At 64.2% G+C, this 113,626-nt stretch carries 116 protein-coding genes and 1 pseudogene (2 of these 117 cut by a window edge); 81 read left to right on the top strand and 36 right to left on the bottom strand.

Going from position 1 to position 113,626, the window contains the following annotated elements:
• On the bottom strand, positions 1-479 hold the 5' portion of the coding sequence (locus tag HBA99_RS20925; protein WP_057969759.1) for a GlxA family transcriptional regulator. Its footprint begins 469 nt before the window's first position; 479 of the gene's 948 nt are visible here — the first part of the coding sequence; the start codon lies at positions 477-479; the stop codon falls past the left edge of the window.
• 70 nt (positions 480-549) lie between these two features.
• Between HBA99_RS20925 and HBA99_RS20920 the strand changes: the two genes are divergently transcribed.
• Positions 550-1,983, top strand: a complete 1,434-nt coding sequence (locus HBA99_RS20920) for an MFS transporter (RefSeq protein ID WP_234796028.1) — start codon at positions 550-552, stop codon at positions 1,981-1,983.
• On the opposite strand, the pseudogene HBA99_RS24890 reads toward HBA99_RS20920, so the two are convergent.
• Positions 1,897-2,298 (bottom strand): annotated as a pseudogene (locus HBA99_RS24890) (lysostaphin resistance A-like protein); the annotation flags it as partial. The gene HBA99_RS20920 and the pseudogene HBA99_RS24890 sit on opposite strands and share 87 nt — an antisense overlap.
• Positions 2,299-2,949: 651 nt before the next feature.
• On the opposite strand from HBA99_RS24890, the gene HBA99_RS20910 reads away from it, so the two are divergent.
• The 3 genes from HBA99_RS20910 (at position 2,950) to HBA99_RS20900 (ending at position 6,304) form a co-directional block, all read left to right on the top strand.
• Complete coding sequence (locus HBA99_RS20910) at positions 2,950-3,714, top strand: acyl-[acyl-carrier-protein] thioesterase (protein ID WP_070923178.1); 765 nt, start codon at positions 2,950-2,952, stop codon at positions 3,712-3,714.
• A 271-nt stretch (positions 3,715-3,985) separates the two neighbouring features.
• Complete coding sequence (gene aceA / locus HBA99_RS20905) at positions 3,986-5,278, top strand: isocitrate lyase (protein WP_030096386.1); 1,293 nt, start codon at positions 3,986-3,988, stop codon at positions 5,276-5,278.
• Between the two features lie 156 nt (positions 5,279-5,434).
• Positions 5,435-6,304 carry a 3-hydroxybutyryl-CoA dehydrogenase gene (locus HBA99_RS20900; RefSeq protein ID WP_057964368.1) on the top strand — a complete coding sequence of 290 codons (870 nt, stop codon included), beginning with the start codon at positions 5,435-5,437 and terminating at the stop codon, positions 6,302-6,304.
• Between the two features lie 218 nt (positions 6,305-6,522).
• Here HBA99_RS20900 and HBA99_RS20895 read toward each other — a convergent pair whose 3' ends face one another.
• Genes HBA99_RS20895 through HBA99_RS20880 form a run of 4 tightly spaced genes read right to left on the bottom strand, consistent with a single transcriptional unit; the run spans position 6,523 to position 11,499 of the window.
• Positions 6,523-8,505, bottom strand: a complete 1,983-nt coding sequence (locus HBA99_RS20895) for a 5-oxoprolinase/urea amidolyase family protein (protein ID WP_070933363.1) — start codon at positions 8,503-8,505, stop codon at positions 6,523-6,525.
• A gap of 5 nt (positions 8,506-8,510) precedes the next feature.
• Complete coding sequence (locus HBA99_RS20890; protein ID WP_412458118.1) at positions 8,511-9,119, bottom strand: urea amidolyase associated protein UAAP2; 609 nt, start codon at positions 9,117-9,119, stop codon at positions 8,511-8,513.
• Positions 9,116-9,949 carry an urea amidolyase associated protein UAAP1 gene (locus HBA99_RS20885; RefSeq protein WP_070952012.1) on the bottom strand — a complete coding sequence of 278 codons (834 nt, stop codon included), beginning with the start codon at positions 9,947-9,949 and terminating at the stop codon, positions 9,116-9,118. Before HBA99_RS20885 ends, HBA99_RS20890 begins: the two co-directional genes overlap by 4 nt.
• Positions 9,949-11,499, bottom strand: coding sequence for an amino acid permease (locus HBA99_RS20880; RefSeq protein WP_070952013.1), 1,551 nt, complete (start codon positions 11,497-11,499; stop codon positions 9,949-9,951). The genes HBA99_RS20885 and HBA99_RS20880 overlap by 1 nt, the downstream gene beginning before the upstream one ends.
• Positions 11,500-11,759: 260 nt before the next feature.
• Here HBA99_RS20880 and HBA99_RS20875 point away from each other — a divergent pair, with 260 nt between their 5' ends.
• Together HBA99_RS20875 and HBA99_RS20870 are read left to right on the top strand one after the other, a co-directional pair.
• On the top strand, positions 11,760-12,419 hold the full coding sequence (locus HBA99_RS20875; protein WP_070952014.1) for a TetR/AcrR family transcriptional regulator: 660 nt from the start codon (positions 11,760-11,762) through the stop codon (positions 12,417-12,419).
• 74 nt (positions 12,420-12,493) lie between these two features.
• Positions 12,494-13,363 carry a cyclopropane mycolic acid synthase family methyltransferase gene (locus tag HBA99_RS20870; RefSeq protein WP_070923043.1) on the top strand — a complete coding sequence of 290 codons (870 nt, stop codon included), beginning with the start codon at positions 12,494-12,496 and terminating at the stop codon, positions 13,361-13,363.
• Positions 13,364-13,388: 25 nt separating this feature from the next.
• Here the strand turns inward: HBA99_RS20870 and HBA99_RS20865 are convergent, their stop codons facing one another.
• Positions 13,389-14,228, bottom strand: a complete 840-nt coding sequence (locus HBA99_RS20865) for a polyphosphate kinase 2 family protein (protein WP_030096394.1) — start codon at positions 14,226-14,228, stop codon at positions 13,389-13,391.
• 24 nt (positions 14,229-14,252) lie between these two features.
• Positions 14,253-14,972, bottom strand: a complete 720-nt coding sequence (locus HBA99_RS20860; protein ID WP_030096395.1) for a TetR/AcrR family transcriptional regulator — start codon at positions 14,970-14,972, stop codon at positions 14,253-14,255.
• Positions 14,973-15,048: 76 nt separating this feature from the next.
• On the opposite strand from HBA99_RS20860, the gene HBA99_RS20855 reads away from it, so the two are divergent.
• From HBA99_RS20855 to HBA99_RS20830, 6 genes are all read left to right on the top strand, one after another.
• Positions 15,049-16,383: a DUF445 domain-containing protein gene (locus tag HBA99_RS20855; RefSeq protein ID WP_070923042.1), complete on the top strand. Its 1,335-nt coding sequence runs from the start codon at positions 15,049-15,051 to the stop codon at positions 16,381-16,383.
• 99 nt (positions 16,384-16,482) lie between these two features.
• On the top strand, positions 16,483-16,899 hold the full coding sequence (locus HBA99_RS20850; protein ID WP_070923041.1) for a helix-turn-helix domain-containing protein: 417 nt from the start codon (positions 16,483-16,485) through the stop codon (positions 16,897-16,899).
• 32 nt (positions 16,900-16,931) lie between these two features.
• Entirely contained in the window at positions 16,932-17,582 is a 651-nt protein-coding gene (locus HBA99_RS20845) for a hypothetical protein (protein WP_030096398.1), read from the top strand.
• Between the two features lie 48 nt (positions 17,583-17,630).
• Positions 17,631-17,909, top strand: coding sequence for a DUF2516 family protein (locus HBA99_RS20840; RefSeq protein ID WP_030096399.1), 279 nt, complete (start codon positions 17,631-17,633; stop codon positions 17,907-17,909).
• Complete coding sequence (locus HBA99_RS20835; protein WP_070950604.1) at positions 17,909-18,286, top strand: DUF2599 domain-containing protein; 378 nt, start codon at positions 17,909-17,911, stop codon at positions 18,284-18,286. Before HBA99_RS20840 ends, HBA99_RS20835 begins: the two co-directional genes overlap by 1 nt.
• Positions 18,287-18,641: 355 nt before the next feature.
• Complete coding sequence (locus HBA99_RS20830; RefSeq protein ID WP_030096401.1) at positions 18,642-19,103, top strand: transglycosylase family protein; 462 nt, start codon at positions 18,642-18,644, stop codon at positions 19,101-19,103.
• 35 nt (positions 19,104-19,138) lie between these two features.
• On the opposite strand, the gene HBA99_RS20825 is transcribed toward HBA99_RS20830, so the two are convergent.
• Complete coding sequence (locus HBA99_RS20825; protein WP_070952015.1) at positions 19,139-19,957, bottom strand: isocitrate lyase/PEP mutase family protein; 819 nt, start codon at positions 19,955-19,957, stop codon at positions 19,139-19,141.
• A gap of 18 nt (positions 19,958-19,975) precedes the next feature.
• On the opposite strand from HBA99_RS20825, the gene deoC reads away from it, so the two are divergent.
• Positions 19,976-20,668: a deoxyribose-phosphate aldolase gene (deoC, locus tag HBA99_RS20820; RefSeq protein WP_070950605.1), complete on the top strand. Its 693-nt coding sequence runs from the start codon at positions 19,976-19,978 to the stop codon at positions 20,666-20,668.
• Here the strand turns inward: deoC and HBA99_RS20815 are convergent.
• The 3 genes from HBA99_RS20815 to HBA99_RS20805 are packed head-to-tail and all read right to left on the bottom strand — an operon-like array spanning position 20,665 to position 23,356.
• A complete protein-coding gene (locus HBA99_RS20815; protein WP_030096408.1) occupies positions 20,665-21,618 on the bottom strand; it encodes an LmeA family phospholipid-binding protein in 954 nt (317 codons plus the stop codon). The two genes, deoC and HBA99_RS20815, sit on opposite strands and share 4 nt — an antisense overlap.
• Positions 21,619-21,633: 15 nt before the next feature.
• Positions 21,634-22,422, bottom strand: coding sequence for a carbon-nitrogen hydrolase family protein (locus tag HBA99_RS20810; RefSeq protein WP_070952016.1), 789 nt, complete (start codon positions 22,420-22,422; stop codon positions 21,634-21,636).
• 10 nt (positions 22,423-22,432) lie between these two features.
• A complete protein-coding gene (locus tag HBA99_RS20805) occupies positions 22,433-23,356 on the bottom strand; it encodes a class I SAM-dependent methyltransferase (protein WP_235732344.1) in 924 nt (307 codons plus the stop codon).
• Positions 23,357-23,396: 40 nt separating this feature from the next.
• Between HBA99_RS20805 and HBA99_RS20800 the strand changes: the two genes are divergently transcribed.
• Genes HBA99_RS20800 through HBA99_RS20790 form a run of 3 tightly spaced genes read left to right on the top strand, consistent with a single transcriptional unit; the run spans position 23,397 to position 26,786 of the window.
• Positions 23,397-23,855, top strand: a complete 459-nt coding sequence (locus HBA99_RS20800) for a lipoprotein LpqH (protein WP_030096411.1) — start codon at positions 23,397-23,399, stop codon at positions 23,853-23,855.
• A 55-nt stretch (positions 23,856-23,910) separates the two neighbouring features.
• Positions 23,911-25,596: a hypothetical protein gene (locus tag HBA99_RS20795; RefSeq protein ID WP_070952432.1), complete on the top strand. Its 1,686-nt coding sequence runs from the start codon at positions 23,911-23,913 to the stop codon at positions 25,594-25,596.
• A complete protein-coding gene (locus tag HBA99_RS20790; protein ID WP_070952017.1) occupies positions 25,578-26,786 on the top strand; it encodes a CHAT domain-containing protein in 1,209 nt (402 codons plus the stop codon). Before HBA99_RS20795 ends, HBA99_RS20790 begins: the two co-directional genes overlap by 19 nt.
• 1 nt (position 26,787) lies before the next feature.
• Here HBA99_RS20790 and HBA99_RS20785 read toward each other — a convergent pair whose 3' ends face one another.
• A complete protein-coding gene (locus tag HBA99_RS20785; protein WP_046256025.1) occupies positions 26,788-27,225 on the bottom strand; it encodes a hypothetical protein in 438 nt (145 codons plus the stop codon).
• A 68-nt stretch (positions 27,226-27,293) separates the two neighbouring features.
• On the opposite strand from HBA99_RS20785, the gene HBA99_RS20780 reads away from it, so the two are divergent.
• A complete protein-coding gene (locus HBA99_RS20780; protein WP_057967887.1) occupies positions 27,294-28,622 on the top strand; it encodes a magnesium transporter CorA family protein in 1,329 nt (442 codons plus the stop codon).
• Positions 28,619-29,698 (top strand): hypothetical protein, encoded by a 1,080-nt coding sequence (locus HBA99_RS20775; RefSeq protein ID WP_070950608.1) that lies wholly within the window; start codon positions 28,619-28,621, stop codon positions 29,696-29,698. The genes HBA99_RS20780 and HBA99_RS20775 overlap by 4 nt, the downstream gene beginning before the upstream one ends.
• 15 nt (positions 29,699-29,713) lie before the next feature.
• Here HBA99_RS20775 and HBA99_RS20770 read toward each other — a convergent pair whose 3' ends face one another.
• Both HBA99_RS20770 and HBA99_RS20765 read right to left on the bottom strand, forming a co-directional pair.
• The gene (locus HBA99_RS20770) at positions 29,714-30,229 is read right to left on the bottom strand and encodes a DUF2505 domain-containing protein (protein WP_030096417.1); all 516 of its coding nucleotides are present in this window, start codon (positions 30,227-30,229) and stop codon (positions 29,714-29,716) included.
• A gap of 10 nt (positions 30,230-30,239) precedes the next feature.
• Positions 30,240-30,743 carry a DUF2505 domain-containing protein gene (locus HBA99_RS20765; protein ID WP_030096418.1) on the bottom strand — a complete coding sequence of 168 codons (504 nt, stop codon included), beginning with the start codon at positions 30,741-30,743 and terminating at the stop codon, positions 30,240-30,242.
• Between the two features lie 26 nt (positions 30,744-30,769).
• Here HBA99_RS20765 and HBA99_RS20760 point away from each other — a divergent pair, with 26 nt between their 5' ends.
• The 5 genes from HBA99_RS20760 to HBA99_RS20740 are packed head-to-tail and all read left to right on the top strand — an operon-like array spanning position 30,770 to position 35,037.
• Positions 30,770-31,861 carry a UDP-N-acetylmuramate dehydrogenase gene (locus HBA99_RS20760; RefSeq protein ID WP_070950609.1) on the top strand — a complete coding sequence of 364 codons (1,092 nt, stop codon included), beginning with the start codon at positions 30,770-30,772 and terminating at the stop codon, positions 31,859-31,861.
• 50 nt (positions 31,862-31,911) lie between these two features.
• The gene (locus HBA99_RS20755; RefSeq protein ID WP_070952018.1) at positions 31,912-32,688 is read left to right on the top strand and encodes a prolipoprotein diacylglyceryl transferase; all 777 of its coding nucleotides are present in this window, start codon (positions 31,912-31,914) and stop codon (positions 32,686-32,688) included.
• Positions 32,685-33,020 (top strand): hypothetical protein, encoded by a 336-nt coding sequence (locus HBA99_RS20750; protein WP_057966409.1) that lies wholly within the window; start codon positions 32,685-32,687, stop codon positions 33,018-33,020. Before HBA99_RS20755 ends, HBA99_RS20750 begins: the two co-directional genes overlap by 4 nt.
• Entirely contained in the window at positions 33,017-33,472 is a 456-nt protein-coding gene (locus HBA99_RS20745) for a hypothetical protein (RefSeq protein ID WP_070950611.1), read from the top strand. The genes HBA99_RS20750 and HBA99_RS20745 overlap by 4 nt, the downstream gene beginning before the upstream one ends.
• Positions 33,473-33,483: 11 nt before the next feature.
• Positions 33,484-35,037, top strand: coding sequence for a radical SAM protein (locus HBA99_RS20740; protein ID WP_070950612.1), 1,554 nt, complete (start codon positions 33,484-33,486; stop codon positions 35,035-35,037).
• On the opposite strand, the gene HBA99_RS20735 is transcribed toward HBA99_RS20740, so the two are convergent.
• Complete coding sequence (locus tag HBA99_RS20735; protein ID WP_081343129.1) at positions 34,926-36,164, bottom strand: MFS transporter; 1,239 nt, start codon at positions 36,162-36,164, stop codon at positions 34,926-34,928. The genes HBA99_RS20740 and HBA99_RS20735 overlap by 112 nt on opposite strands.
• Positions 36,165-36,251: 87 nt before the next feature.
• Between HBA99_RS20735 and HBA99_RS20730 the strand changes: the two genes are divergently transcribed.
• From HBA99_RS20730 to HBA99_RS20720, 3 genes are all read left to right on the top strand, one after another.
• Positions 36,252-36,686 (top strand): winged helix-turn-helix transcriptional regulator, encoded by a 435-nt coding sequence (locus HBA99_RS20730; RefSeq protein ID WP_070923033.1) that lies wholly within the window; start codon positions 36,252-36,254, stop codon positions 36,684-36,686.
• Positions 36,687-36,781: 95 nt separating this feature from the next.
• Positions 36,782-37,225 carry a hypothetical protein gene (locus HBA99_RS20725; protein WP_064409628.1) on the top strand — a complete coding sequence of 148 codons (444 nt, stop codon included), beginning with the start codon at positions 36,782-36,784 and terminating at the stop codon, positions 37,223-37,225.
• Between the two features lie 99 nt (positions 37,226-37,324).
• Positions 37,325-38,689 carry a L,D-transpeptidase gene (locus HBA99_RS20720; protein ID WP_070950613.1) on the top strand — a complete coding sequence of 455 codons (1,365 nt, stop codon included), beginning with the start codon at positions 37,325-37,327 and terminating at the stop codon, positions 38,687-38,689.
• Between the two features lie 46 nt (positions 38,690-38,735).
• Here HBA99_RS20720 and HBA99_RS20715 read toward each other — a convergent pair whose 3' ends face one another.
• Positions 38,736-39,485 carry an SDR family oxidoreductase gene (locus tag HBA99_RS20715; protein WP_030096428.1) on the bottom strand — a complete coding sequence of 250 codons (750 nt, stop codon included), beginning with the start codon at positions 39,483-39,485 and terminating at the stop codon, positions 38,736-38,738.
• Between the two features lie 312 nt (positions 39,486-39,797).
• On the opposite strand from HBA99_RS20715, the gene HBA99_RS20710 reads away from it, so the two are divergent.
• The 22 genes from HBA99_RS20710 to HBA99_RS20605 all read left to right on the top strand — a co-directional run bounded on the left by HBA99_RS20710 (position 39,798) and on the right by HBA99_RS20605 (position 65,119).
• Entirely contained in the window at positions 39,798-41,036 is a 1,239-nt protein-coding gene (locus tag HBA99_RS20710) for an ROK family transcriptional regulator (RefSeq protein WP_030096429.1), read from the top strand.
• Positions 41,037-41,174: 138 nt separating this feature from the next.
• On the top strand, positions 41,175-41,636 hold the full coding sequence (locus tag HBA99_RS20705) for an SRPBCC family protein (RefSeq protein ID WP_030096430.1): 462 nt from the start codon (positions 41,175-41,177) through the stop codon (positions 41,634-41,636).
• 64 nt (positions 41,637-41,700) lie between these two features.
• Positions 41,701-43,032: a D-inositol-3-phosphate glycosyltransferase gene (mshA, locus tag HBA99_RS20700; RefSeq protein WP_070952019.1), complete on the top strand. Its 1,332-nt coding sequence runs from the start codon at positions 41,701-41,703 to the stop codon at positions 43,030-43,032.
• Positions 43,029-43,532, top strand: coding sequence for a type III secretion system chaperone family protein (locus HBA99_RS20695; protein WP_070915583.1), 504 nt, complete (start codon positions 43,029-43,031; stop codon positions 43,530-43,532). Before mshA ends, HBA99_RS20695 begins: the two co-directional genes overlap by 4 nt.
• Positions 43,533-43,609: 77 nt before the next feature.
• Positions 43,610-45,184 (top strand): AMP-binding protein, encoded by a 1,575-nt coding sequence (locus tag HBA99_RS20690; protein ID WP_030096433.1) that lies wholly within the window; start codon positions 43,610-43,612, stop codon positions 45,182-45,184.
• A 51-nt stretch (positions 45,185-45,235) separates the two neighbouring features.
• Complete coding sequence (locus HBA99_RS20685; protein ID WP_030096434.1) at positions 45,236-45,790, top strand: pyridoxamine 5'-phosphate oxidase family protein; 555 nt, start codon at positions 45,236-45,238, stop codon at positions 45,788-45,790.
• Positions 45,791-45,913: 123 nt separating this feature from the next.
• On the top strand, positions 45,914-46,834 hold the full coding sequence (locus HBA99_RS20680; RefSeq protein ID WP_057967800.1) for an SDR family NAD(P)-dependent oxidoreductase: 921 nt from the start codon (positions 45,914-45,916) through the stop codon (positions 46,832-46,834).
• Complete coding sequence (locus HBA99_RS20675; protein WP_070952020.1) at positions 46,834-48,873, top strand: alpha/beta hydrolase fold domain-containing protein; 2,040 nt, start codon at positions 46,834-46,836, stop codon at positions 48,871-48,873. Before HBA99_RS20680 ends, HBA99_RS20675 begins: the two co-directional genes overlap by 1 nt.
• A gap of 12 nt (positions 48,874-48,885) precedes the next feature.
• Positions 48,886-49,827, top strand: a complete 942-nt coding sequence (locus HBA99_RS20670; RefSeq protein WP_030096437.1) for a reductase — start codon at positions 48,886-48,888, stop codon at positions 49,825-49,827.
• The gene (locus tag HBA99_RS20665) at positions 49,824-51,365 is read left to right on the top strand and encodes a flavin-containing monooxygenase (RefSeq protein WP_070952021.1); all 1,542 of its coding nucleotides are present in this window, start codon (positions 49,824-49,826) and stop codon (positions 51,363-51,365) included. Before HBA99_RS20670 ends, HBA99_RS20665 begins: the two co-directional genes overlap by 4 nt.
• Before the next feature lie 144 nt (positions 51,366-51,509).
• On the top strand, positions 51,510-52,832 hold the full coding sequence (locus HBA99_RS20660; protein ID WP_070952022.1) for a phthiocerol/phthiodiolone dimycocerosyl transferase family protein: 1,323 nt from the start codon (positions 51,510-51,512) through the stop codon (positions 52,830-52,832).
• A 56-nt stretch (positions 52,833-52,888) separates the two neighbouring features.
• Positions 52,889-53,419 (top strand): hypothetical protein, encoded by a 531-nt coding sequence (locus HBA99_RS20655; protein ID WP_131821703.1) that lies wholly within the window; start codon positions 52,889-52,891, stop codon positions 53,417-53,419.
• A 43-nt stretch (positions 53,420-53,462) separates the two neighbouring features.
• Complete coding sequence (locus HBA99_RS20650; RefSeq protein ID WP_030096441.1) at positions 53,463-54,233, top strand: phosphoglyceromutase; 771 nt, start codon at positions 53,463-53,465, stop codon at positions 54,231-54,233.
• Positions 54,234-54,383: 150 nt separating this feature from the next.
• Positions 54,384-55,697 (top strand): sensor histidine kinase, encoded by a 1,314-nt coding sequence (locus HBA99_RS20645; RefSeq protein WP_070915571.1) that lies wholly within the window; start codon positions 54,384-54,386, stop codon positions 55,695-55,697.
• Entirely contained in the window at positions 55,694-56,380 is a 687-nt protein-coding gene (locus HBA99_RS20640; RefSeq protein ID WP_030096443.1) for a response regulator transcription factor, read from the top strand. Before HBA99_RS20645 ends, HBA99_RS20640 begins: the two co-directional genes overlap by 4 nt.
• Positions 56,381-56,529: 149 nt before the next feature.
• Positions 56,530-57,810 carry a TetR/AcrR family transcriptional regulator gene (locus tag HBA99_RS20635; protein WP_070952023.1) on the top strand — a complete coding sequence of 427 codons (1,281 nt, stop codon included), beginning with the start codon at positions 56,530-56,532 and terminating at the stop codon, positions 57,808-57,810.
• Between the two features lie 72 nt (positions 57,811-57,882).
• The gene (locus HBA99_RS20630) at positions 57,883-59,232 is read left to right on the top strand and encodes an ABC1 kinase family protein (protein ID WP_070915839.1); all 1,350 of its coding nucleotides are present in this window, start codon (positions 57,883-57,885) and stop codon (positions 59,230-59,232) included.
• Positions 59,233-59,333: 101 nt separating this feature from the next.
• Positions 59,334-60,335 (top strand): alpha/beta hydrolase, encoded by a 1,002-nt coding sequence (locus tag HBA99_RS20625; protein ID WP_070950619.1) that lies wholly within the window; start codon positions 59,334-59,336, stop codon positions 60,333-60,335.
• A complete protein-coding gene (locus HBA99_RS20620; protein ID WP_070932758.1) occupies positions 60,332-61,189 on the top strand; it encodes an SDR family NAD(P)-dependent oxidoreductase in 858 nt (285 codons plus the stop codon). Before HBA99_RS20625 ends, HBA99_RS20620 begins: the two co-directional genes overlap by 4 nt.
• Positions 61,186-62,736, top strand: a complete 1,551-nt coding sequence (locus tag HBA99_RS20615) for a flavin-containing monooxygenase (RefSeq protein ID WP_070950620.1) — start codon at positions 61,186-61,188, stop codon at positions 62,734-62,736. Before HBA99_RS20620 ends, HBA99_RS20615 begins: the two co-directional genes overlap by 4 nt.
• 257 nt (positions 62,737-62,993) lie before the next feature.
• Complete coding sequence (locus tag HBA99_RS20610) at positions 62,994-64,565, top strand: flavin-containing monooxygenase (RefSeq protein WP_070932762.1); 1,572 nt, start codon at positions 62,994-62,996, stop codon at positions 64,563-64,565.
• Positions 64,566-64,579: 14 nt separating this feature from the next.
• Positions 64,580-65,119, top strand: a complete 540-nt coding sequence (locus HBA99_RS20605; protein WP_070950977.1) for an SRPBCC family protein — start codon at positions 64,580-64,582, stop codon at positions 65,117-65,119.
• Between the two features lie 3 nt (positions 65,120-65,122).
• Here HBA99_RS20605 and HBA99_RS20600 read toward each other — a convergent pair whose 3' ends face one another.
• From HBA99_RS20600 to HBA99_RS20550, 11 genes are all read right to left on the bottom strand, one after another.
• Positions 65,123-65,932 (bottom strand): hypothetical protein, encoded by an 810-nt coding sequence (locus HBA99_RS20600; protein ID WP_057967812.1) that lies wholly within the window; start codon positions 65,930-65,932, stop codon positions 65,123-65,125.
• Positions 65,933-65,935: 3 nt separating this feature from the next.
• Entirely contained in the window at positions 65,936-66,742 is an 807-nt protein-coding gene (locus tag HBA99_RS20595) for a hypothetical protein (protein ID WP_070950621.1), read from the bottom strand.
• Positions 66,739-67,815 carry an MlaD family protein gene (locus tag HBA99_RS20590; protein WP_070950622.1) on the bottom strand — a complete coding sequence of 359 codons (1,077 nt, stop codon included), beginning with the start codon at positions 67,813-67,815 and terminating at the stop codon, positions 66,739-66,741. Before HBA99_RS20590 ends, HBA99_RS20595 begins: the two co-directional genes overlap by 4 nt.
• Positions 67,812-68,846, bottom strand: a complete 1,035-nt coding sequence (locus HBA99_RS20585) for an MlaD family protein (RefSeq protein WP_030096454.1) — start codon at positions 68,844-68,846, stop codon at positions 67,812-67,814. Before HBA99_RS20585 ends, HBA99_RS20590 begins: the two co-directional genes overlap by 4 nt.
• Positions 68,843-70,090, bottom strand: coding sequence for an MlaD family protein (locus HBA99_RS20580; protein WP_070932770.1), 1,248 nt, complete (start codon positions 70,088-70,090; stop codon positions 68,843-68,845). The genes HBA99_RS20585 and HBA99_RS20580 overlap by 4 nt, the downstream gene beginning before the upstream one ends.
• Positions 70,091-70,098: 8 nt before the next feature.
• On the bottom strand, positions 70,099-71,103 hold the full coding sequence (locus HBA99_RS20575) for an MCE family protein (RefSeq protein ID WP_070933373.1): 1,005 nt from the start codon (positions 71,101-71,103) through the stop codon (positions 70,099-70,101).
• A 14-nt stretch (positions 71,104-71,117) separates the two neighbouring features.
• Positions 71,118-72,131 carry an MlaD family protein gene (locus HBA99_RS20570; protein ID WP_046254810.1) on the bottom strand — a complete coding sequence of 338 codons (1,014 nt, stop codon included), beginning with the start codon at positions 72,129-72,131 and terminating at the stop codon, positions 71,118-71,120.
• Positions 72,128-73,216, bottom strand: coding sequence for an MlaD family protein (locus HBA99_RS20565; protein ID WP_070952024.1), 1,089 nt, complete (start codon positions 73,214-73,216; stop codon positions 72,128-72,130). The genes HBA99_RS20570 and HBA99_RS20565 overlap by 4 nt, the downstream gene beginning before the upstream one ends.
• A 3-nt stretch (positions 73,217-73,219) precedes the next feature.
• Positions 73,220-74,098 carry an ABC transporter permease gene (locus HBA99_RS20560; RefSeq protein WP_030096459.1) on the bottom strand — a complete coding sequence of 293 codons (879 nt, stop codon included), beginning with the start codon at positions 74,096-74,098 and terminating at the stop codon, positions 73,220-73,222.
• A 2-nt stretch (positions 74,099-74,100) separates the two neighbouring features.
• A complete protein-coding gene (locus HBA99_RS20555; protein ID WP_070950623.1) occupies positions 74,101-75,063 on the bottom strand; it encodes an MlaE family ABC transporter permease in 963 nt (320 codons plus the stop codon).
• Positions 75,064-75,412: 349 nt separating this feature from the next.
• Positions 75,413-76,072, bottom strand: a complete 660-nt coding sequence (locus HBA99_RS20550) for a TetR/AcrR family transcriptional regulator (protein WP_070932776.1) — start codon at positions 76,070-76,072, stop codon at positions 75,413-75,415.
• 291 nt (positions 76,073-76,363) lie between these two features.
• Between HBA99_RS20550 and HBA99_RS20545 the strand changes: the two genes are divergently transcribed.
• The 8 genes from HBA99_RS20545 (at position 76,364) to HBA99_RS20510 (ending at position 85,429) form a co-directional block, all read left to right on the top strand.
• Positions 76,364-77,059 carry a TetR/AcrR family transcriptional regulator gene (locus HBA99_RS20545; protein ID WP_030096462.1) on the top strand — a complete coding sequence of 232 codons (696 nt, stop codon included), beginning with the start codon at positions 76,364-76,366 and terminating at the stop codon, positions 77,057-77,059.
• Positions 77,060-77,244: 185 nt separating this feature from the next.
• Positions 77,245-78,099 (top strand): metal-dependent hydrolase, encoded by an 855-nt coding sequence (locus HBA99_RS20540; RefSeq protein ID WP_030096463.1) that lies wholly within the window; start codon positions 77,245-77,247, stop codon positions 78,097-78,099.
• Positions 78,100-78,128: 29 nt separating this feature from the next.
• Positions 78,129-79,700, top strand: coding sequence for a flavin-containing monooxygenase (locus tag HBA99_RS20535; RefSeq protein WP_070932777.1), 1,572 nt, complete (start codon positions 78,129-78,131; stop codon positions 79,698-79,700).
• Positions 79,697-80,617 carry an SDR family NAD(P)-dependent oxidoreductase gene (locus HBA99_RS20530; RefSeq protein WP_070932778.1) on the top strand — a complete coding sequence of 307 codons (921 nt, stop codon included), beginning with the start codon at positions 79,697-79,699 and terminating at the stop codon, positions 80,615-80,617. Before HBA99_RS20535 ends, HBA99_RS20530 begins: the two co-directional genes overlap by 4 nt.
• A gap of 9 nt (positions 80,618-80,626) precedes the next feature.
• A complete protein-coding gene (locus tag HBA99_RS20525; RefSeq protein ID WP_030096466.1) occupies positions 80,627-81,577 on the top strand; it encodes an SDR family NAD(P)-dependent oxidoreductase in 951 nt (316 codons plus the stop codon).
• Positions 81,578-81,581: 4 nt separating this feature from the next.
• Positions 81,582-82,466 (top strand): metal-dependent hydrolase, encoded by an 885-nt coding sequence (locus HBA99_RS20520; protein WP_070932779.1) that lies wholly within the window; start codon positions 81,582-81,584, stop codon positions 82,464-82,466.
• A 53-nt stretch (positions 82,467-82,519) separates the two neighbouring features.
• On the top strand, positions 82,520-83,590 hold the full coding sequence (locus HBA99_RS20515; RefSeq protein WP_070932781.1) for a PDR/VanB family oxidoreductase: 1,071 nt from the start codon (positions 82,520-82,522) through the stop codon (positions 83,588-83,590).
• Positions 83,591-83,605: 15 nt separating this feature from the next.
• On the top strand, positions 83,606-85,429 hold the full coding sequence (locus tag HBA99_RS20510) for an SDR family oxidoreductase (protein WP_070932783.1): 1,824 nt from the start codon (positions 83,606-83,608) through the stop codon (positions 85,427-85,429).
• A gap of 14 nt (positions 85,430-85,443) precedes the next feature.
• Here HBA99_RS20510 and HBA99_RS20505 read toward each other — a convergent pair whose 3' ends face one another.
• A complete protein-coding gene (locus HBA99_RS20505; RefSeq protein WP_070932785.1) occupies positions 85,444-86,220 on the bottom strand; it encodes a class I SAM-dependent methyltransferase in 777 nt (258 codons plus the stop codon).
• A gap of 219 nt (positions 86,221-86,439) precedes the next feature.
• On the opposite strand from HBA99_RS20505, the gene HBA99_RS20500 reads away from it, so the two are divergent.
• From HBA99_RS20500 to mca, 3 genes are read left to right on the top strand one after another with little or no spacing between them, the layout of a single operon-like run.
• Positions 86,440-88,020, top strand: coding sequence for a flavin-containing monooxygenase (locus HBA99_RS20500; RefSeq protein WP_070952025.1), 1,581 nt, complete (start codon positions 86,440-86,442; stop codon positions 88,018-88,020).
• On the top strand, positions 88,010-88,555 hold the full coding sequence (locus HBA99_RS20495) for an SRPBCC family protein (protein WP_057964876.1): 546 nt from the start codon (positions 88,010-88,012) through the stop codon (positions 88,553-88,555). Before HBA99_RS20500 ends, HBA99_RS20495 begins: the two co-directional genes overlap by 11 nt.
• A gap of 55 nt (positions 88,556-88,610) precedes the next feature.
• Positions 88,611-89,471 (top strand): mycothiol conjugate amidase Mca, encoded by an 861-nt coding sequence (gene mca / locus HBA99_RS20490; RefSeq protein ID WP_070932789.1) that lies wholly within the window; start codon positions 88,611-88,613, stop codon positions 89,469-89,471.
• A gap of 4 nt (positions 89,472-89,475) precedes the next feature.
• On the opposite strand, the gene HBA99_RS20485 is transcribed toward mca, so the two are convergent.
• On the bottom strand, positions 89,476-90,291 hold the full coding sequence (locus HBA99_RS20485; protein WP_046254796.1) for a DUF3109 family protein: 816 nt from the start codon (positions 90,289-90,291) through the stop codon (positions 89,476-89,478).
• A gap of 34 nt (positions 90,292-90,325) precedes the next feature.
• Between HBA99_RS20485 and HBA99_RS20480 the strand changes: the two genes are divergently transcribed.
• The 9 genes from HBA99_RS20480 (at position 90,326) to HBA99_RS20440 (ending at position 98,236) form a co-directional block, all read left to right on the top strand.
• A complete protein-coding gene (locus HBA99_RS20480) occupies positions 90,326-91,273 on the top strand; it encodes a Ppx/GppA family phosphatase (protein ID WP_044105077.1) in 948 nt (315 codons plus the stop codon).
• A 36-nt stretch (positions 91,274-91,309) separates the two neighbouring features.
• Positions 91,310-92,578 (top strand): membrane protein, encoded by a 1,269-nt coding sequence (locus HBA99_RS20475; protein WP_030096476.1) that lies wholly within the window; start codon positions 91,310-91,312, stop codon positions 92,576-92,578.
• Positions 92,579-92,594: 16 nt separating this feature from the next.
• Positions 92,595-93,440 (top strand): sugar phosphate isomerase/epimerase family protein, encoded by an 846-nt coding sequence (locus HBA99_RS20470; protein WP_030096477.1) that lies wholly within the window; start codon positions 92,595-92,597, stop codon positions 93,438-93,440.
• A 5-nt stretch (positions 93,441-93,445) separates the two neighbouring features.
• Positions 93,446-94,252, top strand: coding sequence for a thioesterase family protein (locus tag HBA99_RS20465; protein WP_081347677.1), 807 nt, complete (start codon positions 93,446-93,448; stop codon positions 94,250-94,252).
• A 44-nt stretch (positions 94,253-94,296) separates the two neighbouring features.
• On the top strand, positions 94,297-94,752 hold the full coding sequence (locus tag HBA99_RS20460; RefSeq protein WP_046254792.1) for a nitroreductase/quinone reductase family protein: 456 nt from the start codon (positions 94,297-94,299) through the stop codon (positions 94,750-94,752).
• A gap of 11 nt (positions 94,753-94,763) precedes the next feature.
• Positions 94,764-95,207 carry a nitroreductase/quinone reductase family protein gene (locus tag HBA99_RS20455; protein ID WP_070932792.1) on the top strand — a complete coding sequence of 148 codons (444 nt, stop codon included), beginning with the start codon at positions 94,764-94,766 and terminating at the stop codon, positions 95,205-95,207.
• 65 nt (positions 95,208-95,272) lie between these two features.
• A complete protein-coding gene (locus HBA99_RS20450; protein WP_070933375.1) occupies positions 95,273-95,872 on the top strand; it encodes a TetR/AcrR family transcriptional regulator in 600 nt (199 codons plus the stop codon).
• Positions 95,865-97,226, top strand: a complete 1,362-nt coding sequence (locus tag HBA99_RS20445) for a hydroxysqualene dehydroxylase (protein ID WP_234796029.1) — start codon at positions 95,865-95,867, stop codon at positions 97,224-97,226. Before HBA99_RS20450 ends, HBA99_RS20445 begins: the two co-directional genes overlap by 8 nt.
• A 68-nt stretch (positions 97,227-97,294) precedes the next feature.
• Positions 97,295-98,236 (top strand): R2-like ligand-binding oxidase, encoded by a 942-nt coding sequence (locus tag HBA99_RS20440; RefSeq protein WP_057964872.1) that lies wholly within the window; start codon positions 97,295-97,297, stop codon positions 98,234-98,236.
• Here HBA99_RS20440 and HBA99_RS20435 read toward each other — a convergent pair.
• Positions 98,233-99,477, bottom strand: coding sequence for a serine hydrolase domain-containing protein (locus HBA99_RS20435; RefSeq protein ID WP_070952027.1), 1,245 nt, complete (start codon positions 99,475-99,477; stop codon positions 98,233-98,235). The genes HBA99_RS20440 and HBA99_RS20435 overlap by 4 nt on opposite strands.
• A 175-nt stretch (positions 99,478-99,652) precedes the next feature.
• Between HBA99_RS20435 and proC the strand changes: the two genes are divergently transcribed.
• From proC to HBA99_RS20395, 8 genes are all read left to right on the top strand, one after another.
• The gene (gene proC, locus HBA99_RS20430; protein ID WP_191985241.1) at positions 99,653-100,540 is read left to right on the top strand and encodes a pyrroline-5-carboxylate reductase; all 888 of its coding nucleotides are present in this window, start codon (positions 99,653-99,655) and stop codon (positions 100,538-100,540) included.
• 142 nt (positions 100,541-100,682) lie between these two features.
• Positions 100,683-100,943: a helix-turn-helix domain-containing protein gene (locus tag HBA99_RS20425; protein ID WP_030096487.1), complete on the top strand. Its 261-nt coding sequence runs from the start codon at positions 100,683-100,685 to the stop codon at positions 100,941-100,943.
• A 197-nt stretch (positions 100,944-101,140) separates the two neighbouring features.
• Positions 101,141-101,242, top strand: a complete 102-nt coding sequence (locus tag HBA99_RS20420; RefSeq protein ID WP_003402602.1) for a 30S ribosomal protein bS22 — start codon at positions 101,141-101,143, stop codon at positions 101,240-101,242.
• Positions 101,243-101,305: 63 nt separating this feature from the next.
• Complete coding sequence (locus HBA99_RS20415) at positions 101,306-102,370, top strand: SDR family oxidoreductase (RefSeq protein ID WP_030096488.1); 1,065 nt, start codon at positions 101,306-101,308, stop codon at positions 102,368-102,370.
• Positions 102,371-102,392: 22 nt separating this feature from the next.
• The gene (locus tag HBA99_RS20410; RefSeq protein WP_057964870.1) at positions 102,393-103,466 is read left to right on the top strand and encodes a lysophospholipid acyltransferase family protein; all 1,074 of its coding nucleotides are present in this window, start codon (positions 102,393-102,395) and stop codon (positions 103,464-103,466) included.
• A 92-nt stretch (positions 103,467-103,558) separates the two neighbouring features.
• The gene (locus tag HBA99_RS20405; protein ID WP_070932797.1) at positions 103,559-104,488 is read left to right on the top strand and encodes an NAD(P)H-dependent flavin oxidoreductase; all 930 of its coding nucleotides are present in this window, start codon (positions 103,559-103,561) and stop codon (positions 104,486-104,488) included.
• 339 nt (positions 104,489-104,827) lie between these two features.
• Entirely contained in the window at positions 104,828-105,430 is a 603-nt protein-coding gene (locus HBA99_RS20400) for a DUF4352 domain-containing protein (RefSeq protein ID WP_131821704.1), read from the top strand.
• The gene (locus tag HBA99_RS20395; protein WP_234795776.1) at positions 105,427-105,666 is read left to right on the top strand and encodes a hypothetical protein; all 240 of its coding nucleotides are present in this window, start codon (positions 105,427-105,429) and stop codon (positions 105,664-105,666) included. The genes HBA99_RS20400 and HBA99_RS20395 overlap by 4 nt, the downstream gene beginning before the upstream one ends.
• Before the next feature lie 10 nt (positions 105,667-105,676).
• On the opposite strand, the gene HBA99_RS20390 is transcribed toward HBA99_RS20395, so the two are convergent.
• The 3 genes from HBA99_RS20390 to HBA99_RS20380 are packed head-to-tail and all read right to left on the bottom strand — an operon-like array spanning position 105,677 to position 107,743.
• Entirely contained in the window at positions 105,677-105,958 is a 282-nt protein-coding gene (locus HBA99_RS20390) for a hypothetical protein (protein WP_081347678.1), read from the bottom strand.
• The gene (locus HBA99_RS20385; RefSeq protein WP_057964939.1) at positions 105,955-106,299 is read right to left on the bottom strand and encodes a heme-binding protein; all 345 of its coding nucleotides are present in this window, start codon (positions 106,297-106,299) and stop codon (positions 105,955-105,957) included. The genes HBA99_RS20390 and HBA99_RS20385 overlap by 4 nt, the downstream gene beginning before the upstream one ends.
• Positions 106,300-106,309: 10 nt before the next feature.
• Positions 106,310-107,743, bottom strand: a complete 1,434-nt coding sequence (locus HBA99_RS20380; protein WP_070952434.1) for a DUF1254 domain-containing protein — start codon at positions 107,741-107,743, stop codon at positions 106,310-106,312.
• Positions 107,744-107,852: 109 nt separating this feature from the next.
• On the opposite strand from HBA99_RS20380, the gene HBA99_RS20375 reads away from it, so the two are divergent.
• Positions 107,853-108,857 (top strand): AraC family transcriptional regulator, encoded by a 1,005-nt coding sequence (locus HBA99_RS20375; RefSeq protein ID WP_070932801.1) that lies wholly within the window; start codon positions 107,853-107,855, stop codon positions 108,855-108,857.
• On the opposite strand, the gene HBA99_RS20370 is transcribed toward HBA99_RS20375, so the two are convergent.
• Together HBA99_RS20370 and HBA99_RS20365 are read right to left on the bottom strand one after the other, a co-directional pair.
• Positions 108,854-109,321, bottom strand: coding sequence for an FAS1-like dehydratase domain-containing protein (locus HBA99_RS20370; RefSeq protein ID WP_070932804.1), 468 nt, complete (start codon positions 109,319-109,321; stop codon positions 108,854-108,856). The genes HBA99_RS20375 and HBA99_RS20370 overlap by 4 nt on opposite strands.
• Positions 109,322-109,406: 85 nt before the next feature.
• Positions 109,407-110,330, bottom strand: coding sequence for an HAD family hydrolase (locus HBA99_RS20365; protein ID WP_064409592.1), 924 nt, complete (start codon positions 110,328-110,330; stop codon positions 109,407-109,409).
• 98 nt (positions 110,331-110,428) lie between these two features.
• Between HBA99_RS20365 and HBA99_RS20360 the strand changes: the two genes are divergently transcribed.
• From HBA99_RS20360 to HBA99_RS20345, 4 genes are all read left to right on the top strand, one after another.
• The gene (locus HBA99_RS20360) at positions 110,429-110,683 is read left to right on the top strand and encodes a glutaredoxin family protein (protein WP_070932809.1); all 255 of its coding nucleotides are present in this window, start codon (positions 110,429-110,431) and stop codon (positions 110,681-110,683) included.
• A gap of 111 nt (positions 110,684-110,794) precedes the next feature.
• Positions 110,795-112,135 (top strand): glutamyl-tRNA reductase, encoded by a 1,341-nt coding sequence (locus HBA99_RS20355; RefSeq protein ID WP_057964863.1) that lies wholly within the window; start codon positions 110,795-110,797, stop codon positions 112,133-112,135.
• Positions 112,132-113,055, top strand: a complete 924-nt coding sequence (gene hemC, locus HBA99_RS20350; protein ID WP_057964862.1) for a hydroxymethylbilane synthase — start codon at positions 112,132-112,134, stop codon at positions 113,053-113,055. The genes HBA99_RS20355 and hemC overlap by 4 nt, the downstream gene beginning before the upstream one ends.
• Positions 113,056-113,086: 31 nt before the next feature.
• On the top strand, positions 113,087-113,626 hold the 5' portion of the coding sequence (locus HBA99_RS20345; protein WP_070952028.1) for a bifunctional uroporphyrinogen-III C-methyltransferase/uroporphyrinogen-III synthase. 1,110 nt of this gene lie beyond the right edge of the window; the window shows 540 of its 1,650 coding nt (coding positions 1-540); it begins with the start codon at positions 113,087-113,089; its stop codon lies off the right edge, out of view.

Below are 113,626 nucleotides of genomic sequence, written 5' to 3'. Positions count from 1 at the left end.
GCCAGCCCCGCCGACGTCAGCACGTCGCCGTCGTCGACGAACAGGACCGCCTCATCGAGCAGCACCCGTGGATATAGGGCACGAAAATCGTCTGCCTTGTGCCAATGGGTGGTAGCGCGGCGCCCGTCAAGCAGTCCCGCGGCAGCCAGCACGAAGGCTCCGGTGCAGATGGAGACGATGCGCGTGCCCGGGCGGATGGTGTCGAATGCGGCGCGGAGTTCCTCGGTCAACTCGCCCCGAAGGCGCGCCGGCGGATACCTGGTGCCGGGGATGATGACGGTGTCCGCGCGATGTAACGCAGACGGCCCCTCCTCGGGGGTGATCGTGTATCCCGAGGTGGTCTTGACTGGGGCACAGGACAATCCGCAGGTGATGACCCGGTAGTGGTCGGCACCGGCCTGACCGAACATCAGCGAGGGGATGGTCGCGTCGAAGCCGACCAGGGGTTCGAGCATCAAGACGGCCACCGTGTGTGCCATGGCATGATCTTCACACCTATTGGCATTTATGCCAATTGTGGGTCGAGCCGATATCGGTCAGCCTGGGCAGATGACGCAGTCTCCGGTGCCCAAAACCTCCAAAACCCTCAGCCGCCGCCGGCTGCACCCTGCCTGGACCATCGCCGCGGTGGCATTTGTCGCGGTGCTTGCCGCGGCCGGATTCCGATCGGTCCCAGGCGTTCTGATGGATCCGCTGCACGCAGAGTTCGGGTGGTCGCACGGCACCATTGGGCTGGCGATGTCGATCAACATGACGCTGTTCGGGCTCACTGCACCATTCGCGGCCGCGTTGATGGATAAGTTCGGAGTGCGTTCGGTGCTGGCGGCGGCGCTCCTGTTGATCGCTACGGGCACCTTCCTGAGCGCGTTCATGGATTCGTCTTGGCAGCTTTTACTGCTCTGGGGTGTGCTGGTGGGCGTCGGCACCGGATCGATCTCGATGGGATTCGTGGCCACCATCGCAACGAGGTGGTTCGTCGCGCGCCGTGGATTGGTCACCGGCGTTTTGACCGCCGCCAGCGCCACCGGGCAGCTCATCTTCTTGCCGCTGGTGGCGGTGGTGGCCGGCGCCTACGGCTGGCGGTGGGCCGCGGTGATCGTGGCTGTGTCGGCACTTTCCGTGGTTCTGCCGGTCGTGCTGTTCATGCGAAACCGACCGGCGGATAAGGAAGTTGGCCCCTACGGTGCCGACACTGACGAGTCGGGGGCCGCATCCGGTGGTTTCGGTGCGGCGTTCGAGGGACTGCTCATCGGAGCGCGACAACCGGTCTTCTGGCTATTGGCAGGCAGTTTCGCGATATGCGGTATGACCACCAACGGATTGATCGGCACACACTTCATTCCCGCGGCGCACGATCACGGGATGCCGACGACCATGGCCGCAAGCCTGCTGGCGCTGATCGGGATCTTCGATGTCGCGGGAACGGTGTTCTCCGGATGGCTCACCGACCGGGTCGATGCGCGTGTCCTGCTGGGCATCTACTACTTCGGGCGTGGCCTATCGCTGATGTTGTTGCCGGCGTTGCTTTCTGCGCGTGCTGAGCCGTCTACCTGGGTGTTCATCATCTTCTATGGGCTGGATTGGGTGGCCACCGTGCCACCGACCATCGCGCTGTGTCGAAGTTACTTCGGGGATCGCACCCCCGTGGTGTTCGGCTGGGTTTTTGCCTCGCACCAGCTCGGTGCGGCCATCGCAGCAGCAGGTGCGGGATGGCTGCGCGATCAGGAGGGCAACTATGACAACGCTTTTCGGGTCGCCGCTGGACTCTGCGTCATTGCGGCGGTGATGTGTCTATGCGTGCGGGAACGATCGTCAGCTGATGAGCATGTCGAGGTAGATCAGGTTGACGGCGATATGAATGGCTATCGGAGCCCAGATGTTTCGGTATCGGCTCCACAGATAGCCCTGCATCACGCCGAACGTTCCCTGAATCGCCACGATGGTCGCGAGGTCCACGGCCAAGGTGGTGGCGTGGACGTGTGAGGCGAGATGCATGGCGGCAAAGAGCACTGACGCGGTGGCGATGGCCGGCCAGCGGCCCACCAACGACTCCAGCCGGGTCTGTACAAAGCCCCGGTAGAAGACCTCCTCGAGCACGCCTGCGGTCAGCAATGTGATCAGCGATGCCACCGCCACGGTGACGGGGTCGGGCAGGCCGGACAGTGCGCTGGCCGGTGGCGCGAGAGGGCCGAGTCGGGCGAGTGCGATCCATGCGACAACCGGAACGATCGGCGCCAGCGTGCGGGTGCGGTCCAGGCGGGTTCTCCATCGAGCCTTGGCGCCGTCTCCGCGGAGCATCCGAAAGGCCAACAGGGGGATCACGAGAAACATCAGCACCTTGATGGAGCTGTACACGGCATCAAGCGGTATCCCCGCGGTCGTCGCCGTGACGATCAGGGCGGGGAATGCGAGGGCCGCTCCCGCCAGTACCCACGCCTCACGGATGAGGCGCCCCCGATCGATGTCGGCAAGCGGGTCGATCGCTGGCAGATGCGCCGGTACCAGGCGCGTGAGCAGCACCACGGTCAAGGTTGAGGCCAGCGGCATCCACAGCGGATAAGGGCCGGCCGCTTCATCGGAGGAGAATCGGACCAGGGTGTGTCCGGTGAGCGCGAGTCCGCCGATGGCGATGACGAACAACAGGCCGGCGGCCGTGAGAAGACCTCGGCCGACCCGGTAGTTACGTTCTGGCCGCGTGGCTACCACCAGGTGATCGTATGGCCCAGCGGAGAGCACGCTGCGTGAACGAGCCGTCAAGAATGCGAGATCAACTGGCCCTTAATCGAATACGCCGCAACACGCTGTCGATTTTTGGCCGGTTTCGGTTGTGGGACCATGGATTGCGAAGAATGCGCGGTTGACGCAGTCTCCGTCGTGCCGGGAGCCGGCGTGACCTCGCGAAAGGACCGAACCGTGAGCGTGGAAGCCAGCACCGGCCTCGACAAGGACATGATGCCCGTTCCGCACGCGCATCCTCACGTCTACGAGGGGCGTTGGCCCGTTCGCATCGCCGACGTCGACTCCGGCGGGCGTCTACGGCTGGACGGGGCCGCTCGGCATATCCAGGACATCGGCCAAGATCACCTGCGGGGCGTGGAGGCCGAGGACAGCCACCCGCACTGGATAGTCCGCCGCACCATGATCGACGTGATCAAGCCGATTGAGTTCAGGGAGGAGCTATGGCTGCGCCGCTGGTGTTCGGCCACTTCTAATCGGTGGTGCCAAATGCGGGTGCGGGTGGATGGCAGAGCGGGCGGCCTTATCGAGTCCGAGGCGTTCTGGATTCACGTCAGCCGCGAGACCCAGGGTCCGGCGCGTATCGAAGACGACTTCCTGGCCACTGTCGCGTCCACCACGGAGGTGGACCGGTTGCGGTGGAAGCCCTACAACAAGCCCGGTAACCGTGAGACGGCGACCGATGTCCGGGACTTCCCGGTGCGCTTCACCGATATGGACCTGTTCGACCACATGAATAACTCCGTTTACTGGAGCATCGTCGAGGATCACCTCTCGCGGAATCCGGAGCTGCTGTCGGGCCCCTATCGGGTGAGCCTCGAACACGACTCCGCGGTTTCGCTGGGAGACAAGCTCGAGATCATCACCAACGTCTACGAGGACGGAACCGAGCTTGGCGTCCCCGGTCGCAGTGTTACAACGCTCACATATGTCGTTGGCGACGAAGTGAAGGCTCTCGCATCGATATTCGCTCGATAACTAGACGCGGTGTCGACGGTTTAACAGTACGAGCGTTCTGAACAGGGGATTGTTGGTTACCGATCGGTAGCAACAGTACGGGCGTACGATTAGCCGCTTCGCAAGGTTAGCAAAAGCCCGTTAATACCTAGCGAAAATTGGCATTGGGAACGGGTGGACCTGCGCATATGGTCTGTGACATCGTCGTAACAGTCAACGCAGTGAACGTGCCTGGGCGTTAACAATCTGTCTGCGACAGCCAAACGCCAGGGCAAGTAACAGAGGAGCACCAATGTCGAATGTCGGCAAGCCGCGCACCGCGGCCGAAATCCAGCAGGACTGGGACACCAACCCCCGCTGGAAGGGCATCACCCGCGACTACACCGCCGCCCAGGTCGAAGAGCTGCAGGGCAGCGTCGTCGAGGAGAACACCCTGGCCCGCCGTGGCGCGGAAATCCTGTGGGACGCCGTCACCAAGGACGACGACTCGTACATCAACGCGCTGGGCGCGCTGACTGGCAACATGGCCGTGCAGCAGGTCCGTGCCGGCCTCAAGGCCATCTACCTGTCGGGTTGGCAGGTTGCCGGTGACGCCAACCTCTCCGGCCACACCTACCCAGACCAGAGCCTGTACCCGGCCAACTCGGTGCCGGCCGTGGTTCGCCGCATCAACAACGCCCTGCTGCGTGCCGACGAGATCGCCCGCGTCGAGGGTGACACCAGCGTCGACAACTGGTTGGTGCCGATCGTCGCCGACGGTGAAGCCGGTTTCGGTGGCGCCCTGAACGTCTACGAGCTGCAGAAGGCCATGATCGCCGCGGGTGCCGCCGGTACCCACTGGGAGGACCAGCTGGCCTCGGAGAAGAAGTGCGGCCACCTCGGTGGCAAGGTGCTGATCCCCACCCAGCAGCACATCCGCACCCTGACCTCCGCGCGCCTGGCCGCTGACGTCGCCAACACCCCGACCGTCGTCATCGCCCGTACCGACGCCGAGGCCGCCACCCTCATCACCTCCGATGTGGACGACCGCGACAAGCCGTTCGTCACCGGTGAGCGCACCTCCGAGGGCTTCTACAACGTGCAGAAGGGCATCGAGCCCTGTATCGCGCGTGCCAAGGCCTACGCTCCCTACGCCGACCTCATCTGGATGGAGACCGGTGTGCCGGACCTGGAGGTCGCCCGCAAGTTCGCCGAGGCCGTCAAGGCCGACTTCCCGGACCAGCTGCTGTCCTACAACTGCAGCCCGTCCTTCAACTGGAAGCAGGCGCTGGACGACTCGACCATCGCCAAGTTCCAGAAGGAGCTGGGTGCCATGGGCTTCAAGTTCCAGTTCATCACCCTGGCCGGCTTCCACGCCCTGAACTACTCGATGTTCGACCTGGCTTACGGCTACGCCCGCGAGGGCATGACCGCCTACGTCGATCTGCAGGAGCGCGAGTTCGCGGCTGAGGCTCGTGGCTACACCGCCACCAAGCACCAGCGTGAGGTCGGCGCCGGCTACTTCGACCGGATCGCCACCACCGTGGACCCGAACACCTCGACCGCGGCGCTGAAGGGCTCGACCGAAGAGGGTCAGTTCCACTAAGCAGAGCCGAGCTCTAGCCGGGCAATGCGCCCACGTCAAGACTCTCGGTGTGACCCACTGAGTTGACAGCACAGGCCCCGCCCACGTATCCCGTTGGGCGGGGCCTGTGTGCTGGAAAGTCAAAACTAACAACGATGTTCAGGGAGTAGCACGAAGATGACGGATGGAATCACGCGCGTAGGAGTTATCGGCGCCGGACAGATGGGCGCGGGTATCGCCGAGGTATCGGCACGTGCCGGTGTCGACGTCCTGGTGTTCGAGACCACCGAGGCGCTGACGACTGCCGGTCGCGACCGCATCACCAAGTCGCTGGACCGCGGTGTCTCCGCGGGGAAGATCACCGAGCGTGAGCGCGATGCCGCCGTCGCCAACCTGAAGTTCACCACCGATCTGGCCGACTTCTCTGATCGTCAGCTGGTCATCGAAGCGGTCATCGAGGACGAGTCCATCAAATCCTCGATCTTCGCCAAGCTCGACGAGGTGATCACCGATCCCGATGCGGTTCTCGCGTCGAACACCTCCAGCATCCCGATCATGAAGATCGCTGCGGCGACCAAGAATCCAGGCCGCGTGCTGGGGCTGCACTTCTTCAACCCGGTGCCGGTCCTGCCGCTCGTCGAGCTCATCTCGACGCTGGTGACCACGCCCGAGGCAGCCGCGCGCACCGAGGCCTTCGCCAGCGAGGTGCTGGGTAAGCAGGTTGTCCGTGCCGCCGATCGCTCCGGTTTCGTGGTCAACTTCCTGCTGGTTCCCTACCTGTTGGCGGCCATCCGGATGGCCGAATCTGGTTTTGCCACAGTCGAAGACATCGACAAGGCGGTCGTGGCGGGGCTCTCGCACCCGATGGGACCGCTGCGCCTTTCGGACCTGGTGGGCCTGGACACCCTCAAGCTCATCGCCGATTCGATGTACGACGAGTACAAGGAGCCGCTGTATGCGGCTCCGCCGCTGTTGCTCCGGATGGTCGAGGCCGGGCGCCTTGGCAAGAAGAGTGGCGTCGGGTTCTACGAATACAAGGCTAAGTAAGCCACCCCACAGCGCGAGGGCGCACCGTACGCACAGATCTCAGCCCGATTGTGTGCGAACGGTGCGCCCTCGCCGTGTTTGGCGACAGCGTCGCTCTCGGCCCCTGGAAATGTCGGTGTGCCCATTTCTCTTGACCAAGATCGCCAGGGATGGTTAATTCAGACAGCAAAGTGACACGCCCCGGTATTCGCGAGCGAGGGGTTCGGGGCGCTCACTTGCTAGACTCGGGCGAATTCGCCCGCAGTGCTCCATGCTTCGCGCTCGGCCGCGTATGCCGAGCGTTGGTGATCGCGGAACTCGCCTATTGACGTCGCGTTTTGGGCAAGGAACGTCGAGTATTCCGCCATGGAGAACTCACCGTCGGTGATCGTGACGCCGCCGGTGCCGCGTCCGGTGGCAAGCTCGTCGCGCAGCTCGAGCAGCTCCTCGGAGTTCACCGGGTACCAGCTGATCTGGTCGAAGAACCGCAGCAGCCACGGCGTCCCGGGTTCGAACGCGCCGGCGTTGTCCGGGTGCCGATGGTTCCAGATCTGTACGGTCCGCCCCACCAGCTGATATCCGCCGGGTCCCTCCATACCGTAGATGCACAGATACGCCCCGCCGATACCGACGGCGTTCTCGGGGGTCCAGGTACGCGCCGGGTTGTACTTGGTGGTCACCAGGCGATGCCGGGGATCGACGGGGGTGGCCACGGGTGCGCCCAGGTAAACATCACCCAGACCCAGCACTAGATATGACGCGTCGTACACCGTGCGATAGACATCGTCGACAGTGTCCAGGCCATTGATGCGCCTGATGAATTCGATGTTCCATGGCATCCACGGGGCGTCCGCGCGCACACCCAGGCGGTAGCGCTCCATGGCGTCGCGGGCCGAGGGGTCGTCCCACGATAGGGGCATGGCCACCCGGCGGCTGGGCACCACCAGCTCGTCGGAGGCGGGCAGATGCTCGTCGATATCGTCCAGTAGCCCTAGCACCTTGCCCATGGGCAGCCTGTCGGGATCGAAGTGCACCTGTAGCGAACGGATGCCCGGAGTCAGATCGACGATGCCGTTGGTGTGGGTGTCCTCGAGCCGCTGGTGCAATGCGTGGACGCGCGCGCGTAGGGCCAAATCCAGTGTGATGTCGCCATATTCGACCAGAATGTTGTCATCGCCGCTGCGCCGGTACGTCACATCGGGTGCGTCCTCACGCGCCGGACGGTAGGCCAGTACGCCGTCGTCGCCGTCGCCACGAGTGGAGAACACCGAGGGCCAGTGCCCACGCCGATCGATACCGATCGAGCGCAGCGATGCGCTGCGGGAGGCCTCGATTCTGACGAACCGGAGGGTATCGCCGGCGCGCAGCTGACCCAGCTTCCACCGGTCGGCCGAAACCACCGTGACCGGGCAGACGAACCCGCCCAGACTGGGGCCATCGGGGCCGAGCAGAATGGGGGTGTCGCCGGTGAAGTCCAGGGCGCCAATCGAATACGCATTGTCATGGATGTTCGACGGATGCAGGCCAGCCTCGCCACCATCGGTGCGCGCCCATTGAGGTTTGGGGCCGATGAGGCGCACCCCGGTGCGGTCGGAGTTGAAGTGGACCTCGTAGTCGGTGGACAGCAGTTCGTCGATATCGCTGCGGGTGAAGAAGTCGGGTGCGCCGTGTGGCCCCTCGGTGACCGCGAGCTCCCAGTGATGGCCGATGGCCGGTTGCGCGTCACCGGGAATGCATTGCGGTTCGGTGCCGTCGGAGTGGCCCAGCGGGAGGACATCCCCGGCGGCCAGGGCACGTCCCGCTGGACCGCCGAACCCGCCGAGGGTGAAGGTGGCCGCGCTGCCCAGGAAGTGCGGCACCTCGATACCGCCGGCGATCAGTACGTAGATCCGCATGCCGGTGTCGGCCGCGGCACCCACCGACAGCGTGCCGCCAGCGGGAACGGTGATGGCACGCCATTGGGGGACCGGCGTGCCGTTGAGGGTCACCGGTGCCGGTGCGCCAGTCACGCAGACAAGCGTGTCTTCGGCGAAACGCAGGGTGGGACCGGCGAGCGTCGCCTCCAGTCCCGCGGCGCCCTCGGGGTTGCCGACGGCCTTGTTGCCGAGCCGGAACGACAGGTCGTCCATCGGGCCGGACGGTGGCACACCCACCTGCCAGTACCCGGTGCGTCCGGGCCAGTCCTGCACCGTCGTAAGCATGCCGGGTGCGGTGACCGTCATGGTGCTCATGCGCTCTCCACCACCATTCGCACCGGCGTGGGATCGAATCCGTTGCACGGGTTGTTGATCTGCGGGCAGTTCGATACCAGCACCAGGGTGTCGACCTCGGCCCGGAGTTTGATCTTCTTTCCCGGTGCCGAAAGACCGTCGACAATCCCCAGTGTCCCGTCCTCATCCACCGGCACGTTCATATAGAAGTTGATGTTGGACACCAGGTCTCGTTTACCCAGGCCCCACTTGGCGCCTTCCAGCAGAAAATTCTCCACACACGCGTGCTGGTGTTTGGTGTGGTGGCCGTAACGCAGGGTGTTCGATTCCTGCGAGCATGCTCCACCGATGGTGTCGTGGCTGCCGACTTCGTCCTCCACGATGGTCATCAGCGGACTGCCGTCTTCTGCGCGCAGCACTGTTCCACTGCGCAGGAACAGGTTTGACTGCGCAGCGATGGTCGCCTGTGCCGAATAACGCACTGCGGTGTCGGTTGCCCAATACAACAGGGTGTCGACGGCCTGGTTGCCCTTCAGGTCGATGATCGTGAGCACGTTCCCGGCGGCGACGACAGCGCTCCACGGGGCACGGGCAGGGACGACTTCGTCGAGAACCGTGCTTGTCACAGTGTTCCTCCGTTCCGGGCGGCGGCCCAAGCGTCTTCGGTGTTGAGCACCGCACGTTGGTATTCCGGATCGTTGTTGGGCAGGTTGGTCAACTCATCGAGCGCGGGCCAGGCCAGCACCTGGACGGGCCCGGTGTCGAAGGTCTCCGACGGATCGAGGGGGTGGGCGGTGTTCACCAGCAGGGCGATCACCGGCAGGTGGATCAGCAGATCCACCGCCGCCCCCGCGCCAGCGGTGCCGGTGCTGTGTAGTGCGCCGTCGGCCTCGGCACGTACCCCGTGGAAGAACGACACCGATGGACCGATGTCACGCGGAGCCAACCCATGTTTTGCGGCGGCCAATGTGAACAGCTCACGCCCTGCGGGGCTCTTCGAATAGAGATCGCCTGCACCATATTTGGCGGTATTCGCGGTCAGCGTGCTGGTTCCGCAGAAGGTGTCGTGATGTCCGGAGCTGTCGGCGACGATGGTGGCCAGCACTCGGCCCTGATCCGAGAGCAGGGGATGCCCGGTGCCGAGATAAGCCTGCCACGGCACCTTGACGGTGTCGGCGACGTTGAGCCGCTCCCATGGGGCATCGGCGCGCAGCAGCGCTACGCTCACGCACGCCGAGCCGGTGACGTCGGTGAGCCGGAGTCGAGTGCCGCGTCCGAGCACCTTGCCTGCGTACCGGCCGCCGGGGACGGTCTCAGCCCAAATCAGGGCCGACGCGGTGATATCGCTGGGGGGCCAGGGCCAGTTCGAGGCGGGCAGCACCGGCATCGCGTCGGTGATCTGGCCTGCTTGTGCGCGGGCGTGGTCGCGCGCTCCCTTGGTGGTAGCGGTGGTCATCAGGAGAGCTCCTCGGTGGTGGAATCGGCACGTCGCGGATAGGCCGCGATCCCGGCGATGAGCACCGCGGCGATACAGATCGGAGCTATCCACACCAGGTAGGGGTGTGTGCCGGTCGGATCGAAAACGGCCGCGCGCGGCCAGGACAGGTTGAGCACCATGAAGGCGCCGTAGCAGACGGCAAGGATGTTAATCGGGAGCCCGAATCGTCCGAGAGAGAAGAGCTTTCGTCCGTCGGCATCGGTCTGACCCACATTCGCATCCCACTTGCTGCCGCCGATGCCCAAGCGGCGCAACAATAACGGAGTGGTGACCATCAGGTAGGCGAGGTAGATCAATGCGATACAGACGCTGCAGAGGCTCGTGAACAGTGCGGCATTGCCGAAATTGACAACCAGGATCAACACACAGCACACACCGACCACCACCGCTGGTGCGATGGGTGTGCCGGTTCGTGGGTTCACATGCGAGAGCACGGAGGAGAACGGCAGCTTGCCGTCGCGGGCCATCGAGAACATCAAGCGTGAGGCCGCGGTCTGGATGGCCAGGGTGCAGACAAACACCGCGATCGCCACGTCGACGAGCAGCAGGGTGCCGAAGGGGGAGGCCAGCTTGCTGTCCAATACATAAGGTAGGCCGCCGGTGGCGAGCTGGCCGTCGGTCAGGCTGGGGGCGGCCATCAGGGCGCCCAGAATCATCAGCGCCCCGCCGATCGCCGACACCACGATCGCGGACAAGATGGTGCGCGGGGCGACCCGGCGGGGGTTCCGGGTTTCCTCGGCGAGTTCACTGGCCGAACCGAATCCGACAAGCACATAAGCGGCCATGAGTCCCGCTGCCAGGAATGCCCACGGATAGCCGCTGCCGGCCTCGCTGGTGTGTAGCACCACGCTCGGACCGCGTTCGGCGCTGGCGAAGAGCATGCCCACCACGGCGACCACGCCGACGATCTCACAGGTGACGCCGATGGAGTTGATGCGGGACATCCAGTTGACCCCGACGGCGTTGATTGCCGTGGTCGCGACCAGAAGCAGCGATCCCAACAACACCGCGTTCGAGGCGCCGCTGACACTCGTCAACGAGGAGTCGGTGCCGATGAGCTGGAATCCGCTCCAGATCGTCGGCAGGACCACCTGCAGGGCGATGGCCGCCGCGGATGCGGTCACGATCTGGGCGATGATCATGAACCAGCCCGCGAACCAGCCCACCACGGCACCGCCGAGCCGGCGGGCCCATTGATAGATGGCCCCGGAGATGGGGTAGCGCGCCGCGAGTTCGGCGAAGTTCAGCGCCACCATGTACTGCCCGGCGAAGACGATCGGCCAGGTCCAGAAGAAGGCCGGGCCGCCGAAGCTGAACCCGAATGCGAACAGCTGGAAGATCGTCGTCAAGATCGAGACGAACGAGAATCCGGCTGCGAAGGATGCGAATTTGCCAAGGCTTCGGTGTAGCTGAGGTTTGTAGCCGAATGCGGCAAGGTCGTCGGAGTCGGAGCCGGCGATGCTCGCCGCGGACCGGGCCGCGGATTCGGTGGCCGTCGGGGCGTTCATGGGCACTCCCAAGTCGGTCCTCGGGCACCGTTTATGCGCCCTGTGTGGGTTGGAAAACCCACGTCTATGTGGGAAGAAATATCTGTCATGCGATAGGTAAGTAAGTCTGACGGGCGCCCGGTACGCATGGGTGACAGTGCCGTTTCGGAACGTGGGCGCGGTGTAACATTGTCGTTTCACAGATGTCGCAGCGATGACGAAACGCTCACCACCCGATGGAATGAAGGCGTTGCCGAGCGGTACATGGAAGGGTCGGCACAATGTCAGGACGACCGCGGCGCACTAGTCCTATTCGCGAGGGAAAAACCACCCGCGACGAGATTCTCGACGCCTCGGCCGAGTTGTTCACCACCGATGGGTTCGCGGCAACCACCACCCGGCGCATCGCCGAGTCGGTGGGCGTGCAGCAGGCCTCGCTGTATTACCACTTCAAGACCAAGGACGACATCCTCGATGCGCTGCTGGCGATGACGATCGACCAGCCCCTGCACTACGCGGGACTGATTGCCGACCGTCCGGAGCCGCCGGTCGTGCGTCTGTACGCGCTGGCGCTGGCCGATGCCGCCCAGCTGGCGGCGAGCCGATGGAACCTGGGTGCGCTCTATCTACTACCCGATCTGCGTACCGACCGATTCGCGGTGTTCCGGGGCAAGCGGGACCAGCTCCGCATGCACTATCAGGATCTGGCGGCGGCGGCCGGCCGCGCGGACATGATCCGTGATGGGGTGGAGCGGCTACCTTTCCGGCTCGTCGAGTCGGTAATCATGCTTCGTGCCGACGGTGATTCGATCTCTCCGGAGGCGTTGGCGGACGCGACCTTGCGCGTTCTGGGGGTCACAGAGGATGCTCAACTGGTAGAGGGGGCGGCCCGGGCGCTGTTGAGGCAGTTGGACTGGCCGGTGGCCGTTCCTAAGAGGTAGGCACAGTTGACCATGCTAGGGTGCCGTCCAGTACAGAGTAGCCAAAATGTGATGGGAATTAGGTGCTGTAGTAAATGTCCGATCTGAAGCCGTACTACGAGGAATCTCAGTCCATATACGACATTTCGGACGAATTTTATGGCCTTTTCCTTGACGAAGAAACCATGGGCTATACCTGTGCGTACTTCGAGCGCGACGACCTGACTCTCGCCGAGGCGCAGCTGGCCAAGTTCGACCTGGCGCTGGGCAAGCTCAACCTTGAGCCTGGGATGACGCTGCTGGACATCGGCTGTGGCTGGGGTGCCTGCCTGGAGCGCGCCATGCGTAAGTTTGACGTCAACGTCGTCGGTATCACGCTGAGCAAGAACCAGAGCGAGTACAGCCGCACGCGTCTGGCGAAGGTCGCCGCGGAAACCGGCCGCACCGCGGAAATTCGCATGCAGGGTTGGGAAGAATTCAACGATAAAGTCGATCGAATTGTGACGATCGGTGCATTCGAGGCATTCAAGCAAGAGCGTTACCCGATCTTCTTCGAACGCGCATATGACATTCTTCCCAGTGATGGTCGAATGCTTCTGCATACGATTCTGGCCCACACCCAGAAATTCTTCCGGGAAAATGGAATTCCGCTCACCATTAGTGACCTGAAATTCATGAAATTCATCGGCGAGGAGATCTTCCCTGGCGGGCAGTTGCCGGCCGTTGAGGATATCGAGAAGCTAGCTGCTGGCTCCGGGTTCAACTTGGAGCGCGTGCATTTGCTGCAGCCGCACTATGCCAAGACCTTGGATATCTGGGCGCAGAATCTTGAACAGCGCCGCGAGGAAGCCATCAGGATTCAGTCTCAAGAGGTTTACGACCGCTTCATGCGGTACCTGACCGGTTGCGCGGACTTCTTCCGTCGCGGTATCACCAACGTCGGTCAGTTCACCCTCGTCAAATAGCGAGACTTAACAGGTCAACGCCGTCTCACGCTTGCGCGAGGCGGCGTTTCTGTTCCTCAATGTCGAAATCAGCGGGCGGCCACGAGAGATTTAGGCTATCGAGTGTTTCGTCGAGAAGTGCGGTCACCGCGAGCCTGCTGAACCACTTGCGGTCGCAGGGAATGACGTGCCAGGGCGCGTACTCGGTGCTGGTCTGCTCCAGCACCGCTTGATAGGCCTCCTGGTAGGCGGGCCAGAACGCGCGCTCGTCGATGTCGTTGGGATTGAACTTCCAGTACTTGTCTGGCCGGTCCAGGCGCTCGGCTAGGCGTTTCTTCTGTTCGTCGAGCGATACCACCAGTGCCACCTTGAGGATCGTCGTGCCGGCCTCCGTCAGCTCTTTCTCGAAGGCGTTGATCTCGTCGTAGCGGGCGCCCCAGACCGTTGGAGGCACCAGGTCGTGGACCCGCACCACTAAGACGTCCTCATAGTGCGAACGGTCGAAGACCCCAAGCTGCCCACCCGCGGGCAGCGCGTTGCGAATCCGCCACAGGTAGTGGTGCTTACGCTCTTCCTCGGTGGGCACCCCGAAGCTCGCATGTTCAATTCCCTGCGGATCAACTTGCCCGACAACATGTTTGACGATGCCTCCCTTGCCGGAGGTGTCCATGCCCTGCAGGACCAGCAGCACCGAGCGATGGTCTCCGCTGCGCCCGTTGGCGTACAGCATCTCTTGCAGCAGCCCCAGGCGTTCGGACAGCTCCGCCTGCAGGGCCTCGCCGTCCTCTCGCGCCCCATCGAACCCCGGTGTCGAACGGGTATCGACATCGGCGAAATTCAGGCCGGGCCGGTAGCGCAGAGCGGACGTGTCGATCTTGAGGGTCATGCCCTGTGACCCTAGCGAGGTCGGTTACGCCGGGTGGGTTTGACGCGTTTGTAGCGCGGGAGGAACCGGTGACGGATGGGGCATGCCGACAAACGTCTCGCGAGATCCCCCCACACCCACGATGCCCAGCACCGCGTTCCAGGAGATCATCGTCAGGTAGTCGATGAGCTCATCGGAGCTCATCCGCGGGTGCGACATCCAGGAGTGAGTGGCCAATTGGACACCGCCCACGATCATGTACGCCCATGGCTCCACGCCGTGGGTGTCCATCGACGCTTCAGACATCTGGCGACGCAGTGACAGGGCGAGCATGCGCGCGATGATGCGTTCGGAGTCGGCGATGGCCTTGCTGCGGCTGGTGGAGCTGTTGGCCATGACGAACGGATAGATCTCCGGCTCGGCGGCCACGGTCTCGACATACACCTTGATCACGGTCCGGGTCAGGTCGTAGCCGTCGAGGCGGGCAGTCAGGGCCGTAGCCATCTTGGGGATGAGCGTGGTCTGCGCGAACCGGGTCATCACTGCGGTTGTCAGGTCGTTCTTGTCAACGAAGTACCGGTAGAGCACCGTCTTGGAGACGCCGATGTCGGAGGCGATCTCGTCCATGCTGATATCGCGCCCCCGGTGCCTGATGGCATCGAGAGTGCCATCCACGAGCTCGGTACGTCGTTCGACCTTGTGCTTATGCCAGCGGCGCTTGCGACCATCAGTCTTGATAGCCGCAGGCTGCGTTTTACTTGCCACGGTTATCGCCACATTCCCATAGTTATCTGTAACCGATACTACTTGACGGCCCCCTCGGGGATGCGTAACGCGCTCGATACCGGATGATGGAGGCGTGGCAGGCAAGCACAGCGATCAGCCGCGCACGCGGAAAGCACCTGGCGGTGTCTTCGCGATGGGCAATTCGGCCGTCGACGAGCAGCGCCGGAAACAGCTTCGCCGGATGAAAGCCGTGGCCACGGGATTCCTGGTCGGGGCCACCGTGCTGTTTCTGGCGTGCCGTTGGTGGCAGTCGGTGGGCGCACCGGGGTGGGTGGGTTATGTCGGAGCAGCCGCAGAGGCGGGTATGGTCGGCGCGCTTGCCGACTGGTTTGCTGTAACCGCATTGTTCCGGCACCCGCTCGGGCTAAAAATCCCGCACACCGCGATCATCAAACGCAAGAAGGATCAGCTGGGCGAGGGGCTCGGGAACTTCGTCCGGGAAAACTTCATGTCGCCAGCGGTCATCACCGCGAAGGTGCGCGATGCACAGATCGCGGGCCGGCTGGGTAAATGGATGAGCGACCGGTCGCATGCCGAGCGCGTCGCAGCCGAAGCCTCCACGGTGCTTCGAGTCGGCGCGCAGATGCTGCGCGACGAGGATGTGCAGCAGACCATCGACAGCGTGATCGTGCGCCGGATCGCCGAACCCAAATGGGGGCCGCCGGTGGGGCGCGTGCTCTCGACGGTGCTCAAGGAGGACCGCCACGCACCGGTCATCCAGCTGCTGTGTGATCGGGCCTTCGAATGGGCACTGGGCGCCAGCGACACCATTGATCGAGTAGTGGTGCGTGACTCGCCCAGCTGGACCCCCAAATTCGTCGACCACTTCGTGGGTGACCGCATTTACCGCGAGCTGGTCGACTTCACGGATAAGGTGCGTCGCAATCCCGACCACGACCTGCGCCAGTCCGTGAACAGGCTGTTGTACGACTTCGCCGATGACCTGCAGCACGACGACCTGACCATCGCCAAGGCCGAAGCGATCAAGGCCCGTTTGATGGCCCGCGCGGAAGTCCAGAACGCGGCCGCCACCGCCTGGTCCGCCGCCAAGAAGATGATCACCGAGTCGGTGGATGATCCGTCGAGTGAGCTACGTACCCGGATCGCTGACACCGTGGTGCGGATCGGGGAGACGCTGCGGGACGACGAATCCGTGCGCGACAAGGTGGACGGTTGGGTCGAGCGTGCGGCCCGGCATCTGGTGGATCAGTACGGCGCGGAGATAACGGCCGTCATCACCGAAACGATCGAGCGATGGGACGCCGAGGAGGCCAGTCGCCGGATCGAATTGCATGTCGGCCGTGACCTGCAGTTCATTCGTATCAACGGCACAGTGGTGGGTTCGCTGGCAGGTTTGGTGATCTACACCGTCGCACAGGTGCTCTTCTAAAAAGGCCCTGACCCGGCTATTCCCGACTGGGAGTGACTTGGCCCACATTGCTAACAGAAGTGCTTGCAATAGCTAGCACTGCAGCTTACCGTGGTTCTTATGTCGCAGGAATCAGACCTCGCCGCCGCTGTGAGCAACGCCGCTTCCGATATCGGAGGCTTCATCCGCGCACAGCGTGAGGCCGCACAGGTCTCCGTGCGTCAGCTGGCCGAGAAGGCCGGCGTGAGCAACCCGTACCTCAGTCAGATCGAACGCGGACTGCGCCGTCCGTCGGCCGAGGTGCTCAATCAAATCGCAAAGGCGCTAAGGGTTTCGGCGGAGGTGTTATACGTGCGTGCAGGCATTTTGGATCGTAGTGATGCCAGCCCGGTACGGGACGCCATCATTGCCGATACCTTCATCACCGAGCGGCAGAAGCAGGTGTTGTTGGACGTCTACAGCTCATTCGTTCAGCAAAACGCCGAAGCAAATTCGGATCTGGCTCAATCCGACCCCGAGTCCCCTGGCGACAACTGAATAACTTTCCCCATCCCCGAAAGGAATCTGGCATGACCAAGAAGAACACCTCGTTCGAAGACCTGAAAACCCCATTCTACGTAGCCGTCGGCGCCGGTGACCTTGCCCTGGCGGCCGTCGCTGATGTGGTTGTCAAGCTGCGCGAGCGTGCCGAGGAAGCCGCCTCTGAGGCCGGCGCCCGCGTGGACGAGACCCGCGACCGGCTGCGCGAGCTGTCGGCCGAGCTGCCCACCGACGTCAACGAACTGCGCGACCGGTTCACCCCCGAAGAGCTGCGCAAGGTCGCCGAGGCCTACCTGCAGGTGGCGACTGATATCTACAACAACCTCGCCGAGCGTGGCGAAGAGGCCATCGAGCGTCTCCGCAGCACCCCCGGCATCGAGGAGAACGTGACTCGCGCTGAGGGTCTGGTCGGCAACTACGCCGAGCTGACCGAGCAGGCACTGGGCACCGTGGCCAGCCAGACCCGCGCCGTCGGCGAGCGTGCCGCCAAGCTGGTCGGCATCGACCTGTCGAGCAAGGCCGCCCCGGCCACCAAGGCCGCGCCCGCCAAGAAGGCTCCGGCCAAGAAGGCTGCGCCCGCCAAGAAGGCCGCCCCCGCCAAGGCTGCTGCCAAGAAGGCTGCGCCCGCCAAGAAGGCTCCGGCCAAGAAAGCGGCGACCCGCACCATCACCCAGAAGTAGGCACTTCCAGCTCCGACAGCCACCCGATCAGCCACGTAGGCTGATCGGGTGGCTTTCACATTTCATGTCTTCGCGCTGATTTCCCTCGTCGCTCTTATCGCGGCGATCGTCGCGCTGGTTCATGCCGCGATTCAGCCCGCGGACGCGTTCGTGGCCGCAGAAAAGCAGACCAAAACCACCTGGATAGTCATTCTTGCCGGAGCGGCCGTGCTCACCCTGATTCCGGGGTTGGAGCTGTTGACCGCTGGGATCGCCGCGGTGGCCGCCGGGGTGTACTTCGTGGATGTTCGGCCCCGTGTGCTTGAGGTGCAGGGCAAGTCACGCTAATGCGTGCGGTCGCGGCGCTGGTCGCGACGGCCGTGCTGCTGGCCGCGAATGTGGTACCCGTGGCTGCTGCCGGGCCCGTGCTTATTGACCACGTGTCCTGGGGTGCAACATCTTTGGGGCGCACACTGCGTGTCTATCCAACGCCGCTGGGGCGCACCTACGAGGCGCCCGATGGTGCCGATATCGCCTGGGCCGAGGTCCTCGCACTGGCCCCCGACGCGCAATCGCCCGGTATGCGAATGCAATTCGACTGCCATTGGTACGGGCGGGTGTTCATTCCGAACAAGCCGAGCTGGAACCTGGAGCCCTGGCGGCCGCAGGTGGACGAGGCATTGATGACGGTGTCTCAGTGCAACCCCGGCGGACCTGAGGTCTAGGTCCCTCTGCGGCGGCTCCCGGCACCGCGATTCGCCGCTGCGGCGGGGGCTTCATGGCGCGCCGCGTAAAGGTAAGCAAATTGCAGTGTGACGTGAATCAATGGCGCCCGCGAATTACATATGTGTAATTCACCCGAGACCGGTGGTTTATCTCGGTGTTATTGGTGGAAGTAAGAATTCACTAAAGCCTCAGACAGCCCAATGGCAACTTTTCTTACCATTCTCCGCTTGCGTAACGCACACCTCGTGAGTAACGATTACACCAGTGATCACAATCTGATCACGACCGGAGTGGCAGGTGGTACATCACGCATCACGTGATCTCTCCGGGCACAGAGGATCGGGGTGCAGTGACATGAAGGTCGTCATGGACCGGGCACGATGGGTACGCGATAGGCGTGCGGTGTGTCTGATCATGAATGTGCTGTTTGCGATGTCGCTATCTATGACCGCGAGTGTCGCGTCGGCCGACTCTGTGAATTGGGACGCGATTGCCGAATGTGAATCCGGTGGAAACTGGTCGGCAAATACCGGCAATGGTTTCTATGGTGGCCTGCAATTCAAGCCGTCCACGTGGGCATCTCATGGCGGTGTGGGTAATCCCGCCGATGCTTCCCGTGAACAGCAGATTGCCGTGGCTGAGAGTGTTTTGCAGTCGCAAGGTCTCGGCGCGTGGCCGGAATGTGGCGGTGGCGGCAGCGGCCCGATGACCGGTGGGCGCGCGGGATGCCAATTGGTCCCCGGCGGCAGCATCTTCGGGATCGTCAACTTCCGGCAGATGTGCAGCGGTGTCGTAGGACTGATTCCCGCGGGCTAGTCGCTTATCTGGCCGAGCACGTGCACCCGCAAGGTTTACGGAAACAGGGCGTTGGCTTGCGCATAGGGGATGGCTCGGCTCGCGAATCCGAAGGTGCCATGCTGGGCGATTTCCCGCGCTCCGTCGACAAACGCCCCGAGTGCCGCACGTGCCATCGCGGACCCGAGACTGATCCGGCGCACGCCCCACTGGGCGATCTCGTCAACCGAATGGTTGAGCACGAATCCGGCGGCCAGCAGATTGACCGGGCGATCCACCTCCGCGCACACCGCGCGGACCGCGTCTGCGTCCGGCAGGCCCGGTGCGTACACCACGTCGGCACCGGCATCGGCGTACGCCTGCAGTCGTGTGATGGTGTCAGCTAGGTCCGCCCGGCCATACAGAAAGTTCTCGGCACGGGCCGTGAGCGTGAACGGAAAGGGCAGATCGCGCACCGTGTGCGCTGCCGCGGTGATGCGGTCCACCGCCTCGGACAGCGGGAAAATCGGGGCGTCCGGAATCCCGGTGGCATCCTCGATAGACCCGCCGACCAACCCCGAGGCCGCCGCTTCGCGGATCGTCATAGCGATGTCCCCGATGGTGGGGCCGCCGTTCTCCAGGTCTGCCGAAACCGGCAGATGCGTGGCCGCCGCGATGTGGGACGCGTTGGCCAGCGTCTCGGCCTGGCTGACCAGGTTGGCGCCGTCCTGCCGTCCGAGGGAGAAGGCCAACCCGGCACTGGTGGTGGCCAGCGCGGGGAAGCCGTAACCGGTGAGGATCCGGGCCGACCCGGCATCCCACGGGTTGGGGACCACGAATGTCCCGGACTGGTGAAGGGCAGCGAACACGACCGCACGCTCATGCTGGGAGGTCACGTATGGGACGCTACGCCCATGACGGATTCGGTAGGCACACCGGCGGTTTGGCCCACGCGCGGGGAGGTCGCCGCACGCATCGACCACACCCTGCTCAAACCCGAAGCGACACCCGAGGACGTGCAAGCCCTCATCGGCGAGGCCACCGATCTCGGAGTGCTCGCCGTATGCGTTTCGCCTTCGATGCTGCCGGTGGAGGCTCCCGGACTGATTGTTGCGGCGGTCGCGGGATTTCCGTCGGGAAAACATCTTTCGTCTGTCAAGGCACATGAGGCGGCCCTTGCCGTGGCCGCGGGTGCAACGGAGATCGACATGGTGATCGACGTCGGTGCCGCGGTGGCAGGCGATTTCGCCGCGGTACAGGCCGATATTGAGGCAGTCCGGCGTGCGATCCCGTCGGCGACTCTCAAGGTCATCATCGAATCCGCGGCGCTGCTGGAACATGGCGGTGCCGAGGCCGTCCGCCAGGCAAGCCGGGTGAGTGAGGCTGCCGGCGCCGATTTCGTGAAGACCTCCACCGGATTTCACCCGGCGGGCGGAGCCTCGGTGGAGGCCGTGCGGATCATGGCCGAGACGGTCGGCGGCCGGCTCGAGGTCAAGGCGAGTGGCGGTATCCGCACGGCGCAGGATGCCGCGGCCATGCTCCAGGCCGGTGCGACCCGGCTCGGTCTATCGAGTAGCCGCGCCGTCTTAGACGGCTTTCTGCACTAGAACGACAGGTTCTGCAGGCAGGGGTTCTCGACCGGCTTCATCGGCTGATTGGTGCTCGACAGTTTCACCGTGATGCCGTCGTTGGTGACCTTGACCTCTTGGGCCTTGAGCCCCATCGGGTATTGGCCGCCGACGAGTCCCTTCGAGAAGGTGTCGAGCGCCGGCTGGATGATCTCGCGCGGTAGCCCGATAAACGCCGAGACGTTCTCGGACTGCAGCGTCACCATGCCGTCCTTGATGACCGGCTTGGTGGTGATCTGGGCCAGCCCTCCGGCAGCGCTCAGCGTCACCTCACCGGTGGATTCGTTGGTGGTCGCATCGCCCACCAACGAGCCGAGCATTCCCGGTACGAGGTCACGGGCGCTCTCGGTGATGCCGGCGGTCGGCCAGGACACTTCCACGTCGAGGCGACCGATCGTGCCGAGCGAGTCCGCCGTCTTCTTCAGCGAGATGTCACGCACCGTGATGGCGACGGACATCTTCTTGGCCTGTGCGATCTGGTTGCCCGCGGTCTTGATCGTGAGTTTGTCGATGTGATTGCCGAGGTATTGCACAACGAGCGGCATTGGGCCGAACGACGCGGTCGCGCCGTCCTGCACCAGGCACGAGGTGGCGGCGTTCACCTCACTGCTGGTCCGCTGGCGTGCGTAGAGCTCGATACCGAGTACAGCGGCCACGAACACGGCGACGACGATGACCGCGATGAGTACCAGCGACCTGTAGTCGCGACCCTTCTCGGGTTCGGCGGGCTGCGGCGGTGCCTCTGCGGGCGGGGGTTCGACCGGCGGCGGTGCCACCGGGCTCTGCTGGGTGGGCAGCTGCTCCGGCGGCGGGGTCGGTGCGTGCTCCTGCTGCGCGGGCGGAACCTGCTGGGACGGCGGTTGCCACGGCGAAGGCTCGGGAGGTGTCGATCCAGGTGGTCCGAGCGGCGGCTGAGGCGGTGTCGTCACCCGCGCGATTGTGCCCTATTCGACTGAGGACGGGTTAAGGACGGGCAAGATCTTGCGGGTCTCGGCAACCGCGTCCAGGTTCAAATCCGCGACGATGAGCTCCGGTTCCGGACCCGCCTGTGCGATGAGTTCGCCGGTGGGTGAGGCCAGCAGACTGCCGCCGATCCCTGTCGGTGATCCGCTGGCAGGTGCCTCCAGAGCGGGCAGCGCTTGGTCGGATGCGGCGATGAAGCATGTCGAATCGGCCGCCCGCGCCCGTGCCAGCAGCGTCCATTGATCCCATTTTCCGGTCCCGGCAGCCCAGGACGCGCTGACCGTGATCACTTGCGCGCCGCGTCGTGCCAGGTCGGTGTAGAGGGCGGGGAAGCGGATGTCGTAGCACGTGGTCAGTCCGACGGTGACACCGTCGACCGTGATGAGCACCGGGTTGTCCCCGGGCGCGACGGTCGCCGACTCACGGAAGCCGAACGCGTCGTAGAGATGGATCTTGTCGTAGTGGGTGTCCACGCCGGGGCCGGTGGCCAGCAGCGTGTTGTGGACGCGTCCGTCCAAGGCGGGGGTGAACATCCCGACGACGACGGTCAGTCCCGCCTCCTGCGCGATCGTGCGGACTCCGTCTGCCCAGGGGCCGTTCACCGGCTGCGCGACGGGGCGCAGGGGTACACCGAATCGGCACATGGTGGCTTCCGGGAAGACGATCAGGGCGGCGCCCTGGTCGGCGGCGTCACGCACCCTGGCCGCGACGGTGGCCAGGTTCTCGGTGGGATCGGCGCTGCTGGTGATCTGCGCCAACACTATCCGCATGCCCCCAAGCCTAGGCCAGTGGCGCGACGGCTGCCCACGGTGTCGTCAAGATGCAATCACGAACCTGTCGGCGTTGTGGCTCGACAGGAAAACCGTTGTCGCGCAGTGATTTCAACATCATTCGCCAACGGACTCGGGGGCCGAACACGCCGTGCGGTGCTGCTGACGCCCAACAGCGGTCGGCCGCGGCGAGTAGATCGTGGATGGGCTGGCCCGGAACATTTTGGTGAATAAGGGCTTTCGGTAGTCGCTCGGCCAGATCGGATGGCTTGTCGATATCGAAGGGATCGCAGGCGAGAGTGAGTGTTCGCGGTCCGGACGCGTCGAGCAGTAGCCAGGCGCAGCGGCGGCCGAGCTCGTCGCAGGTGCCCTCGATGATGAGCCCGCCGGGTGCCAGCCGCGCCGCCATCATGGTCCAGGCCTGCGCCACCTCCGATTCCGGATACTGGCGCAACACGTTGAAGGCGCGCACCAGAACCGGTGTGTGGCCTGCCAGCTCGAATCCGCCGAGACCGAAATGGACCCCGTCACGCGGGGGAACCACCCGTGCCGGATCGATCTCCAGCCCCACCACCCGGACATCCTTGCGAACCGTCCGCAGCCGTGAGGCCAGCTCCAGGGTGGTGGTGGGCATGGCGCCGTATCCCAGATCTACCACCAGGGGGTCGGCGGCACCGGCCAGCACCGCCTGCACCTCGGGGTGATGGACCAGCCAGCGGTCACTGCGGCGCAGCCGGTTGATCCCGGTGGTGCCACGGGTGATGGCCCCCTGTGGGCGGGTGGTGGGAGAAGACCCAGGGCGGGTGGTGGGGAGAGGACCCAGGTCGGGGGTGGGGAGGGTGCCACGTCTCCATGGTGCCCGGACGGCTGCTGCCTGCGGTAATCGGGATTTCTTGGGATCGGTAGCGGATGGGCCCGCCTTCACTTGAGCCATGACGGAGCCATCGGGGCGACGGACGATGAAGGGACAGATGATGAATCGAGTGATCGTGGGTGCCATGGGACTTCTCGCCGCCGGCGCGGTGGTGGTGGGCTGCTCGACCGACAAGCCGGGTGGATCGCAGGTGAGCTCGGGCAGCAACGCCGAGGTCAAGGTGGACGGCAAGGACCTGGCCGGCCTCGACCTCAAGTCGGTGACGTGCGTCAAGCAGGGCGGCAAGATCAACGTGGCCAGTGGCGCCGTCAACGGCCAGCAGGGTCTGGGTGTGGTGATGACCGACGAGGCGCCGCCCAAGGTGCAGTCGCTGGGATTGGTGTACGACGGTGCCGCGCTCGCGGTGAGCAGCGGGATGGGTGCCAGCGTCGGCTCGGCCGATGTCAAGGTCGACGGGAAGACGTACACCATCACGGGCGAAGCGTCGGGTGCCGACGTCAAGAACCCGATGGCCGGGATGATCACCAAGCCGTTCACCATCAAGGTGAGCTGCGGCTGACATCTCGACTGCGGCGGGCGTGCACAGCACGCCCGCCGCTTTTTACTATTCGGAGGTGACGATCATCGGTGACCTGGAGCGGGCCCGTCACCTGGCGCTGGCGGCCAAGGAAGAGGCCGCCAAGGAGATCTTGTTGTCACTGCTGGCCCAGGCCGAGGCGGCCGACCGCGACGATCTGGCATGCGAGGTGTTGGCCCAGCTTGCCGAGGTCTATCTGGTGCGTACCGCCTACGACGGTGTGACGGAAGGTATACGGCGGATTCGTGAGTGTCTGTCCTCCTACGCGGAAATCCGATCGGGGCGGCGCCCTGATCTGGCCGCGCGGGTCACCATGTCCGAGGCGGAGATCGACCACCTGATCTGTCGCTACACCCGGCGTGCCGCGTTCCTCGCCGCCGGATTGGCGGCGGCCAGCGGTGATCACGACGGTGCCGCGGCGAGTCTGGACACTCTGATCGATACGCCCGGGGACTTCGAGGATTTGGCCGTCGAACAGCGCGGCCTGATCTGCTACGCCAGAATTTTGATGGCCAGGGGTTTGTGCGACGACGATATGTATGCGGACTCGGTGCCGATATGGGCCGTACTCCTCGATCAGCTCGAGGAATACGCGGGTGCGGGTGACCCCGAGTCCGATCATCTGTTTGTCAACGGAGCGTTGTCGTATGGCCGGTTCTGCGTCGAGACCGGCCGGCTTGATGAGGCGCAGCCGTGGCTGCGCCGAGCCGAGGCGCGCGCCGGCGCGCGGGACTGGCAGTTGGCCGCTGCCCGTGCGCAGTTGGAGCGTGCTGCGGCGCGGTGGTCGGACGGCGATATCGCCGAAACCCAGACGCTGGTTCACCAGGCATACCCGGCGATTGCCGAGCACGTCCGGGCGCACGATGTGTCCCGTAGCTGGCTGTACTTCGGCTTGATCAGATTCCGGATGGGAGCGCTGGACGAGGCCGACGAATGCTGGGGGCATGCTGAGCGGCATTGGCGCGAGATCGAAAAGCCGCTGCACATTCACCGAATCCTGCTGCAGCGCAGCTGGATCTCCATTCTTCGCGGTGACTTCGCCGAGGCGGTCGAGAAGGTGGCGCAGGCCCGCGAACTGCTGGACTCGTACCCGCGGCACAGCTGGCTGCAATACGCCCGTCTCGACGATCAGCTGGGCAACATCTGGCGTGCCGACGCGCTGGCCGATCTTGGTCTCGACCCCGCTACCGGAGCGGTATCCGGGACCGCGGACAGCCCCGGACATCGGAGCGCGATGTCGAAGCTTCAACAGGCCGCAGACCTGAAGGTGCCTGCGGCGCTTGCTGTCGACGCGGTGCGCTACGCCATCCCCGATGCGGGTGCGCGGATGCGCTGGGCCAGGTGTGTGTCGGCGCCGCTACTGGCGGGCGCCTTCGCGGTGGCGAAGGAATGGGGCAATACCGTTCTGCTCACCGAGTTAATTGAATATCATAGTGCCCGAGGGGCTTTCACTGCTGAGCTGAGCGAGAAGCAGGCAGGTTCGGCGCCCGGTGCCTGGGCCGCGACGGCCACTGCGGCGGTTCCCGTCGAGGGGGATCTGGCGCTGGTGGCCGCGGCTCCGCCGGTGCAGGCGGATGGTGGGCTCACCCGCCTCGGGCCGCTGCCACCGATGCGGATGGATCCCGCCGGTGATCAGATTATGAGCGGCTATCGGGAACTGGCCTGGCAGCGGTATGGCCGCGAGGTCACCGCCGCCGATGACGAATGGTCGACCTGGCCGTGACCGACACCTTGGTTCTGCGATTCGCCGATCTCGGCATCGCCACCTATGCGAGCCTGCGCGTGGTGGGAGATCCGTCCCGGACGGTCACCTGGGTCACCGAGCAGCAAGCCCTGGAAATTGCCTGCGGCGCTCTATTTTCCGCGCTACCGGATCCGTCCGAGTCCGAGACTGCGCTCCTGGCCATCGAACGGGCGCTGACCGTGGGAGCCTTTGCGCAGCCCGATGCCGAACTCGACCTGGCCCGGGCGTTGGGTTCCCAGCTGGTGGCCGCCGACGGCTGGAAGCTGTTGTCCGAGTCCGTGTCATCTCCGCGTGCGGTGCTGTTTGTGACACCCAGTCCACGGTTGTCCCGGGTGCCCTGGGGGCAGTTGGCCATGCCGGGCACAGATGGTTTCCGGCTGATGGAGCTGGTCGACGTGCTGATGGCGGTGCCGCCCAATATCGTGCATGCGCCACGGCAGCCGGCGCGGTGGTGCGATCGCCACAACGGTCCTGCGGTACTGCTGCTTGACCCGCGAGTTCCCGGGCAGCGCCCGGATTCAACGTTGGGTTCGGTGCTGGGCCGTCCGTCTCCGGAGGCGCCTCTGACCCGCCATTTCGGCGAGCTGATGGACGCTTGCCAGGTGCTGCCTGCGGTCGACGCACCTGTGGAACTGTTCCGCCGGAACGATATCGACCGCCACCGGCTTGCGGAGATGTGTGCGCAGCGCCCGGCCAGAATGCTGTACGTCGGCCACGCCAGCGCGGCGGAGGGCACCGTCGGCCACGCCGAGCGGGCGGCCCTGCATCTGGCCGAGGAGCACCCGCTGACCGCCGCCGACATGATGGCCGCGCGGCTCTCGATCCCGCCGCGAGTGGCGCTGTTGGCCTGTTCGTCTGGCGGCGATTACCGCTTTGATGAGGCGACGGGGCTTGCCGCCGCGATGATCCTGGGTGGGGCGGAGTTGGTGACCGCGACCTTGTGGTCGCTTCCGACAGCAGCTGCCTACAGCCAGTTCTCCACGCACACAACAGATCCTATGGCCGAAACGGTCGCAGAGGTGGACCGTGCGCATTGCGAAGAGGATGCCGGCCGCGCGGTGAATCGTTGGCAGCGAGTTCAGCTGCGGCGCTGGCGCGACGGCGACCGTGCGGCGAGCCCGCTGCATTGGGCGGCTGTGGTCAGTTTCGCCGTTGACGGTGCCCGTTGAATCAGCCGGCGTGCACCCGGACCGCGATGATGCTGTGGTCACCCGGCCGGTAGTACGCGTCGACGATGCTGCCGGGCGCCATCTTCGGTAGCGTGGCGGCAGGTATCACCGCCGTCTCCCGTGCCGGGAACTGGCCGCCGTCCGGCCGCGTCACCATGAGGTCCAGTTGCACCTCACGGCCCGCGCCGGTGGCATTCATCCCGGTGACGACTCCGCGGGAGCGGGTGCCCTGAGCGATCACCGCGCGCTGCGCCCCGGTCAACAGCCGCTTGCGGATCAGCAAGTGGTCGAATTCGGCGGCGAATTCCTCGATCGTGACGAGTCGTTCGTCGGCCTCTTCGTCCGGATGCGCCGACGTGTTCCGGTGACCGGACAGCAACGCCGCGCATCCACCGAAGACTCTGGCAATGGTGGGAAACAGTCCTGTGTTCATGTCGATAGCGTCGGCCCGCCCGGCTGCTACCGAACCCAACTTTTGGTCGGCAGACAACGATTACCCTTGTGACGGTGAGCATCGGGTCGGCAACATCCGAGGCCGCCGTCGTGGTGCAGTCGGCGGTGCCGCGGCGTGCCGTCATCGACCGGGCCTGGCGTGCGATCGGCTCCGGCGTCGAGGTGCTCAGCACCGACGATGGCGGGCCGCTGCGCCGGACCGTGAAACGAATCCTGGACCCGCTGGTCCTGCGGTTGCGTAGCAATGCGGCCTTTTCCGCGCCGGTGCTGGGGGCGGAGGTGGCCGCGGCCATGCACGCCTTGATCGTGGGGCATGGCCCGCAGTTGCGGGCCACCGCAGACTGGTTCGTGATGCTCAAGGCCGAGCGGCGCCGGCAGCGCATCACCACCGGCAACGCTCAAGAGCTGTACTTCCCGGTCTGTTTCGAATTGGCCGTCACCAAAGGTGTTCCGCAGGTTGCGGATCGGCATACGGTGACGGAGATTCTGCACGACCTGCATCGCGACCGGGACCGGACGGCGATCGAGGTACTCAACCGTCACGTCGAGGACCCGGATGTGGTGGCCCGGCTCGCCAGGTTGCGGGACCGGAGCTGGCGCGATGTGCGGCCGGACGACAGCATCACGGGACCGTTCTTCACGGGCCTCACCACGGTGCTCGGCGCGGCCGACAGTCATGGCGAGATGTCGGCGCGCCAACGGGTGTGGGCGGCCCTGATTGCCGATGCCACCCCATACAACCTGGGCGCCAGCGCGCATGGCGACGCTGCCGCCCTGCCGTGGTCCATTGTCGACATCGGGTTGAGTTCCGCTGAGCCGCAACGGCCTCCGGTCATCGACGGAGAAACCGAGGGCGCCCGTCCGATGGATCGCAGCGTTGTTGACCGGGTACGGGCCACGCTGCGCCGGGCGTTGGATCGCGACGAGCTGCCCGATGTTCCCTTGCTGTGTGCCGAGGAGGTCGACCGAGCCTGCGCCCCATGGGGTCTGCTGAGCGAGGACAAACAGGCCGCCCTGCTGGCCGGCGTCGAGGTGGCCACGGACCTGCGGCCACTGGGCGATTCGGTGGCGACGCGCTACGAGTTGTCCGGACGCGTCCAGGCTCGGCTGGCGAAAGAGGCCTACGTCATGCATGCCCGGCGCTACCTTGCCGCCGGTGACGCCATCCACCCCCGACAGCGCCAGGTCATCGACGACCTGACCGCATTCGCACGGCCCTACCTGAGCAGGTTGTGGGCCCGGTTGCATGGTCGCGATGTCTGGCAGGAATCCTGCGGTGACGTCGATGATCTCCGGTCGCTGCTGGAAGGGGTGGCACGCTCGGTGAGCCTGGACCACCGGCAGCGGATAAAAGCCATGCTGGAATTGCAGGTCGCCGGATGAAACTGATCAATGAAACAGGTTTGTGGACAACAGGTCCTGTGCCTGCGCCGGTTCCGGCGGTCGCCGTTCTCGAGGTCAGCGGTGCGGTGTTGTCGTGGTCGATCGAAGCCCTTTCGGATCCGCCGGTGATCAGCTTCACGGATGCGGAGCGGGCCGACTGGATGTGGAGGGTCCTCGGCGAGGCCGGACATGTCGCCGTCGTCGAGGCGCTGCGTGATCGTGATCCCACCGAGGTGATCGAGCTGTCGTCGGTGTCGGTGCTACCGGGATCTACGGATGTCTTGCGGCGGTTGGCGTTGGGACATTGGTTCCGGAGATGGTGGCCGGCCAGCCGCCGTGACGGCATCGCCGTACTGGACCGGTCGGTGCTCGACGCCGAGCTCGCGGTGCTGACTGCGGCGGCCGAGGATTATTTCACCGACGACACCTTGGACGCGGATGTCGCTGGGCTATTGGCACCGCATGGTGCGGCACTGGGTTCTCATCGTGACCCGCGCGTGGATTTGCTCGTGGCACGGTGTCGCGAACTTGCCGATGAGATTGGGCTCCAGTGGTATTCACCGGACATCTGGGCCGCGCGGCGCGAGGACTATGCATTGGCCGCCGGCTCTGGTGACGAACCTCGGCCCCCCGGTGCCATCGCCTTCGGCAGCGTGACGATCGCCTGGTCGGACGTGCCGCCGGGGATTTTCGACGCGGCCGAGCAGAATCTCGGTTGGGCGGTCGTTGCCGAGGATGCGACGGTGACCGCCCGGGTGCGGGCGGCGATATCCGGTCCGGAATCGTCCGAAGGTATTCCGGTCTTGTTGCGCTGCGGTGTGTTTCATGCGGCCGGCGTGCTGGATGCCGATGGCGGCGCGGTGCTGCCGGTCTTCGACGCACAGGAGCGGCCCGCTGAAGAGGTGCCCGCGTGGAATGCCGACTGGTCGGCGATGCGAGTGAGCGTGGGCGCCGGTGGCGCGGGTGAGCCCAGTGGGTTACGCGATCGAGTGCGGGCTTTCGCCCGCTCCCGACTGGCCAGGCCGGCCGATGACGCGTTCCTCGCCGAGCTGCTGGCCGCCGAGTCGGACTACTGACACCCGCATCGCGATCTAGTGGTGCTTGGAGATCCAGTCGGTGATGAAACCTTCCTCCACCCGGAACAGGTCGTTCACGTGGTAGAGGATCAAGTCTTCGAGCCTGCCCCCGATGAACGGGATGTACACCTTGCACGTGCTGGAGAGTCTCAGCTGAGAACCGTGATCGGTATCGGAGAGCCTGCACACTCCGGTGAAGGAGCCCGGTCCGGCGGGAACCGAGGCGCCGTAGCTGCCCAGCGAGGATCCCTTGCTTTGATCAAACGGCTCGAAATGCTGCACGCGGGTGATCACCATGTCGGTGAGCATCACCTTCTGCGCGATCGGTGGCAGATAGATGCGGGGCAGATTCTGCTTGAGCACCACGTCAATACCGCGATCGGTCACGGTGTGGGTGTGAATCTCGGAGACAGGGGTGAGCCATCCGTACGCCGACATCAAGGTTTCCCAGTAGTCCCGGCTGGCAAAGTCCTGGTAGATCTTCTCGGCCGGAGCCGGAAAATTCACCGTGAAGACCGAACGCCTGGACATCGGACCCAGGTTAGCCGTGGGTGGCGATCCATTCGGAGGTGAATCGCTGTTCCGCAGAGAGCAGGTCCATGAGCTTTCCGCCGACGAAGCCCTCGATTTTGCCGCCTACCAGGGGGATCTTGACTTCGACGCCGACCTTCAGATCAAGTCGTGAACCCTTGGCTCCCGGCTGTAACCGCGCGGTGCCCGACAGGGTGACGGGTGCGCCCGGGATCGAGCCCACCACGGTGCCCTCGGATGTGCCGTCTGCGATGGCACCCCATTTCTCGGTGCGGACGATCTGCAGGTCACCTCGGTGAAACTGCGAGACGATGCCGGGCAGCCGGTCGCTGCGCAACACCTGGGTGGTGACGATCTCGAGGGCGCCGTTCTCGGATTTCAGGGAATCCAGGGTTGCGGTATCTGCGCCGGAACCGGCCAGACGCTCGTTCCAGTAGGCCTTGTCGGCGAAGGCCGCGTGAACTTGCTCGACGGTTGCCGAGTACTCCACTGACAGGTCAAATGAGCGGGCCATGGGTGGCAAGGCTACCGTTACGGCCCGTGAGGTTGGCACGAGCAACGCGCGCGCAGATCGAGGATCTTGGCGCTGTGGTCGCTGACGATGCCCCGCTCGCCTCACTGACGACGTTGCGGCTGGGGCCGGTGGCCGCCACGCTCATTCGGTGCGAGAGCACAGCACAGTTGACGGGCACACTGGCCGCGCTCGATGGCCATCCCACCCTGCTGCTGGCGGGCGGCTCGAACCTGGTTTTGGCCGACGATCTTCCGGACCTGACCGTGGTGCACATCGCGGCGGCCGGTGTTGCGGTGGATGGGCCGCTACTGCGTGCGGATGCGGGGACCAACTGGGACGAGCTGGTGGCGCTGTCGTTGCATGCCGGTCTGGGTGGACTGGAATGTCTCTCGGGAATCCCGGGAACCGCCGGTGCCACGCCGGTACAGAATGTGGGCGCCTATGGCGTCGAGGTGGCTTCGCTGCTGCGCAGGGTTCGGGTGCTGGACCGGGCGACCGGCCAGGTGCGCTGGTACGAGCCCGGCGAGCTGGGGTTCGGCTATCGCACCAGCATTCTCAAGGGCACCGACGCGCGCGTGGTGCTGGAGGTCGAATTCGGGTTGTCCACCGATGGACTGAGCTCGCCGATCCGGTATCCGGAGCTGGCCAAGGAGCTCGGGGCGGAGCCGGGGGAGCGCTTCGACGCGTTGGCGGTGCGCGAGGCGGTACTGGGCCTGCGCCGCCGTAAGGGCATGGTGCTCGACGACTCCGATCACGACACCTGGAGTGTCGGGTCATTCTTCACCAACCCTGTTGTGGCTGAGGGAGATCTGGGCGCAATTCGGGCACGCGTGCGTGAACGGTTGGGGCCCGATATCGCTTTTCCGCAGTATCCGGCCCCTGACGGGGTGAAGCTCTCGGCAGGTTGGCTGGTGGAGCGGGCCGGGTTCGTCAAGGGTTATCCGGATGAACGGTCGGCGGTGCGGGTGTCGACGAAACATGCACTGGCACTGACACATCGCGGAGGTGGGAGCACCGCTGACTTGCTGGGGCTGGCCCGGACTGTCCGCGATGGAGTCCTGGATGCCTTCGGGGTGCGGCTGGTTCCCGAGCCGGTGCTGGTGGGCTGCGCGCTGTAACTTCCGGTAATCGAGCGTTGCATTGCGGCGATGGCTCGTACAGTGAGCCAATGGGGCTGGGAATCGGCGTGCACGGGCTCTTCGTGGGGCTCGGCGTGCTGGTCGCCGCCGTTGTTTTCGCCTGGGAAGCGCGCCGCCGGGGCGCCCCCGCCGAACAGTCGTTGATCGCGGTGGCGGGTGCTCTGGTTGGCGGTGCGATCGGGATGCGGCTGTCGGGTTGGTTGGAACACCTGAACCCGGCACACAATCCCAGCCTGGTCGAGGCGTGGATGTTCGGATCACGCAGCATCATCGGCGGGCTGTTGGGGGCGTACATCGGTGTCCTGGTGGCCAAGCGACTCATCGGATACCGGGCCAAGACCGGTGACCTGTTCGCACCCGCGGTGGCGTTGGGTATGGCCGTGGGCCGGATTGGGTGTCACCTCACCGAGGCTCCGGGGCGGCCGACCTCGCTGCCCTGGGGGGTACATGCTCCGGCGTCGCGGCCGAACTGCCCGGGATGCCTGGCCGGCGCGGCCATGCATCCGTCCTTTCTCTACGAGATCGCCTTCCAGTTAGTGGCTTTCGCGGTGCTGTGGTGGTGGTTGCGCTCACGCGTCACGCGTCCCGGCGAGCTCTTCGTCCTCTACGTGTCCGCGTATGCGGTGTTCCGATTCTTCGTCGAGTTCAGCCGTGCCAACGAGACAGTGTGGCTGAATCTCACTCGACCGCAATGGGTTCTGCTGGTGGGAATGACATTCGCGGCTTGGCGGCTGTGGCGCGGATATCGCGGGGGATACTACGACGGCATCTTCCGCGGCCGCCTTTCCGAAGCGGTGCGGGCATGAGTTACCCACCGGAACAGCCCAAACCTGGCATCAACGGGGCGACGATGGTTGCAGGTGCACTCTCGTTCATTTTCGGTAATGCCGTGTTCGGGTTCCTCGCGCTGATGATCGGCGGATCGCTGGCCGACAGGTCTGGCATCGGCTTCGAGATCGTCCCCGGCTTTGTCGCGGTGGTGGGGATCGCGGTGGCGTTCGGTGTGGGTGGCGTGCTCACCAGGAAGGGTGATCGCGACAAGCGCGGTTGGGGGGTGGGGCTGATGGTCGGCTGGGCGTTGGTGTCGATGCTCACCGTCGGATTCTGTACGGGGCTCAATCCGGTGCTGTACCAATGACCGTCCCGCCGCAGCCGCCGCCAGAGGGCGAGCACCCGCCGCAGTACCCGTACGGCCCGTATTCGTACGGACCCGCCGGATACCCACCGCCGCCGGGCTATCCGCAGTATCCGCCGGGGTACTACCCGTACCGTCAGGCTCCGCCGAGGCCGGGCGGTGGTGCGGTCGTGGGGATGACATTCGTCGGGGTCTTCGTCTTCTGGGTGATGACCTTCGGGACCTTTCTGGTCCTGGAGAACGCGATGAGTGGGGGATTCTCGCCTGATACCAGGGCCATCACGCTGGCCATCGTGATGTCGGTCATCGGCTTGGGAGGTGGTCTGGGATTGACCATTTGGGGACGTGGCTGGGTTCGGGGGCTGGGAATCGGATTCATGATCGGTTGGGCGACGGTGGCGATCATGACGGGGTTCATCGTGGGCTGCATTTCGATGTTGGAAGGGTTGGAGTAGACGTGGCTGGTATGGGGCTGCGCGGGGATCGGATCCTGCGCTACGTCAACGCTTTCTGCCCGTTGTGTCATGAGGCGAACCCGGAGCGTCCGCTCGCGGAGGTGGACCGGCTTTCGGGTTGGCTCGCGCATCGTGATGATCGGGTCTGGCTCGAACGGGCTTGCCGAGTGCACGGATTGGTGCGCACGCTCTACGACGAGGATGCCGAGATCCTTGAGTACCTGGAGGAGTGGACGGCCCCCACCAAGACCCACGTTCCGGACGTACCGGGCAATTACGATCCCATCCCGATGGCGTATCTGCGTGGGCTGCCCGAGATGCAGACGCAACACACCTGCATCCTGTTGGCCGACATCACCGAAGCGTGTAATTTGCGTTGCCCGACCTGCTTCGCCGATTCGTCACCAGACCTGCACGGTGTGGTACCTGTGCAGCGTGTGCTCGCCAACGTGGACCAGCGATTGGCCCGCGAGAACGGCCGGCTGGATGTCCTGATGCTCAGCGGCGGTGAACCCACTGTCTACCCCGATCTCGGCCAGCTACTCGATGAGTTGATGAATCGGCCCATCACCCGGATCTTGATCAATACCAACGGCGTTCTCATCGCCCGAGATGACGCGCTACTGGACCTGCTGGCACGCCACCGCGAACGCGTGGAGGTCTACCTGCAGTACGACGGCCCATCGGCGGACGCGTCGCGGCATCATCGAGGTGGCGATCTGACGAGAATCAAAGCTGAGGCGGTGCAACGTCTCTCCCATAGAGAAATCTTCACGACATTGGTCATGACCGCCGCGCTCGGTGTCAATGACACCGATATCGGTGCGGTCATCCGGCTCGCCCTCGATACGCCGTATGTGGGTGGTGTATCGATTCAGCCGCAGTTCGGGTCCGGCCGGGCCGGCGCGATCGATCCCCTGCAGCGACTCACCCACACCGGTGTGCTCAAACGCCTTGGTCCACAGACCGGTGACGTCGTCACCTGGCGTGACTTGACGGCGCTGCCGTGTTCACATCCGCACTGTTGTTCGGTGGGATACATGTTGCGTGACGACGCGGGTGTGTGGCGGTCGCTGACCGCCCTCATCGGGTCCGAGCGTCTCAAGGAGAATCTGGGGTTGGTATCCAATCGCATTGCAGACCAGGAGGTCCCGCAGCAGCTCCGGTTGGCGGTCAAGGAGTCGCTGATGGGTCTGCTTTCCGAGCAGTCGTCCTTATCGCATCCCACAATCGGTGATGTGTGGAAAACCATTTGCGATAGTTGCGATTTGGGAATCTCGACATTGATGACTCTTGCGGCATCGGCACTACCGGGACGCCGGGCGAAGTTGCGCCGCATGCTCGGACAGCGGATAGTGCGGATTACGGTCAAGCCGTTCATGGACATGTCGACAATGATCGAGGAGCGGCTGACACAGTGTTGTGTGCACGTCGGAACGCACGCCGGGCAGGATCAGTGCGCACCGTTCTGTGCGGTACAGGCGTGGCCGGCGCTGTCCCGGCAACGGCTGTCGGTGTCCGCGGCGGGCGCCGCACCTGAGCTGGTCTTGCTTCCGATCCAATAGGCAAGTGCACCAACGTTGATGATGGCACCGAGCAGGCAGACTCCGCACCATCCGTGGGCGGAGTACATCCACGTCGACGTGATGGCGCCGATAGCGCTGCCGATGGAATAGAAGGTCATGTAGGCGGCGGTGAGACGACCATGAAGTTCGGTCTCCAGTCGATAGATGAGGCTTTGGTTCGCCACGTGCACCGACTGCAGGCCGAAGTCGATGATCACGACCGCGAGGGCGAGTCCGAGCAGCGTCCAGCGCAGGGTGGCCGCCAATGCCCATGCCGCCAGCATCAACGACAGGCCCGCGCCTGTCACCCGGCTTGCCCAGCCCCTGTCGCACCATGCCCCGGCCTTGAAGGCGCCCAGTGCGCCTGCGGCGCCGGCCAGCCCGAACAACCCGACTTCGCTATGCGACAAGTGATATGGCGCAGCGATGAGTGGTAACACCATGGGCGTCAAGAGCACGGTGATGGCGGCGAAAATGAGCATCGCGAGGATGGCCCGAGAGCGCAGCACCGGCTCACTGCGCAGCAGCCACATGGTTGACAGCAGCAGCCGGCGGTAGGGCAGCCTGCGGTGTGGGCGCGTGGATTGCGGCAGTGTGCGTTGCAACAGTGCGGCCGTGGCGACCGCAGCGAGGGCGGCCACCGCATAAACCGAGCGCCAGCCGAAGAGATCGGATAGCACGCCGGATACTGTGCGTGCCAAGAGAATTCCGCTGATTATCCCGCCGGTTACCACCCCGACTGCCCATCCCTGCCGCTCCGGGGCGGCGTGCACGGCGGTATAGGTGACCATCACCTGCGTCACCACGGCGAGTGCGCCCAGCGCGGTGACACTGGCCAGGAATGTCCACGCGTTCGGCGATATTGCGGTGGCGCACAGCGATGCGCTCAGCAGGACGGTTTGCCCGATGATGAGCCGGCGTTGGTTGACGATATCCCCGAGGGGGACGACCAGCAGCAGGCCGATGGCGTACCCGATCTGGGTGAGTGTCAGCACGATACCGACGTGCGCTGTGGGCATGGAGAATTGCGCGCCGATCGTGTCGAGCAGCGGCTGTGAGAAGTAGATGGTGGCCACCGCGAGGCCACTGGCAAGCGAGAACAACACGATGACGGGTCTGGTCAGCACATGCACCCCTGGGTAGAGTTGGTTTCACTTCGCAACCGTTGAAGCGTGGCATGAATGGTTGCATATTGCAACCAAAGGAGGTCGTCGATGGTGGGACGCGCCAGTCACGCGGATTCGAGCTGTACCTTGGCCAGGCCGTTGGGTGAGGTCGGGGACGGCTGGTCGCTGCTGATCGTTCGTGACGCGTTCGACGGTTTGCGCCGATTCGGTGAGTTTCAGAAGAGTCTTGGGCTCGCGAAGAACATCTTGGCGTCTCGGCTGGCGACATTGGTGGACAACGGCATCCTTGAGATTGTTCCGGCCGGGGCGCGCCACGAGTACCAACTGACAGAGAAGGGCCGCGGGCTCTTCCCCGTCTTGGTGGCACTGCGGCAGTGGAGCGACGAGTTCTGTTTCGCTCCTGGAGAACCACGCGTCTGTCTGGTGGATCGCGAGACATCGCGGCCGGTGCAACGCTTCGAGCTGCGCGCGGCGGACGGCCGGGCATTGGCCCCGGAAGATACGGCCGTGCTCGGGGTCTAGTTCTGACTCGGCCGGAATCCGCCACAGGGCTCGCCTTCGGCGAATGCGTGTGTCGGTCGTTTACCGTTCGAATGTCCCGGAACGAAGGAGCGGCCATGCGAAGCGGATTCCTGGTGCTGTTGGTGTGGGCCGGTCTGTTGGTGGCTCCTCTGGCGGCGGCCGACCCCGGCGCCACCGCGGTGGACCCGGCATCCCCGGAAGCAACCACGATCCTGGCGCCGGCGCTCGCGGACGTGACGGCCCAGCTCGGTAAGCCGGTACGTCTCGACGTGCGCAGCCTCAAGGCTGCCGACGGCTGGGCCTTTCTGTGGTCTGCCATGCAGGAACCCGACGGCAACCCCATCGACTACACCGGCACCCCCTTTGCCGAAGCCTCCGCCAATGGCGTGCTGTCGAAGAAATACGTAGCGCTGCTGCATCAGGACGAGCAGGGCTGGACGCTCGTCGACAAGCGGGTCGGCCCGAGCGATGTCGCCTGGGCCGGGTGGAGTGCGCAGTACGGCGCGCCCGCGGCGATCTTCGATATCCCGGTCTACTAGCCGCGGCGCGGGCCAAAACCGCATGTCCCGCCCGATCCAACGTGTGATCCTGGTCGGGCTGGGCGAAGCTGTCCGCAGCGGCCCGTATCGTGGGGTGTCGTGAAGTACCCCAGGCCGGATATCCGTGATGCGCTGACGCGGCGGCGCGCGCTCACGATGTTGGGTCTGACGGTGCCCGCTGTTGCTGCGGCCTGCACGAGCGTCGGCCCGAATGCGCCGCAAGATGCCCCGTCACCGGGGGCGGTCCTGACCTTCTTGCCGGATGACAAGGCTAAGGACGTCAACCCGACTGCGCCGGTCAGCGTGACCGTGGCCAACGGGTGGTTCCAGGACGTGAAGTTGGTCAACGCCGACGGCAAGGTCGTCGCCGGAGCCCTCAGCCGCGACCAGACGAGGTTCCGCACCACCGAACCCCTGGGGTTCGACGTCACGTACTCCTGGAAGGGTTCGGCGGTAGGCCTGGACGGTAAGGCCGTCGCCGTGTCCGGCTCGTTCACCACTCTGGTGCCGACGGCGAAGGTCAACGGTCAGTTCCAGCTCGCCGATGGGCAGACGGTGGGGATCGCGGCTCCGGTGATTATCCAGTTCGACGCACACATCGCCGACAAGGCCGCGGCGGAGAAGTCGCTGAGCATCACGTGCGATCCGCCCACCGAAGGTGGTTGGGCCTGGCTGCCCGACGAGCAGCAGGGCTCCCGGGTGCATTGGCGATCACGTGAGTATTTCAAGGCCGGCACCAAGGTGGCGGTTAAGGCCAATCTCTATGGAATTCCACTGGGGGACGGGGCATTTGGCAATGAGGACATGTCCCTGGACTTCAGTGTGGGGCGCCGCCAGATTGTCTACGCCGACGCGCCGAGCCACCGTATCCGGGTGACCACCGACGCGGGCACCATCTTGGACCTGCCGTGCAGCTATGGCGAGGCGGACCTGCCGCGCAACGTCACCCGCAGCGGGATTCACGTGGTCACCGAGAAGTACGAGGATTTCTGGATGTCCAACCCGGCGGCCGGGTACACCAACGTTCACGAGCGTTTCGCGGTCCGGATCTCCAACAATGGCGAGTTCATCCACGCCAACCCCAACACCGTTGGCCAGCAGGGCAGCACCAATGTCACAAACGGTTGTATCAACTTGTCGCTGGGGGATGCCGAGTCGTACTTCCGCACCGCCATCTATGGCGATCCCGTTGAGGTGACCGGTACTTCGATCGAGCTGTCGTACGCCGACGGCGATCTGTGGGACTGGGTGGTGGACTGGCCGACCTGGCAATCGATGTCGGCGCTGCCCCCGAACCCCAAGGAACGGACGATCACCACCACGCCGTCTACCTCGTCCATCCCGACCACCGTTCCGCTCACGCCGTCGGGCGCGCCGACACTCTCCGGGACGCCCACATCAGCCCCGTTGACCCCGTCCGGAGCGCCGTCGCTGTCCGGTACGCCGACGACCACGCCCCGCTAGTCGCTCGGATCTGTTTGTCGAAGAAGAGGATTGGCGCTCTGCGTGTTCAGTCGCGTGTCGCCCTGCGGGTAGAGGAGGCCTGATCCCGCGGTTTGACGACGATCTGGTCCAGGTTGACGTGCGATGGCCGCGACGCCACAAACGCGATGATCTCGGCGACGTCCTCGGCAATCAGCGGAGTGATGCCCCGGTAGACGGCATCGGCCCGGTCCTGGTCGCCGTCGAAACGCACCACCGAGAATTCGGTTTCCACCGCACCCGGAGCGACCTCGGTGAGCCGCACCGGTTTTCCCAGTAGCTCACCGCGCAGTGTGCGGTGCAGCGCGGCCTGCGCGTGCTTGGCCGAGGTGTATCCGCTGCCGCCGTCGTACACGTCCAGCGCGGCGATGGAGGTGACGGTGACGATAAGTCCGTCGCCGGAAGCGATCAGTTTGGGCAGCAGGGCGCGAGTCACCTGGAGGGTGCCCACCACATTGGTCTCCCACATCCAGCGCCAGTGCTCTAGATCCGCTTCCAGTACCGGCTCCAGGCCCCACGCCCCGCCGGCGTTGTTGACCAGGACATCCACTCGATCCAGGCTCTGCGCAAGGGCGGCAACCGAATCGGCGTCGGTGACATCGAGCACAACCGCGGTGCCCCCGATTTCCCCGGCCAGTGCGCTGATGCGGTCCTCGCGTCGCGCCGCAACCACAACATGAAATCCAAGGGCTGCAAGTGATTTCGCGGTTGCTGCACCGATTCCGGAGCTGGCGCCGGTAACGACCGCGACCCGGCCGTCGAACGTGGGATTGGTCATGGACGCCACTGTAGTCAGGGAGCGGCAATGGGCTGCTAGTAGGACATTGCCTCGTAGGGATGCTAAATTGCGCCTGTGTCCATCAAGCGCGCCGCCGAACCCCGGGTCACTTTCGTGATCGCGGGTATTGGTTCTCGGCTGCCGCTGGCTCGCGAGCTGTGTTGTCGCTGCGTCTGTCGCTGCGCCTAGTTTCTGCACGTCTTTCTTGACGTCCCGGGTGCGGTATCGCCCCAGTTCACAACACCATTAGCCATCAGTAGCCCGCGTTTCAGTCTTCGTCTGAACCCGGCCCCCCGCCAAAGGACCCTTCTCATGACTTCTCCGGTTCGCCGACCAGTTTCCCGCCACCAGATTCACCCGCCCGCCCTGTACATCGGCGATAGCGCCGCGTCCTCTGTGTTCCGTGCCGCACGTGTGCGCGGACCCGTGGCTCGCGACGCGATTGCCCAGGTCACAGGCCTTTCCATTGCTACCGTCAACCGGCAGGTGACGGCGCTGCTCGACGCCGGGCTGCTGCGTGAACGTGCCGATCTGGCGGTCTCCGGCGCCATCGGCCGTCCCCGGGTGCCGGTGGAGCTCAACCATGAACCCTTCTTGACCCTCGGCATTCACATCGGTGCCCGCGCCACCAGCATCGTGGCCACCGACCTGTTCGGCCGGACCCTGGATGTGGTGGAAACCCCCACGCCAAACGGCCCGCAGGGCGCCGCGCTGGCTTCGCTGGCCGGCAGTGCGCAGCGGTACTTGGCCCGCTGGCACCGGCGTCGCCCGCTGTGGATCGGGGTGGCCACCGGTGGTGTGGTCGACGGACCGGCCGGAACGGTGGATCACCCGCGTCTGGGCTGGACCGAGGCTCCCGTTGGCCGGGTCTTCGCCGACACGCTGGGGCTGCCGGTCTCGGTGGCCTCGCATGTGGATGCGATGGCGGGCGCAGAGCTGCTGCTGGGGCTGCGGCGTTTCGCGGCCCGTTCCCTGACGAGTCTGTACGTATATGCCCGTGAGACAGTTGGTTTCGCACTGGCCATCGACGGCCGGGTGCACAGCCCGTCCAGCGGTCCGGGCACTATCGCGGCGCTGCCGGTTGATTCCGAATTGCTCGGTGGCACCGGCAAGTTGGAGACCACCGTGAGTGACGAGGCAGTGCTGGCGGCCGCACGCAGGCTACGTATCGTGCCGGCAGGTGACGGCGTGTCGGTGAGCGCGGTATACAAAGCCGCGCGTGGCGGCAATGACTCTGCGCAGCAACTGCTTTCCGAGCGTGGCCGGGTGCTGGGGCAGTCGGTGGCGTTACTGCGCGACATCCTGAACCCAGACGAGGTGATCGTCGGTGGGCAGGCCTTCACCGAATACCCAGAGGTGATGAACGACGTCGAGACGGCGTTCCTGGATCGATCGACGTTGTCCAAGCGCGATATTCGGGTGACGGCGTTCGGTAACCGGGTTCAGGAAGCGGGTGCCGGTGTGGTGTCCCTGGGGGGATTGTTCGCCGATCCGCTGGGCGCCATGCGACGGGCATCGGCCCGGCGCTCGGAGACCTCCGCACTGGCCTAGGGCTCGTCATGCGCCGAGAGTGACGCTATGGCGGGAATTCCCGCGGTTTTCCGTCATAGCCTCACCGAGGCGATGTGATTGCTGGCGATTTGGCCGCGAATCTACGACTCGGGGCCAAAAAGTGATAGGCATGTGCGCATGACGCATATCCACCACGTGTCCTCTGCGAAGGTGCCGATGGCGTATGCCTTCGACTACATCAGTGATGCGCACCATCTGGCGGACTGGATGTTCGGAATCGAGCACGTTCGTTTTGTGAACGACGTGCCGCGGGGGCTCGGGGCGAAATACGATATCGCCATCAACCTCGGCGCCACGCTCCGGTCGACGATCGAGGTGACGGGGTGGGACCCCGACACCCTGTTCACCACCGAGTCGCGTTCCGGGATCGACAACCAGATCGAATGCCGGTTCCGGCCGATATCCGATGACGAAACCGAGCTGGAGATCAACATCGACTACCGGCTGCCGGGCGGGCTCGCCGGGCGGGCGCTGGGCAAGGTCATCTCACCGTTCATCTCGCTGGCCATCACGCATTCGGATGAGAAGTTGCGGAAGATCCTCGAAGAGGGATATCGGCAGAAGATCGCCGCACGCTGAGGCTCAAGCCGCTGGTAGGAGTGCTGCGCACCGATAGCTTGTGCGCTAGTGACAAGATGGCAGTGTGCTTAGTGGCGATGAGTTCGCGCGCCGGGCGGTTTCGGCGCTGAAGCCGCGCCGCATCGCCGTCCTATCCGTACACACCTCGCCACTGGCTCAGCCGGGCACCGGCGATGCCGGCGGCATGAACGTCTACGTGCTGCAAACGGCCCTTCAACTGGCTCGCCGGGGTGTCGCCGTCGACATCTTCACCCGTGCCACCGCCTCCTCCGATGAGCCGGTGGTATCCGTCGCCGATGGGGTGACCGTGCGCAATATCGTCGCGGGGCCGTTCGAGGGCCTGGACAAGTACGACCTGCCCACCCAGCTGTGCGCATTCACCGCCGGGGTGTTGCGCGCCGAGGCGGTCCACGAGCCGGGCTACTACAACCTGGTTCACTCGCACTACTGGCTTTCCGGTCAGGCGGGCTGGCTGGCCCGGGACCGATGGGGCGTTCCGCTGGTTCACACCGCGCATACGCTCGCCGCGGTGAAGAATCGGACGCTCGCCGAAGGAGACCGTCCGGAGCCCGCGTTGCGTGCGGTGGGGGAGCAGCAGGTGGTGGATGAGGCCGACCGGCTCATCGTCAACACCAAAGATGAAGCAGAGCAGCTGGTTTCGATACATGCCGCAGACCCCGGCCGCATCGATATCGTGCATCCGGGTGTCGATTTGGACGTGTTCACGCCCGGAGACAAGTCGGCCGCGCGTGCCGAGCTCGGCCTGCGAGCCGATGAACAGATCGTCGCCTTCGTCGGAAGAATTCAGCCGCTCAAGGCTCCCGACCTGCTGGTACGTGCGGCCCAGCAGCTGCCAGGGGTGCGAGTTCTCATCGTCGGCGGGCCATCCGGTAGCGGTCTCGACGAGCCCACGGCGTTGCAGGATCTCGCCGTGGATCTCGGCATCGCGGCCCGTGTCACCTTCCTACCGCCGCAGTCACGAGAGCGGCTTGCCCAGGTATATCGGGCAGCCGATATCGTTGCGGTGCCCAGCTATTCGGAATCATTTGGCCTCGTGGCGATCGAGGCTCAAGCGTGTGGCACCCCGGTGGTGGCGGCCGACGTGGGAGGCCTTCCGGTAGCTGTCGCGGATCAACGTACCGGTCTTCTGGTCCCGACGCATTGCACCCAGGACTGGGCGGATGCCATCGGGAACTTATTGGCGCGTAACGGTTCCGAGCTCAGCCAGGCGGCCGCTGCGCACGCCGCGGGCTTCTCCTGGTCCAGCACCGCCGAGGCCCTGCTGGCCAGCTACAGCCGCGCCATCGCTGATTACCGTGCACCACAAAGGCCCGCGACGCCGCGTGCGCCGCGTGCGCGATTCCGGTCGCGCCGGCTGTCCGGCTTGCGGCGATGACCACCGCGGGGGATGCCTACGCCACCATTGTGCGGACGCTGGTGGACCGGGAGGTCACCTTTACCGAGCACCACGGGCCGGACGGCAAACCGGCGCTGATCGTGGAGCTGCCGGGCGAACGCAAGCAGAAGATCACCACGATGCTCAGCCCGGGTGAGCATGCCGTGCGCGTCGAGGTGTTCGTTTGTCGCCGACCCGACGAGAACACCGAGGGCGTTTACCGCTACCTGCTCAAACGCAACCGCCGCTTGTACGCCGTCGCGTACACGATCGACAACATGGGCGACATCTACCTGGTGGGCCGCCTGCCGCTGCCCGCGGTTACCCCGGATGAGATCGACAGGTTGCTCGGGCAGGTGCTGGAAGCCGTGGACAACGACTTCAACATCTTGCTGGAGCTGGGATTCAAGACGTCCATTCAGAAGGAATGGGCGTGGCGTACTTCGCGGGGCGAGTCGTTGAAGAACCTTGAGGCCTTCGAGCATCTCATCGAGGATTAACCGTCTTCGGGCAGTACAGGCCCGAAGACGCAAGGACCATCAGCACGGACTAGACGCGGCGTGCAAGACTGTCCGGCGTGACGTTTCGTAGCCCTCTGCCCGACGTTTCCATTCCCGACTGCTCGGTCTACGAGTACGTATTCGGAGATACCGGCGTAGACGACAGTCGTGTCGCGCTGATCGACGGGCTTTCCGGTGCGCAGACCACCTTCGGCGAGCTGCGGTCGCAGGTCGACGCCACGGCGGCGGGTCTGGCCGCCCGCGGGTTCGGCCTCGGCGATGTCGCAGCGGTCTTCCTGCCGAACTGCTCGACGTTCGCGGTGGTGCTGCACGGCATCTTGCGTGCGGGCGGTACCGCCAGCACCGTCAACGTGTTGTACACCGCCGAGGAACTGGCCAAGCAGCTCATCGATTCCAAGGCGCAGCTCGTTTTCACGGTCTCGCCGCTGCTGTCGCGCGCGCTGGAGGCCGCGGAGATCGCGGGCATCGATGCTGCCAATGTGATCACCATCGACCCCGTCGAGGGGCGTCGCTCGCTGGCCGACATCGTGCGGCCCGATCTGGCGCCGCCGGAGGTTTCGTTCGACCCGGCAACGCATTTGGCAGTGCTGCCGTATTCCTCGGGAACCACCGGCAAGGCCAAGGGCGTCATGCTCACCCACTACAACCTGGTCGCCAACATCGCGCAGGCCAAACACCTGTACGGAGTGGAGCAAGGCGACCGGGTGCTGGCCGTCCTTCCGTTCTTCCACATCTACGGCTTGGTCGTACTGCTCAACGTGCAGCTCAAGCTGGGCGCCGAGCTGGTGATCCTGCCGCGCTTCGAGCTCGATACCTTCCTGGGTTCCATCGCCAACTACCGCGTGGACCACGTCTTCGTGGCGCCGCCGGTGGCGGTGGTGCTGGCCAAGCATCCGGATGTCGACAAGCATGACGTCTCCTGCTTGCGATCGGTGTTCTCCGGCGCCGCTCCGTTGGACGAACAGCTGGGCAATGCCGTTGCCGCACGACTCAATTGCCGCGTCAGCCAGGGTTATGGCATGACCGAGTTGAGCCCCGTCAGCCACCTCATCCCGCCGGGCCGGCCCGACATTCCGCTGAACTCGGTGGGTATTCCGGTCCCGAACACCGAGAACAAGCTCATCGACACCGAGACCGGTGCGGAGATCGATGTACCGGCCGAAGGCGAGAGTGCCCCCGGCGAGCTGCTGGTACGGGGCCCCAATGTGATGGCCGGTTACCTCGGCAACGAGGAGGCCACCGCGGCCACGATCGAGCCTGACGGATTCCTGCACACCGGAGATATCGCTGTCGTGCGTGCCGACGGAGTGGTGACGATCGTCGACCGGCTCAAGGAGCTCATCAAGTACAAGGGCTACCAGGTGCCGCCCGCGGAATTGGAGGCGCTGCTGCTGTCCCACCCGGGTATCGGCGACGCCGCCGTGATCGGCGTTCCCGACCCGTCCAGTGGCGAGATTCCCAAAGCCTTTGTGGTGCGCACCGATTCCGACCTCACCGATGAGGCCGTTATGGCCTTCGTCGAGCAGAAAGTGGCTCCGCACAAGCGGATTCGGCAGGTGGAGTTCATCGACGCGATCCCCAAGAGCGCGGCGGGCAAGATCCTGCGCAAGGACCTGCGCGCGCGTATCTGACCTGCGAAATCCGCTGGCGGATTCTCAGACCCGAGTGGCACCCTGGAGCGCATGGGCCATGTGTACGAGGAGATCGACGACAAGCTTGCTCGATGGCTGACCGAGCAGCCGGTGTTCTTCGTGGGCACCGCACCCTCCGGCCCGGACGGGCATGTCAATGTCTCCCCCAAGGGCATGGCCGGGACCTTCGCGGTGCTCGGTCCACACCGGGTGGGCTACCTGGACTACTTCGGCAGCGGTGCGGAGACCATCGCGCACGTGCGGGACAACGGGCGCATCGTGCTCATGTTCTGCTCGTTCGACAAGCGCTGCCGCATCATCAGGCTCCATGGCACCGCGCGTGTGGTGCAGTTCAACGAGCCTGAGTACCCGGAACTTCGCAGCCACTTCACCCAGGAGCTCGAAAAGGGTGCGCGTTCAATCATTTTGGTTGATGTCACCCGGGTGGCCGATTCGTGCGGTTATTCGGTTCCGCTGATGGACTTCGTGGGACATCGCGACGTGTACGAGAAGCACATCGAGAAGGTGCCCGAGGAGAAGATGACTCTGGACAGTGCGCTGGAGAAGAACGGCAGCTCGATCGATGGCCTGACTGCCCTGCGGTAGCCTGCACGCGGTACGACTAACCCGACATTAATCTCGCCGGACTCTTGACAAGCAGTCGGGCGTGACAGACGCTTAGTTTACGTTTACGAGTGATGCGTAAGCGATAAGCGAAGGGTGATGCCAATGACGGCACCCGACGCGGGAGCCTACCCGCGCCGACGTCCAAAGGTCAGCTACGGGGCCAGCGCAGTGGTGACGGGCGCGGGCAGCGGGATCGGCCGAGCATTCGCAGAGGCCATCGTGGCCCGCGGCGGCCGGGTGGTGTGCGCCGATATCAACCTGGCCCGCGCGCGAGAGACTGCCGACCAGCTCGGACGGGTCAGCGCGCACCCGGTCGCGTGTGATGTCAGCTCGTACGACGAGATCGTCAAGCTGGCCGATGTCGCTACCGACTGGCTGGGACACACCCCGGATCTGGTGATCAACAATGCGGGGATAGGAACCGGCGGTAAACCCATCGGTGAGGTGTCGATGGACGATTGGAACGCCACCATCGGTATCAACATGTGGGGAATGATCTACGGCTGCCAGGTCTTCACGCCGCTGCTGCGGGAACAGGGATTCGGCGGCATCATCAACGTATCGTCGGCCGCCAGCTTCGCGGCCGCGCCACTGATGGGTCCCTATAACGTCAGCAAGGCCGCCGTGCTCGCACTGTCGGAGACGCTGCGTGCCGAGCTGGCCGGTAGCGGGGTGCGCGTGACCGTGCTGTGCCCCACGGCGGTCAAAACCAACATCCTGGATGGCGCGCGTATCCCCGGGCCACTGAGCAACCTCGCGAGCACCGCATTCAAATGGGTTGGGGTGTCGCCGGAATGGATCGCGAAGACCACCCTCAACGCACACGACCGGGGGCGGCTCTATGTGGTGCCGCAGCCCGATGCCAAACTCATCTGGGCCATGAAACGACATGCTCCCGTGCCCTATTCGTGGGGCGCAGGAATCATCTCGCGACTGGGCCGATTGCTTCCCGAGGACACCGATCCGCGTGAGTTATGGGATACCGCCTACGAACAGGAGTCCCCGGTCAAGGTGGTGCGGTGATGCCCGGCCCGGTGCTGCCGGTCGTCGTGGTAGGCGCCGGATACACCGGTTTGGGCACTGCGGTGGGCCTGCAGGAGGCAGGGATCACCGGCTTCACCGTGCTTGACCGCGCCCGGCCGGAACCGGGGAGCTGGCGTGACGACACCATTGCCCTGTTCGGGCTGGGCCCCCATGTGACGTTCGGCAGCGAGGTCACCCGCATCGAACTCGACGATGACATATGGATTGTGGATTTAGAAGGGGGACAACGCGTCACTGCACATACGGTGGTGCTGGCCACCGGGTCGGTGGGCGGTAGTCCGGACATCCCGGGACTCGACGGATATACCGGAAAGGTCCTCGATGCCGCCGAGGTCGGTGACGGTGCGGGGCTCGCTGGGCTGCGCGTCGCGGTGGTGGGCAACAGTGCCGCCGCCGCGTCGATTCTGCCGGTAGTGGTGCGAAATGCCGCCACTGTCAAACTTTTTCAGAGCTCACCCGATTGGATACTGCCCCGGCCGAGTGGCCGGATCGGGCAACTTCTGGACCGCACGCTGCGCGACGAGACGCGCCAGGCCTGGTTCTCGGGTAGACGGCCCAAATCGCGCGGACTGCTCGAAGTGGTGGCCCAGCGCAACCTGCGCCGGCGCGTGCCGGACCCCTGGATTCGGCGTCAGCTGACGCCGTTAAGGCTCACCGGTCGCCCCAACGTCGTGGTGACCGATGAGTTCCTTACCGCCTTGCAGGCGCGCAACTGCAAGCTGGTTACCTGGCCGATTGCCCGGTTTAGCAGCGGGGGCATCCGCACCGCCGAAGGTATCGACCACCAGTGCGATGCGGTGATTTTCGCGTCCAACCCGGATGCGGGCTCGAGCACCGAGAGGGTGTCGGTGGTAGGGGCGCGGCGTCGGAAGCTGAAGCAGGCGGGCAGCATCCCGACCACGGTGGCCGGTTTCCCGAACTTGTTCATCGCCGATCCGCCGACGACCGAACCGAGTCGCGACAGTGCTCGCAAGACGCAGGCACGGATCAACGCGGTAGTCGGCGGGGTGTCGCTGGCATTGCGCTCGCTGGACGCGACCGGAACCGTGGTTGTCGAGGCCTCACGGCGCACCAAAGCCACCGCAGCGCTCACCGCCATTGGATTGCGGCCAGTGCTGTCCCGGGCCCGCCTGGACAAAACGGGTAAGCCGGGCGTGCTGCTGGCGCGGCAGATCGTCTCGACCATCATGGCGATCGGCGGATCGATGCCCCGCGGTACCGAGGTGGCTCGATTGAGAGATCCGCTACGGGGAGAATGGGTTCGGGCGGGCGCGGCGCTCAGCGCCGATGATCCCGGTCCGGTCATCTTGTACGTCCACGGCAGCGGCTACGTCATCTGCTCGGCGAAAACTCACCGTTCGATGGTCGCCCGCCTTTCGGAGGCAACGGGGCTGCCGGCCTTCACCGTCGACTACCGGCTGGCACCCGAACATCTCTTCCCGGCCGCTGCCGACGATGTTCGGGCCGCCTATGACTGGTTACTGGAACGTGGCCACGCTGCCCAGGACATTGTGGTCGCCGGTGATTCGGCGGGTGGCCATCTCGCGGTGGACCTGCTCATCGAGAATCATCGGCTGGGTATACCCCAGCCGGGCGCGATGGCATTGTTGTCGCCCCTGCTGGACCTGACGCTCGGTCTGGCCGCCGAACGCGAAAAGGTGCAGCCCGACCCGGTCATCACCGCGGCGGCCGCCAAACATCTGGTGGACAAATACACCCGCGCTGAGCCCGCGGATTCGCCACGCCTACGCCTGAGCTTTCCGCCCGGTATCGCATTGCCGCCCATTCTTATTCAGGCTGGCGGAGTCGAGTTCCTGGCCGCCGACGCGCAGCAGCTGGCACACATGATCGAGCGGGCCGGCGGGCAGTGCGATCTGCAGGTCTGGCCCGGCCAGATCCATGTTTTCCAGGCGTTGCCCCGGTTGATTCCGGAGGCCAACCCGGCGCTGAGCGAGGCCGCCCGATTCATCACCGGGGTGCTGACCCATCGGCCGTCACGCACGGCCCGGACCGCGTAGGAAGGACGAGAGATGGCCATTGTTCTGGAAGACATGCTGCAGACCATCAAGGACAAACAGTGGGCCCTGGCCGATGTGGACTGGGACGCACCCGGTGCCGAGCAGATCACCGATGAGCAGCGGCCCAAGCTGAAGGCCTTCATGGCCGACCTGGTCTGGATCGAGAACATCGGTGCGCGAGGCTTTTCGGCGTTGGCCAAGAAAGCCCCCAACGAGACGCTCGCGGAGATCTATCGGTACTTCCATGCCGAAGAGCAAAAGCACGCGAATGCCGAGCTGGCATTGATGCGGCGCTGGGGCATGCTCGAGCAGGATGAAGTGCCCGTCCCCAATGTGAACGTGCGCTTGGCCATTGAATGGCTGGACCGCTACTCGGACGGGCTGTCGCTGACCGTGCTGGGCACCATCATCCCGTTACTGGAAGTGGCCCTGGACGGCGCGCTGCTGAAATTCCTGCTGGAGGAGGTCAACGACCCGATCTGCCACCAGGCCTTCCGGCATATCAATTCCGACGAATCACGCCATCTGGCAGTCGATTTCCATGTGTTGGACATGATGGGCCAGGGCAACCTGCGCCGTGTCGTCATCGAGAATGTCGCCACCGTGCTCAACCCGTCGCTGCTGATGGGTCTGCTCTTGGGGCTCGGCACCGGGATCCCGCTCATCAACCGGATCAAGGGCAATCTGATTGGCATGGGCCTGCGTGAGCAGCGCCTGTACGACGCGATGGAGCGGTTCGTCAACGTCGGCAGCCGTGGCAAGGGCACACGACTGCTGGTGTACCAGGTACTGCGGCTTGGTGCGGCGATGATCACCAATGCGCAGAACCCTCTGCACGGCCCGTATCACGCGGTAGCCAACACCATGGTCAAGCTGTCCGACTATTACCCCAAGCGCTGGCTTGCCGAACAGCCGAGCTGGTCCAAGGAACTCACCTACGAGGTCAGTGCATGAGTGACCAACCTGATCACTATGTCGCCGTCATCGGTGCCGGGCTGGCCGGATTCGGTATCGGGTTGGAGCTGCGCCGGCGAGGTATCGACGACTTCGTCATCTACGAGCGCATGGACGGCGTCGGTGGTACCTGGCGTCAGAACGTCTACCCCGGTATCGGAGTGGATATTCCGGCACAGGCCTACCAGTTTCGCCATGCTCTGAACCCCGAGTGGACCAGGTTCTACGCCAAGGGCGGGGAGGTGCTCAGCTATATCGAGCGGCTGTACCGCGAGAACGACGTGCAGCGATTCGTCAGATTCGGCAGTGACGTGGGCGCGCGTACCTGGGACGAGGACGCGAAGTTGTGGCGGCTTCGGGTCAATGGGCAGGAGGTGACGGCCAGATTCATCGTCGTCGCGGCGGGCCCATTTCCCGAGCCCAAACCGGCAGAACTGAAGGGGCTTGACGACTTCCGCGGCACCGTCCTGCGTTCGGCGGCCTGGGACCACAGCGTGGATCTGAAGGGCAAGCGTGTCGCCATCATCGGCACCGGGGCCAGTGCTGTGCAGATCATTCCCGAGATCGCACGTGAAGTCGGCCATCTCGACGTCTATCAGCGGACGCCGATCTGGGTTTTCCCCAAGATCGACCCGAGCATGCCGGCACCGGTGCGGGCACTGTTCCGCCGGATACCGAGGACTCAGCGCTTGCTGCAGGAGGGCCTGGAATTCATCGTGGGCGGTGCGCTTGTCTACGGGGTGCTCAATGCCGGTCGCCTGGGCAACACCCCAGGGGCGCTGCGTTGGCTGCTCGGTAATGTCTCGTACCGGCTGCAGGTGCCCGATAAGGAGTTACGGGCCAAGCTGACCCCCGACTACGACTTCGGGTGCAAGCGCCCTGCTACCTCCAACACCTATCTGCCGACCTTCAACCGGGCGAACGTTGAGCTGGTTACCGATCCGATCGACACCATCACCGCCGACGGTGTTCGTACCGCCGCGGGCGTGGAGCGAGAGATCGACGCCTTGATCCTCGCCACCGGATTCCGGTTGTTCTTCGACCCGCAGGTGTATCGGGACCGGCCGGTGAGCGGCCGGGCCGGCTTCGATCTCGCCGACTTCTATCAGAACCACCCGCCGCAGAGCTATCACGGCTTCTCCATACCGGGATTGCCCAACAGCTTCAACGTCTTTGGGCAATATGGCTGGACCGGTGGCACGTATCACAGCGTGGTCGACACCGCCGCCATCCATATCGGGCGGGTCATCGGCGAGGCTCAACGACTCGGGGCCACCGATGTCGAGGTGCGTGCCGACGCGGCCGACGCGTGGACCAGGGATGCGCGGTCGCGCTACACCTACTCGCTGTTCCAGACCGGTAACTGCACCACTGCCAACAGCTACTACTTCGACCACAACGGCGAATCCGCGTACATCAGGCCTCAGACGACGCAGTCCGCACGCCGCTCGTCGCAGGCGTTCCCGCTCGATGACTATGCCTTCGCCGGTCAGGTAGGGCGCGACCGGACGGCCGCGGTGGCGGCAATCGCCGAATAATCGCCGAATAGAGGACAACCTCGGGCACGCGGCTGGTGCCGTAACCTGCGGCGATGCCGCGGCACGTGGCAATATGACAAGTATCGGGTACTTTCAGTATCGATAACTTTGTGTATCGAATATCTGGCTTGTCAAAGGAGCTTCATGCCCGAGCTGCTGCCCCCGCGTGTTCTCGCGCCTTCGGAGTCCGTGTTCGTCGTCTCGGGTACCACGGTGGCTCAACATTGCTATGGCACGGGCGCACTGGAGGATGTCGCGTTTGAGGGGGCCCTCGACGACCTCGTGGGCATGTACCCGTTATTGGGCGGTCGAATCCATGTTTCGCGCAAAGGTTTTGAACTTCGATTCACGGGTCGCGAACGGCCGGCCGTCGTGTTCTGGGATGTCGGCGACGCCGACATCGGGGATTACGTCATGTCCGGGAACTCGGCGTTACCCGTTGGGCAGGTGTGTGCACTGCACGTCTACCGGTCGGGTGAGAAGTTCCGTGTGACGTTTCTTTTGCATCACGCCATCGCGGATGCCGACGCGGCTCTGGCATACCTGCACGACTTGTGGAGTCTCTACACGGGGAGAACGCGCGCAGTCAACGGCATCAGCGGGTTGATGGGTGCGCATCCCATTCCGGCGAGTTCGGAGACACTGCTGCGTGCGCGTGGCTACACCGAATCGACGTCCCGGCAGCTGATGGACCTTCGCCCCGCATACCGCGGGCCCGAACGGATCTGGACCGCGTTTCGGCCACGTCGTGCCCAACGAGCACGCATCCACCTGTCGGTGGAGCAGACCGATCGGCTCATTGAGGTAGGGCGTACGCACGGGGTCACACTCAACGGGCTCGTCAGCGCTGCGCTGGTGCTCGCCGAGCGCGAGATTTCAGGGAAAAGCGAACTACCCGTGGCAGTTTCCTCATTTGTGAATCTGCGCTCCCGGATTGATCCGCCGGTCGCGCCGACGGAGGGCACCAACGTGCTGGGCATTGCCGAGACGATCCTCGAGGTCGGGCGCGGTAGCGACGCGCTTGACCTCGCCCGCCACGTCATGGCGGATATCCGTGAGGGCTTGCGAACCACCCGCATTCACCAAACCGCATTTGTCCGTGGCGATTTCCGGCGGGCGCTGGCGTTGGTCAGACGGTACTTCCTGCTGGTGCCGATGGGAGGTTGGGTCCCGACCTTCACTGCCATCCAGATCACCAACTGGGGTCGCGTGTCGGATTTCGCAACACCAGACGGGGTAGATATCAACGATTTTCGTTGCGGCGTCGAGCTCCACGCCGTGAGCGCATTCATCGCGACGAGGGGTGTCGCGATGGTTGAGGGACGCATCTATTTCATCACCAGCTACAACGGGCGCTTGAGTATCGACTTCACCAAGCTCGTGACCGGCAAGAACACTGCGCAGCGAATCGAGCAGATACTGCAGTCCGAGATCGAGAAGTTGATTCCGGTAAAGGTTTTCGACTGAATCGTCAAACACGCATCCCGTGGCCAGTGGTCTCGATGAGTGCAGGAGGTGCCAAAGTGAAGTCGCTCTTTGACTCGTCTGGCTGGGGCCGGGAGCAGATGGGATTCACCGATGACGCCGGACTCTTCGAGGTCGCGGCGGCGGCGGTGGGCCTCGCCGCGTCCGCGAGCCTCTCGCCCCGGGCCGTCACCGCGGTGTTTTTCGCCTGCGATACCGGAATGAACGGCGGCGACCCCGTCTACATCCAGCACGTCCAGTTCTTTGAAGCGGCTATCGCCGAGGAGGTCCTCCTGGACATGGTCGTCCAGGAGCTCGACGCCGCACAGCCCACCCATCGTGATGACCCCGCCGCACGGACGGTGAACAAGTTGTCCGCGGCAATGAGGGTTCCGGAGCCGCCGTCGGCCAGGTGGTCGGGCGCGGTGGTGGCACTTCATGTCGCGAATGCGCTCAACGTGCTGCGCGTCCGCGTGGGAGTAGTACGCGACCCGGTCGCATGCAGATACTCCGTGCATGAACTCATGACCAATGCGTCTGCGGTGGTTCGGGACATGCGCTACGCCGATCTGGACAGGGGACAGGGTTGATACGTCGGGAGCAGCTGGGCAGCCACATGAGAGACTGGCGCTCATGAGCGGCGAGACCTCCAATCAGGCACACGGAGCCACCCTTATCCTGCTGCGCCACGGTGAGAGCCAGTGGAATGCGAAGAACCTGTTCACCGGCTGGGTCGACGTCGACCTCACCGAAAAGGGCAGGTCAGAGGCCCAGCGCGGTGGTGAGCTGCTGGCTCAGCAGGGACTGCTGCCGGACATTCTGTTCACCTCGCTGCTGCGCCGCGCGATCAACACCGCGCATTTGGCCCTCGACACCGCTGATCGGCTCTGGATCCCGGTGGTGCGGGACTGGCGCCTCAACGAGCGCCACTACGGTGCGCTGCAGGGTCTGGACAAGGCCGAAACCAAGGCCAAGTACGGCGAGGACCAGTTCATGGCCTGGCGCCGCAGCTATGACACCCCGCCGCCGCCCATCGAGCGGGGCAGCCACTACAGCCAGGATCAGGATCCTCGCTACGCCGATATCGGCGGTGGACCGCTCACCGAATGCCTGGCCGATGTGGTGGCGCGATTCGTGCCGTACTACGAGGAGGCCATTGTGCCGGAACTTCGTGCGGGTAAGACGGTTCTGGTTGCCGCCCACGGTAATTCGCTGCGGGCCCTGGTGAAGTACCTCGACGGGATCTCCGACGAGGAGATCGTGGGACTGAACATCCCCACGGGTATTCCGTTGCGGTATGACCTTGACGAGAACCTCAAACCGATCACGGCAGGCGGGGTTTACCTGGACCCGGAGGCGGCTGCGGCAGGAGCCGCGGCGGTAGCCAATCAGGGCGCCAAATAGCCTTCCCGGTGAGCCTGACCCACCAAAACTTCGCCAATCGGCGAATATTCGGTGAACTCACGCCTAACACCTGTGCGGGAATGTGTGACTTGCTCGGCATTTAGCCGCACGCTGCTGGGGTGACGTTCACCGAATGCGTACGCTTTTCGCGTGACCGCCTCATCGGGCTCTCTGGTTGTGATCGTGACGATCGCAGCCCTCGTGGCGCTTGCTGCGGGTGCGGTGCTGGGCGCGTGGTACTCGCGCCGCTCCTCGACCCACCGCGCGGCCCGGAAAGGTTCGCAGGTAGCCCAGAGCGGTTTGACCGTTTCCCAGATGCTCGAGCGCATTGTCGCCATCTCACCGACCGGAATTGTCGTCGTCGACAAACACCAGGACGTCGTCCTGGTCAACGCCCGCGCGCGGGAGCTGGGCCTGGTACGCGACCGCCAGCTCGACGAGCAGGCATGGACCGCCGCCCAACGGACGCTGGCCACCGGTGAGGCCGTCGAAGTGGATCTGACCACCAAGCCGAAGGCGCCGGGTCGCGCGGGGTTCTCGCTGCGCGGGCACGTGCGCAGGCTCTCCGATGCCGATCCGCGCTGGGCCGTCATCTATGTCGACGACGACTCCGAGCATGTCCGTATGGAGGCCACCCGCCGCGACTTCGTGGCCAATGTCAGCCATGAGCTCAAGACGCCTGTCGGCGCGATGGGCGTGCTCGCCGAGGCACTACTGGAATCTTCGGACGAACCCGAGACGGTGCAGCATTTCGGTGAGCAGGTTCTCGCGGAGTCCCGTCGCCTGGGCAACATGGTCACCGAACTCATCGCGCTCTCCCGGCTGCAGGGCGCCGAGAAGCTTCCCGATCTGGAGGTCGTCGACGTCGACTTCGTGGTGTCCGAAGCGTTGAGCCGGTCCAAGGTGGCCGCCGAGAACGCCGATATCGCGGTCACCACGGACGCGCCCAGTGGTTTCGAGGTGCGCGGTGACCCCACGCTGCTCATCACCGCGATCAGCAATCTGGTGGCCAACGCCATTGCCTACTCGCCGCACGGATCGCCGGTGTCGATCAGCCGCCGGCGCCGGGGCGACAAGGTCGAGATTGCCGTCACCGACCGTGGCATCGGGATCGCCAAGGAACATCAGGAACGTGTCTTCGAACGGTTCTTCCGGGTGGACAAGGCGCGCTCCCGCGACACCGGCGGCACCGGATTGGGTCTGGCGATCGTCAAGCATGTGGCGGCCAATCACAACGGCGCCATCAAGCTGTGGAGCCAGCCCGGCACCGGGTCGACCTTCACGCTGTCTCTCCCGGTTTATGAGGAAGAGGATGACGTGATCGAAGAATCCGCAGACGGCCCGCAAGCAGATCAACCCACCCCCCGCAAAGACGCGACCAACCAAGCCCCGCCGCACGCACCAACCAGCCGCTTACGCGAGGAGCGTCAAGCGACTACACGAGAGGAACATGTACGTCGATGACCAGTGTCTTGATTGTTGAGGACGAAGACTCGCTGGCCGATCCACTGGCCTTCCTACTGCGCAAGGAGGGCTTCGAGGCGACCATCGTCAACGACGGGCCCTCGGCGCTCGCCGAATTCGAACGCGCTGGTGCCGACATCGTGCTGCTGGACCTGATGCTGCCCGGAATGAGCGGTACCGACGTGTGCAAGCAGCTGCGCGCCAAGTCCAGCGTTCCGGTGATCATGGTGACCGCACGCGACAGCGAGATCGACAAGGTCGTCGGGCTGGAGCTCGGGGCCGACGACTACGTGACCAAGCCGTACTCGGCGCGCGAGCTCATCGCCCGCATTCGCGCCGTGTTGCGCCGCGGATCGGATTCCGAAGAGACCACCGCGGGCGATGGCGTCTTGGAGGCCGGTCCGGTCCGCATGGATGTCGATCGGCACACGGTGTCGGTGAACGGGGAAGCGATCACCCTGCCGCTCAAGGAGTTCGACCTGCTCGAATACCTGATCCGGAACAGCGGGCGGGTGCTTACCCGCGGTCAGTTGATCGACCGCGTGTGGGGTGCCGACTATGTCGGCGACACCAAGACGCTTGACGTACACGTCAAGCGTCTGCGCTCCAAGATCGAGTCGGATCCGGCCAATCCGGTGCATCTGGTGACGGTGCGCGGCCTGGGCTACAAGCTGGAGGGCTGACCGCTCACCGCAGGGGCCATCACGTACGTGTTTAGACTTTGACGGCATCGAGGCGTTCGTAATTGTGGGACGCTCCGGTTTCGGTTCGGTCAGACACGTCGATGGAGCAGCGAGTGGCGCAGGATCCGCCTCGCCGAGGACGCCCCCCGGTGTCCGGGCTTGCCGACAAACGCCGTCAGCAGATCGTCGACGCGGCCTTTTCGGCCTTCACCGAAAACGGCTACGAGCAGACCAGCATGTCCGACATAGCGGGCCGTGCCGGCATGGGACAAGGCACTGTCTACCGATACGTTGACAGCAAGCGCGAGGTTCTCGACCTGGTCTTCGACTATGCCGTGGAACGCCTCGTCGACACCCTGGCGCTCGACGACTTTCTCGAGGTAGTCGGCGGAACCGGCGGCATCGAAGAACGAAACGACATCATCATGGAGGGCGGCCGCCGCCTCTACGCGCTGGTGGATCAGGAGCCTGCGCTGCTCAAACTTCTCACCGTCCAGTCGGCCGCCGCCGACAAGGAGCTCAAGCAGCGAGTCCTCGGTATCCAGTCGATGCTCGACTCCTACGTGCAGCGGGGCCTGGACGGCGGCCGTCGGGCCGGATGGCTGGCCGAGGACGCACAGAACCACGCCGTGCTCGCGCGGCTCTTGCCGGCCCTGGTGCTGCCCGGTTTTCTGCTCGCACAAAGCCGGCATGACAACCCCGGTACCCGAGAACGTTTCGTGAGTACCGCTTCGCAGATCGCCGAAAGCGGCATCTTGCGCGACGGTGTCGTCCTGGAGTCGAGCGCGGGGAGCGGCGCGGCGGAAACCGTTGATTCCGTGCATGTTCCGGTGCCTGTCGCGTCCGATCGCCGCAATGAACTCCTGGATGCGGCGCTCGGCTGCTTCCTGTCCGATGGATATCACGCCGTCGGGGTGAACGAGATCGTCGAGCGACTCGGGGTCAGCCACGGCACGTTCTACAACTACTACCAGAACAAACGCGATTTGCTCGATGCGCTGATGGTTCGTGAGTTCTCGGCCATGGAGCCCGTCCTGTCGCGGCCGGTTGGGCGTCTGGATGCCCGTCAGGACATCGAAAACGCTCTCGCGCAAGGATTTACAAACGCGTTGGAGGCGGTGGCCGAAAGGCTGCCCGCATTGATCTTTGTCTGCACGGAGGCCGCCGGAGTGGATCCGGAGGCACTGCAGTCGATCATTCAGTTCTTCCGCTTCGCCTCGGTGCGCAGCGAGCAGTCCGTGTATTCGATGATTGGTGCCGACCGGATAAACCTGTCGATCGATACCGAGTTCCTCGGCCAGGCATTTGTGTCCTTGCTGGTCGGCGCCGTCACCCTCGTCGTCGATGACGACGGCCGGACTGACCGTATTGATGAGTACGCGCGGGCCATCACGCACTTTTTGCTTTATGGTCTGAATCCAGCGCCCTAGGTCGGTGCGGCAATGAAGGAGCATCCCATCGGCGAACCAGTTGACAACGAGGCCAACGCAACTCGAGCTGGCGTGCCGCTGCGTGCGAAGAGGGCGGCGGCGCTGGGCAAGGTTGTCGCCGGTCATGCCGTCCGCTCGGCGATAACGACGGCGATGAAACCGGTCTCGGCGGACGTCGCGGCTCGGCGGGACGCCGATATTCTGCGGTTCGCCGACGACTTGGTGGCCGTCGCGGGCTCGATGAAGGGCGCCGCGCAAAAACTTGGCCAGCTGCTTTCTGTGGTGGACGTGGGTATCACATCCACATCGGCCAGAGACGAGTTCACTGCCCGGCTTGCACCCCTGTTCGACAATGCCCCAAGGATTCCCGACGAGACGATGCACGGGGCGCTGGAACGTGAGCTGGGTGAGCTGCGTGCCCGGATCGTGAGCCTTGACTCGGGTGCCATCGCCTCGGCCTCGATAGGCCAGGTGTACCGCGGCCAACTTGACGACGGACGGATGGTCGCGGTCAAGATCCAGTACCCGGATATCGCGTCCAAGGTCCGCGCGGATCTGAAGAATCTGCAGCTGGTCACCAAGCTGGCGGCGAAGAAGATGCCCGCGAGCAACACCCAGGCCATCGTCGCGGAGGTACAGCGGCAGATGATCAAGGAAGTGGATTACCGGGCCGAGCTAGCCCACCACCAGCGGATTTTCGATGCGTTTCAGGGGCATCCGGCATGGCGCATCCCCGAACCGATCGCGCAGTTGTGCACCGAGCACGTCCTGGTGACCGAGTACCTCGACGGTATGGCCTTCGACGGCCTTGCCGAACAGGATCAGCCGGTGCGGAACCTGGTGGGGGAGGCGATCTATCGCTTCTACTGCGGTGAGATGTACCGAACCGGATTCTTCTGCGCCGATCCACATCCCGGCAACATCATGCTGCTTCCCGATGGGCGGGTCGGTTTCGTGGACTTCGGATTGTGCATGGATATGGATTACGAGGACGCCGAGGTGCAGCGCAAGGTGTTTCGGGCGCTGCTCTCCGGGGATGATGACCAGGCGTTCGAGCTTGCGGTGGCCGCGGGATTCCTGGCAGACCCGGAGGCCATGGAGCGAAGCGCCGCCACCGAGTACATCCGCGCGGTCAGTAGCTGGCATCTCGGAGACGGGATCTTGCGGATGACGCCGGATATCGCGCGGCGTTCGGTTGCCGATGCCGTATTGCCCTCGTCCAGGTTCTACGACGGCATCCGCAACCAGCGTCTAGTGGAGACGCATGCGATGGCGCGGCGCACCGAAATGTGTGTGGCCGCACTCCTCGGCAGGCTCGGCGCAGAGGCGCCCTGGTCGGCGATTGCGCGCGAGTATCTCGGCATGGCCGACACAGCCACCCCCATGGGGCAGGCCATAGAAAGCTGGGCTCAGCAGCGATAACAGTCATCTCGGGGTAGGCGGGAATGCCGTCTTGTATTTTTATGAATGGCATGTCAGTCTATAAAACACCTACCCGTGTTCGAGATCACCGAGGAGCGCCGATGACGGCCAACGTGGTGCCGCTACATCCGGAGCGTCTGGAGCTCACTCGCTCCGAGCGAGGCTCTCTGACGGTTCTGTTGCGATTAGGACGGTTGGCCATCCGCCTCTTCGCGTATCCGGTGATTGCACTGTGGGCGCGCTTTCCGCATTTGCCGTGGCCGTACCGAGTCATCGACCTCGCGGCGATCGTGCTGCGGCCCGTTCGGGGAGTGCGTCGTGTCCGGGTGCGACTCACGCACTGCGAAGCCGAGCTCATGTCTGCCGGAGGCGGTTCGCCACACGGCGCCATGCTCTTTCTGCATGGCGGGGCATTTGTCGTCGGCGGACTGAACACGCACCGCAGGCTGGTGTCGCGCATTGTCACGAGCGCGGGCGTCACGTCGCTTGCCGTCAACTACCGAAAGCTGCCCGGGCACTCGGTCTCCTCGGCGGTCGAGGACGCACTTGACGGATACCGGTACCTCATCGACATGGGCTACCAGCCTTCGGAGATCGTCATCGCCGGCGATTCCGCGGGTGGATTCCTTGCTCTGGCCGCCAGTCTGATCGCGCAGCGTCGCGGACTGGAATCACCCGGCGCTCTCGTGTGCATTTCACCTCTGGTGCAACGTGACCCGGCAGGCAAGCTGGTGCTGGCCGCGCAATCCAACGACCCGTTGTTCCCGCGGGCGGCGTTGATAGCCATGGAGCGCCTCATGATGTCGGGGGAGACGGCTACCGCCGGGCTCAGGGTCCTCGACAGTTTCGTCGAGGGCGCCACGGCCACGCTGGCTTGCCTACCGCCAACACTTCTTCAGGTGGGCAGTGACGAGATCCTGCGCCCTGACGCCGAATTCGCGGCTGCTCGGCTCGCCGAGGCCGGAGTGCCTGTCGAACTGCAGATATGGAGGAATCAAGTGCACGATTTCCAGATCGCCGCGGATGTGCTCCCCGATGCGCGGGCGGCCGTGGGGGAGATCTCGGCATTCGTCAGAGCTCATGTTGGACGGCCCGCCGCATGAAATTCACCGAGATTCAGATCGACGGCGCCGTCGCGTTGGTCACCGGCGGCGCGCGCGGTATCGGGCTGTCTATCGCACAGCGGCTGGCGCGTGAGGGCGCTCGGGTGGTCATCGCGGATCTCGACGGTGAGGCCGCTGTTCTGGCGGCGCGGGAGATTGGTTCGGATGCAAGAGGTTTCGCGCTGGACGTAGGCGAGTCCGATGACTATCGACGTGTAGTCGCCGAGGTCGAGGACACCGTCGGGCCCATCGACATCGTGGTGAACAACGCGGGCATCATGCCAGTGGGGCCGCTGCTGGAAGAGTCCCGGGGAGTGGCCGAGGCGACGATGCGCGTCAACTTCTGGAGCCACTACATCTCCTATCAGGTGCTCGCCCCGCGGATGATCGCGAGGGGCAGAGGACATTTCATCAATGTGACATCGGCGGCGGGAGCCATTCACTCACCGGGCCTGGCCAGTTACGTCGCCTCGAAGCATGCCGCCACCGGGTTCGCGCGCAGCGCCCGCGAGGAGCTGGTCGGTACCGGCGTGACCATCTCGACAGTCATGCCGGCGGCCGTCCGCACCCAGCTCGTCGATGGTATTCCGTTCAAGTGGTGGGAGAAACTGGGCATAATTCCTCCCACCTGGGTGGCACGCGATGCGGTCGGGACCGTGCGCAATCGGCCGGCAGTGGTCGGTTCCCCGCGAGGTACGGTCCTCGCGCTGCGGTTACAGCATCTGATTCCCGAGTGGCTGTGGCTGCTGGGCCGGCGGGTCGTGAATGCGGACAGGACGGTCGGACCCGTAGACCGGAGCGCCCGCAGCGAGTATGACGGCCGGATCGACCGGCAGGTCGAGGCGACGATATGAGTACCCCCGAGCACGAGACCGTGATCATCGGCGCTGGGATCGGCGGGCTCGGCGCCGCCATCGGATTGAAGCGTGCCGGCCTGACCGATTTCGTCATCCTGGAGCGGTCCGCGGGCATCGGTGGCACCTGGTACAACAATCACTATCCTGATGTGGCAGTAGATGTCCCGGGAATCGTGTACCAGTTCTCCTTCGCAAAAAACCCCAACTGGTCCCGCACTTTTCCCAAAGGCCGGGAAGTGCAGCAATACATCGCAAGCCTGGTCGACCAGTACCGCCTCAACGACCACCTGCGGTTGGGCCACGAGGTCATGAAACGGGTATGGGACGAGGACAACCACCTGTGGCACCTCACCCTTGCCGACGGCCGGGTCATCACGTCCAGGTTCGTCATCACCGCGGTCGGCGCATTTGTGGAGCCGAAGGTGCCGGATATCCCGGGTCTGGATTCCTTTGCGGGCAAGGTGATCCAGACACAGAACTGGGACCATGACTTCGATCTGCAGGGTAAGCGGGTGGCGGTGATCGGCACCGGAGCAACCTCGGTTCAGCTCATTCCGCAGATGGCGCGGGTGGCCTCCCACGTGGACGTCTACCAGCGCCGGGCGATCTGGGTATTCGCCAAGCCCGACTTCCCGATACCGCGTATCGCGCGGTGGGCGTTGAAGTACGTCCCGGGCCTGCAATCCCTGATCCGGGGGATCGCCGCCGCCGCGGTGGAGGTCGGCCTGGTGGCGATCACGGTTTACGGCAAGCAGATTGCGCCGATAACCCTCATTCCGAACTGGGCCTGCCGGGCATTTCTGTTCAGCCAGGTCCGCGATCGCGAGTTGCGCAAGAAGCTGACACCTCAGTATGGATTCGGGTGCAAGCGCCCGAGTGTCTCGAACATCTACTACCGGACTTTCACCCAGCCCCATGTCGACCTGGTGACCGATCCGATCGCCAAGATCACCCCGACGGGAATCGTCACGGCGGACGGTGCGCACCGCGATATCGACGTCCTGGTTCTGGCCACCGGGTTCGAGATGTCGCAGAGCCCCGAGGTCTATCGTGCCCGCCCCGTCAAGGGGCGCAATGGCTTCGACCTGGCCGACTACTACGAGAACAATCGTGCCAGGGCGTATGAGGGTGTCACAATGCCCCAACTGCCCAACACCTTCATGGTTTTCGGGCCGTTCGCGTGGAGCGGCAGCTCCTGGCACGTGATGGTGGAAAACGCGACGCGCATCGCCGTGCGGGTCATCACCGAGGCACGCAAGCGTGGCGCCACCGCCTTCGCGGTAACCGAAGACGCGAACAACCGTTTCTTCGATTTCATTGCGCCCAAGGCGGAATCGACGCTCATGCACGGGCGTGCATGTGTCAACGCCAACTCCTATTACATCGACCGACATGGCGACTTCTCGTTCCTGCGCCCCACCACGGCGTACCAGTCGACGCGTGCGAGTAAACGCTTTCCGCTCGATGATTTTCGCTTCGACCGATTGCCGGTGGCGGGTGATCGCGCCCCTGTGGCCGAAACCCCTACCGTGCAGGTGAACTAGCCAAGCCTTCGAGAAGGAGACCTGTGTCCATACCGCTTTCGACGGGTAACGCTGCGGTGTCCAATAGGGCGGCCCGTTGACGGGGAACCAACGTCACGCCGTGACGGCGTCGGAGGGGGTCCGGGCCGGACTGGCGCGATTAGACCAGTCCGACCCGGGCCATGCGGCGGGCCCGTCATCCTGGCCGGAAGCCCGTCGCTTTCAACACCGGAATTGTCAGTGAGTAGTCCGTATCGGACATCGAGTGAGGAGTCCTCATGACCACATCAGTTCCCGATCATCACGTCGTCGTGATCGGTGCGGGTATCGGAGGCCTGTGTGCCGGGGTGCGCTTGCAGCAGGCGGGTATCGAGGACTTCGTGATCCTCGACCGGGCCGCGGATCTGGGCGGGACCTGGCGCGACAATGTGTATCCGGGGATCGCCGTCGACATCCCGTCGGTGATCTACCAGTTCCCGTTTTTCCGAAACCCTAAGTGGTCTCGCGTTTTTGCGCCCGGCTCCGAAGTGCAGGCCTACCACCAGCAGGTCGCCGAACGGTTCAATCTGCGGCCGCACTTCCGTTTCGGCGTCGACGTTCGCAACGAGGAGTGGGATGAGGAGAACCACTGGTGGCGGCTGAATCTGGCTGACGGCTCGCTGATCACCGCACGGTTCGTGATCTCGGCGATCGGTCCCTTCTTCGATCCGAAGCAGCCCGGCATCAAGGGGCTCGAGAACTTCACCGGTACCCGGGTGACGCCCGTGCAGTGGCTGCCGGAGCACGACGTGCGGGGCAAACGCGTGGCGGTGATAGGCACCGGGGCGACCGGCGTCCAATTGTGCGGTGCCATCGCCGACGAGACCGAGTCGCTCGTGGTTTTCCAGCGGACACCCGTCTACTGCATCCCCAAACCCGACTTCCGGATCCCGGTGATTGCCCAATGGGCGCTTCGTATCCCCGGATTGTTCTCCGTGATCGAGTGGGGGGCCCTGCTCGGTGGGAGCCTGGGTCTGTGGTTCCTGATTCACACCCCGGGCGCGGTGATGCGGCCGTTGATGCGGTTGTTCGATGCCGCCGGGCGTGCACTGTACGGCGCGTACCTGCGTGCGGTGGTGAAGGACAGGAAGGTCGCGCGGGATCTTCTCCCGTACTTCGGGCCGCTGGGGAACCGGCCGACTCTCAACTCCGCCTTTCCGCGGGTCTTCAACAAGCCGCACTGCTCACTGGTCACCACGCCCATCGCCGAGGTCGTTCCCGAGGGAGTCAAGACCGTGGACGGGACGGTGTATGAGGCCGATTTCTTGATCACCGCAACAGGTTTCGATCTGTTCTCCGAACCCGCCTCCTACAAGCGAGGACGTGTGACCGGCGCCGGTGGCCGTGATCTGGGGGACTTCTTCAATAGTCGCGGTATGCAGGCGTACGAGAGTGTCTCGATCACCGGCTTCCCCAACCGCTGGATCATCGTCGGGCCCTACTCCTGGACCGGCAACGGCGGATGGCACGGGCTGGCGGATACCGCCGTCACGCACATCGTCCGGGCCATCTCCCTGGCGGGAGAACGTGGCGCCAGCCGTATGGAAGTGCGCCAGGAGGCACTGGACCGTTTCCACCAACTCATGCTGCGCAACGGGCGGAACCTGAAGTACTACTTCACGGAACTCAATCGAGGTGTGCGGTCGTACTGGAAGAACGCCGACGATGATGTACCGTTGTTGCGGCCGACCACGACCCTGCAGGCCCGCCGGGCGGCGAAGAAGTTCCCGGCGGATGACTACGAGTATGCGCAACAGAGTCAACGTGTCGATTCCATTGCGGTCCTCAATGATTCACAGGTGGTGGTCTGAGCATGGGGTGGCCGATGCTCGCCCCCAAGTATCGGATCCCGATGTCGGCGGACGATTCCGCGTTCGAATCGGCAGCCATCGTGCTGCGCACCTCACACACCTTCGATGTGCCACGTGGTCAGGTGTGGGCGGCGCTGGACAGTGACCATGCCTGGTCATGGCTGCCCTTCGGGTGCGGTGTGCGCTATGACGAACCGTGCCGGCGAGTGGGCATGGAGCGAGAGATGGGCACCGTGTCGGCACCGTGGCGGTTCCTGTGGATCCAGCGAGAGAGATTCTGGCGGTACGAGGCGCCGCATCGGCTCACCTACTCAGCGGTGGCAGGAACCTGGCCCCTGTTGCAGCTGTGGGCCGAGGACTACGTGCTGACTAGCACTCCGGGCGGCTGCACCGTCGATTGGACGGTGGCGATAACCCCGCGTTTCGTTTCCGGGTTGCCCTTGCGCTGGCTCCAACCCCTTCTGCGGGTGGTCTTCGCGTGGGGTTTCCGTCCGGGTATGCGGTCGCTCATCGCACTCCTGGAAGACACGGACATATCCCGGGATGTGGTGTAAGGCTTAGCGGCCCTGCACTCTTCTGTTGGTTTCGACGCGCTCGGCATCCGGCCAAATCGACTTGGCCGCAGGAGAATCACAGAACACCGGCGAATCCTGCCAGTCCATGTCGATGGCACCCAGGCCGGACTGCTTGTGCACCATGCAGCTTGCGGTGAGCACCTTGCGGGTGTTCAGGTCGACCTCTTCGGCAGTCATCGTCAACGTGATGATGTGGGTGTAGCCGGCGGCGGTGGGCAGGTAGAAATCCAGATCGCGGCTAGAGAACGCACCGCTGTTGACCACGATGTACCCGTCGCCACTGGGATAGACGGCCTGTCCGAACATCTGGACGCGCTCGAAGTGGGTGGTGTTCTTCTCGGCTCGCCAGACGGAAAACCGGGTGTTGACAGCACCATTCATGACCCGGGTAGAGATCGGAATGATCATCTCGTCGCGGCCGTCTCCGTCGATGTCCTGCAGACCGGCCGGTGAGGGGCTTGACGGCTCCAAGAGCTCGTTCACTTCTTGCAGCCTGTTGCCGGCGGCGTCCTTGATGGTTACCCGGGCCGACAGCGGCGGGTAGTCCGGTGCATCCCTGTTGTCGGGGTGCGGACGCCAATACTCCACATCGAAGGTGATCCCGGTGCCGTCGGCCGCAGACAGCCGGCAGTCTGTATGTGCCTTGGGGCTGTCCGGGACGATCGTGGTGGCTCTGCTCGGGCACGGCGGCAGAGCAGCCCGTGCCACGGCCACGGGATGGACCGTCTGCGCCGAAACCATCAGGGCGGCAGCGGCGATACCCGCTCCCAGACCACCTATGCGCCGGGACATTGCCTACTTCTGACCGGGGAGCGTGGGCAGCGGCGGGAGGGCCGGCGCGGGTGCCTTACCGGGTGCGGGTGCCGTCTCGTCGGGAAGCAGCTTCTGGTCGCCGGGGTGCATGATGGTGCCGGTCGAGTTGGCATTCTTGGGGCCGATATCGGTCACCTGCCAGTTGTCGCCATCCTTCTTGACCGTGATCTGCAGAACCAGTGTGGTAGCCCGCGGTTCCGGGTTCTGGACGTTCCGGGTGGTCTGTCGGGTGGTGACCACCACCTGGTAGATGCCGTTCTGCTGGGCAACGGCATCCGCGGCGATGATCTCGCCCTTCGACGTCACCTGGGCCTGCAGCATGATGGCCTTGAGCAGCTTCTCGGCATCGCTGTACTTGTTCTTCAGCGGTTCTGCCGCGTTCTCTTTGACGTTCTTGAAGAAGCCGTCCGGGTCTTCGAAGCTATAGGTGAGCGACTTCATCGCGTACGCCGACGCCGCGTCGGTGGCCGCGGTGCGTTCGGTATCGCCGGCGCGTGTGGCGGCGAGGGCATCGGACAACTTCTGATACTGCCAGCTGCCGAGGACCGCTCCCACGATTCCCAATGCGAGCAGACCGAAGGTGATCCACTTCCAGATATTGGGAGCGCTATCACTTTCGGCTGGATCTGCTTCTTGTTCAACAGCCTTGGCCCGCTTCACCCGCTTGGCTTTCGGTTCCGCGTCAGATTCGGTCTCGGCGGAATCGGTGGTGGACTTGGTCTCCGATTTCGCGAGCTCATCGGGATCTGCGTCATCGAGGGTGAGTGTGCGATCGTCGATGTCGGTCATGATCCGGGCCTTCCTGCTGTTGCCGTTTGTGGTGCCGATGTGGGTTTGGGGGCGGGTGGTGTGGCAGCCTGCCGAGTTGGCTGAGCTGATCCTGGCTGCGGTGTGTCGGGCTGTGGCCATTCGGGTACCCCGAGATGGATGCGCAGTCCGCCTTGGTTGTTGAAGGTGGAATCCCAGAAGTCCAGCCAGTGCCCGGCGTCCAGCTTGACATCGCGCAGCGGCGCGACGATGGGTTCGAGGACTGTCGCGAATTCCGACATGGGTTCGGACAGTGCGTTGATGTAGTCGAAGAGCTTTTCGACCAGATCCGTCAGGGGCTTCCCATCGCCCAGGCCTGCTTCGACGAGCGGTTCCAGCTTTTCGATCACTTTCACCAGGGACGCCAGGCCGTCGAGGCTACCCGGAATGGTCTTGGCGGACTGCTTCAAGATATCGCCAGCCCGGATCTCACCGAGCCCGTTGGTCAGGGTCGATGTGTTGCCAATGACCTCGGCCAGATAGTGCTTGTCGTCCTTCACCATTTGCGCGAACAGCCGTGCCGTGGTGGCCAACTGATCGATGGTCTTGGTGTTGTCCACGAATCCGGCCGCCACGTTGTTGAGCGTGATTTCCAGGTCGTCGGCGTTCATGGCCTGCATTAGTGCGTTGCCCTTTTGCAGGAGATCACTCACGGTGTAGACCGGCGCTGCCTTCGACGCCGGGATCACGGCGCCGTCGCTGTAGTAGGGGGGCTCGATGCGCGCGGGTTTGAACTCCACGTACTGCTCTCCCGCGGCCGAGAGATTCTGGACGCTCACCTGGCTGTCGACGGGAATGGGGTAGCCGCTGTCGAGGGCCATCGAGATCGCCAACCCCGACGGGGTGGCCTGAATGTTGGTGACCCGGCCGACTTTGATACCCCGGAGGGTGACCTGCGAGGTGGACATCAGCCCGCCGGAGCTTTCCAGCATGAGCGTCATGTGATTGGTCTTGTTGGTGGAGGCGATGTCCAGGACACCGAAGGCCATGTAGACGGCGCCCACCAGAGAAATGATCGAGAGCACCGCGAGAGTGAGTAGGACATTGAGCCTCATCGCACCAGCCCCATCGTCTGCATGTTCCGGATAACCGAGTCGGCGCGTTCCCCGGGGCTGACTCCCAATGTGCCATCGGGAGTTTGGATGTCGGTCACGGTGTACTTGGGGCCGCCATCCTTGAAGAACGGGATGATCCTGTCGCGGATGGTTCGGACCATCTTGTCGCCGAGCACCGGGATGGTGGTGTCGGCGGTCGAGGCGCTGTGGATGAATGGCGTGAGATAGGACAGGATCTGCATGAGGTTCGGGTAGTCCAGGATCTGGGCGATCTGCCGTCCGAACTCGGCACCGTTGATGATCAGATCACTAAGACTCAGAACCACTTTGGCCAGTGACGGCAGTTTGGTGGGTCCCTCGGTCAGAAGCCGTCGGTACGTTCCCTTATTGGCTCGGAAGGACTCGCTGACGGCTTGCATATTCGTCAGGATCTTGTTGAGGGTGTCCTGATTGTTGGACAGGTCATTGATGATTCCGGCCAGCGCGCGGTGGATGCGGTCAAGCTCCTCGGGCGGAGGGAAGGAGCTGTTCATGTTCGCCACGGTGGTCTGCATCGTGTTGAGGCTGCCCCCGCCGATGAGGTTTGACATGGACCGCATGAGATCTTCGACGTTGGCCGCCGGCACCGTGTTGGCCAGGGCGATGGTGTCGCCATCCTGAAGATGTGTCGGAGCCGGATCGGTGGGCGAGATCATGGCGATGTAGATGTCGCCGAGCACGGTGGCCTGCCGGAGTTCGGCCTTGACGTTCCGCGGGAACTTCGCACCGCCGTCGATATCTACGTAGACGACGGGGGTTGTGCCTTTGAGCTCCACCCGATCTAACAGGCCCACCTGGACGCCACCCGAGTCGACCTTCGCCCGTCCGGGCAGATTGAGCACACTGGAGAATTCGATCTTGAGGCGGTACGTGTTCTTCGGTATGTACGCGCCGGGCATCGGCATCTTGGTGGGATCCAGTGCCTCCGTAGAGCACGCCGGGACCACCGTGAATGCGGCGGCGAACAGGACGATCAGTACACGTCGAATCATGACAGTGCCGCTCCCATGATCAGATTCGTCAAACCGAGGGTCACGGGGTCCGAGGCGGTGCCCGGTGCACATGCGGCCTGGGAGCCGGGGGTGTTGCGGTCACGCAGGTTCTGGCAGATGGCACTGGCCTGTTCCGGCGAGATGGCCACGCGTGGAGGAACATAGGTGACACCGTGGGTCTTCGTGTTCGGCAGATAGATGTCATCGGCCAGCCAGTTGATCACCGGTGGCAACGTGTTGAAGAAGGTGAGGATGTGCGGGGTGTAGGCGTTGAGGATGTCGCGTATCCAGGGCACCAGCTTGTCGAAGACGTTCTTGTAGAGCCGGCCGGCGGCGCGCTGCACCATGCCGTTCAGCGTCGGAAGGAGCGTCGTGAGGTAGTCGAGGCCGACCGAGAAGTTCTCCGAAATGCCCTCGATCAGGCGTGCGGTATCGGGCAGGGAGGCGACCACACCCGCGAACTCGTTCCAATATTGCAACCAGTTCGAGGTGACGATGGCGCTGTTCTCGAATAGCTGCCGGTAGTCGGCGTCGGCCTTGTAGGGATCGCCCACCATCGTGGTGAGGTTGTTCAGCATCTCCTTGAACCCGGGGCCGACGCCGTCGAGCGATCGAGCTGCTCCCTTGAGGGTCTTGTTGAGTGCCTGCACACCAGGCGAGTTCGCCGGATCCTGGCCAGGAGCCGCTTGCATCAGGGTATCGGCGAGTTCGCCTATGGCAGAGAACGACTCGGTAACGGTCACCGGAGTTCTGGTGTTCTCTGTCGAGATGCATTGATCACCGGTGAATTTGGGTCCCTCGCTCCACGAACGGGTGAGTTCGATACTGCGGTTGGTGATCACCGACTGCGAATAGCTGGCAGCGCCCACATCGGCGGGCAGCTCCATGTCTTGTGGAATGTCGAAGTCGACCTCTACATGGTCGGGCTTGTTGGTGACGGCTGTCACGGTACCGATCTCGACACCGAGGAGCAGGACCTTGTTGCCCTTGTACAACCCGGATCCGTCGCGGAAATTCGCGCAAAGCGCTCGGGTGTCGTCCAGGAACGGGATATGAGCGTTCCCCAGGTACGGCATCACCATGTTCTTGACAGCGGGAAACACAGTGCGCGCGCCGAAGATTCCGGCAATCGCCACCACCGCGACAAGTACCACGCCGACGGCGCTCACCAGACCCGCGCGGGCGGCGGGACGCATACCCGCGAGGCGGGTCCGAATGCTGCTAACAAATGCTGGCTGTGTCATCAAGGGCCTCAACAGAACCTGAAGAAGTGCGGTAGGCAGACGTCTTGCCCGGGGATCACCCGGTCGTTCTCGTTGATGGTGATGCCGTTGCCGCTGAGCATGGGCAGGACAATCCCCACGAGTTGGCCCCACTGTTCGGCGGCCTTGCCGAGCTTCTCGGGGTATTTGGTGAGAGTGTCGACGATGTCGTCGAGGCCGTTGAGCATGGGCTCGTAATCGCGTGCGTACGCCGTGAAGAACCGATTGAGGAGCCGGATGAGGTCCCTCAGCAGTACGAACACCTCGATCAGGTCAGTCGTCGACTTGCCGTATTTGGCACCGAGTTTGGACAGCATGGTGACGATCGTGGCGAGTTGTTCCTTGCCCGTCTTGAAGGCCCGCAGATACTCATTGGCGTAGTTCAGCGTGGCGTGAAAATCCTCGGTAGTGGGCTCAAGCGCTTTGATGAGTGCTTGTGATGACTGAAAGAAGTCGCGTAAACCATTGGGGTACTTGTCGACTGCGTTCGCGACTTCCATCAGGCTATCGTGGATGACCTTGGCGTCCACCTTCTTCACCACGGGTGTGAATTTCTGGAACAACTCGTTGATCTCGAAGGGGACACTGGTGCGCTCGGGCGGAATGGGTGTGTTGCCCAGCGGCGTGCTGCCTTCAGGGTAGAGGGCCAGATAGTGCCCGCCCAGTGGAGTGAGCATGCGAATGTCGGCACGGGACTCGGATCCGACCGGGACCGAGTGATCCACCGTAAAGACGGCCTTTACCAGCGATTTATCGATGCTGACGGTCGATACCTTGCCCACCGAAATCCCGGCGATGCGCACGTCGTCGCCGGCACGCAGCCCTCCGGAAGCCCGCAGATGCAGTGCGTAGGTCTTCATGCCGCTGGTGTTGACGAAGGCGACGCCCGTTGCGGCCAGCACCGAGGCGATGACCAGGACCCCGATTAGCCCATTACGGCGATTACGCTTGGCTGCCTCGTGCTCGTCGAGGATCGGATTGTTTCGAGCGAAGATCTTTTTGAAGAAGCTCACTTACACACCACCAGATCCTGGTTGGCGAAGGACACTTCACCGATACCGGGCATTTTGACGATCCCGTTCTTGCACTCGAATGCGGTGGGGGGCGCTGTTTTCTCCTCGATCAAGGCGTCACGCATGCCCTGTACCAAGTCTGGTATCAGCGATAGCCCGGCCATGATGGTCGGTGTCCCCGGCGTGGTGCGGCTGGCCACGTCGTACAAGGGCAACTGTGCGCCATCCACCGTGTTCTCGATGTACCGCAGCATGCTGACGGATCTGCGCAGCACCGGCAGTGCGTCCGCGCCCGCTCTGTTGAACTCGTCGGCCTGCTTCTCGAACGGTGCCAGCACATCGTTGAGGTCGTTGATCAAATAGAACAGTTGATCTGAGGTGCCGCCCAGTTCCTTGGAGACATCACCCAGATTAGTGATGATGGCCTGTAGAGCGGCCTGGCGATCGACCGAAAGCTTAAGCACGGCATCGATATCCCGCAGGATCGGCCCGATGCCCCGCTGGTCGCCCTGGATGAGTTGCAGGATGTTCTCGGTCAGCCGATTGAACTGGGCGGGGTCAAGTGTTTCGAATATGGGGCGAAAACCATTGAACAGCTTGGCAATATCGAAGGAGGGAATGGTCTGGCCGAGCGGTATCGTGGCTCCGGCCGCCAGCGGTGCGCTCGGTGTCGGCGCTTGCGCGATCTCGACGTACCGCTGACCCACCAGGGATTGGTACCGGATTGCCACCGTGGTGTTCTGGTAGAGCGGATGATCCGTCAGCACGTTGAACGTGACCCGTGCGTTCTTGCCGTCCAGATGAATCTTTTCGACCTTGCCGACCTGTACGCCGGAGATGCGCACATCGTTGCCGATGATGAGCCCGGAGGCATCGGTGAACAGCGCGTCGAAGCGGCGGACCGGACCGTTTACCGGGGTGCGCAGGGCATTCACGATGATCAGAGTCAGCACCACTGCCACCGCGAGAATCGCGGTGAGGCCCGTCATGAGAAGCGCAATCCGTTTCATCGTTGCCCTCCAGCCGACGGTCCGGGGGCAGGGCCAACAGGGGCGGCCGCGTTGGCGGCCTGCCCCTCAGGCACCACCGGCAATGCCGCGCCGAGCCCGGGGGCGGTATCCATGATCAGCTGCACGTTCAGGCGCACCTTGCCGTTGTCGACGGGGAATGCGGCAGTGGTGCGATCGAACAGGCCGTTGAGCCGGTCGTACGCCGGGGCCAGGCTGCCCAGGAAATAGGTATAGGGGACAGCGAGATCCATGATCGATCGAATCAGCGGAACGAGCCAGTCGTTGTTCGTGTGCAGTCCGTCGCCTGCCACTTTCAGCACATCCGACAGGGAGTCGAGTGCGGCGGTCGCCCGCTCGGTGTTGCCCGGACCCACCATGAAGTTGAGGCTGTCCAGCAATTTGTTGGTAGATCCGATCACGGGGACGAAGTCGTTGGTCCCTTCGATCAGTGAGGCCATCACATCCAGTGTTTTGGAGAAGGGCACCTTCTGGGTATCGGCGATCATCGCGAACAAGTCCCAGAATGACTTCACGACCGGACCTGTCAGATCGGCATTGCGCTCGAACGTCGCGATGATCGCATTGAATTCGCGGGTGTCCAGGATCGCGCCCAGCCGCTGACCCATCCGGAGGAATCCGGTGATGGACGCGGCCTGGACATCGCTGCTGACCTCGAGCACGCCCCCGGGTTTCAGCGGTTCGCCGACGCCGCTGCTGACGAGTTCGACGGCGGCAGTGCCGAAGATGTTCGATGAAGTGAACTGCGCCTTGGTATCTGACGTGAGCGCCTTGGCCTGTCGGCCGTCGAGGATCACGGTCATCCGTTGTTTGTTGTATCCGGTGGTCTGCAGTGACTTGACCTGCCCGATGTTGTAACCGCGGTACTTCACCTCGCCGCCGGGGCCCATGCCCTCGCCGATGGTGTTGGTGATGAGCGTGAGCTCGAATGGTTGCCCGTAGCTGCCGATTCCGGACTGATACAGCGAGTAGCTACCCGCGGCAACCACCAGTGCCAGGGCAAGCCCGCGTAACTTGAGCGCCCCGGGGCCTGCGGCCCGTCCGCTCGGATCTTTATAGATGGCCACCCATTACCCCGATATCTGAATTCCAGGATTGTTGCCCCAGAAGAGCAACGTGAGGAGCATGTCGAAAAGGACGATCGCGACCAGGGAGGCCCGGATGGCGCGACCCGAGGCCATCCCAACGCCCTCGGGACCACCGCCGGCGTAATAGCCCTGATAGCACTGGATCGCGATGATGATGACGACGAACACCACGGCCTTGATCACCGAATAAAGCACGTCTATCGGATGGACGAATGAGTCGAAGTAATGCTTGTACACGCCCTGTGACTGGTTGTGGACGAAGAACACCATGAAGGCACAGGAGCCGTAGGCCAGCAGCAGGGTCAATACATACAGCGGGACGATGATGATGACGCCCGCGATCACGCGGGTGGTGACCACGAATGGAATGGACCTGATGCCCTGAGCTTCCAGCGCGTCGATCTCCTCGGAAATACGCATGGCCCCGATCTCGGCGGTCATCCGGCATCCGGCCTGTGCGGCGAATCCGATGGCGGCGATCATCGGTGCCATTTCGCGGGTGTTCACGTAGGCGGAGATGAATCCGGTGAGAGATCCCATGCCCACCATGTCCAGGGTCGAAAAGCCAACGATCCCAACAGATGCGCCCACCGCGATGCCCATGAAGACAAGTACGCCAATGACCCCGCCGCCGACGATGATCGAGCCGTTGCCCCAGGTCATATCGACGAGCAGGACACCGGTCTGTCGCCGATAACGCTTGAGGGTCTGCGGTATTGCGGCCAGCACCAGGCCGACGAACGTGATTTGGTGACCGAGATGTTCGGCGGAGCCGCCTGCCCCCTTGGTGAAGTTCCAGATCGACCTGGCGGCTGCGGGAAGTTCGTCGGGGAAGTACCGGGCCGGACGTGAAGTCGCCATTCTCAGCCCACCTTCGACGGCATGAACATCGCCACGATCTGGGTGATCACGGTGTTGAGCACCATGACGGTGACCACGCCGATCACCACGGTGGCGTTGACGGCATCGGCAACACCTCGTGCGCCGCCCTTGGCCTCCAGACCGCGCTGGCAGGCCACGAGGATGACCACGACACCGAACAGCCAGGTCTTGAGAACCGCGACGGTGACATCGTTGACGTTGGCGAACGCGGCGAACGAAGACAGGTAGCTGCCGGGCGTGCCGCCTTGAAAACCCACGTTGACCAGGTAGCCGGCGAAGATACCCACGAAAATGATGAAGATGCACAACAGCGGTGACACGAAGAGAATCGCCGCCAGTCGCGGGGTTACCAGGCGCTGAACGGGATTGACACCCATGACCCGCATGGCGTCGACCTCTTCCCGGATGCTTCTGGCACCGAGATCGGTGGCGACGGCCGACCCTGCCGCTCCACCCAGGAGGAGGGCGGCGACGATGGGTGCGCCCTGCTGGATCACGCCCAGGCCGCCGGCCGCGCCAGAGATAGACGAGGCGCCGACCTGCGAGATGATGCTGCCGGCCTGAACGGCGACGATCACACCGAACGGGATGGACACCAGGATCGCCGGAACGACCGTGACCGTCAGGATGAACCAGGACTGGATCACGGTGTCCTGCCACGGATGGCGTAGCCGGACGATGTCGCTGATGAGAAACGCGAATGATTGCGCCACCAGATCGACATAACGTCCGAGCGTTTTCAGCATCGAATCGGTCTGGGAGATCACATATTCAGCCGGGCGCCGGACGATTCCAGGGGCCCGATTGAGTAGCTGGAACGCTCCGCCGGAGGGAGAATCAGGCCCGCCGTCCACGTGCGATTTGCTGTCGGAGTCACCATCGGAGTCTTCGAACCAGTCCACCGGAGCGGACTCTGCCCGCGTCTCGGCCACTACTTGACTCACGGCTGAGTTCAACAGTGGCTCCTTTGGCTTCTCATTTCGGGCCCGACCTGGACGAACAGCCCGCCTAATGGACAACTGTGTAACAGCGGGTATCTAGTACTCCACATCACAGTCGGTGGCTTAGTGTGGTGTAGGTCATGATCCATGTCAAGCGCAGGGTTGCCGCGATCGTCAGGTCGTAGCGTGTGCCCGCACACGCGGGCGTGGCCTGCGTCCCGGTTAGGGCGCAGTCATGACGAGGCTGTCGGAGGTCCCCCGACCCGGTCCTCTAGCAATTCACTGGTTCAGTGGTCAGTTTATTGGCTAGAGCAGAGGCTAGCTGAGGTTCCAGATCTTGGGACGCGAATTGTCAAGAATTTGCGAGTGCGGGGGGAACGGTCGTGATCGACCGCACCAGCTCGATAAACGAGTCGATGTATGTCTCGCGCGCATCGCCCGCGAGCTCGCCTCGGACCGCCTTGAGGGTGGCCGCCATCGACAACCCGGTGATGGCATGCGCCAGGAAGGCGGCATCGATGGCCGAGGTGATGGTGCCGTCGGCGCGGGCCTGCTCGATGATGGTGATGTTGACGGACTCGATGAGGTCGAGGATGCCGAACATGCGTTTGGTCATCGCCGAGTCGAGCAAGCCCTCACGCAGGATGACCTGCATGATCTCGGGGCTGTTGTCCAGCATGTCGAACAGGCGGGTGAAGACCGTGCGCAGATGCTGTTCAAAGTCGCCCGCCTTGCCCGACAGGTCGCTGGTGTCATTCACCGCGGCGAGTGTTCTCTGGAAGTAACTGTCGATCACCGCGTCCAGCGCATCGCGTTTGGTATCGAAATACAGATAAAACGTGCCCCGGCCAACGCCCGCGCGCTGGGTGATGTCGGTGATGCTGGCCTTGTGGTAGCCCTTCTCGGCGAACTCCAGTGCGGCCGCCTCGGTCAGGGTGCGCTGGCGTTCGCGTGCACGCTGTGGGTTCGGCGGGCGGCCCGGTCCTCGCCGGTCTCCGTTGGTGCTGGCCACGCGAACACAGTAACCACTCCTGGCAAATATTTTGGTAAATGCACTAACTTGCCGCCTCGCATTCGGGCGCGGTCACAACCAGCTTCATTAGCTGAACTCTATGTCGGATAAATATACCGAGGTGGGGTAGAGATGGTCCATACCTTAATCTAGGGCGCACGATCTCATCGCGGTAACCGCATTATTTGCTGGTGGTCTGCCGAGGGGCGTTGGTCACGATCTGCCATGGCGAAGATCGGTCCTCCTACGTGGTCCTATGCGCCTCGAACGCCCAGCTATTCGGTCTACGATGTGGGCGTGTCAACGCAGGTGTATCCCGATCGCGGCCTTCCTGAGCTGACCGGTGATGCGCGCGTCGACCGGTGGCGTGAGCACCGTGCGAAGGTTCGCGCGGAATTGGTCGAAGCCACCCTGAACGCGATCGACGAACTCGGTCCCGACCTCTCGATCGACGACGTCCTGAAATCGGCCGGGATTTCCCGGCCCAAGCTATATCGCTTCTTCACCGACAAGGAAGCCCTCTTCGCCGCGGTGGCGATGCGCGTTCAGGAATTGGTTGTCGAGCGATTGGTCTCGAACATCGACCTGTCCGTCAGTCTGCTCGAACTTTTCCGCTCCGGGTTGGCCGGCTATGTCGACCTCGTCGATGAGCGGCCCAACCTGGTGCGGTTTCTGCTGAGCGTTCAGTACGCGAATGCGACATCGCTCATCGAGAGTGGCCGCCCGTTGTCCGATGCCATTGCCCAGCTGGTGGGCTCGGTCTTCAGCTCCCGCGGCGGCAACGCCGACCACATCGAGTACGTGATCGACGCGATGCTGGCCTCCACCGGTATTGCCGTACTGCGCTGGTTCGATGAGCCGGTCATCAGCAAGGAAACCCTTGTCGACGAGCTGGTGGTTTACGTGTGGGGTGGGCTCGCGGCATCGGCCAAGGCCCGTGGCGTCGAGCTGAATCCGGACGAACCCGTCCTCGTACCTGCCGAATAGCTTCCAGCGCTGTTCCAGGGCGCTTCTTCTCTTCTCGCGCTGCGCCTATCGCTGATCGGCCCAGCGCTGTGTTGCGCCTATTTCATCTGCCGCGGTGTATTGCGTCCCATGCCGCCGCCGTCTTATGGTGTACTCCAGGTAGTACTTTGAGTACTAGTAACTTACCGTCACAAGGGAGTGATGACATGGTGAGCCCAGCTGCGGCGTACCCCAAGACTCGGCGGATCAGATTTCGGTTCGGCGATGACGGCAATGCCCACAAGTACTTCGTGGAAGATGACATCGTCTACAGCCACTTCGTCGCGGGACTTTCCGGGGGCTTCCCGCCCGGGGAAGAGGGATTCATCCGTTCGGTGCGCAAGTTCTCTGACCAGATCACCGATCCAGTGCTCAAGAAGCGTGTCGCGGGATTCATCGGGCAGGAGTCGGTGCACGGGCAGGAGCATCGCCGGGTCAACGAGAAGCTGGTCGAAATGGGCTATCCCATCGCGTGGTGGGATTCGCAGAAGCAGGTTGACCGGTTGATCAGGTTCGAGAACATGCTCCCCGCCCACGCGCATCTGGCGTTCACGGCCATGGCCGAACACATGACCGCGATCCTCGCCGAGCGGCTGCTGGGCAGTGATGAGGTACAGGCCATTCCGGGTGATCCCGAGGTCTGGCATCTGCTGAACTGGCACGCTTTGGAGGAACTGGAACACAAGTCGGTGGCGTTCGATGTGTATCGCGCGGTTGGCGGTACTGAGACAATGAGGATCGGGCTCACGCTGGCCGCGATGACCATCGTCCCGCCGCTGACGCTCGGCATCCTGGCGGGATCGCTGCTGTCCGATCCGGTCGCGCGGCGTCAACCGCTCCGACTGCTGAAAGAAGCGCGGGGACTTTTCGGCGGGCCCTTGTTCAAGGGAATTTTGGGAGACGTCCGCAAGTATCTGCGACCGGGCTTTCATCCCGACGACATCAACACCGATGAACTGCTGGATCGTTGGCAGAAAGAGCTTTTCGGCACCAAGGGCATTCTCGTCGACCATCTCAAGTAGCCCGCGACACGTCAAAGGAGACGCGAACGGTGAGCACTGCCGCACGGCATTCAACGACGGCCGAACTGACACAACCCGATCACGAGGTAGCGGTGATCGGGGCCGGATTCGGTGGAATCGGGACCGGCATTGCGTTGCAACGCAAAGGTATCCACGATTTCGTCGTCATCGACAAATGGGACCAGGTGGGTGGCACCTGGCATGCGAACACCTATCCCGGGGTCGCAGTTGACATCCCGTCAGTGGTGTACAGCTTCTCCTATGAACAACGTGGCGATTGGTCGCGTCTGTTCGCGCCGGGGGACGAGTTACAGCACTACGCCGATTTCATGGTGGACAAGTACGGACTGCGCGAGAAGCTGCGATTAGGGACAAGCATCATCCGCGCGGAGTTTGATGAGCGAAACAGCTTGTGGAGATTGACTACTGACGGCGGAAAGGAAATTACCGCCAGATACTGCGTGATGGCGGTCGGTGGCCTGGAACGCCCGAAGATGCCCGACATCCCGGGAGTCGATGACTTCGCCGGAACGCTCCTGCATACCGCCCTGTGGGATCACGACGTGGCGCTTGAGGGTAAGCGTGTCGCGGTGATAGGGACCGGGGCGACCTCCTTGCAGTTGGTTCCGGCCATCGTCGACCACACCAGCCATCTCACGGTCTTCCAGCGCACACCAATCTGGGTGGGGCCGAAGTTCGATCTCGAAATCGGCTCTCTTGGGCGGAGAGTGCTGGGAAATAGGCGGATTCGTTCTGCCATCCGATCGGTGGCGACCGTCGGCATCGAGCTTGCGATGAGCGGTCAGGTGGCCGGCCCGCCCTGGCTGATCAACGCGGTTCGCCGTGCCGGCGAGGCGCCGATGCGCCGCTGGATGCGCGAGCAGGTCCATGATCCCGTCATCAGGGAGAAGTTGATCCCCCAGTATGGGTTGGGTTGCAAGCGCCCGTCGATGTCCAATGAGTACCTCAAGACGTTCAACCGGAATGACGTCAGTTTGGTCACCGAATCGATCGAATGCGTGACGCCCACCGGAGTGCGTACGGTGGACGGGGTTGAGCACGACGTCGACGTGCTGATCTGCGCGACGGGATTCAAGCTGTGGGACAAGGGTTCTGTGCCACCATTCCCTGTTCTCGGGCGCCACGGACGGAATCTCGGCGACTTCTGGGACAAGCACCGTTTCCAGTCCTACCAAGGGGTTTCAGTGCCCGGGTACCCCAATATGTTCTCCATCACCGGGCCGTATGGATTTGTCCTGGGGTCCTACCTGTGGATGATCGAGGCGACATCGGCGCACTTGGCGCGGGCCATCGCCGAGACCAAGCGCCGCGGAGCCACCGTCTGCGAGATCCGGCAGGAGGCCCACGACGAGTACTTCCAGAAGTGCCTGAAGCGGCAGGAGAAGAATTTCCTGTTCACCGATGTGTGCGCCGGTTCGAATACGTACTACCTGGATCAGAATGGTGACTCGCCATTCCGGCCGACGACGCACGGCGAGATGTACTGGCAAAACCGGCATTACAACCTCGACGTATATCGCTACTCAACGGGCGCTGTGGTTCCCGAGATCGTGGCATCGACCGTCGGTGAGAGTGCATGAGAAACAATCCGCTGGAACCCCGGTTGGTGGTGGTGACCGGTGCGGGGAGCGGTATTGGACGAGCGACCGCCATCCGATTCGCCAAACGCGGTGCTTACGTGGTGGTTACCGATCTGGATCTGGACACCGCCAATGAGACAGTGGATCTGATCCACGTGGAGGGGCGCAACGCATCGGCTGTGCAGCTCGATGTCACCGATCCCGCCCACTGGGAGGATGTTGCCCGCTATGTGTCCATCGAACATGGCGTGGCGGATGTGCTGGTGAACAACGCTGGAATTGTGGTCAGCGGCCCATTCCTGAAGCTGAGCGCCGCGGACTGGGATAAGCAGTTGTCCGTGAATCTGATGGGGGTGGTGCACGGATGCCGGGTCTTCGGTGAGCAGATGGTCGCGCGTGGGGGAGGCCACATCGTCAACATTGCCTCGGCGGCGTCGTACACGCCGACCGCGGTGATGGCACCATATTCGGTGTCCAAGGCAGGGGTGAAGATGCTCACCGAATGCCTGCGGCTTGAATTGGGACCCAAGGGTGTTGGCGTGAGCGCCGTGTGCCCCGGATTCATCAACACCAATATCGGTCTGCACGGCACCATGGTCGGCGTCGACCAGGAAATCGTTGATGCAAGCCAGCGCAGCATGCAGAGAATGCGCGACGTCACGGAGAAGCTGCCGTGGGCGCCGATGAGCCCCAACCTCGTCGCGCGGGCCGTGACCCGTGCGGTCCGTCTGGATCTCGTGGTGGTTCCGGTCAAGCTCGAATCGTGGTTGGGGTACTTCCTGTCGCGGGCGTTCCCAGCCCTGAACAGGCGGCTGATGGCTCCGTTCGGTATCGACAGATTCGAGCGTCTGGGTGAGCGTGCGGCGGCCAAACACACTGAGCGTCAGGCTCCGATTCTTGTCGAGAGCGTGCGGTAGGAGACCAAGGTGAAACTCAACAAACTCGAGCCCCAGCTGGTGGTGGTGACCGGTGCAGGCAGCGGCATCGGCCGGGCCACCGCCATTCGATTCGCCAAACACGGTGCCCACGTGGTCGTTTCCGATATGGATCTTGACTCTGCTCAAGCCACCACGGCCATGATCCGCGCCGACGGCAACACGGCATCGGCGGTGCAATTGGACGTTACCGATCCGGTTCAGTGGGAGACCTTCGCGCGGGACGTACTCGCCGACCATGGCGTAGCCGACGTGCTGGTGAACAACGCTGGAATCGCCTTGGGCGGGGCATTTCTGAAACTCAGTCCGGCCGACTGGGACCGGTTGCTCTCGGTGAACCTCATGGGCGTGGTGCATGGGTGCCGGGTCTTCGGTGAGCAGATGGTTGAGCGCGGCAGCGGGCATATCGTCAACATCGCCTCGGCAGCGGCGTTCACGCCGACGCCGGTGATGGCTCCGTACTCGGTGTCCAAGGCAGGGGTGAAGATGCTCACCGAATGTCTTCGCCTGGAACTTGGTCCGAAAGGTGTTGGTGTCAGCGCAATTTGCCCAGGATTCATCAACACCAATATCGGGATCAACGGAATAACTGTGGGCGTGGACCAAGCCATGGTCGATCGGGGTAAGGAAATCATGCTCCGGGTGCAGGAGTTCGCGGCCGGCCTGCCGTTTTCCCCGATGAGCCCCGACCTGGTGGCGCGCGCCGTCCTGCGCGCGGTGAAGTACGACCTTGCGGTGGTGCCGGTGCGCACCGAGGCATGGCTCGGGTACGTCCTGGGCCGACTGGCGCCGGGAATCAACCGTCGTACCACCCAGGCATTCTCGATCGAGCGAGCCGAGCGATGGGGAGCCTGGGCGCTGGACAAGCTGGATGATCTGAATCTGCTTCCGCGCCAAGGTGGCGTCGAGGAGGCTCGAAAGCCCACGGCAGCACGGAGGTAGATAGATGAACGACACATCAGACATCGGCGATGTGGCGCTGCATGCTCGCAACGTCACGTTCGACTTCTCGAACTCCCCGTTGCAATGGATCCCGGATGAGCCGGTGGCCTCACACGCGCTGTCGGCGCTCAATTTCATGCTGCCCGCCGGTGAGTTGTTCTTTGTCGAGGTATTCGGCCGAGCGCTGCCACACATCAAGGACGAGAAGCTGCGCGAGGACGTCATCGGCTTCATCGGCCAGGAGCAGTTGCATTCCGATACCCACGACAAGGCGCTGCTGGAGTACTTCGGTCAGCATGGCATCGACGCGCGGCCGCTGCACGATCTGACCGACCGGATGCTCGCCATTTTCAAACGGCAGACGGACCGGCTCCCACCGAAGGCGCAATACCGGGCGATGGTCGAAGGTGTGGCGATTATCGCGGGCCTGGAGCATCTCACCGCCACCGCCGGAGACTGGCTGCTCAACCATGACTTCGAAAAGTACGGTTCCGATCCGGTCATCACGGACATGTTCCGCTGGCACGGTGCCGAGGAGGTCGAGCACCGCAGTGTCGCGTGGGATCTTGCTCGGCACTTAGGGGTTGGACGGACACGCATGATGGTGTATTTCATCGGCTCCTGCGCGACCATCCCATTTGGTCTCATTTTTCTCAGTTGGCTGCTCGCGCGCGCCGACCCGGATGTACCGAAGATGAGTCTGGCGCGCTGGACTCGTGAAACCAACAAGGCGATGAAGCGGGGCGTCACCTTGAAGTGGAGTGTCTTGGGGGAGGGCTTCCGAAGTTTCCTGCGGCCCGGATTCACCCCGGAATCCATCGGGGATACCGCGCAGGCGGTTGCCTATCTGGCCAAGTCGCCGGCGGCCAAATCCGCGACCGCGGCATGACCCGGACGTACCCGATGGCGGCTCAGACGGGCCGTCACCCACTCGGCTGGGGTATGAAAGTTCTTGACGTGGTGGGGCCGACGGCCGTCGCGGCGTTGGGCAAGACACTGCCCGCCGTGCTGCGGCTGAGCCCGTTGCTGGGGCCCGTGCGTCCACCCACATGGGTGGACCGCTCACTGAATCTGGTTGTCCGGGAACGTTCGGTAGTCGCTGCCGACCAGGACGTGGTGGCTTTCACGCTGGCCGCCGTGGGTGGAGGAGAACTGCCGAAGTGGCGACCGGGCGCACACCTGGATGTCACCTTGCCGTCGGGGGCTGTGCGTCAGTACTCGTTGTGCGGTGACCCGCGCGACCGGTACCGGTACCGGATAGCGGTCAGGCGCATACCCGAAGGCAAAGGGGGATCCATCGAGCTGCACGACGCGGTGCGTGTCGGAGACGTGCTCGGCGTCAAAGGGCCGCGAAACGCCTTCCCGCTGGCCACTACCGGTCACCTGAACGCCGGGGTCCGCCAGTTCCATTTCGTGGCCGGCGGCATCGGCATCACACCGATTCTGCCCATGCTGGCGGTCGCCACAGAGCGTGGGCTCCCCTGGACGATGACCTACGCCGGGCGCAGTAAGGAGTCCATACCGTTCCGCGATGAGCTGGCCCGATACGGCGAGCGGATCACCGTCCGTACCGACGACGAGGACGGGATGCCGACGGCAGCCGATCTGCTGCCGCCATTGCATCCCGATCTGGCGGTGTATTGCTGCGGGCCCGGGCCCATGCTGAAGGTGATTCGCGATGCGGTCGCCGAGTACCCGGGCGCAGAACTGCATTTCGAGCGATTCTCGGCTCCGCCGATCGAGAATGGGGTGCCATTCCAGGTGCAGCTGGGCGGGGGCGGCCCGGTGCTGGATGTCGGGCCGCAGAACAGTGCACTGGATGCGGTTCTCGCGGCCCGGCCCGGCACACCGTACTCGTGCAGGCAGGGCTTCTGTGGCACCTGCAAAGTCAAGGTGCTCGCGGGGAACCCCGATCATCGCGACACCCTCTTGACCGAAACTCAGCGCGCCGAAGGCCAGATGCTCTTATGTGTGTCTCGTGCCGACGGCGGGCGACTGGTACTCGACATCTAAGAACGGAGACATGGGATGACTCTCACGACAGAGCGCGCCGACGGAGTGACGAACGACGTCGTCACCGAGCACGTGGTGCGCAACGGGGATATCGACGTCGCGTACTTCATTCAGGGCAACCCGGATGGGGAAACCCTACTGCTGGTGCACGGATGGCCCGATTCGCATCACCTCTGGGACGGCGTCGTGCCGCTGCTCAGGGACCGCTTCCGGGTGGTTGCCATTGACAATCGCGGTGCGGGAAAGAGCACCAACCCCAAGAGCTTCCGTGACTTCCGGCTCGCCGAGATGGCCAGCGACTACGTCGCGGTCGCGGATGCGGTGAGCCCCGACAAGCCCGTGCATGTCCTGGGCCACGACTGGGGCAGTGTCGCGATGTGGGAAGCCATCTGCAATCCCGACCTGGAACACCGGTTCTCCTCGTTCACCTCCGTTTCCGGACCCTCTGCGCATCACATGAGCCGGTGGGTGCGCTCGCGACTCGGCAGTCCCACTCCGAAGAATGTGGCGCTTGCCCTCGGGCAGATTGGCTCGTTGCTGTACATGTTCGGGTCCATGACCCCCGTCATCCCCAATGTTCTGCTCAAGCTCACCATGAACGAAAACCGTTGGCGTGCAGGACTGTCCGTCGCCGAAGGTGCACCTGTCGAGCAAATTCACCTCGGGCCGACGTTCATGAGCGATATCACCAGGACATTGCGTGTCTACCGGGCCAACGCGCTACCGGCGATGCTGCACCCACAGGACCGCCACACCGGTGTGCCCGTCCAGGTGATTGTCGGCACCCGTGATCCCGCGGTGCGCCAGTCGAACTACGACGACGAGCTCAAATGGAACCAGCGGACATGGCGGCGAGTGGTCGACGGTGGCCATTGGCTGCCGTTCTCGCACCCGAATGTGCTCGCCACGGCGGCTGTCGAACTCATCGACGCGGTATCGGGCAAGGAGCCCAACCGCGCACTACGGAGGGCAGAAATGGGTAAGAGCCGCAAGCCGTTCGAAGACCAGCTGGTGGTCATCACCGGAGGGGGCAGCGGTATCGGTAGGGAGACCGCCCTCGAATTCGCCCGACAGGGTGCCGAGGTGGTGCTCTCGGACGTGAACCTCGACGGTGCCAACGAGACCGTCACGCTCATCGAAGAGGCCGGCGGTGTGGCGCACGCCTACCGGCTCAATGTCGCGGACGAGGACGCTGTCAACGCGCACGCGGAGGAGGTCGTCAAGCGGCACGGTGTACCCGACGTCCTGGTAAACAACGCCGGAGTGGGTGCCGCGGGCGGCTTCCTCGACACACCCTCGGAAGAGTTCCGCCGTGTTATCGAGATCAACCTGTTCGGAGTGGTGAACGGCAGTCGGGCGTTTGGCGCGAAGATGGCCGAACGTGGACTCGGCGGGCACATCGTCAATCTTTCCAGCATGGCTGCCTACAGCCCACAGAAGGCCTTCACCGCATACTCGACGAGCAAGTCCGCCGTGTTCATGTTCTCGGACTGCCTGCGCGCCGACCTCGCCGCCAACAATATCGGTGTCACCACCATCTGCCCCGGCGTGGTGCACACCAATATTGTTGCCAACACCAAGATTTCGGGTGTGGATGCTGAGGAAGAGGCGCGGATGCAACAGGCCGGTGACAAGGCCTATGCGATGCGTCGCTACGGCCCCGACAAGGTGGCGCGCCAGATCGTGAACGCGGTACGTAGGAACAAGCAGGTCGTGCCCGTGACGCCCGAGGCCCGGCTGCAGTATCTCAACAACCGGCTGGCGCCGGGTCTTACCCGCTACTTCGCATCCAAGGCGGGTATGACCGACCTCATCAAATTGGTGCCCAACAAGAAGTAGAGAGCGCTCCGCCGTCAGGTCGCGATGCGCAGCGCGGCCTCGCGGCGGGCGCGGATGAATTGTCCCTGGCCGGTGAGCGTTTGATCGATATCCGTCCACCCCTGAGCACGTAGCCAGCCGGTGACTTCTTCGCGACCGAACGCGCGGAAGCCGCCGATGCGCATGGCTCCGGTGACACCCGGTAGCGATGCCGCCGGGGTGCGCAGAGATGTGAAGATCACGATCTGGCCGCCCGGTCCCGCGACTCGGCACAGTTCTCGCACGGCCTGTTCGGGATTCGGGATGAGGTAGAGCGCGGCGAGGCACACCACGGTGTCAAATGTCGCGTCGGCGAAGGGAAGTGCGTGCGCGCTCCCACGGATGTAGTCGATGTGTTCGGCGGAGTTGTCGCGCACTGCCCGCCGCAGCATGGGGCCTGACAGGTCCAGGCCGATACACGCGCCATCGTCGCCGAGCTGCGCGGCGAGTTCGCGGGTGTACAGACCGGGACCGCACGCGACATCGAGGATCTTCAGATCGCCGCGGCCGGCGATCTCGCCCATCAATGCGGTGTGGGCCTTGAGGGTGCTCTTGCCGCCATAACTGAATCCGCGGGTGAACATCGGCCGCCAGGCGCGCTCGTAGATCGCCGCCAGCAGCCGGCTCTGCATGAACTGGTTGGCCAGGGACACCGGCTCGTCGTCCTCGGGGCCGAGCACGTCGAGATAGCCGTGCTCGCGCCTGGGGGACTGTGTGATCCGGGTGGGATCCACGAACGTCTCGGCGAGCGTCAGATCTGGCTGGTTGCCCACGGTCCCTCCAATGCACATCGGTTGATTCAAAATTAGTGAAACGGATAGTACTGGATACTCCAGGTCACGCATAGGCCTGTGATGTGCGAGTTTGCGCAGCACCATGCGGCCGGCGGGACTTGTTATTTAGTGAATGGCATGTCAGTCTATTAAATATGTGAGCGGGGGACGGGTGGGGAAGAGCCGTGTGCGCGCCGCAAGTAATGGAAGGAACGTGCCGTGAAACGAACCGTGGATCCAGCCCTGGGTCTGCATGATGAACCCGACTACGAAGTCGCGATCATCGGCGCCGGGCTGGGTGGCATCTGTGCGGCCATCAAGTTGCTCGAGATGGGTATCCAGGACTTCGTCATCATCGACCGGGACGAGGACTTCGGAGGCACGTGGCTGCGCAACACCTACCCCGGAGTGGGTGCCGACATCCCGACCGTTGCCTACCAGTTCACCTTCGCGCCGAAGGGGGATTGGCAACGATTCTTCGCCACCGGCGCCGAAATACAGCAGTACGCACTGGATTTGGTCACCGAGCACGGATTGCGTGCCCACGCGAGGTTCGGTACGTGTGTCGAACGAGAGGTGTTCGACGAAGAGAATCACCTTTGGCAGGTGCATACCGCCGACGGTGAGGTCATCTCGTCGCGGTTCCTGATCAGCGCGATAGGCGCCTACATCAACCCGCGAACGGCCCCGGATATCCCAGGGCTGGACACCTTCGCGGGTCCGATCCAGGTGCCGTCCCGATGGCAACACGATGTGGACATGCGCGGCAAGCGGGTCGGAATTGTGGGCGTGGGAAGTTCCACCGTGCAGATAACACCGGCCATTGCCGGCGAGGTGGAGCACCTCGATGTGTACCAGCGGACGCCGCAGTGGTACTTCCCGAAACCAGACTTCCGGATGCCGCGCATACTGCAGCGGCTGTTGGCGGGGCGCAGATTCGCCAATACAGTCAACGGGATTGCCTTGGGGGGCATAGAACTTGGCTTACGGGTTCTGATCTACACGCCCAAGCCGTTGTTCCGGGCGGGGGCAGCGATCTTCGACAAGGTGGCGCTCTGGGCGTATCGCGGCTGGCTCCGGCACAAAGTGAATGATCCCGAGGTGCGCGAGCAGCTGCGGCCGCGGTTCGGGGCGGGGTGCACCCGCGGCACGCTGGGGGCGGACTACCTCCCGACCTTCAACCGGCCGAACGTGACACTGGTATCGAACGGTATCGACCGGATCACCCCGACGGGCATCGTCGACAAGGCGGGTGTCGAACGCCCCGTTGATATTCTGGTGCTGGCCACCGGATACGAGATGTTCTCCGATCCCGAAACCTACCGGGTGGGAACCGTATTGGGCACCCAGGGATTCGACCTCGCCGAGTTCTACCGTGACAACGGGCTGCAGGCGTACCAAAGCACATCGGTGCCGGGCCTTCCGAACCGGTTCATGTTGGTCGGTCCGTACTCCTGGACTGGCACCAGCTTCCACTACATCCTGGAGAACTCGATGCGCCACATCGGGGCCGTCATCCAACTCGCTCGCGCCAAACGAGCCAGCTGGGTCGAAGTCACCCAGGAGGCGCTGGACGACTTCCAGGCGAGCATCGCCCGCAGTGGCGCCAACCTGAATCGGTACTTCACGGTGAACTGCGCCGGATCTAACAGCTATTTCATCAACTCGCAGGGCGATACCCCCTACGTGCGCCCGTGGACGGTCCTGCAGTCCTACCGGCGCAGTGTCCAATTCCCGTCAGGTGCCTACGAATTCAGGCGGATTAACAGCCCGGTGAAGGAGATCGAACATGCGGTTTGACGCAGTCCCCATCCCGGTCGACGGGGTCGAGGAGTTCTTCGCCACCGCGCCGTTCGTGACTCGGGTCCGGCGCACTTTCGACGCGCCACCCGAGGACGTATGGAGGGTGGTGTCGGGCGACCGGATGTGGTCGTGGCTGCCGTCCGTCTGGGGCTGCCGGTATCCGCAGGACATCACACCAACCGCCGGCACCGTACGGGACTTCCAGATGTACATCCACTCCTGGATGGTGTTCGCCCAGCACGAGCAGATCATTCACTTCGACGCCCCCCACGTCATGCGATATACGGCACTGGACGCCACCTTGCCGGTGTTCGGGTCGTGGTGCGAGGAGTACCGGGTGCTTCCCGAGTCCGATCCCGGCAAGGCCACCGTTGACTGGACACTGGCGTGTGCGCCGAGGTACCTGACGAACATTCCGGGATCGCATATCGCGATTCGCCCGGTTGCCGCGATCCTCAAGCCCATCTTCTGGTTCGGCCTGGGCGGGCTCGCCCGCGAGCTGCCGGTGCGCGGCCCGCAGCGCACCGGCTGAACCGCGGCCCCGACCGGGCGGGTGCACCGCAGACACACTGTGGTCCACTGACAACATGCGGTTGATGGCGGTGCACGCCCACCCCGATGACGAATCGAGCCGAGGCGCCGCCACTCTGGCCAAGTATGCGGCCGAGGGGCACGAGGTACTGGTTGTCACGGCCACCGGAGGCGAGCGCGGCGACATTCTCAACCCGGCGATGAACCTGCCCGGCAACCACGAGAACCTGTCGGATGTGCGTCGTGAGGAAATGGCGCTCGCGGCAAAAACCCTTGGTGTTGACCATCACTGGCTGGGCTTCATGGACTCGGGTCTGCAACTCGACCCGCGGCTGTTACCCGAGGACGGGTTCGCCCGGGTGCCACTGGCCGAATCGGTGCCCCGCCTTGTCGAGGTGATCAGGCGCTTCCGGCCGGACGTGATGATCACCTACAACGAGTGTGGCGGCTACCCGCACCCCGACCACATTCGCTGTCACCAGCTCGCCGTCGCCGCGTATGAGGCGTGTGAAGAGGTGCGCAAGCTCTACTACTTCCACGAGATCGTCCGGGTGACACCGGCGATGGTGAAGTTCGCGGGACGAGTGGAGCGGATTGTCAGCCGCCGTGGATCCGGTGCAGCACCCAAAGATCCCCGAGCGGGAGATGTCGCGGTCCCCGATTGGGTACGGCGCGTGAGCTCGTTGACCAGGCGGCTGCGAGGGCGCCGGGTCACCACCGAAGTCTCCTGCGCCGAGTACTTCCCCGTACGCGATAAGGCCCTGAGGGCGCACGCATCGCAAGTCGATCCCAGCGGACCGTTCTTCCTGGTGCCCTGGACCTGGCGGCAACAGTTATGGCCGACGGAGAAATTCGAGCTCGCGCACACCCGCGTCGCGACGAGCGCTCCCGAGACTGACCTCTTCGCCGGCCTCTGAGGCGCTAGTGGGGTGCTGCGGCAACGGTTGCGGGGTGCACCGCGATCAGTCCCAGCCCCCTGCGGCGCTTGCACATCGCGGCCAGCTCGGCGTAGGCCTTCTCGCCCAACAGCTCGGTCAGTTCCGGGGCGTACGACTGCCATACCTGCTTCTTGCCGACATGTGCGGCCGGGTCTCCGGTGCAGTACCAGTGCAGGTCTGCGCCACCCTCACCCCAGCCGCGACGGTCGTACTCGGTAATCGTCGTCTTCAGGATCTGCGAACCGTCCGGCCGGTCCACCCAGGCCTGCGTCCGCCGGATCGGCAGCTGCCAGCACACCTCGGGCTTCATCGTCAGCGGCTCGACACCCAGCTTGATGGCCTTGGAATGCAGGGCACAGCCGATGCCGCCTGCGAAGCCGGGGCGGTTCAGGAAAATGCACGCACCCTTGTACTTGCGTGTGCGCCATTGCTTTTCCCCGTCGAGCTCGTCCTTCTCCAGGTAGCCCTTGCGGCCCAGCCCCTTCTCGCGGAATTGCCAGTCCTCATCGGTGAGTTGTTTCGCCGAGTCGTCCAGCTTCGCCCGATCGTCGGCATCGGACAGAAACGCCCCGTGCGAGCAGCAACCATCGTCGGGACGTCCGGCAACCGTGCCTTGGCAGGCGGGAGTGCCGAACACGCAGGTCCAATGTGATAGCAGCCAGGTCATGTCGGCCTTGATCAAATGCTCCGGATTCTCCGGGTCGTAGAACTCCACCCACTCGCGGGCGAAGTCGAGCTCCACCTCCTGGCCGTCGAGGGAGGCGTCACGTCCAAAGGGCTGTTTTGGCAGCGTCGTCACAGATGTAAACGGTAGACCCACTAACGTGTGCTGCGTGCGATTAGGCGTGCTGGATGTCGGCAGCAACACGGTGCACCTGTTGGTGGTTGATGCCCGACGGGGTGGACACCCCACCCCTATGAGTTCCACCAAGGCGGCGCTGCGTCTGGCGGAGGCCATCGATGAGTCCGGCAAGCTCACCCGCAAGGGCTCCGACAGCCTGGTGCATACGATCCAGGAGTTCTCCAAGATTGCCCGCAGCTCCGGCTGTGCGGAGATCATGGCGTTCGCCACGTCGGCCGTTCGAGACGCCACCAACTCCGATGAGGTGCTGACACGTGTCAAGAAGGAAACCGGCGTGGATCTCGCCGTTCTTTCCGGTGTCAACGAGTCGCGGCTGACCTTCCTGGCCGTGCGGCGCTGGTACGGCTGGAGCGCTGGGCGCATCATCAACCTCGATATCGGCGGTGGCTCGCTGGAGTTGTCCTGCGGTGTCGACGAAGAACCAGACATCGCGTTGTCTCTGCCGCTGGGGGCCGGACGGCTGACGCGAGAGTGGTTGGCCGAAGATCCGCCGGGACGTCGCCGCGTCGCTATGCTGCGTGACTGGCTGGAATCGGAACTGGTGGACGCTGCCAAACAGGTGGCGGCGGCTGGGGTGCCCGATCTGGCCGTAGCGTCCTCGAAAACGTTCCGGTCGCTTGCGCGACTCACCGGTGCTGCACCTTCCGGCGCAGGACCACGAGTTAAGAGGACACTTACAGCAAGCGGACTGCGTCAGTTGATCGCGTTCATCTCGCGAATGACTACCGCAGACCGTGCAGAGTTGGAGGGAGTCAGTGTCGACAGGGCGCCTCAGATCGTCGCCGGAGCACTCGTCGCGGAGGCAAGCATGCGTGCTCTGTCGTTAGAGGCGGTCGACATCTGCCCGTGGGCTCTGCGCGAAGGGCTGATTCTGCGCAAGCTGGATAGCGAAGCCGATGGCACTGCACTCGTTGACTGACCCCGTCCCGCTTAGCCTCGGACGGTAGGAGAGGACATGACCGACTCAGACGACACGCAGCGGCCGGTATCGGTTGCCGAGCTGCTGGCGCGCAATGGTGCCGCCGACGGCAAGATCAGCGGCCATCGCCGCCGGATGCGCGGCAATGCCGACGCCATCCCGGTGGCCGAGTTGACCGGTGAGATCCCCGTCATCCGTGACAAGAAGGGTGGCCGCGCGCGCCCCAACCCGGCGCCGTCGCCTGCTCCGGAAACGGCGGCGCCGCCCGAGTCTCCCAAGGCATCTGAGGCGGGAGCGCGTTCCTACCTGCGTTCCAACGAGGATGCGTTGTTCGGCGGCGACAGCATGGCCGATGAGGCCGCCCGTCGTGGCACCACGGCCGCACCGGCCCCGGCGCCCGCTCAGCCTTCCTCGATGGAATCACCGCTTCGGAGCATCTTCCCGCCGACCCCCACACCAGTCGCACGACCGGGGGAACCGCGCAAGTCCATCGACTTCAACGACGCGACCGGCGTCATCTCCCCGGTTACCGCCGAGCCGCCCAAGTCCGAACCGGCACCGGCGCCGGCGGCGGTCGCGCCCGCCGTACCCGCAGCGCCACCGGCTCCCGAGATTCCGGTCCCGCCGGTGTCTCGCCCGGAGCCCGAGTCCGTCACACCCGAGCCAGTCGCGCCCGAGCCGGAACCTGAGCCCGCGGCCGTCGCACAGCCGGAACCCGAACCGGAGCCCGTCACACCGGAGCCGGAACCCTCTCCCGAACCTGAGACCGTGTACCACGCGGAGTATGAGGCGGAGTACGAGGACGACGGCGAATACGACGAGTACGGCCGGGCCGTCGAGTGGACGTCGCACGATGCCGAGCAGGACGTCGAGGACGACGAATTCGACGATCAGGAAGACGACTATCAGCTTGAGCACGAGCTTCAGGAGCTTGTCGGCGCGCACGGTGACCCGTCCGAGCCCGAGGTCAGTCAGCTCGCCGCGGCCGACACCGACAAATCCAAGGCTGAGGCGAAGGCCGACCGCCGGGAGAAGATCAAGACCTACCTGCAGGGCAGCTGGATTGCCGCGCAGTACCTGCTGGCGGCCGCCGCGGGTGCGGGCCTGTTCTTCGTGTTCCGGGAACTGTGGAGCTGGAACCAGGGCTTCGCGTTGCTCCTGGGCGTGTTGTTCATCGCAATTCTGGTCGCCTCGCTGTGGGTGATCCGCAAGACGGTCGACCTGGCCAGCATCCTGATCGCGATCGTGGTGGGAGCCCTGATCGCGTTCGGCCCCCTCGTGCTCATGCTGCAAGCGGTTGATTAGGTAGCGTTATCCAACCGTGCGCCCTGCGATCAAGGTTGGTCTGTCAACGGCCTCGGTGTATCCACTCAAAACCGAAGCAGCTTTCGAGTACGCGGCCCGGCTCGGGTATGACGGTGTCGAGCTCATGGTGTGGGCCGAGGCGGTGAGTCAGGACGTCGGCGCCGTCGCCAAACTCTCCCGCAAGTACGACATGCCGGTGCTATCCGTGCATGCCCCGTGCCTATTGGTGTCGCAGCGCGTCTGGGGCGCCAACCCGATTCCCAAGCTGGAACGCAGCGTTCGGGCCGCCGAAAAACTGGGTGCGCAGACCGTCGTCGTACATCCGCCATTTCGGTGGCAGCGCCGGTACGCCGAAGGCTTCGCCGAACAGGTTGCATCGCTGGAGGACTCGAGCGATGTGCACGTCGCGGTGGAGAACATGTTCCCGTTGCGGGCCGACCGTCTGTTCGGTGCCGGGCAGACATCGGTGGAGCGTATGAAGCGCCGCGGTGGCAGGCCCGGAATCGGAGTATCCGCCTTTGCCCCGTCGTTCGATCCGACCGATGCCAACCACGCGCACTACACGCTTGACCTGTCACACACCGCAACCGCAGGGACCGATGCGGTGGACATGATGCGCCGGATGGGATCTGGGCTCACGCATCTGCATCTCACTGATGGCACTGGCGCCTCTGTCGACGAACATCTGGTGCCCGGCAAGGGAACTCAGCCAGTTGCGCAGGTGTGCCGGGAGCTGGCGGCCGGTGACTTCACCGGGCAGGTGGTGCTCGAGGTGCACACCTCGGCCGCACGTACCGAGGACCAGCGCGAGGCGATTCTGAGGGAGTCGCTGGAGTTCGCCAGAACGCATCTGGTGCGATAGGCGGCGTGGTTAACGCTCCCTTCGCGCAAGCAATGGCCCTCACGCCCGCGGGCGATGGCCTGTTTGACGCGCACCTGAATGACACCTGGACCATCGGACCCAAGCTGCACGGCGGCGTCATGCTTGCGTTGCTTGCCGGTGCGGCGCGCGAGACGCTCGGCGAGAGCGAGCCCATCGCCGTCAGCGCAAGCTATCTGTTCGCGCCCTCGCCCGGTGACATGCAGGTGCGCACATCGGTGCGTAAGCGGGGACGGCAGATCTCGCTCGTGGATGCCGAACTCGTCCAGGACGGCCGCACCGCGGTGCACGCCGTGGTCACCCTGGGCACGCCCGAGCAGCACGTGGGCCCGCTGCTGACGGCCCTGCCGCCCGCACTCACACAGCTGCCCGCTGAACCGCCGCCCGGGGTGGCCCCGATCGCCGAGGGTCATCCGATGGGAGAGATCTTTCACCTGTTCGGCGGGATCGACGTTCGGCCCTCACTGCGATCGATGAGCGACCTGAGCGAGCGGGGCAAGCCCGAGATCGTGCTGTGGGCACGACCGCGCGATATGGCGCCAGACGGGTTGTTCGCATTGGTGTGCGGCGACATCTCGGTACCGGTGACGTTCCCGCTGGGGCGTTTCGGCTGGGCACCCACCGTGCAGCTGACCACGTATCTGCGTACGTTGCCCGCGGACGGTTGGCTGCGAGTGTTGTGCAGTACCAACCAGGTCGGCCAGCATTGGTTTGACTCCGAGCACACGGTCATCGACTCCGAGGGCGCTCTGGTGGTGCAGTCTCGCCAGCTGGCCATGGTGCCGGCGAACTGATCGGTGTACCTTCCGTAGGGGATCTCGTCAAAGGAGTATCGGGCATGGGTGACAAGCAGAAGACGCCTGACTGGGCCGCCGAGGGAGGCGCCTGGGTGCTGGAGAATGGGCACCGCGCCCTGCTGAAACTCACCGGCGGTCGCTGGCCGCACAAGCTCGGTTTCATGCCCACACTGGAGTTGCACACCATCGGGCGCAAGTCCGGTGAGCGCCGCTCCTCCCTGTTGAGTTCGCCCATCTTCACGCCGGAACGGATCGTCGTAATCGCCTCGCTAGGCGGGGCCTCGCACAATCCGGCCTGGTACTTGAACCTCGTCGCCAATCCGAACGTCGAGATCACCGTGCGCGGACAGACGAAGCCGTACATCGCACGCACCGCCTCGGCGCAGGAGAAGGCCGAGTTATGGCCTGAGATCACCCGAGGATTCGGCAACCCGTACGCGGGATATCAGCGCAGCACCACGCGGGATATCCCAGTGGTCATCTGTGAACCGGCATAAGGAGTATTTCTGTGGGCACACAACCTGATTGGGCCATCCGGATCGGCGCCTGGTTCCTGGAGAACGGGCACCGGGCGGTTCTCGCGCTGACCGGCGGCCGGTATCCCAAGAAGGTGCTGGGAATGCAGCCGGTGGAGCTGTACACCATCGGCAGTAAGACGGGGCAGCGCCGCGGCACGCTGCTGACCGCGCCGATCTACGAACCCGGCAAGGTGGTGCTGGTGGCCTCCTACGGTGGAGGGTCCGAAAACCCGGCCTGGTACAAGAACCTGGTGGCCAACCCGGCCGTCGAGATCGCGGTGGACGACGTCGTGCGTCCGTTCACCGCGCACACCGCCTCGCCCGAAGAGAAGGCCGCACTGTGGCCGGCGATCGTCAAGGCCAACCCCGGCTATGCGGGATATCAGAAGAACACCGACCGGGATATCCCGGTCATCATCTGCGTACCGGCGTAACCGCCGCGGGCCGGCCCGCGAAACGACCATTGACGCGTTGGACACTTTTTCATATTGTGTCCAACATGAAGGTGGCGGCGTCCGATAGTCCCCGCGAGGACATCCCCGAGCCCATCGTGGCCGCAGTCGCCATGACGTTGGTGCGATCGGGCATGCAGCGGTTCAATCTGTCCGCCGCAGCGGAGCAGGCCGGGGTGTCGCGGAGCACCCTGTACAACTGGTTCGGCGGCAAGCAGGCTGCCATCGACACCGCATTCGGTTATCTCGCAGACGCTTTCATCGATTTCTTCGCAGCGGCTGTGGGTGCGGAGACCACGCTGGTCGATCAGGTCGCGGCCGCCGCCTCGGGAATCTGCGAGCACCGCCGATGGACGGATCATCTCGCCCTGCACACCACCGATCTGCTGGACCTCATCCTGGATGAGCGCGGCGAGGACCTGATGGTGCGCTCGGTCGCGTTCTGGACACCCCGCATACGGGAAGCGCAGGAGCGTAAGGAGATTCCCGGTCGCATCGTCCCGGAGGAGGCCGCCGAGTGGATCATCAGAACCCTGATGAGCATCGAGGTGCTGCCACCCATCGTGATCGATCTGTCCGATCCGGCGGCGGTGCGCCGTTACTTCGCCGACTACATCACGCATGGACTGGGTGCCGCGCGTGATTGACACTTCCCAACACTGCGTGGTGATCGGCGCCGGGGTGGCGGGGCTCGCCTCGGCGGTGTGGATGGCTGAGGCCGGGTTCCGGGTGACCCTGCTGGAACGTCGGGCCACCCTCGGTGGGCGCACCCATTCCATCGAGATACCCCAGGTCGACGACGTCGCCGATAACGGTGTCCACGTCATGTCCGGCTCGATGGAAGAGCTGTTGCGTTACCTCGAAACCATCGGGGCGCGAGATCTTTTGGCCGCTGAGTCCGGAACATATGCGCGACGTCTGCTGCCCGGGGGAGAGGTGGACGACACCTCACTGTTCCGCACATTCGCGTGGCTGCCCGCGGCGAGCATCGGGGACCGGCTTCGGGTATGGCGCGCTTATCTGCGGATCGTCAGGGATTGCGTTCGCCCACCCGGTGATCTGGACGCCGTTACCGCGCGAGAGTGGCTCGACCGCATCGGGATGCCCAAGGTCGCGCGTGACACCTGGATTGATTTCTTGATCATCGGTGCGCACAACGAGAAGCCGGATCTGATCTCCGCCAGCGCTTTCCGGAATCTTCTGGTCACCATGGCCCGGCGGGGGCGCGGGGCGGCCCGCAACGGAACATTGCTGTACTCCACGGTCGACTTCACCTCGCTGTTCGTCACCGGCGCCGAGAAGGTGCTCGCCAATCACGGTTGCGAGGTGCGGGGCCGCGCAGGAGTGAAATCAATCGTGTTGCACGGCAATGCTGTTTCTGGTGTGTCGCTGACCGATGGTGAGTTCATACCGGCCGACGCGGTGATCTGTGCGGTCCCGCCGTGGGCCGTGGAGGGGTTGCTCGACGCTGTCCCTGGCCACGAGCAGTTGTACAGTGCGGCAGCCAAGCTCGTTCCCGCCCCGCTGGTGAGCGTCTACTTGTACCTCAACAGGTCGCTCGGGCTGACGACTATCCTCGATGCTCTCGTGGGTGGTGAGGGCGTGGTCGAGCAGGTCTTCGATCGGCAGAAGATGGTGGGATACGACGGTAGCGAACGTGGGTTGTATTCGTACGAGATCACGGTCAGCGCCGCGTACGAACTGAACTCGCTGTCGTCGAGCGGCGAGATCATCGAGACGTGTATGCGCTTCCTGCGCAACTACTATCCGGCCGCGCGAGACGCCGAACTAGTGCACGCCAAGGTGGTGCGGATGCCGCGTGCCACCTACAGCGAGCGTCCGGGAACGGCGGGCGCCCGTCCGCCGCAGCGCACCAGTGTGCGCGGGCTGGCGCTGGCGGGTGACTGGACCGCGACCGACTTCCCCTCGACCATCGGTGGGGCAGCGCAGAGTGCGGAATTGGCCACCCGCGTGATTCTTGACCAGGCTCCAGTGGGCTAGCCCCTTGATTGTGAGCTGCCTCATATTCAAGATGGTCACTAGGTCAACGTCGACACTAGGAGGCCCTCATGACGCGGACACATTACGGATCGCTACGCAAGGGAGGACTCAACTGGGATTCCTTGCCGCTCAAGCTGTTCGTCGGCGGCAATGCGAAATTTTGGGATCCGGCCGATATCGACTTCTCGCGCGACCGGGCGGACTGGGACGCGCTCACCGATCGGGAACGTGACTATGCGACCCGGCTCTGCGCGCAGTTCATCGCCGGCGAGGAGTCGGTGACCCAGGACATCCAGCCGTTCATGACGGCCATGCGCGCCGAGGGGCGACTCGGTGACGAGATGTACTTGACGCAGTTCGCCTTTGAAGAGGCAAAGCACACACAGGTCTTCAGGCTCTGGCTTGATGCAGTCGGGGTCGGCGACGACCTGCACGGGTACCTCGACGACCTTCCGGCCTACCGCGAGATCTTCTTCGATGAGCTGCCGGATGCCTTGGGCACGCTGGCCAGCGACCCGTCGCCGGCGGCACAGGTGCGCGCCTCGGTGACCTATAACCACGTGGTCGAGGGCATGCTGGCACTCACGGGATACTTTGCATGGCACAAGATTTGCGTTGACCGAGGCATCTTGCCCGGTATGCAGGAGCTGATCCGCCGGATCGGTGACGACGAGCGCCGGCACATGGCCTGGGGCACCTTCACCTGCCGGCGTCACGTGGCCGCCGACGACGCCAACTGGTCGGTCTTCGAGGCGCGCATGAACGAACTCATCCCGATCGCGTTGCGTCTCACCGAGGAAGGCTTCGGACTATACGGCGCCGACACCCCGTTCGGGCTCGTGCTTGACGAGTTCATGCAGTACTCCGCCGACAAGGGGATGCGCCGGTTCGGGACCATCAGCAGCGCGCGCGGCCGTCCGCTCGGCGAGATCGACCTCGACTATTCGCCGCTGCAACTGGAAGACACGTTCGCCGCCGAGGATCGGGAGGCGCTTGCGGCCACGGCCTAGCGCGCACTCCGCGCTGTCGCCGCCCACAACCGGGGGAACGCCACATTGTGGAGCGGGTTGGGAAGTATCAAATGGTTGTGTGCCAGCCCAACAGCTATGTGGCGGTTCGGGTCCGCCCATCCGGTGGAGCCGCCGGCCCCCATATGCCCGAAACCTCCCGCCAATCCCGGCGCGGGGATGCAGTGATAGCCGAGCTCCCAGATATCGCGGGTAAGAGCGACATTGGGCCTGATCCCGCGTCCGCCGGCCAGTTCGGCGGTCTTCTCCGCGGACAGCAGCTGCCGTCCGTCCACGCTTCCCCGATTGCTCAGCGCGCCGTAGAGCTTGGCCAGGGCCGGGGCGGTACAGATGGCGTTGCCCGCGCCCATCTGGGTGTCGTACAGCGGGGCGGTCGCATGCCCGTCGTCGGCCACGATCCGTTCGGCTCCGGGCACGTGGATCGCTCCGGTGGCCCCCCGCGCGCCCGGCAGAGCGTCCACCACGCGTGCCCCGATGGACAGGCCACGAGAAAGAAATGGCGTCTTCACCGCCTTGTCGAGCTGCGCGTAGATCCCTGCGGGAATTGTCGGTGAATCGGCGGGCGGGCGCCCCAGATGAATGCCGTCCACGCCGAGGACCTCCGCGAGTTCGGTGCGATAGAGCGTGCGCATGTCCTTACCGGTGATCGCACGCCCGAGACCGGCCAGGAGCCAGCCGTAACTCATCGCGTGATACGCGGCTTTCCCGTAATAGCGCCCGACAGGCGCGGCGGCGAGTCGCTGCTCCATCAGTTCGTGGTCGAGAAGTTCCTCCGGGGTGGCGGCAATCGGGGCCAGTGCGGCCAGCCCCGACTTGTGGGCCAGGACATCTCGCACCGTGACCGATTCCTTGCCGTTGGCGGCGAATTCCGGCCAGTAGCGGGCGACCGGGGCGTCATAGGCCAGCAGCCCTCGGTCGGCCAGGCGATGGATAACGGTAGCGGTCACCCCCTTGGAGGCCGAGTACACGATCGGTGCGGTCTCGCGGGTCCACGGCATACCGGGACGCGCCTCACCGGCCCAGATGTCGAGCACGGGCTCGCCATCGACGTAGGCGCAGAGCGCGCCGCCCCCGGTACGGCCGACATACATCGACGCGAACTTGCTGACCACCCGGTCGAACTCGGGTTGTGCCCAGCCCTGTACCCCGTCCGGTAGACCGGTGCCCCAGGATTCCGGCGCGAAAACAGGGGAGGTCTGCGCGCGACGCTGCGGTTGTGACATATGTAACTTGTAGTCCGGTTATCCCACTGTGCGCCACCATCTGCGCACAGATCTGCGAATAGTCACAAATCGGCGCGAATGTGCATATCGCTGCCTACATACCGCTGCGGCACCTTGCTCTGGAGCTCAGAAAGCCGTTTCCGGGTGCGCTAATGGGTCTGCCATGCTGGTCGCCATGTCCAGAATCGCAATCATCGGTGGCGGCAATATCGGCGAAGCACTTATCTCCGGGCTGCTGAGGGCCGGACGGCAGGCCAAGGACATCGTCGTGTCCGAGAAGGTCCCCGCCCGCGCAAAGGCTCTGGCAGAGGCGTATTCCATCCGCGTCAGCGAGGTGGCGGATGCCGTCGAAGGTGCCGATTTCATTGTGGTGGCGGTCAAACCGTCCGATGTCGAGAGCGCGACCAGCGAGATCGCCGCGGCGCTGGCGAAACTGGACGCCGAAGGTAGCGACCGGGAGACCGAGCAGGTGCTGGTCTCGGTGGCCGCGGGAGTGTCCGCGAGCTTCTTCGAATCCAAGCTGGCCGCCGGGGCTCCGGTGGTGCGGGTGATGCCCAATGCCCCGATGCTTGTCGGCGCCGGGGTCAGCGCTGTCGCCAAGGGCCGATTCGCGACCGACGAGCAGCTCAGTGCCGTCGCCGAGCTGCTGGAGTCGGTGGGCAGCGTCATCAAGGTGGCCGAATCGCAGATGGACACCGTTACCGCGCTGTCCGGATCGGGCCCGGCCTACTTCTTCCTGCTCGTCGAGGCGCTGGTCGATGCGGGGGTTGCCTCGGGTCTCACGCGGCCCGTCGCCACCGATCTGGTCATCCAGACCATGGCCGGATCCGCCGCGATGCTGCTCGAACGGGCTGAGACGGACGAAAATCGGGCTCCCGGACTGCAGACCCGAACGGAGGTCGATACGACCGCCGCCGAGCTCCGCGCAACGATTACCTCGCCGGGTGGTACTACCGCCGCTGCGCTGCGCGAACTGGAACGTGGAGGTTTGCGGGCAAGCGTCTATGCCGCCGTCGAAGCCGCAAAAACACGCTCCGAGCAGCTCGGAATCACATCAGAGTAATTTAACCAAATCTTGATCAATTAGCCCACACGGGTATCAGTAACCCCACTGGTCCCGCTATTCTCCTTCTAGCACGTGCGTGTCCGTACCGCCGATGGGGAAGATTGGCGGCACGACACGTGCCTAGGGAAATGGGTATGCGATGACGTCAATCAACGGGCCATCCGCGCGCGATGGGGCCGGCGCCAAGCCGGGCCGGGACGCGGCGGCCGCTGGCCAATCCGGGAAGGCTCAGTTCCTTACGGTCGCCGAGGTCGCCGCGCTGATGCGCGTGAGCAAGATGACCGTCTACCGGCTGGTGCACAACGGCGAGCTGCCCGCGGTGCGGGTCGGCCGGTCGTTCCGTGTGCACGCCAAGGCGGTCAACGATCTGCTGCAGGCCTCCTACTTCGACGCCGGATAAGGCGCCTCGAAGCGGGAGATGCCCCCTGGAGGGCTGCCGGTTCTGCCGGTTTCCTGACCTGAGGCCGCAGCAGGTAGAGTCATGCGGCACCCTGGCGTAAGCCTTTTTGGGGTTAGGGCGCCTTGTGTACGGCTGGGAAAAAGCCGCTGTGCACGCGTCCACGGTAAAGACGATTTCACAGTAGTTAGCAGGAGTTCATGGGTTCAGTTATCAAGAAGCGGCGTAAGCGTATGTCCAAGAAGAAGCACCGCAAGCTGCTTCGCCGCACTCGGGTTCAGCGCAGAAAACTCGGTAAGTAAACCTTGCGTTAGTGGGCATCCGCTCGGGATGCCCATTGGTGCCGTGATGGATAGGCTTCGTCCGTGAGCACCGGTGAGACCAATCTGCACTACCCGCGGGTGGTGCTGGTCACCGGAGCCAGCCGATTCCTCGGGGGTTATCTGGCTGCGCGTCTGGTGCAGAACCCGATGATCAACCGTGTCATCGCGGTAGATGCTGTCGCCCCAAGCAAGGACCTGCTGCGCAGGATGGGGCGGGCAGAGTTCGTGCGGGCCGATATCCGCAACCCGTTCATCGCGAAGGTCATCCGCAACGGCGAGGTCGACACGGTGGTGCACACCGCCTCTGCCTCGTTCTCGCCGCGTTCGGGTGGGCGCGCCGCGCTCAAGGAATTGAACGTGATGGGTGCGATGCAGCTGTTCGCGGCGTGCCAGAAGGCGCCCACCGTGCAGCGCGTTGTCGTCAAGTCCACCGCCCAGGTCTATGGAGCCGGTCCCCGGGATCCGGTGATGTTCACCGAGGAGATGGGCGCGCGCCGTCCACCGTCCGACGGCTTCGCACGGGACAGCATTGATATCGAGAGCTATGCCCGCGGGCTGGCCCGGCGACGCCCCGATGTAGCGGTGACGATCCTGCGGTTGGCCAACTTGATCGGCCCCGGTATGGACACCGCGTTGGCGCGCTATCTGGCGGGCCCGCTAGTGCCCACCGTGTTTGGGCGCGACGCCCGCCTGCAGCTGCTGCATGAGCAGGATGCGCTGGGCGCGCTTGAGCGCGCCACCATGGCAGGTAAGGCGGGCACCTTCAACATCGCGGCCGACGGCATGATGATGATGTCGCAGGCGGTCCGCCGTTCCGGGCAACTCGGCATCCCGGTGCCGTCGTTTGCGGTGGCGGGAATTGCGTCGTTCACCAAGGGCACCCGGTACACCGAGCTGAGTTCCGAACAGCGTGACTGGCTGGCCTATGGGCGCGCGATCGACAACACCCGTATGAAGGTCGAACTCGGGTATCAGCCCAAGTGGACGACCGTTGGGGCCTTTGGTGACTACGTTCGGGGACGCGGGATCACTCCAGTAATCGAGCCGGAGTGGGTACGCTCATTGGGAGATCGCGCGGTGGCTCTCGCGCAGAAGATCAGTTCGTAGACATAGGGCGGAGGTGAGAAGCATGGCAGGCGACACAAAGGCGAAAGTCATTCAACTGCAGGTTAATTCAGAACGCCATGCTGCACGCGCTCGCCGGGCCGAGGCGCGGGCCGATGCCGGCCGGCGGCATCCGTCATCGTTGGCCAACGATGCGCCGACTGGAGATTCCGCGGATACCGCCGCAGTCATCCACGACCTCAACGAGATTCGCGCGGCACAGGGCAACGCCCCTCTGGGCGATGAAGAGTCGCTGACTGCCCTCGCGGCCAACATCGCCGCCGTCGCTGAGTTCATTCGCCGCCGAGTCGGCGGCGACTACAGCGTCGACGATTTCGGATTCGACGAGCACCTCAACGAATCGCTGCTACTTCCTTTGCTCAGGCCACTGTTCAACCGATGGTTCAGGGTGGACGTGACCGGGGTCGAGAACATTCCCGCGACCGGTGGGGCCTTGGTTGTGGCTAACCATGCGGGTGTGCTGCCGCTCGACGGGCTGATGCTCTCGGTGGCCGTGCATGACCGGTGCCCCGGCAACCGCACCCTGCGCAACCTTGCCGCCGACATGGTGTTCGATGCACCGTTCCTGGGACAGTTGGCGCGAAAGGCGGGTCATACGCTGGCGTGCACTGCCGACGCGCACCGGCTACTGTCCGCGGGCGAGCTGACCGCCGTGTTCCCCGAGGGATACAAGGGACTGGGTAAGCCGTTCAAGGATCGCTACAAGCTGCAGAGATTCGGCCGTGGAGGATTCGTCGCGGCTGCCATTCGTACCGGAGCGCCGATCATCCCGTGCTCGATCGTCGGGTCCGAGGAGATCTACCCGATGATCGCCGACCTGAAGGTGATCGCCCGATTGTTCGGTCTGCCCTACTTCCCGGTGACGCCGCTGTTCCCGGCGGCAGGCCCCGTCGGGTTGGTGCCGCTGCCGTCCAAGTGGCATATCGAGTTCGGTACACCGATCCCCACGGACGGGTTTGACGAGACGGCGGCCGACGATCCGATGGTGACATTCGAGGTCACCGACCAGGTCCGCGAGACCATCCAGCAGACGCTGTACCGGCTGCTCGCGGGTCGTCGCAACATGTTCTTCGGCTAGGTCTTCCCTCTACGCCGATACGCCGTGTACTGGCGGTTTCGTATCGCAGATCCTCGCCGCGGGGCACAGTGCGGGCGGCGTAAGTTCGATGCGTGATCACCAACCGGGTAACCGAACTGCTGGGTATCGAGCGGCCGATCGTGCAGGCTCCGATGGGCTGGATCGCGCGATCCCAGCTGGCCAGCGCGGTCTGCGAAGCCGGCGGGCTCGGCATCATCGAAACAAGCTCGGGCGAGCTCGATGCCATCAAGGGCGAGATTCGCCTCATGCGTGAGCTCACCGACAAACCATTCGGGGTGAACATCGCACAGGCTTTCGTGCGAGACCCCTCCATCGCGCAGTTTGTGGTCGATCAGGGCGTGACGTTCGTGACCACCAGCGCGGGCGACCCCAACAAGTACACCCGGATCCTCAAGGACAATGGCCTTACCGTCTTTCATGTCGTCCCGACGCTCGCGGCCGCCCTCAAGGCTGTCGACGCGGGAGTGGACGGCCTGGTGGTGGAAGGCGTCGAAGGCGGCGGTTTCAAGGATCCCAAGGGTGCGTCGACCATGGTGTTGCTGCCACTGGTGCGCTCGCAGGTGGACGTTCCGATCATCGCCGCCGGCGGTATCTGTGACGGTGCATCGATGGCGGCGGCTTTCGCGCTCGGCGCCGAGGGTGTGCAGATGGGTACCCGGATGATGTCGGCCGCCGAGTCACCCATCCACGGCAACTGGAAGGCGGCGGTGGTCGCTGCGCGCGAGACCGACACCGTGCTACTGAACAGGCTGACCAAGCCAGGTCTGCGCGCCTTGCGCAGCGAGCGCACCGAAGAGATGGAACGACGGGATCTGGTGTCGCTCATGGAGACCGGGAATCCGTTGGACCTCTACTTCGGGGGCGATATGGACACCTTCGTGCCACTCGGCGGGCAGGTGGCCGGGCGCATCGGTGCGGTCGAGTCTGTGCGGGACATTCTCGACACCACCATGGACGAGTTCACCGCGGTGATCGGCAAGCTCGCAGCCCAATACAGCTGAAGAGGATTCGGCGCCGAGTGGGGGCGGCCGCGTCATTGCCGCCTGCGGTCCGGGGTGCCCACGGAGATCCAACCGCTAACTAGCCCGTCTGTGCGGCGCCCTCGCTGCTCACTTGCTGCCGTCATCGCACGTCGTGCCGGGGAGCCTGCTGGGCTGCGCTCAAATCAGCAAAGCCGCATCGGTGAGAAGCCCCGTGTTGGCGGCCTTTCCTCGCAAACGACTGGCCCTGGTCGGTAACGAATGTACCGACGTGCCGATAGGCTCTATTGATGTTAGCCTTTAGTCAATCGCGGGGGCGCTCAGCTGTTGTACCGCTACCCCGAATTGAGGATTAGTATTGTGACTCAACCTTCGCTGGAGGGTCAGGGTGGTATTGCCCACTTCTCCCCGGGTGGCGATTTTCCTGCAGCGCCGATGCTGTTCGGCGGCGTTATTGCGACCTTCATTGTGGTTGCCACACTATTGGGTCTCGACGACGGTAGAAACATCAGCATCCCTCGATCGATGCCAGTCAGTGAAGTTGCTTCGGTGACGCCCGAAGCGGCCGACCTCGGGCATCAGGGGCGTTCCGGCCAGTTAGCCATCGCGGTGACCGACGTCACGGCGTATCTGGTCGCGGGCGATCCTGGGCTGCCCGAGAATGCGCAGGGCGGCCACGTTCTGGTCGGAGTGCGCGTGATCAACGACGGCACCGATCGCCAGCGGTTCGAGCCGGCTATTCAGCAACTTGTCGCCGGTGATCAAACCGTGGGTGCGGACCAGAACGCCTCTCAGCCTGTGCTCGGTGCGGACATCGATCCCGGCGACAGCATCGTGGCGTCCATCGCGTTCGACATTCCCGAGGGCGCCGAGCCGTCGGCGATCATCCTCCGTGACTCGCCGGCGGCCCCGGGCACTCAGCTGAGTTTGGCCGATATGGGCAACAGCGGCCTGGCGCAGTGAGCGTGGATCTGAAGCCGGAAGCGGTGTGGGAGGCACTTCCCGGCGAGCTCAAATCGGCGCTGCGTCGACGGGCCGCCGAACCACTGAACGACGACTTGCTGCTGAAGTGTCATCGCGCAGCCGAAGATAACGAACTGCCGATCTTCTGGCGTCCCGACCCGGCCGCCGATTTCCGGCGGCATCGACTGCATCCGGCTCTTGTCGACTACATCGCCGGCCTCGGAAAAGACGGCTAGCCGCGCACCGTCAGGGGTTGCAGCCGCTCGCGCTTACCCAGCGGCCGTTGTAGCCCACGCACGCGTGAACGTTCGGTGCGGGGGGAGGGGGCGGAGGATCGTCCGGCAAGGGTGCGTAGTCCTCGGGCGGAGGTGCGTATCGCTGCACGGTGTCGGCGACGTTCATGCAGCCGCTCACCGAGACTCGGCGCCCGCCGCCCACGCAGACATCGGCGTTGGCCGTGGGCGGCGCAATGGGCAGCAGCCCCGCGAAGGCCACCGCGACTGTTGCCGCGGCTACACCGGGCCTCACGGCTGCCGCTCCTGCGGCAGCTGGCAGCGCTCGCGGAAGTCGACGACGGGCTGGCGGATGGAGCGCAGATCGTTCTCGGCTTCGGGGTTGGTGCTGAAGTAGGCCTTCACCGCGCTTTGCATCTCGCTGTGCGGCTTGCCCGCAAGGCTCGTGAAGAAGTCGTTGACCTCCGGGTGGGTGAACAGATAACTCGAGGTGGAGGCGGCGACGCCCGCCGAGACTCCAGCGAGGTCGGCCGCCGTACAGTTCGGCGGACGCTCGGGTTCGGCATTCGCGGCCGCCGCGGTGAAGAGTGCTGCGGCACTCAGGGCTGTAAATAGGCTTGTGGCAACGAGTTTCATGGACATCTCCTTACGGGACTTGTTGCACGGCGGGTGGTTTCCAGGTGCCGTCAATGATCGACGGCGGCGTTTCCTTCGGCCAGTACAGGCGGAGCATGAGGTTGAACTTTCCCTCGGGTGCGGGGAGCCAGTTCGACTCCTTTCCTGGTCCGGGATTGTCGTGTTGCAGATACAGATCCACCGATCCGTCGGGGTTGGTCGCGAAGTTGTTGCGCTGACTCAGTGTGTACCGGTTCAGTGGGTTGTCGACGAAGAACATTCCCGCGTCATACATCGTCAGTGACCAGAATCCCTCGGCGGGTGGTAGCTGATCCTTGTCGAAGTGCAGCACGTACTGACGTGACCCGTCATACGGTTTCCCGGTGTTGTCGACCTCCGAGGTGGGGTAGACGGCGTCCTCGGGCCGGTTTGCGCCCAGCCCGATTGCGGCGACCGTTGCGCGCTGCAGGTACTCGGTGCCATATACGCCGGTCTTGGTGGTGAACACCCACCCGTTGATGTTCTCGCCTGCGTCCTTGAAGTGCGCCATGATCTTGCCGAATGCTTCCTTGGGCACCGATTGCAGGGCGCTGACGGTGTCGGCACCGAATTTGTCGATGTCGAAGGGCTTTCCGGCCTCGATGCCGATCTTGGCCATCTTCTCCACGATCGGCTTGTCGGCCTCGGTGGGCGGATTGTCCTTCATCAGGGCGGCCAGCATGTCGAAGTATGCCTTGGTGCTCAGATTGTTGACCTGGTCACGGACGGGCGTTTTCATGTCGATGCTCGGATCTACGGTGCCAGCGGGCGGGGTGTATTGCTTGCCGTACGAACTCAACGGCACCAACGAGATTTCGTCCTGCATTTTGTGGACGGCGGCGTAATCCTCCGGGGTTCCAGTGTAGTAGATGCGACCCAGTAGCCACACGATCGACGTCGGCGACTTGTATTCCTTGATTCCTTGGGGCAGTTCGCCTTTCCAGCCAGGTCCGGTGATGGCATAAGTCTGGGGGCCGGTCCCTGTCGTGCGTTTGCCGGGCACCTCGAAGACATTGGTGTACCCGTCAAGCATGGGAAGCAGGTAATAGCGATCGTGGGCATCGGGCAGGCTCACGATCCACGGTTCCTTGCCAACGTCGAGGAACGCGTTCGTGTACAGGGTGTCGGCATTGGGCGCGGTGACATCGCGAAAGGCCGCGTTGGGATACTCGCGCATCCGCATGAGCTGTCCCATTGGGGCGCGGGGAGATTCGACCTTCTCCACGTTGGTCATCACGCGGCGGGTCATCTCCATGGTGACAAGGGCATAGCCAAATACATACGCGTCCATGGCGATGGACTTGGCCTCGTCGGTGGAAAGCTTCTGGGAACCAGACTCTTTCGAGCAGCTGGTAAGTCCCGCCGCCAATGCGACGGTGCTCATCACGACCAATAATTTGGTCCACTGCATACACCAAACCTTCACGGACTCACCCTCTCCTGTGGTGACGATCTTGTTCGCCGAACGTTGATCGTGCAGCACATCCCACCTGCTTGTCTTGACATTGGAAGACAAATATTTGACAGTTTGAGACATGTCGGTGATCCGTGGTTCGGCGCTCACCAACTATCACCAGCTGGTGGCCGAACTCGGCGGGGACGGCAGTGAACTGCTTGCCAGAGCGCGGGTTTCACCGGCAGACGCCGGATCGTACGAGCGGTTCATCTCCCTGCGCAACGGCGCTCGCGCACTGGAGGAAACCGCGGCGGCCCTTAACGCGCCGGACTTCGGTCGTCGACTGGCCCGGCGGCAGGGCATCGAGATCCTGGGGCCGGTGGGTTTGGCGGCGCGCACAGCGGCCACAGTTGCCGATGCCTTCGCGATTCTCGAAAAGTTCATGGGCGCATACTGTCCGGCGATAGGCGCTCGGGTCACAGCGCATCGGGATCCGTCGCTGTGCCGGTTCGAGTTCGAGTATCTCTTGACCCCCGCCCCTCCGCAGGCGCAGGCAGTCGAACTGTCGCTGGGTGTCACACTGCGGGTGCTGCATCACTTCCTGGGTGGGAGCTACCGGCCTGTTTCCGTTCATCTACCGCACCAGGCACTCACCGCGGCCGCGGGGTATCAGCGCTATTTCGGCTGTTCACCGTTCTTCTGTGAGCCTGTCGGCGGTTTCACCCTGCGGGCCACCGACATGCAGAAGTCGTTGCCCAAGGATCATCTCGCCCACCAGACTGCTGTCGACTACTTGACGGGCACTCAGGCCAACCGCAAACCAGATTCCAGTCAGCTGGCCCGTGTCCTTATTCGGCAGCTGCTCCCGACCGGAGCGATTGGTTTGGGGGACATCGCCTTACACCTCGGAGTGCACCCGAAGGCGCTGCAACGTCGACTCGGAGCCGAGGGCACGACCTTCGCCGAGCTCGTCGACCAAACCCGTCGGGAAGCCGCCGAGCGACTGCTGTCCGATACCGATCTGAGTCTCGGTCATCTGAGCAGGCAGCTCGGCTACGCCGAGCAGAGCGTGTTCACCCGAAGCTGCAAGCGCTGGTTCGGGACGACCCCGAGCACCTATCGGCAGGACCGTCGAGGCCGCTAAGCCTTGCGATGTGAGGCGATGTTCGCGGCCATGGAAGCCGCGTCGGTTTCGTGGCCCTCGGCCTCGCCGATCATGGTCACGATGCTCGTCGCGACGGGGTCACCGTTGGCGTCGGTCACCTCGGCCCGTACTTCGGCCGTCACCATGCCGTGCGACTCCAGCACACTGTCCAGGTAGCTGTCGAAGTAGAGCCGGTCGCCTGCCTTGATGGGGCGGTGGAACTTGAGCTTCTGGTCGCGGTGCAACACACGTGCCACGTTGATGGGCAGATCCATCTCGGTGAAGATCTTGTGCTGCACCCGCCGGCCCGCGACCGCCAGGAAGGTGATGGGAGCCACGACGCCCGAGTTCACCTCGCACTCGTCCTTGATGGCCGTGGCGAATTCACGCATCTTCTCGCGGCCGACCTCGAAGTAATCGGGGTAGCGGTAGTGCGTTCCGACGATGTCTTGGCGGATGGCCATGCATTAACCCATTTCGCTGCAGGTCAGGTACGAATCTAGACAGTTCAAGCGGCGCTGAGCCTATCAGCAGCGGTAATGCCGATCATTACTTCTCGCGACGGGCCAGTGCGGCCGCGAGGGCTCCACCCGCGGCGCCGAGCAGCACCGCCGAGGGCACGCCGATTCGGGCCGCCTTGCGCGCAGTACGGAAGTCGCGGACCTCCCACCCCCGGCGCCGTGCCACGTCCCGCAGCTCCGCATCGGGATTGATGGCCACCGCGGTTCCCACCAAGGAGAGCATCGGCACATCGTTGATGCTGTCGCTGTAGGCGGTGCAGCGCTTGAGATTCAACCCGTTGCGGATGGCCAGGTTGCGCACGGCCCGCGCCTTGCCCGGCCCATGCAGGATGTCGCCGACCAGCCGGCCGGTGAACACCCCGTCCACCGATTCTGCGACGGTGCCCAGCGCCCCGGTGAGGCCCAGCCGCCGGGCGATGGTCTCGGCCAGCTCCTTGGGAGTGGCCGTGACGAGCCACACCTGTTGGCCGGCGTCGAGGTGCATCTGGGTCAGTGCTCTGGTGCCGGGCCAGATCTTGTCGGCGAGCGTCTCGTCGTAGATCTCCTCGCTGAGTGTGACGAGTTCGTCGACACTGCGGCCCTCGATGAAAGAGAGCGCCTTCTGCCGGCCCGCCGCGACATCGTCGGAGTTCTCCCGGCCGGTCAGCCGGAACTTCGCCTGCGCCCAGACGAACTGAAGCATGTCCGAGTACTGGAAATAGTCGCGCTGCGCCAGGCCACGGCCGAAGTGCACCAGCGAGGAGCCGTGCACCAGGGTGTTGTCGACGTCGAAGAACGCGGCGGCGGTCAGATCGGCGGGCGGCGGACCCGTGGGCTGTTCGGTGGCCGCCGCGGCGTCTGCCTCGGCGAAGGAGGCGGCGCGCGCGACGTCTTCGGCGAACGCCTCGGCCAGCAGCTGGTCCTCCGCGGGGCCTTCGGTAGGGGGGTCGCCGTTGATCTGGGGGCTGGTCATGACCGGCTTAACCGCCCTTCCTGTCCGCCGTTTCCGAATGCCGTTTAACCCTACTGAGGGTGGCGGGAACTCGGGGGACCCGGTGGCAGAATTGACATATGACGTCACTAACGCTGCTGACACGCGTGGGGTGCTCTGCCTGCGAACGTGCGCAGCGTGAATTGGCGGCCCTGGCCGACGAGTTCGGGGTCCCACTCACCGTCACCGATGTGGATGAGGCCGCGATCACAGATTCGTCTTTGCGAGCGGAGTTCGGTGATCGGCTTCCGGTGGTGCTGCTGGACGGTCAGGAGCACAGCTATTGGGAAGTAGACGAGCCTCGGCTCCGGACGGACCTGAAACGTGACCGATAACAGGCTGTTTGGATTTTGCCCAGTGGCCATTTTCGGGCTACCGTGCATGAAGTTCGAGCCTCACCAAAAGCAAGGGAGCTGGACAGTGAGATGTCAGCGGAGTGACCTGCGGTGAGTGTCCTGCTGTTCGGAGCCTCGCACCGTAGCGCGCCTGTGCCGGTGCTGGAGAAGCTGGCGATTGGCGAGGCCGATCAGCCCAAGATCATCGAACACATTCTGCAATCACCCCTGGTCACAGAGGTCATGGTGCTCTCGACCTGCAACCGGGTCGAGGTATATGCCGTGGTTGAGGCCTTCCACGGTGGCCTGACCGTGATCGGTGAGGCGATCGCCCGCCACGCCGGCATGGGTATGAACGAGCTCACCAAATACGCCTACGTCCGGTACAGCGAGGCTGCCGTCGAGCACCTGTTCGCGGTGGCCAGCGGCCTGGATTCCATGGTGATCGGCGAGCAGCAGGTGTTGGGTCAGGTGCGCAATGCGTATGCCACCGCCGAAACGCATCAAGCGGTGGGCCGGGTATTGCATGAGCTATCTCAAAGCGCGCTGCGTGTGGGCAAGCGTGTGCATTCGGAGACCGGTATCGACGCGGCCGGCGCCTCGGTGGTGTCGGTGGCCCTGAATCTGGCGGACGGCAAGCTCGACGGTCTGCCGGGACGCACCGCCGCCGTGGTCGGAGCCGGTTCGATGGGCTCACTGGCGACCGCGCAGCTGATTCGCGCCGGGATCGACAACCTCTGGGTGGTGAACCGCAGTGCCGAGCGTGCGCAACGGCTCGCCGCGACGGCGCGCGAGGCGGGCGTGAACGCGCAGGCGATCACGCTGGACCATCTTGACCAGGCGCTGGCACAAGCCGATGTGGTGGTTTCCTGTACCGGAGCCGTCCGGCCGGTGATCTCACTGGCCGATGTTCACCGCGCCCTGGGCGGTGGCCGTGAACTCGTGTTCTGCGATCTGGGCATGCCGCGCGACGTCGATCCGACGGTGGCCGGGCTACCCGGCGTCGTCGTGGTGGACATGGAGCGCATCCAGCGTGAGCCCACCGCGCGCGCGGCAGCCGATGATGCGGGCGCTGCTCGTCAGATCGTCAACGACGAGGTGGCCCGATATCTGACCGGTGAGCGGATGGCCGAGGTCACCCCGACGGTTACCGCGTTGCGCCAACGGGCCGCTGAGGTGGTGGAGGCCGAACTGCTGCGGCTCGATGGCCGGCTGCCGAGCCTGGCGGGGGCCGAGCGCGACGAGGTCGCCAAGACAGTTCGCCGAGTCGTCGACAAGCTGTTGCACGCCCCCACGGTGCGCGTGAAGCAGCTGGCGTCGGCACCCGGTGGCGACAGTTATGCCGAGGCGTTGCGCGAGCTGTTCGAGCTTGATCCGCACACCGTCGAGGCGGTGGCCACGGCCGGCGAATTGCCGCTTGCCACAAAGGAATTACACGAAGAGAGCCGATGATCCGAATTGGTACCCGCGGCAGTCTGTTAGCGACGACTCAAGCCGGGGTTATCCGGGATGCGCTGCGCGCCAAAGGACACGAGGCAGAGCTGGTAATCGTGACGACGGCAGGAGACCAGTCGTCGGCACCCGTCGAGCAAATCGGTGTGGGGGTCTTCACGGCCGCTCTGCGCGAGGCCATCGCCGATAACGTCGTCGATGTTGCCGTGCATTCCTACAAAGATTTGCCAACGGCCGCCGACCCACGCTTCGTCATCGCCGCCATTCCGCCTCGTGAGGACTACCGGGACGCCCTGGTGGCCCGGGACGGACTGGTGCTGGGGGAGTTGCCGACGGGTTCGGTGATCGGTACCTCGTCCCCGCGGCGGGCCGCGCAGCTTAGAGCACTGGGTCTCGGTTTGGAAATTCGCCCCCTAAGAGGCAACCTGGATACCAGGTTGAGCAGGGTCTCCAATGGTGATCTTGATGCTGTGGTAGTCGCCCGGGCGGGTTTGGCCCGTATCGGACGTCTGGACCGCATCACCGAGACACTGGAACCGGTGCAGGTGTTGCCCGCGCCGGCTCAGGGAGCGCTGGCGGTGGAGTGCCGCAGTGAGGTCACCGATCTGGTGGCTGTACTGGCGGAACTCGATCACGCCGACACGCGCGCCGCGGTGACTGCCGAAAGGGCTCTGCTTGCCGAGCTGGAGGCGGGCTGTACCGCACCGGTTGGCGCGATCGCCGAGGTGGTCGAGTCGATTGATGAGGATGGCCGCGTCTTCGACGAACTGTCGTTGCGCGGATGTGCGGCGGCGCTGGACGGATCTGACGTGATTCGGGCCTCCGGGATTGGCACCCCCGATCGGGCCGCAGAGCTTGGGCTCGCGGTCGCGAGGGAGCTGCTCGATCTCGGTGCGCGAGCACTGATGACAGCTGAATAGGCGGCGCAAACCGCCGATATGGGAGGCAGTAGTGACCCGAGGGCGCAAGAAGCCAGGGCGCATCCTGTTCGTTGGCTCCGGGCCGGGCGACCCCGGTCTGTTGACCGTCCGGGCGCGCGCGGTACTCACCGGCGCCACGGTCGCGTTCACCGACCCCGATGTGCCGCAAGCGGTGCTCGATCTCGTCGGATCTGCGGTCGAGCTTCCTGAACCCGCGCCCGCCAAGCCCGCGACCGGCAACGATGACGCGTCCACGTCGAGTGACGTCGAGGCCGTTGTCGAGCCGCCGCTGACCATCGACATCCGTCCGGCGCTGGGTGATCCCGCCGATGTCGCCAAGACCCTGGTGGCTGAGGCCAAGAACGGTGTGGACGTCGTGCGGCTGGTCGCCGGTGATCCGCTCTCGATCGATTCGGTGCTGGCCGAGGTCACCGCGGTCACCCGTACCCAGGTCGCCTTCGAGATTCTGCCCGGGCTGTCGTCGAGCACCGCGGTGCCCGCCTACGCCGGTCTGCCTCCGGGCTCTGCGCACACCGTCGCCGATGTGCGCGGTGATGTGGACTGGGCGGCG

The organism is Mycobacteroides chelonae (assembly GCF_016767715.1).
In the GTDB taxonomy this organism is placed as follows: Bacteria; Actinomycetota; Actinomycetes; order Mycobacteriales; family Mycobacteriaceae; genus Mycobacterium; species Mycobacterium gwanakae.
The sequence above is the reverse complement of the archived record's forward strand: the minus strand, read 5'-3'. Positions and strand labels throughout refer to the sequence as shown.

Excerpts from the sequence above, each read along its gene's own strand:
- HBA99_RS20510 (WP_070932783.1), top strand. The coding sequence starts at position 83,606 with ATGACTCTCACGACAGAGCGCGCCGACGGAGTGACGAACGACGTCGTC.
- HBA99_RS20680 (WP_057967800.1), top strand. The coding sequence starts at position 45,914 with ATGACGGCACCCGACGCGGGAGCCTACCCGCGCCGACGTCCAAAGGTC.
- HBA99_RS20370 (WP_070932804.1), bottom strand. The coding sequence starts at position 109,321 with ATGGCCATCCGCCAAGACATCGTCGGAACGCACTACCGCTACCCCGAT.
- HBA99_RS20730 (WP_070923033.1), top strand. The coding sequence starts at position 36,252 with ATGGTGGGACGCGCCAGTCACGCGGATTCGAGCTGTACCTTGGCCAGG.
- HBA99_RS20520 (WP_070932779.1), top strand. The coding sequence starts at position 81,582 with ATGAACGACACATCAGACATCGGCGATGTGGCGCTGCATGCTCGCAAC.
- HBA99_RS20810 (WP_070952016.1), bottom strand. The coding sequence starts at position 22,422 with ATGCGGATAGTGTTGGCGCAGATCACCAGCAGCGCCGATCCCACCGAG.
- HBA99_RS20695 (WP_070915583.1), top strand. The coding sequence starts at position 43,029 with ATGACCACCGCGGGGGATGCCTACGCCACCATTGTGCGGACGCTGGTG.
- HBA99_RS20375 (WP_070932801.1), top strand. The coding sequence starts at position 107,853 with ATGTCGGTGATCCGTGGTTCGGCGCTCACCAACTATCACCAGCTGGTG.
- HBA99_RS20385 (WP_057964939.1), bottom strand. The coding sequence starts at position 106,299 with ATGAAACTCGTTGCCACAAGCCTATTTACAGCCCTGAGTGCCGCAGCA.
- HBA99_RS20835 (WP_070950604.1), top strand. The coding sequence starts at position 17,909 with ATGCGTGCGGTCGCGGCGCTGGTCGCGACGGCCGTGCTGCTGGCCGCG.
- HBA99_RS20670 (WP_030096437.1), top strand. The coding sequence starts at position 48,886 with ATGGCCATTGTTCTGGAAGACATGCTGCAGACCATCAAGGACAAACAG.
- HBA99_RS20595 (WP_070950621.1), bottom strand. The coding sequence starts at position 66,742 with ATGACCGACATCGACGATCGCACACTCACCCTCGATGACGCAGATCCC.
- HBA99_RS20660 (WP_070952022.1), top strand. The coding sequence starts at position 51,510 with ATGCCCGAGCTGCTGCCCCCGCGTGTTCTCGCGCCTTCGGAGTCCGTG.
- HBA99_RS20425 (WP_030096487.1), top strand. The coding sequence starts at position 100,683 with ATGACGTCAATCAACGGGCCATCCGCGCGCGATGGGGCCGGCGCCAAG.
- HBA99_RS20830 (WP_030096401.1), top strand. The coding sequence starts at position 18,642 with ATGAAGGTCGTCATGGACCGGGCACGATGGGTACGCGATAGGCGTGCG.
- HBA99_RS20705 (WP_030096430.1), top strand. The coding sequence starts at position 41,175 with ATGACGCATATCCACCACGTGTCCTCTGCGAAGGTGCCGATGGCGTAT.
- HBA99_RS20875 (WP_070952014.1), top strand. The coding sequence starts at position 11,760 with ATGTCAGGACGACCGCGGCGCACTAGTCCTATTCGCGAGGGAAAAACC.
- HBA99_RS20410 (WP_057964870.1), top strand. The coding sequence starts at position 102,393 with ATGGCAGGCGACACAAAGGCGAAAGTCATTCAACTGCAGGTTAATTCA.
- HBA99_RS20850 (WP_070923041.1), top strand. The coding sequence starts at position 16,483 with ATGTCGCAGGAATCAGACCTCGCCGCCGCTGTGAGCAACGCCGCTTCC.
- HBA99_RS20460 (WP_046254792.1), top strand. The coding sequence starts at position 94,297 with ATGGGTGACAAGCAGAAGACGCCTGACTGGGCCGCCGAGGGAGGCGCC.
- HBA99_RS20570 (WP_046254810.1), bottom strand. The coding sequence starts at position 72,131 with ATGAAACGGATTGCGCTTCTCATGACGGGCCTCACCGCGATTCTCGCG.
- HBA99_RS20790 (WP_070952017.1), top strand. The coding sequence starts at position 25,578 with ATGGTCGACCTGGCCGTGACCGACACCTTGGTTCTGCGATTCGCCGAT.
- aceA (WP_030096386.1), top strand. The coding sequence starts at position 3,986 with ATGTCGAATGTCGGCAAGCCGCGCACCGCGGCCGAAATCCAGCAGGAC.
- HBA99_RS20450 (WP_070933375.1), top strand. The coding sequence starts at position 95,273 with ATGAAGGTGGCGGCGTCCGATAGTCCCCGCGAGGACATCCCCGAGCCC.
- HBA99_RS20590 (WP_070950622.1), bottom strand. The coding sequence starts at position 67,815 with ATGAGGCTCAATGTCCTACTCACTCTCGCGGTGCTCTCGATCATTTCT.
- HBA99_RS20360 (WP_070932809.1), top strand. The coding sequence starts at position 110,429 with ATGACGTCACTAACGCTGCTGACACGCGTGGGGTGCTCTGCCTGCGAA.
- HBA99_RS20540 (WP_030096463.1), top strand. The coding sequence starts at position 77,245 with ATGGTGAGCCCAGCTGCGGCGTACCCCAAGACTCGGCGGATCAGATTT.
- HBA99_RS20605 (WP_070950977.1), top strand. The coding sequence starts at position 64,580 with ATGCTCGCCCCCAAGTATCGGATCCCGATGTCGGCGGACGATTCCGCG.
- HBA99_RS20715 (WP_030096428.1), bottom strand. The coding sequence starts at position 39,485 with ATGACCAATCCCACGTTCGACGGCCGGGTCGCGGTCGTTACCGGCGCC.
- HBA99_RS20675 (WP_070952020.1), top strand. The coding sequence starts at position 46,834 with ATGCCCGGCCCGGTGCTGCCGGTCGTCGTGGTAGGCGCCGGATACACC.
- HBA99_RS20740 (WP_070950612.1), top strand. The coding sequence starts at position 33,484 with ATGGGGCTGCGCGGGGATCGGATCCTGCGCTACGTCAACGCTTTCTGC.
- HBA99_RS20770 (WP_030096417.1), bottom strand. The coding sequence starts at position 30,229 with ATGTCCAGGCGTTCGGTCTTCACGGTGAATTTTCCGGCTCCGGCCGAG.
- hemC (WP_057964862.1), top strand. The coding sequence starts at position 112,132 with ATGATCCGAATTGGTACCCGCGGCAGTCTGTTAGCGACGACTCAAGCC.
- mca (WP_070932789.1), top strand. The coding sequence starts at position 88,611 with ATGCGGTTGATGGCGGTGCACGCCCACCCCGATGACGAATCGAGCCGA.
- HBA99_RS20620 (WP_070932758.1), top strand. The coding sequence starts at position 60,332 with ATGAAATTCACCGAGATTCAGATCGACGGCGCCGTCGCGTTGGTCACC.
- HBA99_RS20585 (WP_030096454.1), bottom strand. The coding sequence starts at position 68,846 with ATGATTCGACGTGTACTGATCGTCCTGTTCGCCGCCGCATTCACGGTG.
- HBA99_RS20885 (WP_070952012.1), bottom strand. The coding sequence starts at position 9,949 with ATGACCACCGCTACCACCAAGGGAGCGCGCGACCACGCCCGCGCACAA.
- HBA99_RS20640 (WP_030096443.1), top strand. The coding sequence starts at position 55,694 with ATGACCAGTGTCTTGATTGTTGAGGACGAAGACTCGCTGGCCGATCCA.
- HBA99_RS20650 (WP_030096441.1), top strand. The coding sequence starts at position 53,463 with ATGAGCGGCGAGACCTCCAATCAGGCACACGGAGCCACCCTTATCCTG.
- HBA99_RS20495 (WP_057964876.1), top strand. The coding sequence starts at position 88,010 with ATGCGGTTTGACGCAGTCCCCATCCCGGTCGACGGGGTCGAGGAGTTC.
- HBA99_RS20775 (WP_070950608.1), top strand. The coding sequence starts at position 28,619 with ATGAAACTGATCAATGAAACAGGTTTGTGGACAACAGGTCCTGTGCCT.
- HBA99_RS20530 (WP_070932778.1), top strand. The coding sequence starts at position 79,697 with ATGAGAAACAATCCGCTGGAACCCCGGTTGGTGGTGGTGACCGGTGCG.
- HBA99_RS20920 (WP_234796028.1), top strand. The coding sequence starts at position 550 with ATGACGCAGTCTCCGGTGCCCAAAACCTCCAAAACCCTCAGCCGCCGC.
- HBA99_RS20845 (WP_030096398.1), top strand. The coding sequence starts at position 16,932 with ATGACCAAGAAGAACACCTCGTTCGAAGACCTGAAAACCCCATTCTAC.
- HBA99_RS20435 (WP_070952027.1), bottom strand. The coding sequence starts at position 99,477 with ATGTCACAACCGCAGCGTCGCGCGCAGACCTCCCCTGTTTTCGCGCCG.
- HBA99_RS20870 (WP_070923043.1), top strand. The coding sequence starts at position 12,494 with ATGTCCGATCTGAAGCCGTACTACGAGGAATCTCAGTCCATATACGAC.
- HBA99_RS20710 (WP_030096429.1), top strand. The coding sequence starts at position 39,798 with ATGACTTCTCCGGTTCGCCGACCAGTTTCCCGCCACCAGATTCACCCG.
- HBA99_RS20800 (WP_030096411.1), top strand. The coding sequence starts at position 23,397 with ATGAATCGAGTGATCGTGGGTGCCATGGGACTTCTCGCCGCCGGCGCG.
- HBA99_RS20745 (WP_070950611.1), top strand. The coding sequence starts at position 33,017 with ATGACCGTCCCGCCGCAGCCGCCGCCAGAGGGCGAGCACCCGCCGCAG.
- HBA99_RS20895 (WP_070933363.1), bottom strand. The coding sequence starts at position 8,505 with ATGACGGTCACCGCACCCGGCATGCTTACGACGGTGCAGGACTGGCCC.
- HBA99_RS20910 (WP_070923178.1), top strand. The coding sequence starts at position 2,950 with ATGATGCCCGTTCCGCACGCGCATCCTCACGTCTACGAGGGGCGTTGG.
- HBA99_RS20625 (WP_070950619.1), top strand. The coding sequence starts at position 59,334 with ATGACGGCCAACGTGGTGCCGCTACATCCGGAGCGTCTGGAGCTCACT.
- HBA99_RS20610 (WP_070932762.1), top strand. The coding sequence starts at position 62,994 with ATGACCACATCAGTTCCCGATCATCACGTCGTCGTGATCGGTGCGGGT.
- HBA99_RS20900 (WP_057964368.1), top strand. The coding sequence starts at position 5,435 with ATGACGGATGGAATCACGCGCGTAGGAGTTATCGGCGCCGGACAGATG.
- HBA99_RS20420 (WP_003402602.1), top strand. The coding sequence starts at position 101,141 with ATGGGTTCAGTTATCAAGAAGCGGCGTAAGCGTATGTCCAAGAAGAAG.
- HBA99_RS20615 (WP_070950620.1), top strand. The coding sequence starts at position 61,186 with ATGAGTACCCCCGAGCACGAGACCGTGATCATCGGCGCTGGGATCGGC.
- HBA99_RS20440 (WP_057964872.1), top strand. The coding sequence starts at position 97,295 with ATGACGCGGACACATTACGGATCGCTACGCAAGGGAGGACTCAACTGG.
- HBA99_RS20880 (WP_070952013.1), bottom strand. The coding sequence starts at position 11,499 with ATGAACGCCCCGACGGCCACCGAATCCGCGGCCCGGTCCGCGGCGAGC.
- HBA99_RS20685 (WP_030096434.1), top strand. The coding sequence starts at position 45,236 with ATGGGCCATGTGTACGAGGAGATCGACGACAAGCTTGCTCGATGGCTG.
- deoC (WP_070950605.1), top strand. The coding sequence starts at position 19,976 with ATGACGGATTCGGTAGGCACACCGGCGGTTTGGCCCACGCGCGGGGAG.
- proC (WP_191985241.1), top strand. The coding sequence starts at position 99,653 with ATGTCCAGAATCGCAATCATCGGTGGCGGCAATATCGGCGAAGCACTT.
- HBA99_RS20560 (WP_030096459.1), bottom strand. The coding sequence starts at position 74,098 with ATGGCGACTTCACGTCCGGCCCGGTACTTCCCCGACGAACTTCCCGCA.
- HBA99_RS20765 (WP_030096418.1), bottom strand. The coding sequence starts at position 30,743 with ATGGCCCGCTCATTTGACCTGTCAGTGGAGTACTCGGCAACCGTCGAG.
- HBA99_RS20805 (WP_235732344.1), bottom strand. The coding sequence starts at position 23,356 with ATGGCTCAAGTGAAGGCGGGCCCATCCGCTACCGATCCCAAGAAATCC.
- HBA99_RS20475 (WP_030096476.1), top strand. The coding sequence starts at position 91,310 with ATGACCGACTCAGACGACACGCAGCGGCCGGTATCGGTTGCCGAGCTG.
- HBA99_RS20865 (WP_030096394.1), bottom strand. The coding sequence starts at position 14,228 with ATGACCCTCAAGATCGACACGTCCGCTCTGCGCTACCGGCCCGGCCTG.
- HBA99_RS20755 (WP_070952018.1), top strand. The coding sequence starts at position 31,912 with ATGGGGCTGGGAATCGGCGTGCACGGGCTCTTCGTGGGGCTCGGCGTG.
- HBA99_RS20600 (WP_057967812.1), bottom strand. The coding sequence starts at position 65,932 with ATGTCCCGGCGCATAGGTGGTCTGGGAGCGGGTATCGCCGCTGCCGCC.
- HBA99_RS20580 (WP_070932770.1), bottom strand. The coding sequence starts at position 70,090 with ATGACACAGCCAGCATTTGTTAGCAGCATTCGGACCCGCCTCGCGGGT.
- HBA99_RS20365 (WP_064409592.1), bottom strand. The coding sequence starts at position 110,330 with ATGACCAGCCCCCAGATCAACGGCGACCCCCCTACCGAAGGCCCCGCG.
- HBA99_RS20515 (WP_070932781.1), top strand. The coding sequence starts at position 82,520 with ATGAAAGTTCTTGACGTGGTGGGGCCGACGGCCGTCGCGGCGTTGGGC.
- HBA99_RS20750 (WP_057966409.1), top strand. The coding sequence starts at position 32,685 with ATGAGTTACCCACCGGAACAGCCCAAACCTGGCATCAACGGGGCGACG.
- HBA99_RS20725 (WP_064409628.1), top strand. The coding sequence starts at position 36,782 with ATGCGAAGCGGATTCCTGGTGCTGTTGGTGTGGGCCGGTCTGTTGGTG.
- HBA99_RS20665 (WP_070952021.1), top strand. The coding sequence starts at position 49,824 with ATGAGTGACCAACCTGATCACTATGTCGCCGTCATCGGTGCCGGGCTG.